Below are 115,343 nucleotides of genomic sequence, written 5' to 3'. Positions count from 1 at the left end.
TAATTTCGGAGGCTGTGAGAGGAGACGGCGCAAAACTGAGAACAAAAAAAGGCGAAAAATTCATGCAGAAATATGATGAGCGTGAAGAACTTGCCTCAAGAGACATTGTGGCAAGAGCCATAGATGCAGAGATGAAAGTTACCGGAGACGAATTCGTAGGACTTGACTGCAGGGATATGAATCACGAAAGATTTCTGGAACATTTTCCAAATATTTATAAAAAATGTAAGGATGAAGGCATTGACCCCTTCACCCAACTAATCCCCGTCGTTCCGGCATGTCATTACCTGATGGGAGGGATTGAAGTGGATAAAGACGGGCAGTCTTCACTTAATAATTTATTCGCTGTAGGAGAATGTACCAATTCAGGATTACATGGCGCCAACCGACTGGCATCAAACTCCTTACTGGAAGGATTGGTTTTCGGGCATAATGCTGCCATGAAAACAGTTGAATTACTAAATGAAAATAATTTTAATTTTGATGATCTCAAGGCAGTTCCCGAATGGAATGAGGAAGGCATGAAAATCATCGATGAAATGGTCATTGTATCTTACCTGAGAAAACAGCTTCAGGAAATGATGAGTGATCTGGTAGGAATCGTAAGAAGCAACAGGCGTCTGGAAATGGCACTCCGAAAACACCAGGAAATCGCCGCTGCAGTTGATGAGATCTACCACTACTCTATCCTGTCACCTCAACTTTCAGAACTTAGAAACCTGACAACTGTTGCCCACCTCATTATCACCCAATCCATGGAAATGAAACAAAATAAAGGGGCATTCTACAATAAAGATTTAGCTTTAGCATAACTGATTCAGTAAAAAGATATGAAAAGACCAGACTACGTAAGCGATAAAGTTTTAAAACAATTCATCAAAAATGCATTGGAAGAAGATATTCAGGACGGAGATCACTCTACCCTGTCAACAATTCCAAAGGATTTGGAGCAGAGTGCGAAACTTCTGGTCAAAGAAAACTGCATCCTCGCCGGCGTTGAACTGGCAGAAATAATTTTTAGAACGTTTGATAAGAATTTAAAAGTTGAAAAATTCATAAAAGACGGTGAGACAGCAAAAGTAGGCGATGTAGCTTTTATTGTAACAGGAAGTGCACGATCTATTCTATCAACAGAAAGACTGGTTTTAAACTGTATGCAGCGGATGAGCGGTATTGCAACCCTTACTCAGGATTGGGATTCAAGATTACTGGGTACAAAGACCAAACTGTTGGACACCCGGAAAACGACACCAAATTTCAGAGTTTGTGAAAAATGGGCGGTTGCTATTGGGGGAGGAACCAATCACAGGTACGGCTTGTATGATATGATTATGCTGAAAGACAATCATATCGATTACAACGGAAGCATTACCAATGCTGTGAAAATGGCAAAAAAATACCTGAAAAGCATAAAGAAGAAGATGAAGATAGAAGTTGAAACCCGTACTTTAGAAGAAGTACAGGAAGCGATCAATGCAAAAGTCGACAGGATCATGCTAGACAATATGGATATTGAAACCATGCAAAAAGCAGTTAGGCTTATCAATGAATCTTGTGAAAGTGAGGCTTCAGGTGGAATTAAAAGGGATATGTTAAGAGAAATTGCCAGTACCGGTGTAACCTATATATCTGTAGGAGCTTTAACGCATTCTGCAAAAAATATTGATCTCAGTCTTAAAGCTATTATGTAAAGCATTGTATTTTTAACAATAATAAACATTATTTTTTAAAAATACAATAATATGATTTTTTTCACTTAAAAATCCAAATTTTCATAAATCACTCTATATCAATGCTTTGTACTTTATTAAGACTGATTAAAAATTAACATTAAGTTAATAAGAGTTAAAATTTTTTTGTCGAATTTTGCAAAAAAATTAATTCTAACTATTACTTAAGATTATGAAATTAATCAACAAATCGATGCTAACTGTGATGATATCACTCTCAACAGCCAGCGTTTATTATGCACAACAAGTTCAGGATACTGTTGACACAAGATCAAGAGATATTGAGCAGGTTGTCATCGCAGGAGTTGCAGATATCGCCAAAGATAGAAAGACTCCTGTTGCTGTTTCTACGATTAAAGAAGCACAAATTCAGGAGAGAATTGGAAACCAAGAACTTCCCGAACTTTTAAATGTTACACCTTCTGTATACGCTACAAAAGCAGGTGGTGGTTTTGGAGATTCAAAACTAAACATTCGTGGCTTTGGTCAGGAAAACATTGCTGTAATGGTAAATGGGATGCCAGTAAATGACATGGAAAACGGTGCTGTTTTTTGGTCAAACTGGGCAGGTCTTTCTGATGTAACTACTGCACTACAGGTACAGAGGGGGTTAGGAGCGTCAAAATTAGCCATCGCTTCTGTTGGTGGAACAATGAACTATATTACGAGAGCTGCCGACAAAAAACAAAGCGGTAGAGTAACATTAGGATTAGGGAATGATGGCTTTCTAAAAACTGTGTTTTCTTATAATACAGGAAAATCTGCTTCAGGATGGTCCTCTTCATTTCTAATGGGTAGAACTTCGGGTGCTATGTACGCAAATGGGACTGATTTTGAAGCCTATAACTATTATTTTGCTTTAGGATATCAGCCAAACAAAAAGCATGACCTTCAGTTTACAATAACAGGAGCTCCTCAATGGCATAATCAGAGATCAACTTCAACAACGATTCAAAATTATATTAAATATAACAGTGATCAGGATGGTACTCCCAACAGAAGATACAATGCAGACTGGGGATATAGAGATGGGGAACAGTTATCCAACAGAGTAAATTATTATCACAAACCTGTAATGTCTCTAAACTGGGATTGGAAGATGAGTGAAAATTCAAAATTAAATTCAGTATTCTACGCTTCTTTTGGTAGAGGTGGCGGTACCGGTGATATCGGTAGAATACCAACAGGTGTAGGCACGAACACTGGTTTTGTGAACAGCTTTGTAACTCCTGACGGACAAATCGATTACGACAAGATCTTTAATACAAATGCTACTATTAACCCTCAAACCGCTGCACAGGGGAGCACTTTAGTAAGAAGATCGTCAATTAACTCTCACAACTGGTTTGGAGCTATTATCAGTTTCAATCATAAATTTAATGAAAATTTAAATTTCACCATTGGAACAGACAACAGGTATTATTACGGTTACCATTATCAGATTATTTCAGATATGTACGGAGCTTCCGGCTACAAAGATATTACAAACAAAAACTTCTTCACTGCTCCCGGAAATGTATATACCGTAACTCCTAGAGTTGTTACCAATAGATTTGCTCCCAGAGCTACAGGGAATCCTTTTGGCGGAAAAATAAACAACGATGAAGATAAAATAGGATATGATAATGATGGTGAAGTATTATGGTATGGAGGTTTTGGTCAGTTAGAGTATTCTAATGACAAGTTATCGGCTTTTGTTTCCGGTGCATTGTCTAATCAATCTTTCCAGAGAATTGACAATTTCATCATTGACGGAGTGACTTTATTAAACGGTCAGCAGGCAGGATACAAAAACTCTACAGCTGCTAATGCACAAATCGCTCAGCCTACTGCAGCAAACCCTGCACTTAATACAAAAACAGGTTTTAAAGATATCGTAGGATACAACATGAAAGCTGGTGCCAACTATAACATAGATGATCATCATAATGTGTATGCCAATATTGGATACTATTCTAAGCAGCCATTTTTAAATGCAGTATATCCAAATCAAAAGAATTACTTAAACCCAAATCTCACCAACGAAAAAATATTTGGTCTTGAAGGAGGTTATGGTTTCCGTTCTTCTATCTTTGATGCGACCCTGAATGTCTACAGAACTGAATGGAAAGACCGATTCCAAAGAAGAGGAGGGCTTACACAAACTTATCCGGATCCAACAAACCCAAGTACGACTATAACTACGAATCAAGCTTACTCAAATATTCAGGGAATCACTGAAATCCACCAGGGAATAGAGTTAGAATTGACCGCAAAGCCTCACAGAATGTTAGACTTGTTTGGTATGGTTTCATTTAATGATTATCATTATAAGGGCAATGCGCAAGGGAATATTTTCACTGAAAATAATGAACAAATTGGAACAGATTCTCAGACTCTCTTTTTAGATAAAGTAAAAGTGGGAGGTTCTGCACAGACCACAATGGCAGGAGGTTTTACATTCAAACCTTTAGATTGGTTTTCATTTGATGCAACTTACAGAGGTGTTAAAAATCTATATGCTAATTTGAATATTTTGAACTTCCAAAATGAAGAATCCAGAGAAAAAGGTTCTTTAGAATTACCATCATTTGGTCTACTAGACCTCGGAATTTCTTTTAAAATTAAATTGAAAGATCCAAAACAGTTCTTTACATTGAGAGGTAACGTGTACAACCTTTTAGACAAAACATATATTGCCGAGTCTAATACAAATATTCACGCAAACCTTTCAAAATCTGAATATGCCGCAATTAATTCTACCCGTACTCCCGCTCAGATTGAGAGTGATTACGCAGCATACCAATCTGCCGGAAACTGGAATGGTGTAAGTCAGCAAAACCAGGTTTACTTTGGTTATGGTACCACCTGGGCTGCAACAGTAGCATTCAATTTCTAATAAATTTAAAACTTATTCAATACCAAATCCCGGCTTTCGCCGGGATTTTTTTTATATTTGTATACTTAATAAACAGAAAAAATAGAAGTATGGATCTTTACAAAATTTTGCTGAGCGCACATAAGGGCTTTGCCTATCTTGAGCTCGCTCTAACCTCCTTATTTATTATTGCTCTCCTTACCGTAATGTTCGGGTACAGCGGTAAAGTAAGTAAGTTCCTTAGAAAAATCACGCTTTTTACCATGATTTTCTTCCACGTTCAATTTCTGATCGGTATCGTAATGCTGATCATGAACTTTACAAAAGGTCTGGACATGGGATCGGTAATGAAAAATGCTGATTTGAGATTTCAGTATGTAGAACATCCGTTTTCCATGCTCGTTGCTGCAGTTCTGATGACCATCATCAACAAAAAAGTAAAATCCAACGATACAATTTCTTTAGGAATTGTCATCATGGGATTGATCGCAGTAGGTTTATTTGCATTTGCATTTCCATGGACAAGAGTCTTTGGAGCTTAATTATATATTAACTTAAATTTTTTATTCAGACAACAAAAATCGCAATGCCTGAAAAAATGACATTCTCATGCTTAAGATGCGATTACCTATAATCTTAAAAACAATTTTATTTACTTATGAAAGTAGCTGTAGTAGGTTCAACAGGAATGGTTGGACAAGTGATGCTTAAAGTTCTCGAAGAGAGAAATTTCCCCGTAACAGAATTAATTCCGGTAGCTTCGGAAAGATCTATTGGTAAACAGGTGAAATATAAACAGGTAGATTATACTATCGTAAGCATTGACGACGCTATAGCTGCCAAACCGGATATCGCAATTTTCTCTGCAGGTGGATCAACTTCCCTGGAATACGCGCCGAAATTTGCAGAAGCAGGGATTACGGTTATTGACAACTCCTCTGCATGGAGAATGGATCCAACCAAAAAATTAGTTGTTCCGGAAATCAATGCTGATGTTTTGACCAGAGAAGACAAGATTATTGCGAATCCCAATTGTTCTACCATCCAGTTGGTGATGGTTTTAGGTCCGCTGAATAAAAAATATGATTTAAAAAGAGTCATTGTTTCCACTTACCAGTCTGTAACAGGTACAGGAAAAGCTGCAGTGGATCAGTTAAACGGAGAAATCAACGGTGATGACTCTGTTGCTAAAGTTTATCCTTACCAGATCTTTAAAAATGCCTTACCACACTGTGATGTATTTTCTGATGATGATTATACTAAGGAAGAAATTAAACTGATGAAAGAACCTAAAAAGATTTTAGGAGACGACACATTTAATCTGACGGCAACAGCAGTAAGAGTTCCGGTACAGGGAGGACATTCCGAAAGTGTCAATATCGAATTTGAAAACGAATTCGAGCTTGATGAAGTAAGAAAAATTTTATCTGAAACACCTGGAGTGATCGTCATGGATAACGTTAAAAATAACGAATACCCCATGCCGCTCTACTCAGAAGGAAAAGATGAAGTTTTTGTCGGAAGGATCCGGAGAGATCTCTCACAGCCCAAAACACTCAATCTCTGGATTGTGGCAGACAATCTGCGAAAAGGAGCTGCTACCAACGCAGTACAGATCGCAGAATACTTAGTCGCTAACAACTTAGTATAAACTAACAAAAAAGAAAAGAGTCTCCGAAAGAGATTCTTTTTTTTATCATAAGCTTTGAGCAGCCTGTACTTTCCATCAGCTTTCAGGATAACTTGGTAAAGAATGGGATAGAATAGTGAGATATAAAGCTGGAATCTAAAGTCTCTGGAAAAACACAGGTTAAAAAAACAGAAAAAGAAAAACTCGCAATCAAAAAAATGACAGCAGAAAATACCAGTAAAGATAAAATAGGTTTCCAGAAAATTATTGCCGTTGTGGGAATTATTTTATTCATTGGAAAAATTATCGCGTGGAAACTAACCAATTCAGATGCAGTATTTTCTGATGCCATGGAAAGTATTGTAAACGTTATCAGTGCCTTTATGGGACTGTATTCTTTGCATCTGGCATCAAAGCCTAAAGATGAAGACCATCCTTACGGCCACGGAAAAGTAGAGTTTGTTACAGCAGGAATAGAGGGTGCCCTGATTGCCATTGCCGGAATTATGATTATTTACGAAGGCATCAACAGTCTGGTTACCGGAAGAGTTCTTAAAGGACTTGACTGGGGAATTGCCATCATTGCCGTCACGGCAATCGTCAATTACTGTCTTGGTTACATTTCTATAAAAAAAGGTAAAAAACAGAACTCTCTGGTTCTTATTGCTTCAGGAAAACATTTGCAGTCAGACACCTTTACTACCCTTGGAGTAGTTGTCAGTCTAATTATAGTTTACTTCACCGGGATTTACTGGATAGATTCGGTGGTTGCTTTATTTTTTGGTTTTTACATCATTTTTGTGGGGTACAAAATCGTAAGAAAATCCTTAAGCGGAATTATGGATGAGCAGAACCCGGAAATCCTGAACAGCATTATCGAACTTTTGGAAAAAAACAGGAAAATAGAATGGATTGATATTCACAATATGAAAATCCAGCAATTCGGATCCTCTCTTCATATTGACGCCCATATTACACTACCCTGGTATTACAGCCTCCGTGATGCCCATAAAGAGATGGAAAATGTTATACTCCTGCTAGCAAAAAACACAGACCGGACAGTCGAATTTAATTTCCATATGGATGACTGTAAGCCCATATCCTGCCCGGTCTGCCAGATCATGGACTGCCCGGTTCGCGAGCAGGCATTTGTCAGAAGATTGGAATGGGCCGCTGAGAATATTACCCGCGTGGAAAAACATACTGTTGAATAATACCGGGAACATATTATGCCATCTATGAGACGGACAGTATTCTTCAGAAGCTTTTTCCGGCTCTCCGCTCATACTCCTCGCCCAACCGCTATATGATGGCCAACGCCTGCTGTGGGGTAACCGCTGCGATCCGGGCTAGTGGCGGGTACAGTCAAAAATAAATGACACCAAAATTCCTATCTGATACTGTAAATATATCCGAATCTGATGTGCTCTGATTGATTACGTAACTCATTCATCGAAATTTTCACGTGATCAACCTCAACAGAATTGATTAGAGATAACCAATGATAGTTATTTGACTTGATAATCATTGCAGTTGATCGGGCTGGCAGAGTCACCACAACTGAAGAATCCCTGATCTTTTTATCAGGTGAATTTAAATTACTTATTTTACGGGGTTTGAATTTTTTTGCATTGAAAGTACCTTCCACATATCTTACATCCAATTTATTGAGGGACAGAACTGAAGAATCAGAAAGTTCAGTATCGAAGGTGACTGTAATAACTTTATTCTCATTCGACAGATTTTGAATATAAAGATAAGTAGGAACTGAGCATCCATAAAAAGACAACAGCAAAAGCAGGCAGAGAATACGTCTGATATTTTTCAAAACAATCACTGTCTTTATCATGATGTTAAACTTTAGGTAAAATATTTCTTCTGTAGTAGAATAGCGGAACAATCAACAGGAGAATCAGTGGCTGAATCACAAACCTCCGCATATAAAATGAAAAAAGATGTCCTGTTTCAAATCTGTCGTAGATACAGAACAGGTAGATTGGGAACGTTATTGCAAATATAATTGAGATTAGAACAGCTCCCTGTACTGTCCATTCCTTATTTTTAAATAAAGAATGAATAATTACACAGGAGAAAAAAAGATTCAGTATAAATCTGAAGAGATAACCAATCACTAATCTCCCCCATTCAAATTCCGGAAACGGAATATTTTTATTTGCTTCATGAAAGTAAGTGAGGAAAGGATCATAGAAAATCCTGTCTTCCATCATTCTTACTGCGATAAGCCCGGAAATTCCGGCTAAAACAAGAAACCAGTTAAAAATTTTCATCTTTTTAAAGCAAAAAATTTAATCCAGACCAGCCAGAGAATGACAACACTTCCATAAATAAACGCCGGGAACAAATAATCATGTCCTAATTTATTATATTGAGGATAATCACGGGTCAGGATATTCAGCCCTACAATTCTCAAAACATTCATTACATAAAGCGCTAAAAACCCTAAAGCAACAAAAACAAAAGTTTTAGCTCCTTTGTAAAATGCAAAAACAAAAGAGACAAAAAGAATGATCACAGAAATGGCATTACACCCCTCAACCATTCTCGTTACATATTGTTTTTTGACATAGAAATAGACCTGTTCACCATGAAGATCATCATACAAAAGCGTTGGAATATCCAACCTGTTTTGTATCCACATTACCTGGCCGGCTATCATCCTGGAATAAGGGTCCAGTCCCTGCGCCTTATAACTGTTCAGGTAAAACTGGTAGGCAAAAAGCAACACCAAGTAGATAATGATGAAGCGAAGCAGAATCCCCAAAACCGGTTTAAAGTCCTTTAGCATTATGCAAAGATAAAGATTCGACTGTAAATTAGTATATTTGTTTCCATATTATGACTTCTGAAAAAGCAAAAAGATTTTTTGAAAACCATTTTGGCAAAAAATCAACTGAATTTGTCACGTTAGCTCAAAGCGGTTCTGCAAGAGTCAATTTTCTGGCTGAAAATCAAAACGGAAAATATATTGTCACCTGTAATGAAAATATTCAGGAGAATGAAAGTTTTCTCTATTTTTCAAAGATTTTTTCAGATCTACACCTCAACACTCCGGATATATTCAAGGTGTCTGATGACCGTAAAATGTACATCCAGGAATTCTTAGGAACCCATACATTTTCTGATATCATTGCTGAAGACGGGGTATCCGAAAATGTAGAATCTTTAGTAAAGCAGACATTAGAAAAACTGTTTTCCCTGCAAACGCTGACACAGGATCAGATTGATTTTACCCGGACTTTCGAGTATGAAAGTTATGATGAACTACCCGTCATGCACGACCTTTTTTATTTTAAGAATTTTATTGCAGATGTTCTGGAACTTGAATATCACAAGTCTGATCTTCTGAAAGAATTTAAAAATCTCATCAATCTTATCGAACATATTGAGCCTAAAGGTTTAATGATCCGGGACTTCCAGGCAAGAAACATTATGGTAGACCAGAATAACAGTGTATCATTTATTGATTATCAGTCGGCGATGAAAGGTCCTTTGATGTACGATGTGATCTCCTTCCTGTTTCAGGCTAAAGCAAATTTCCCTGAGGATTTCAAAAAAAATATGCTTAAATTTTACATTCAACAATTTGACAATCAAGAAATTCAGACTCAACTAAAAAAATCAGTTAAGCCCATTCAGTTAATACGATTTCTACAGGTTTTAGGCGCCTATGGTTTTCGGGGATTAGTTCAGCGAAAACAACATTTTATTTCCAGCATTAATAAAGGGATAGAAAATATTACAGAATTTTCAAGCCATTGGAAAGCAATGAAAAATTATCCGGAGCTTAAAAAAGTAATTGATCAGCTAAGTACGGAGAAAACAAAATTAAAAATAGAAGAAATATTAAGTAAATAATGAATGATTAATGATCACCGTCTCAGAATCCATTATCGCTGATCAATCATAAAAAAATAAAATATGTTGCACATAGACATCCACAGTTTTTCATACAAAAAAGGAGGTATACCCAAAGACCATTCAGGAAATGGAGGCGGTTTCACATTCGACTGTCGTGGAATTTTAAATCCGGGAAGAGTGGAGGAATATAAAATCCAGACAGGAAACGACATCGGTGTTCAGGAATATCTCGAAACAAAGACAGATATGCCCAGATTCTTAGAATTGATCAAAGACATGGTTTCCATCAATATCGATAATTATCTTGGAAGAGGTTTTGAAAACCTGCAAATTAATTTCGGCTGCACCGGCGGACAGCACAGATCCGTATATTCAGCGATTAAGATCGCACATTTCATAGAAGAGAAATACGGCAGTCAGGTAGAAATAAGCCTGCATCATGACGAACAGCACCAACTTAATCATAAGTAATGGGTAATGAGTAATAAGTAATGTTTTTAACTTCGTTATTTTATTATTATTCATTGCCTATTACTTATTACCCATTACCTATTATTCATCACTCATCACCCATATCCTATGAAGGCACTGATTTTTGCAGCAGGGAAAGGAACCCGGCTGAAACCCTTTACTGATCATCACCCGAAAGCTCTTGCCAAGGTAAACGGAATTCCGCTTCTGGAGAGAAATATAACCTATCTGAAAGGTTTTGGAATTACAGATTTCGTGATCAATGTGCATCATTTCAGTGATCAGATTGTTGATTTCCTGAAAAAGAATGACCACTTCAACTGCAGGATTGAGATCTCAGACGAGTCCGAAGAACTTCTTGAAACCGGCGGAGGATTGATATTTGCCAAAAAATTTCTTGATCATGGTGAAGACTTCCTGATCATGAATGCAGACATCCTTACCGATATTAATATTAATAAATTTGTAGAATACCACAAGAAGATTAAAGATTTTGCTACTTTAGCAGTATCGGATAGGGAAAGCTCACGAAAATTGCTATTCAACGATGATCTGGTACTGAGAGGATGGCTTAACATCCAGTCAGGTGAACAGAGGCTGGCAGAATTTAATAAAGGATTTAAGCCTTATGCATTCAGTGGTGTGCACTGTATTAATCCGGTCATTTTTGACAAGATAAAAAGGAGGGGGAAATTTTCTGTAATGGAAGAATATCTGGATCTGATGCAGACCGAAAAAATTCACGGATTTCTGCATGACAGTATCCTGATTGATGTAGGAAGACCGGCATCTGTTACAGAGGCCGAAAAATATTTTAAATAAAGAAGATATGGGAATTGAAGGAAGTAGGGATGAAAGTTTACAAAATCCTGAATTAGATAGTAACGAATCAATATTACATAATAGTTTCAGACAAAAAACGTGGGACGAGATTGTCACCAAAGACAGCTGGATGGTCTTCAAAATCATGGCAGAATTTGTGGATGGTTACGAGAAAATGGCTAAAATAGGCCCCTGTGTTTCTATTTTTGGTTCTGCCAGGCTGAAACCGGACACCCGGTATTACGAAATGGCGGTGGAAATCGCTGAAAAAATAACAAAGATAGGTTTTGGAATCATTACCGGTGGCGGTCCCGGAATCATGGAAGCTGGCAATAAAGGCGCATTCAATGCAAAAGGAAAATCAATAGGACTCAATATCGACCTGCCTTTTGAGCAGCATTTCAATCCCTTTATCAGCAAAATGTACTCTCTTAACTTCGATTACTTCTTTGTAAGAAAAGTCATGTTTGTCAAATACTCTCAGGGCTTTATTGTGATGCCGGGAGGCTTTGGAACCCTGGATGAACTCACCGAAGCGATTACACTCATTCAAACCAATAAAATAGGAAAATTCCCGATTGTTCTTGTAGGATCGGAATTTTGGGGAGGACTCTTAGACTGGTTTAAAGATACGCTGTTAAAAGAAGGTATGATTTCAACAGACGATCTTGATCTATACCGTGTGGTAGATACCGCTGACGAAGCTGTGGAGCATATCAGAGCATTTTATGAAAAATATGCTGTCAACGTTAACTTTTAATTGGCATTATATTTGACCAAATTTAATTTACTAAGATGATTAACAATCAAGAAATTATGATGAAAAAATTTTTATCCATATCAGGTATTTTGTCATTACTTGTCTTTATGAGTTTCATGACTGCAGATTTTTTCTCATCAATGACGAAAGTCGATTATATTGATGGCAGCAAGACATTGAAATTTACAACAAAGATGAATACCAGTCATATTTCGGATGCCATTAAAATCAACCGAAGTACTGCAGGCTTTGAAGCCGAAGTGAAGAAATATGTAAACAATAATTTTGATGTTTATGTAGACGGAACTCCTAAAACATTAACTTTTACAGGAAGTCAGGTGAGTGGAGAAACGGTGTGGGTCTATTTTGAAACTGCAGGGGTTTCGGAGATAAGCAGTTTAAAAATCAGGAACAGTATTCTTTTAAGTGCTTTTCCAAAACAGATCAACCTTGTTAATATTGCGTATAAAGGATCACAGAAAACCATGAATTTCCAAAGGGGAAAAGAAATTAACGAAGTATCCTTTTAATAAAAATTTTAATGTAAATTATAAATCCACTGCAATTGCAGTGGATTTTTTTTGCAAAAAAATTGTAATCATGAATAAAAATAATTAAATTAGCATAAACAGTTAAAAACACAAACGATGAAAAAGAATCACAGCATTGCCTGCCTGCTTTGTTTTACAGTTCTGTCATTCGGACAGGAAGTAAAGTGGCAACGAAGCATCCAATCATCTTCTCAGGACTTCCTTTCGCAAGAACCACCACCATCGACCAGCAGCATCTCATCAGCGGAAGTGCCATTCAAAGCTCCAACCTTCAATAGGCTAAAGGATCTCAGAACAATGGGTACGACTTTAAAATCATCAAGCTCAATCAAAACGGCGATACCATATTTGAAAAATATTTCTCAGGAAAGAAACCATGATTTCCTGGCTGCAACCGTTGCTACACAGGAGGGTGGATTTGCCATAGTAGGAACTTCGTACTCCGGAAAAGGGCTGGATAAAAAAGAGGATTCCAAAGGAGGCTCAGATCTATCGTTGATAAGAACAAATCCAGAGGGAAATGAAATCTGGCAGAAAACATTAGGCACAGCCCAGGACGATGAAGCAAGAGCGGTCATCCAGACCACTGACTTAGGATTTGTTGTTGCAGGCAATGTACAGAACTCACCCCGAAGGTTTCGGTTCTAAAGATGTCATGATCATCAGGCTCGATAAGAACGGAAAAGAACTTTCCCAGTTGATCCTCGGGGGAAGAGGAAATGATGAAGTGGAAAAAATGATCCCGACCGCTGACGGCGGTATTCTGTTGGGCATGTATTCAAGGAATGCATCCTCCACCAATTAATCACGCCTCCTTCGGGAATCAGGGAAGTCTATCTCTATGATACTGCCAACAGGCTCAAAGAAATCAGGGAGAACAATGCAACAGGCAAGATCCTGAAAGAATTCAAATACAATTACAAACACTAAAACACATCTCATGAAAAAAATAATCATCCCGATCAGTGCCCTGTTTGTAGTGGGCCTGTCCCATGCACAAAGCACGAATCTGAGCACAAACGAAAACTATGTATATACGAAAACCTATTTAGATTATACAGGAACAACTCCTTCCAAAACCGCTGAAACCGTTCAGTATATCGACGGCCTGGGAAGACCCAAACAGGTCGTTAATATTAAAGCCTCACCTACAGGAAAAGATGTTGTGACCCACATCGAATACGACGGATTCGGAAGACAGGTGAAGGATTACCTTCCCGTACCGCAGTCGAACACTCTGAATGGAGCCATCGTTCCCAATCCCCTTGCCAATGCCACACAGCCTGAGATCTACGGAGCTGAGAAATTCTATGCGGAGAAGATCCTTGAGAACTCTCCCTTGGACCGCATTCAGCAGCAGATCCAGGTGGGAAATGATTGGACTGGCAAGCCTGTCAAATTTGAATACGATGCCAACACAGAAGGAGAAGTAAAAAAATATACCGCAAGCTTTAATTATTCAACGTTTGAATCACAGATCACGCTGTCGGCAACCGGTTACGGAGCGAACCAGCTTTATAAAAATACGGTAACCGATGAAGACGGAAACAAAACGGTTGAATTTAAAAACGGGCAGGGTCAGACAATCCTCCTGAGGAAAATGCTGGAGGGTACCGCCAGTGCTGACACTTATTACGTCTACAATGACTACAACCAACTGGCGTATGTCATCCCGCCTCTGGCAGTAGCCGCAAATGCGGTGGATGAAACTACCCTGAACAATCTCTGCTACCGATATAAATATGACGGTAGAAACCGTCTGGTAGAAAAGAAGATTCCCGGGAAAGGATGGGAATATATGGTCTATGATAAGGCAGACCGGCTGATCATGACTCAGGATGCCAATTTACAGTTACAGCAACAATGGCTTATCACGAAATATGACAGATTTGGAAGAGTATCCTATACAGGAATCAGTCAGGGAGGAAGCAGGGAAAATATGCAGAGTCAGGCAGGAAATATTGTAATCACTGAAGCAAGAAATGATACCGGTTTTACCAGAAACGGAATGCAGATTTATTACAGCAACGGATATTTCCTTGATATACATACCGTCTTGTCAGTTAATTATTATGATACTTACCCTACAGGCAGTCCGGCAGTACCTACTCAGGTATTGGGACAAAATGTTCTGACACAAGATGCTCAAAACTCTAATATCAGCACTAAAAGTTTACCCGTTGCTTCTTACGTGAAAAACATTGAAGATGACAACTGGACAAAAAAGTACACTTGGTACGACATCAAAGGAAGACCTGTAGGAGGCCATTCTATTAATCACCTCGGAGGCTATACAAAAACAGAATCAGAGCTTGATTTCTCGGGAACCCCTAAACAGGTGGTCACCCGTCACAAAAGATTAGCTGTTGATACGGAAAAAGTCATTACCGAAAACTTTACCTATGATCATCAGAACAGGCTATTGGTACATACGCATCAGCTCGATAACCAGCCTGTCGAATACCTGGCACAGAATAAATACAATGAACTCTCACAACTTGAGACTAAAAAGGTCGGCGGAGTGAATTTGGGAAGTGGTCTGCAGGCGGTTGATTATAAATACAACATTCGTGGATGGATGACGAAGATCAATGATCCCTCAAATTTAGGAGATGATCTATTTGGCTATAAAATCAATTATAATATAAGGGAAGGATCCGAAACCCCTAATTCTGATTTTGCAGACCTCAAAGTAAAGCCAAGATACAATGGAAATATAGCTGAAGTATTCTGGAAAACCTTAACAGAATACAATGAACCCTTAAAAAGATATGCTTATACCTATGATCCTTTAAACAGATTGTCCGCAGGGTTTTATGAGAGGAGCGGCTATGAAGGAGCAAAGGAATATTTTGAAATTAATGAGTATGATCTTAATGGAAACATTAAAAGACTGCAAAGATCAGGCGGAGTTATATCGGGAACTACAGCACTGAAAATAGATAATCTGAAATACGATTATGCAGGAAACAGGCTTATCAAAGTAACGGAAGAGCAGATAGGAAACAGCAACGGTTATCCTTACTTAACAAATCATAATACCATTGAATATGATAACGGTGTTTTAAACGGTAACGGAAACATGACTAAACATCTGGATAAGGGTATTTCTTCAATTCAATATAATTATCTAAATTTACCTGTAAAGATTAATCAGAATGCCCAGATAACTGATTATACTTACCGAGCTGATGGAGTAAAAGTAAAGAAGCTCTTTGGAGACATAGAAACGAATTATCTTGATGGATTTCAGTATAAGTCAACCAAACCTTCAGAAGGTTCAGGTGGAGGATTCGTTGTGATCGATCCTGACGAGATTGCGGTAATGAAGCTGAGAATCATTCCTACAGCGGAAGGATATTATGATGTACTGCAAAATCAGTATATATATAATTACACAGATCATCTGGGTAATGTAAGATTAAGTTATAGTGATACGAGTAAGGATGGAGCTATTCAGCCAAGAACATATTATTACCAGCAGTGTGATGGACCGTGGTCACCATGGAACCCGCCGAACTGTATTGATTACTGGAAGCCGGGAGAAATAGTTGAAGTCAATAATTATTACCCTTTCGGTTTGCTGCATAATTATACAGCCACCACGCACAATGCTTATCAGTATAAGTACAACGGCAAGGAGTTGCAGGAATCTGGTATGTATGATTACGGTGCGAGATTCTATATGCCGGATATTGGAAGATGGGGTGTTGTAGATCCATTAGCTGAGCAAATGCGTCGTTATAGCACTTATAACTACGCTTTTAATAATCCTATTAGATTTATCGACCCAGATGGAAGAGCAAATGAAGACATCATCAAAGTTAATTCACAAGGTTACGTTCAATCTATTACACCTCAAGAAGGTCCGCACGTTGTAGTTGATGAACAAGGAAACCAATTAAATGTTAATGATTCCGCGGCAGACCAAGAACAGCTACAGGAACTTGTTGATTACGCAGGAACAATGACAGATTACGAAGTGCAGGATGCAGAAGTCAGATTATTTACCCCATATTTAGCTCAGGATATGGCAGATGCTTTTAATAAAATTGGAATTGGAGATATAAAAGATAAAGCACGATATCTTCAGGCTTTTGGAGAGCAATCATTTATTATGTTTCCGTGGATGACATATATGGGTTCATTAGGACACGGAGAGTTTGATTTTGCTGGAGAAATGGGAGCCCTTGTTAGAGGTGGTGAAAATTATCCCGCTTTACGTGGAGCTACAAATGTTCCTAAAGATGGAACAGGAGGTTTTGTGAAGTTTGAAGGAAGTAACACTTTATACAACGTATATGATGGAGGGAATTTTATGACAGGGAAAGCGTTTCAAATGATTGGTGCACCTTTAAATGTTTTAAAAAGCGGAGCAAATACAAGTAGTATTTTAACTGGACACGGAAAAGATACAGCGTCAGACCAAAGAGCAATTACCAACGGTTATAATTACAACAGAATAGGATGGAAAAAATAAAAATATCTAAAACGGCATTCATTCCATTGGCGATATTCGTTATAAATTTTACGATTTATCTATTAATAGAGGTTTTTGGTATAGTTTATACATATAGTAGTACTGCTAAGAGAACATATATATTTTTTTGTTTTCCGCTAAATGTAATAGGATTTATATTGTCAATTTATTTTTTTGTAAAGTTTTTGATTTACAAAAAAAGCTTTTGGAATATCATACTTTGTTTACCATTGCTGGTATTTATATTCTATTTTTATTTTGTTCCGCTAATTAGAAACAATTAATAAAATAACAAAGCCACTCAATGAGTGGATTTGTTATTACATAATGCTTTGCAATTTAGTTTGCTTAAGAAAGGCATCAAGGAGAGCGAAGACGTGTTGTCTGTCGTTCTCTTTTAGTTTTTGGATGTCAAGAATTTTGGAGACAATATTTTTTTCCAAGACAACATCTGTAGAACCCCACGAGATAATCCAAAGAAATCTCCAAAACTTCCGCCAGTTGTGTCGTCATCTCACTTGCAGGTGCGTCAGATATTTAATGGAAATATAGCAGAGGTTGACTGGAAGACAGCTACCGTCAGCAATGGTAATTCTCATAGGTATGGATATGTTTATGATGGCTTAAATAGATTGTCGGCTGGTTTTTATCAAAGAGATACCGATCCGTCGATGAGAGAATATTATGAAAAGGTAACCTATGATCTAAATGGAAACATCCAAACCTTGGAAAGAACAACTGCTGCAAATTTTGTGCAGGCGATAAAACCAGATCATTTATTTTACAGATATAAATTTGCGGGAAAAAGCAATGTTCTTGAATCAATTCAGGACGTAAGTGAAAATAAAACTGGGTATCCATTCTATCCTGTCAGAAAGATAATATCTTATGACTCAAATAGTAATATGACTAATCATTTAGACAAGGGAATAAGTTCCATAAAATACAACATTCTAAATTTACCCAATGAAATTCTAACAAGCCCTGAGCTTTTTTCTAATACTTATCAGCTCTATTATAAATATAAAGCAAACGGGGAGAAAGTACAAAAAATATACAAAACCACTCAGATGGATGTGGTTGGAAACTGGGAACCTGTCGAACTAAAGACAGACTATTTAGATGGCTTTCAGTATTCACAGAATATAGAATATGGATCCGTTAACCCTTTAAAACTTCAATTTGTTCCCACTTCAGAAGGGTATTTTGATTATGTGAAAAATAAGTATATTTACAATTATACAGATCATTTAGGAAATGTGAGATTAAGCTACCTCAATAACGGAAGCAGCATAGAAGTTCTTGAAGAAAATAACTATTACCCGTTTGGATTGAAGCATGAAGGATATACTCCTCTAGGGGGAAACCCAAGCTATCAGTATAAGTACAACGGGAAAGAACTCCAAGAGACGGGGTTTTACGACTTTGGAGCCCGCCAATACTTACCCGACATTGCTCGTTGGGTTGTACCAGATCCCCTTTCTGAAAAACATCCTGATTTAAATCCTATGATGTACGCAAATAACAATCCTATTCGTTTTGTAGATCCTGACGGAATGGATTGGGTTGAAGCTTCTAACGGAGATATTACTTGGCGAGATGATGTAACGGCTAAAAATCATAAAGATAAAGGAGTCCTTCAAAAAGGAGAGACTTATCGAGGAACTTATTATGAGCGCACTAAAACCTGGGACAATAAAAAACATAAGGGCTTAGTCCTAGAAACCTACCATACTTATAAAAAAATGGACTACTCCCGAGCAAAAGAAATGAGTGTTGAAATAGATGGAGAAATGAGAAATTCTAAAATTGGTGATGTAGATGTAAAGCTAAATGTAACATTTGAAAATGGTAAAACAAAAAATTTAGGTTCTTATGACGGTGTCGCAGGAGGTTTTGGAAATGGAGCACCAGAGAATGGTGAATATACTGTAGATTCTTATCAAGATAGAGGTCCGAAAGGATGGTACAATAAAGGGATGAATCGAGACGGAATAGGATTTAGTTATAATTTAAATCCACAATTTGATACGGGAAGAAGTTTACTAAGAATACATCCTGATGGTAATAATGAAGGAACTCTGGGTTGTATTGGAATGTCTGGAGATCAGATTGTACTTACAACATTTAGAAATATGCTTAATAGTATGTTAAAAACTGGTGGACCTGTTCCTGTTAATATTAACATTAAAAATAATCCTAATAATAATGGTAAAAGTGGAGCAAAAATACCTAACGTTAATGAGTAGTCTTTTACTGTTGTTTTTTGTGCTTTTTAGTTGTCAACAATCAGAAAAAAAGATACAAGAAAAGATAGAAAATGAAACTGTTATTACAGAAAAATTTTCTAAGCCAGATTTTAAAATAAATCAATTAGAATTAAGAGAAGAAAATTCTCTAACTTATTTTTATTCTCAAAATATAAGATTATTAGACCACTTAAGATATTCTCCCGTAACTGTTTTTACAGATAAAGAAAAAAAAGAATACTTAATTGCTTATCAATATGAGGGAGATGTAAAGAATAGTTTTAGTTGCTTCGAGGTAGGATATTTAAAAGATGACCATACACTCAAGAAAGATGTTGCGAAAACTAAATATGATAATTTTAAGACAGAATCAGGACTGAAATTAGGAGTGACCTTAGAAGAAATAACCAATCTAAAAGGCAGTGATTTTAAAGTTGAAAAAAAATCTAATGAACAAATTATCCGATATACAATTGATAATCCTGATAATCCAAAAATAAAACAATATGAAATGCCTCCGTATTTTATGGAATTTTATCTGAAAGACAACAGGCTTTATAAGATTATATTTGGTTTTGAATATCCCTAAAAATTAACCGCTACTCGAACGAGTGGCGGTTTTGTTTATTTACGAATACGCTTTTTCGCTTTATAATCTCTTATATTAAGGTCAAGAAATCTTGTCACCATTGCTCTATCTTCCTCACTCATATCCTGTATTACTTCAAAATTTTTTAGAAGTTCTTTATTTTTAATAGAAACTGTTTCATCGTTGAGCAAAGTATCACTCGAAACACCTAAAGCATCGGCAATATTTTTAAGCGCATCCGCAGGCGGAATGCTGCTTCCCAACTCATAATGAGAAAGGCTTTTATTACTCACTTGAGACTTTTCTGCAAGTTCAGCTTGTGAAAGTCCTTTTTGTTGTCTGTATAATCTTATACGCTCTACTACGCAAAGTCTTACGACTTTGAGCTATAAATTTGGGTTGCAGACATTACTAATATTGGAAACAGAGCGAATCCGAGTTATTTAATTTTATGGGATGGCAGATCATTGATAAAAAATTTCTCAAATGAGAAACTGAAATTCTGACGGTCAACTTTCCCGCTGCGCAAAGTCTCTGACTTTGAGCTGAAACAAAAAAACCTCGCATCTTGAGAGGTTTTTTTGTGTTTTATAGTGTAGCTACATTTTTATTACAGAAGTCTTTGAATTTTTTGATGGCAAGCATTTTATATACCATTTTAAAAATCATCGATTTATCCCTCTGCTCTGCTGCGCAAAGTCTCACGACTTTGAGCTATAAATTTTGGTTGTAGACATTACTTATATTGGAAACAGAGCGAATCCGAGTTATTTAATTTTGTGGAATGTCAGATCATCAAAAAAAATATTTCCAAAACGAGAAACTAAAATTCCGACAGTCAACTTTCCTTAAAAAAATAAATCATGTAAAATGAGTGAACCATATCAATGAAACGAATCACTCATTTTTAACACAAGATAACCTGTCAGCTAACTACCGACAACCTTTACATTGTCCAATTCCCAGGTAGCTGCAGCTGCTGGCGTAGAAGCATACCGGAAAGCAATCTGTATCTCTTTATTAAGAAAATTATTCAGGCTTATATCTCCGGAATAGGTCCAGGTATTGAACTGTTCTGAATTGGGATCTAAAATAGCAGATAAAGGAATCCACACGGTCGTGGAAGGATTTCCCGTATAATTTTCAGTAATAAAGACCTCAAGAGGATGACCATTATATCTTACATCTGTTTCGAATGATAACGTTGCGGAACTGAATCCCTGTAATGAAACAGGTTTTGAGATCAGCCAGTCCTCATTTAAATTATTGCCTGAAGCAAAACCATTCATTACTGCGCAGGGTTTAGGGTTTCCAAACTGCTGAATGTTCCAGATCTGAGCGCCGCTTACGCTTACCTGAATCCAATGATCTGTAAGACTCCCCTCAAATCCATCAAAGAAAAATCTCTTTCCGGAAAATTCTATATCATTTAAATTCCGGATGAGCATCCGCCAATTTACATTGTAACGGCTGACAACAAAAGTAAGAGAGCCTTTTCCTTCCGGTAAAAGATCTGAACCGAAACTGGCAAATCCTGAATTTCTGATTCTGGACGCATTCCCAGATTGATCTACAATATTACGATCTGTATCAACTCCGGCTCCGGCATTATAATTCAAATATTTTTTTCCTATCTCCCCGGTAGCAAACTGCACATCCCGAACTTTAACCAGCATATTAATATATTTCTCATCATGCGCTGATTTTAGCGTTGCCAATTCCAACGGTTTTATTACGGCAATTTCAAGTTTGTTACCATCACATACTCCGGAAATATATCTGTTCAACAATACTCCCGGAATTCTTCCGATATCATACACCGGATCAGCGGATCCGATCTTTACAACTCCCCGGTCGGTCCCCAACCTCAGCCCTTTTGCATTGATTCGTATACGGGCACCTACAGGAAAATCTGCATAGTTATTTCCTCTGTCAATTTCGATTTGCAGAGCTGCTGTTGGATTCTCGGGCTTATCCTGAAAAGAGATTGTCTTGTAGAAGTTGCCGCTCTCATCAGAAGAGGTTACATATCCTTCAAAAATCTGATCCGTTTCGATCAGTACGTATCCTACAGCAGGAGCCTGAGCTTTAAAATCAGACAATGTGATTGTTGTATCGGCAAATCTGTTACGACAGTTGACAGGTGGAGTTTCCCATTCGTCTTTCTGCACACAGGAGACGAGAAAAAAAACCGTAAATGGAATCCCTGTCAAAATATTAGAGTATTTTTTTATATTCATTTTTTAATTTTAGTTTAGTCCATATTTAAAATCTGATCTGAAAATTAACAAAGTAAGATCTGCCTTGGGTGTACCAGTATTTAGGACCAAATAATGTAAATTCACGATCACGATCTTGTCTGAAATCAGGAAATTTCGCATTTCTGGTCTGCTCAAAACCACCTGTTATATATTTTGTATTATCAAACAGATTATTGAGAGTAGCAGACAACAGAACATAATATTGACCAAGCATCCAGGATTTACCGGCATTGACATTAAAGAAGAATGCTGATGGCAGTTTGTCAGGTTGTAAAACTCTTCTTAATTCAGATTCCGTAAGATCAAAAAATGGTGTCCCTGAAGAATTATTCTGAACAAAAGATTCAGTTCTGATCAATGCTGACGGATCGAGATAGTTATCATCCAGATAATTCCAGTTTGCACCGGCCCACCAGTATTTCGGAGAATTATATCTCATCCCTACGGAATATGCGCGCTGAGGGGTACCTCCCTGACGATAATTTTTCAGGTATGCTTTGCCTAAGCTGACATAAGAATTTCCTGTTGCGTCTGCAGCAAAATAGGTTACAGGATTATTTTGATAAGTAAACTGCCCTACACTCGCTAATGCCTGTATCGAAATTGTTGACAGTACCTTTACATCAATTCCCGCTTCCACTCCGCAATTCTTTCTTTTCACATCGGTCATTACCTGAGTAACAAAAGCACTCCGCACCGCCAATTCATTGCCTCCAGAATCAGAATCATCAAGCTGAATACCATCTGCAAAGAATCTTTGTATTGTTGTTTCGTTAATAGAATTAATCAGATAACCTGATAATTTTAATTTGAGAAAGGGTGAAGATATAACATAACTCAAATCATGAGCGTTGACCATCATATTCTGCTCATTTGGAGTTACAGAACCATTGATTCTAGGATTGACAAAGAGATTTTCCAGATAAGGAGCCTGTGAGAAATAAGCTCCGTTGTAAACAATAAAATTCCTGCCGTTTAATCTGTAAACAGACTGTCCTTTTACCCCATAATTCCAGAAGCGGTGGGCAGTACCCCTACCAAATGAATCTTTATAAAGATAGTGATTAAACAGTCCTTCTCTGCCGGAAGATGAATACGCTGCCATTGCAGACACAAAAATATCAAACTTTCCTGCAGAAAGCTTCAGTCCGGGATTAACTTTAAATTCCTCTCTTCTGAATATAAAGTCATAAGTCAGTTTATCGCCTTTCTTTTTTGTTACATTTTCTTCTCCCTCATTAAACAACCCTGATTTTCCCGGCTGACTGGTCCCAGCGAAAGAATCCTGGTTCAGGGCAAAATCTGCACCTAACAAATCATTGATCTCCCTGAATTGTTCAGAATGATAATTCTGGTAAGAAATATTTAGTAAAAAACTCATCTTATCATTAAAATGATGCACAAAATGCGCAGCTGCATTGAAAATTTTATCATCACTCACATCATTTATAAGATAATAAAGAGCTTTTTTTCCGGTAATTCCGTAATAAGTTCCTGTGGGCTGTTGTATATTTCTTTTGTACAGATTACTCCAATTCAGTTGCGTACTGTTAAAATCTCCATTTGACCAGGCTGACAAAGAAGTATGGTAAGCATCCTGAACTGTTGTCATGATGCCGCCGGAATTGGCAACATAAGCGTTTGAATCCAGAGAATTATAATAACTGGGCAGGTTTCTGTAATAAGTTGGTGAAGGATTTTGGACATTCTGCCAGTCTAAACGGGAACTTTTATCCTTTCCGAACTGATACGAAAACGATGTCCAGAGATTTGACTTCTTTATAATCTTCCAGAAATCCTGAATCTGAAAAATGGGCTGAAACCCTTTTCTAACCCTTTCATTTCTCTGTTTCCCATCATGATATCCCCAATAAGAATTGTAATGTACCCCTCTGTAATCATAAACTTCCTGTGTGCCCGGGCTTGAAGCAGATCTTCTGTAAGATGCACCAATAAAGTTAAAAGTTAAACTGTGCTTCTCATTGATTTTTTTCTCAACTCCCAGAAAAGCACCATAAGCATCATAGAACGTACCTTCCTGAATTCCTTCCTCAGCCCATCTTCGCGCACCCATGACAGTAAATGCCCAGCCTTTACTGTTCATACCTGAGCTGTATCTCAAAGAAGTTCTGTTTCTGTAATTCCGGTTAGTAAGAGATTGTGTAAACTGAAATCCCTTTCTATATTCGCTGGCCTTCGTGTTTTTGTAAATGACTGAGCGGTTGCCTCCAAAACTGTAATCTGAAGGCGCATGGTTCTGAGAAATTTCAGGGTATCGGGTAATCTCATTCAAACCTCCCCAATTACCAAAATCAACATTTCCGCTATCAGGCCTTATCATGGACACACCATTTAACATAACCTCTCCCATCCTCCCATTAATGCCTCTGGGCCTGAACCAGTAGAAACCCAGGTCAAAAGCAGCAACTCTGGTGAAAACATCCATAGAGGACTGGAGCAAACCCACCGTTGAAGATTGCCTGTTATAGTATTCACCATCATCATTCTCAATAATTGCAAATCCCCGGTCTTCAATGAAAAAATCAGAATGCAAAGTAAAAACTCCGAGGTCTTTTCTTTTTTCTCCAACAGCTACTTCAAATTCAACTCTTTTTGTTTCATAGTTGGGTTTAGTAATCACCAACTGATAATTTCCTGGTATTAAATTAATAAACTGAAAATAACCTGTTTTATCAGCTCTCACATTATTCTCTATTCCCGTTACAGATATTTCAGCCTGTCCCACAGATCTACCTTCAACATCTTCAAGATAGGCAAATATGGTTGTCTGCGCAAAACTAAGAGATGCAGGCAGTAAAATAAGCGCCGGGAAAATTGATAGTTTTTTAATCATTTGCATGTGTGTTTTTAATAGTTCATCTACCCCTTATCCATAATTGGAACATTAGATCGGGATAAATCTCAATTTTGAACCGATGAACAAATTTAACATGACTAAATTCCTAAAAAATATAGTAAAATCCAATATATTTAAATATTAAATGTAAATTTTGATTTAAAAAAATTACATTAATATCAAATTAACATAATAATATTAATTTTAAATACAAATGAAAAATACTTTACTGGTACTCTTAGTTTTCTGTTCAACTACAATTTCGGCACAGCATAGAAATATAAAAAAAGTTGCAACAATAGGCTTTTTAAATGTTGAGAACCTTTGGGATACTATTCGGTCTGCAGATTACATCGATGGAACAAGAGATCCGGCCAATCCTGCATTTCACAGAAGCATCCCTTTAGATTCCCTTAAATTTTTAGAGGCTGAAAAATATAACGGGTCATGGAGCGATGGGGCATTAATAGGCAAAAGAGTAGTAAGATATCAGAGGGGATCAGATGAATTTACTCCTGAAAGCACAAAAAATTATACGACAGCAATATACAGGAAAAAAATAGAAAATTCCGCTAAAGTAATTTCGGAACTGGGTTCACAATATACAAAAACAGCACCTGTAATAGTGGGACTTATTGAAGTAGAAAACAGGCAGGTGATCCAGGATTTGATAAAACATCCTGCTTTATCAAAATATGATTACGGGATTGTACATTATAATTCTTATGATCCCAGGGGCATTGATGTTGCATTAATCTATCAAAGGAAAAGATTCACTGTTACCAATGCCCTCAAAAAAGAATTGAAAATATACAGTTCCAAAGGTATAAGAGAATACACCCGGGATATTTTGGTTGTATCCGGAATTTTAGACAATGAAAAAGTTGGCATCCTAATGAATCACTGGCCTTCCAGACGTGGCGGTGAAGTGGTGTCCTCAAAAAAAAGAAATGCAGCAGCAAGTTTACTGAAACAACAGATGGACAGTATCAGAACAACAGATCCTTCGACAAAGCTTTTTGCAATGGGCGATTTTAATGACGATCCCGTGAGTGCAAGCTTGAAAAATTATTTAAACGCAGCAGGTAAAGAAAAAGATCTCTGTGACGAAAAACCTTATCTCAATTTAATGTATCCCTTATATAAAAAAGGAGTAGCCTCGTTAGCATATCAGGATGCACCTAATCTTTTCGATCAGATCATTATATCTAAAAATTTAGTTTTAGAAAAAAATCCGAGAGAATATTCTGTATACAGGGTTGAAATATATGCACCTCCCTATCTTATTAATAAAAAAGGAAATTATAAAGGCTACCCCTTCCGGTCGTGGAATGGTGACCAGTTTACCGGAGGTTACAGTGACCACTTTCCTGCATTTGTCGTTTTACAGAAAGAACAGTAATTATGCAATGCTATCAAATGCTTTTTATGTAACTTTATGATTATGAAAAATTTAGTCCTCATTATTTTTTTTGCAATCATACCTGTAAGTTGCATAGCTCAGTCAAAACCCGAAAAAAACAAAGAAGAGCCTGCCATGAAGCCGGAGAAAAATGATGACGGAGAATGGGATCTTATTGTAATAGATACCCAGTTCGATTACTTTTTAAATGCTGTTGCCAGACCGGTAAGTCAGTATTCTGAATCATATCTGAAAAGCAGAAATGCTATTCTCGTTACAGAATGGAATTCGTATTTTTCTTCAGGAAGATATAGAAATATCATAGAATCATCGATCGACTATGATCCTCGGGAAAATTACGGAATTAAGTTTGAATATAAGCTGTATCAGGTTTTTGCTTATGTTAGCTGGAAATATAAATTGAGAATGAATGGATTGGGCGCTGCAGACTCCTTTAGATTTTAAACAAAAAAGGTTCAGAAAATTCTGAACCTTTTTTGTTTAATTAAAGATGATTATTTATTGAATAACTCTTCAACTTTATCCCAATTCACTACATCAAAAAATGCAGCGACGTAATCAGGTCTTCTGTTTTGATAATTTAAATAGTAAGCATGCTCCCATACATCCAATCCTAATACAGGTGTTCCCTTAGCATCAGCAGTTGGCATCAGAGGATTGTCCTGGTTTGGTGTAGAAGTTACAGATACAGACCCGTCTTCATTTTTTACTAACCACGCCCAGCCTGAACCGAATCTTGTTTTTGCAGCTTCTGAAAAATCAGTTTTGAATTTTTCAATACCACCATAATTTTCGATAGCAGCTTTTACACTTCCCACAGGCTCTTTACTTCCACCTGGAGTTAAAATTTGCCAGAATAACGAGTGATTAAAGTGACCTCCTCCATTATTTCTTACTGCCGGTTTTTCTACACCGTTTCTACAGATATCTTCAATAGATAATTCCGCAAGATCAGTTCCTTCAATAGCTTTATTTAAATTGTCGATATAAGCCTGGTGGTGCTTTGTATGGTGAATTTCCATTGTTTTTGCATCAATTGTCGGCTCTAAAGCATCGTACGAATATCCTAGTTGTGGTAATTCAAATGACATAAGTTTTATTTTTTAATGTTAATATGTAAATTTAGCCAATATTTAAGCCAATATCAACAAAGGCATATTATTTTAATAAATCTTTAACATAGATAATAATCAGACAGGAATACAAATCCAATAATCTTAAAAAATTTTATTACAGGCTTTATCTATTCGTTCCTAAGTAAAAATAGATAGTCGCTGCTTATTCAGCTATTATTTATAATTTAAGCTTTCAGATATGACCGATTTTCAGACGGCATGACCATAATGGTTTTTGCAATCATCATATAATAATCAAACTGTATTGTATGTCAAAAAAAAAAGCACAGATAAAAAACCTGTGCTTTGTAAACAATATTAACTTAGCCTATCTGTTCATAGACATTAAAAATTCTTCGTTATTCAGTGTTCCTCTGATATTTTTATTGACAAATTCCATTGCCTCAATAGGATTCATTTCAGAAAGATATTTTCTGAAAATCCACATTCTCTGAGAAGTTACCTCATCAAGCAACAAATCATCCCTCCTCGTACTTGAAGAAACCAAATCGATTGCAGGATAAATTCTTCTGTTTGCAATTTTTCTGTCTAACTGGAGTTCCATGTTTCCGGTACCTTTGAATTCTTCAAAAATAACTTCATCCATTTTAGATCCGGTATCAATCAATGCTGTTGCAATAATAGTCAGTGAACCTCCGTTTTCAATTTTTCTTGCTGCCCCAAAAAATCTTTTAGGTTTATGTAAAGCATTCGCATCTACTCCGCCTGAAAGCACTTTTCCTGATGCCGGAGTTACTGTATTGTAAGCTCTTGCCAGCCTTGTGATAGAATCAAGCAGAATAACCACATCATGTCCACATTCAACCATTCTCTGGGCTTTTGCCAAAACCAGGTTGGCAACTTTCACGTGCTTATCGGCAGCTTCATCAAAGGTGGACGCAATAACTTCCGCATTCACACTTCTTTCCATATCGGTAACTTCTTCAGGACGTTCGTCAATTAAAAGCACCATCATATAAACTTCAGGATGATTGGCTGCGATTGAGTTGGCAATATCTTTCAGCAACATGGTTTTACCTGTTTTTGGCTGGGCAACGATCATGGCTCTCTGACCTTTGCCAATCGGAGCAAATAAATCAACGATTCTTGTAGACATCGTGGAGTTATCTCCTGAAAGGTTAAATTTTTCTTCAGGGAAAAGAGGGGTAAGATATTCAAAAGCAACACGGTCTTTGATAAAAGCCAGATCACGGCCGTTAACTTCAATCGGTTTTAATAAAGAAAAATATTTCTCACCTTCTTTTGGTAAACGGACGATCCCTTTTACGGTATCACCTGTTTTTAAACCAAAATTTCTGATCTGTGCCGTAGAAACATACACATCATCGGGTGAAGAAATATAACTGAAATCTGACGAACGTAAAAATCCGTAGTTATCAGGTAAAATCTCTAAAACACCTTCAATACTAACCATTCCGTCAAAATTGAATTCCTTTTTGGATTCAGTTTCTTCCTGTCTGTCAGAATTTCTGTTCTGATTCGGGTTTTGATTTTGATTCGGATTCTGATTGGGGTTAGAATTCTGATTTTGGTTATTGTTCTGATTTCTGTTTTGGGAATTACCACTGTTCTGCTGTGGATGGTTAGGAACTTTTTGATTCTGAGGCTGTCCCTGCTGAGGTCTTTTTGGTTTTTCTTCTCTTATTTGTGCAGGAGCTGCAGCAGCTTGAGATTCTGTATTGACCGGTGTTTCTTCTTTTTCCTGTGCGGGCTTTTCAGAAGTATTTACAGGAACTACTCTTTTTCTTTTTTGCTTAGATGCATTGGAGGTTCTCTCTTCCGTTTGCTCTTTTGCTGCTTTAGGAGTTCCTGTTTCAGGAGTTGAAGCTTCTGCAACAATCTCTTTCTCTTCAGGAGCCTTCTCTTTTTCCACGGCAGGTTCGGCTTCTGCCTTGGTTTCCATGGCAACTTTAGGTCTTGCCGGTTTTTTGGGTGCCGTTTTTTTAGGAGCAGCTTTCACCACTTTTTCTGCTGCGGCAGGTTTTTCTTCAGTTTCTGTGTTGCTTTCCGTGGTATTGAAATAATCTTTTGCAACTTTAGGGTTAGAAGCCTGAAAATCAAGAACGGCGAAGATTTTATCATTATCTGTGCTGTTTCTTGCAACCTTAACGCCCAAATCTTTTAGGATTTTAGTCAATTCCGTTACGGATTTTGACCTTAACGTTTCTATGTTAAACATATTTAAGTAAAAATGTAATTAGTTGTGAGTAAGAAAAGTAAGTCCGGTGACTTTTGTTTTCAAGTACATTGTATATTGCAAATCTACACTTATTTTTGAATTGTGCAAAATTTATGTTATTTTTGCTGTTGAATTTAAAACTCTATGTTACAAAGGATACAGACTATTTGGATTTTGCTGTCCGTATTATCGGCAGTTTTCTTATATATTACAGGACAGGATGTAGAGGTTTTTGGCAAAGCACCGATTGTGAGCATATCATCAGTTATTTTGGTTTTGATAGGCGCTTTCAGTCTGTTCAGCTTTAAAAACAGGAAAAGACAAATCTTGCTGAATACTGTCAGCATTATTATAAACGCTTTGTTGATTGGTGTATTGGTGTACTGGGTACAAAACTTATCCGGAGGAATTGATTTTCCTGAGAAGGGTATTGAGCCGGTTTTCCCATTGATTGCGGTAATTTGTTTGTTTTTGGCAAATATTTTTATCAAGAAAGATGAGAGGCTCGTAAAATCTGTAGACAGACTCCGATAACCTGACAATGATTTTTTTTGAGTAAGAACAGCTTCTTTTTGGAGCTGTTTTTTTTATGGTAAAACTGAAGATATAACAGGTTATATTACTGTCAGTGATAATCTGAATGATCTGTAAGGTTATCTTTTATGACTGCAATAAATTTTTGCAACACCTCAACCAATTGATAATTTTCTCCGAATGAATTCTTATTTCATATATTGTTTTAACATATTCACAGTGGTCTGATTATTTAAATGTAAAACAACGTTTACAAAAACTATAAATATAATTTGTATACACTGCAACATTTCCGGAAATATTGCGACACATTTTATTAAATAATAAATATTTATCCTAATGAAAAAACTAACCCTTCTTACGCTTTCTTTATTTTCTGCAGCAATCTTTGCACAGGATGTTTCTGAAGAAAAACTAAAAACTGTCATAGCAACACTTTCTTCTGATGAAATGAAGGGCAGAGAAATAGGAACTGCAGAAAATGATCATGCAGCAAAATATATTGCTGAACTTTTTAAAGAAAATAAATTAGAATACTGCACCGGCAGTTCTTACCTGGTTCCTTTTGACTATAAAGGAAAAACTGTTTACAATGTCTGTGGCATCAAAAAAGGAAAATCTGAAAAAACACTTGGATTTTCAGGACATTTTGATCATATCGGAACGAACGAAAGTACCGGCGATAATATTTATAACGGAGCAGATGATGACGCAAGCGGAATTACCGCTCTTGCGGGTATTGCAGAATATTTTAAAAATAAGAAACCAGAATTCTCAATGGTTTTCATGGCCTTCAACGGAGAAGAAAAAGGAATGCTCGGCTCGACTGCAATTGCTGAAGATAAAAATTTGGATAAAATATATAAAAATCTCTCCGCACTTTTTAATTTTGAAATGATCGCAACTGAATCTGAGTTTGGGAAAAATGCAGTTTTTATTACCGGTGATGAGTTTTCTGATCTTGATGAGCTTTTTAATAAAAATGCTGTTAACGGATTAAAAATCTATCCTGACCCTTACGCTTCTGAGCAGTTGTTTTACAGATCAGACAATGTAAGTTTTGTAAAGAAAAAAATTATTGCCCACTCTATCTCTACTGCAGACATGAGTAAAATTAAACATTACCATCAGGTAAAGGATGATATGAGTATCGTCGACCTCCAAAATCTTACCCAGCTAATTAATAATTTTGGAAAAACTTTGGAAAAATTAACCCCAAAAAACTTTACCCCTGTGTATAATGATAAAGTAAAATTCAATTAAAAACGTCTTATCATTATATTTTAATTAATTTTGCTATCCAATTTCATTGAATGAACGAATATAAAAAAATACTTAAATTCGCAAAGCCGCATCAAAAATACATTTACGGGAGTTTATTTTTCAATCTTTTGTATTCTGCGTTTCAGATTGCGTCTCTGGGAACGATCCTTCCTGTTCTGGGAATGCTTTTTGGCACAATCAAACCCGAAAAATATGAATCTGTTCCGGTTTATTCAGGAGACCTTGTAGATTTTTTCGCCTATTTAAAAGAATACTCCAATTATTATGTTCAAAGTTTAGTTACGGAGTATGGTTCTTTAAAAGTATTAGCATGGCTTTGTGTAATCACTGCCTTTATGTTTTTCCTTAGAAATTTTTTCCGTTATCTGGGATCTTATCTATTGATCAACTACCGTGTAGGTGTCACCAAAGATCTCCGCGGAGCAATGTATCGAAAAATCCTTTCCCTTCCTGTTTCATTTTTTACGGAAAGCAGAAAGGGAGATATGATGTCACGGATGTCAAATGATGTAGGTGATGTCGAAGGCAGTATTTTAGGAAGTCTTGTCGACCTGATCAATGCTCCATTTATGCTCATCAGCACCTTGATTACCTTATTCTTCCTCAGCCCGGAAATGACGCTCTTTTCGCTTCTTGTCTTACCAGTAATGGGAACAATGATTGCACTCATCGGGAAAAGCCTGAAAAAAGATTCTCACGAAGCCCAAAATGAGATGGGAAATATTTTTTCTATTGTAGATGAAACCCTAAAGTCAACAAAGGTTATCAAGATCTTCAACGCAGAAAAAATAATGAATAACCGTTTTATGCAGTCTATGCAAAAATGGATCAACAGCTCAATCAGCCTGGGAAGAAAAAAAGAACTGGCATCGCCAATGAGTGAGTTTTTAGGATCAGTAACGTTCCTGATTATTGCATGGTACGGTGGGAAGCAGATCATTGTGGAACAAAGCATCTCACCTGCAGACTTTCTGGTTTTTCTGGGTATTTTTTTCCAGATTTTACCTCCAATGAAGAGCTTATCATCTTCTATTTCAAACATCCAGAAAGGTGAAGCTTCTCTGACGAGAGTTTTGGAGATTCTGGATGCCGATATCAGAATAGAAGAAGTTGCTGAGCCCGTTTCGATTTCCAGCCTTGATGCAGGTATCCGGTTTAAAGACATTGGTTTTTATTATGACAAGTCTAATTTAATCCTTAAAAACTTCAATCTGACCATTCCAAAAGGAAAAACAGTAGCTCTTGTGGGGCAAAGCGGAAGTGGAAAAACCACTATAGCTAACCTTTTAGCAAGATTTTATGATGTTTCTGAAGGTGAAATTTTAATTGATGAAACCAACATCAAACATTTAAAACTTGAAGAATACAGAAAATTACTGGGTATGGTAACCCAGGAATCTGTTCTCTTCAATGATTCTGTTTACAACAACATTTTAATGGGTAAACCGGAAGCCTCAAGAGAAGAGGTAATTGCAGCTGCTAAGATTGCCAATGCAGATCTGTTTATCACACAGCTTCCCAATGGTTATGATACCAATATCGGAGATGACGGAGGAAAACTTTCAGGCGGACAAAAGCAACGGGTTTCTATCGCCAGAGCAGTTCTTAAAAATCCCCCTATCATGATTTTGGACGAAGCAACATCAGCTTTAGATACGGAATCTGAAAAATTTGTACAGGATGCCCTTGAAAAAATGATGGAAAACAGAACATCTTTAGTGATTGCACACCGGCTTTCTACCATTCAAAAAGCAGATTGGATTGTAGTCATGGAAAAAGGTGACATCGTGGAACAGGGAACACATACTGAACTCATAGCAAAACGAGGAACTTATCATAAATTGGTAGAACTTCAAAATTTCGACTAATATAATTTATTTAAAATGAATCCTATACAAGAGTATTTCTTCAGAATCACCGAACCTGAAAGGAGTGCTCTTCTGTTTATAAGAAAAAAAATTCTTGAATCCGATCCTGAAAATATTACGGAGACTTTAAGCTTCGGGCTTCCTTTTTTTAAATTTAAGAAGAAAATGCTTTGTTATTTATATTACAGCAAAAAGTATAAAAAGCACTATGTCAGTTTTTATCACGGTGACAAGTTAGATGAACCAGAACTGATCTCTGAAGGCAGAAAAAAATTTAAAATTCTTTTAATCGATATGGAAAAAGACTTGCCTCTGGAACTTATTTTAAAGGTGATTAATGATGTGAAAATCCATATTAAATAAAATATGAAACCAACTTAAGTTTCTATTTTAATTTTTTTTGGCAACAAATTTATTTCCTGATAATTTCATGCTTAAAATAACTTCCTCCCAATCATAATATTGATCATATATATTCCTCAAGGATAGAAAGCAAGATCAATCTTAGGATCTCTCGCTTCATTCACATTTTTTCCGTCATAAGTACAGATGACTATATTTTTCACTTTTCTGTCTGATTTTATATTTACATAATCCGATGTCGTATTTGAGAATATGACAATATCAATTTCGTGCACCCATTGGTTTTCAGGGAGCAAAGCAATATTTACCCAATAATTACAGTCATAACTATCTCAGAGTGCACCAAAGGTTAGGAAAGAATAAGTTCCGCATGTGTCAGTTTTTTGCACATCGATAATTGGGCAGGATGATGGTATTTACCTGAACCGAATTGGATACATCGCACTGCATAAATATCATCATAAACAATCTGTGAAAATACATCAACAGTGATTTGTAACTGTACTTCAAAAAAGAAAAACAGCGCAAAAAAACACCAATGCTGTACTTTTACAACATTGATGCATGCTATGTATAATTATGTGTTTTTAAAATTAAGGAGTATTAATCCCATTTGTTTCGGCCTGCTTTATAGCCCAAGCCAGGGCATTCGCAAATATGATGGAATTCTGAACCTGCATACTTCCTGCAGCATATCCATTACCTGCTGAACCATAAACAGACTTCTCAACAGGAAAATATCCTCCTGAACTAGGTGCCACAAATGGCTCAATTGTATTACTTGTATATTGATTACCGTTAGCATTCTCATTACTCAGAAAACCACCGTCACCAAACCAGATAAAATGAAGAGAATTGTGTCTCAATCCAGAAATCCCTGTACGTGAAGCTGTATCATTAATTGGCTGCGCAAAACTGTAAGGAGTAAATCCACTGGTCAGTCCTGTAATATTGATAGTTGATGAAGCATCCTCGCCCCAATTTTTACCTCTTACGTCTCCAAACGGACCGTTTAAGACAGGATCATTAGTGTTTGAAAGAGAATACACTGATCCTGCACCTGATCCAATGGTGGCAACTATTGACGGGTCAGAAAAAATTGCCCGCATCAGGTTCTGAGAAGCTGTTGTATTATCTACAAATGCGATTAGGAAGCAATATAGCCTGCTGCAATAGCATCCGGTATATATGGGAAGCCTATAAAAACAATATCAGGTTTTGAATTTAAAGCGGTAAGCAACGTCGCACTTGAAGGCGTTGCTCCTAAAGAAGTATGAGTGTACCCTCCTGATTTAACCCTGCTTGTAACAGCTGTTCCGAAATTGGTAGAAGAATTCATCAGGCTTCTTGAAGGACCTGTAAATGCACTGTACCCATATACGGTCTCAGCTCCGATGTGCAAAACTTTTTTAACAGGAATTGTCATCATTACAGTAACATTACACGTACTTGTACCGTCTAAACTGTTTGAAGTAACAGTCATTACTTTATCAGCTGTAGAGGTAGGATTACCCGTACCGGATAAGGTGACGTTCTGATTACCAGTGGAAGTAAATGTGCCGCTAACACTGAAAGAAATTCCATCTACCGTATTGGTTGATATTGAATAACTGCCCAGGACACTTACATTCACAGGAAGTGTGATCGTATTACTTGCCGTCAATGCGTTTCCTTTCGTGTAAACGCCGTTAACCGTAGCACTTCCACAACTTACCGTGTAGGTTCCGGCATTATCTAAAACAGTAACACGTACCGGAGGGGAGCATGTCTGAGCAACTCCGTCATTCGTGATAGATATTGTATTCCCGCAAGTAGGACATCCTGAAGCTGTATTCGTAGGTGTTCCACTGCCTGTTAAATTTACAGTAAAAGTACCGGCAGTTAAAAAAGTTCCGTCAGCATGAAAGTTGTACCCATTGCTTGACGTTGCTGATATATCATAAGTTCCAGGCTTTGTAACCGTTACGGTGATCGTAAGATAATTTGAAGCATCAAGTATCTTTCCTTTTATATAAGTTCCGTTTACGGTAACATCAGAACTGCAGTTATATGTATATGCCGCTTTTCCTAAACGTCCGCATATACTCTTCCATCTCGTCTCCGCAGAACTCCAATAATTAAAACAGTCTTCCTCTATATTATAAACCGTCAGTCCGTCATCTACAGCGGTATTAACGGTTATTGCATCTCTTTGAGCAGTGGTGAGTCGTGGGATCAGAATTCCCTTATTGTTATTATTGGACACGACATCCAAAACTGAATTCTGATTCGGAGTAACTGTATTTATACCTACACTTCCATTTGTAGTCTGCGAAAAATAATTACCACATGCTATCAGTAATGCAACAACCAAAGTTTTAATGGTAAAAGTAGATTTTGTTTTCATCTTTAAAGTATTTAAAAAAATAATTAAATAGTTTTTCAGAAACAAAAATAATTAACAACCTACTCAAAATCAATAGATAAGCTGACTCAATACTACGTGCACGTATGAATACTCACCCGATAAGGACTCATATTTTGAGTATATAGTTATTAATATTAACCTCAGATGAGATATTTAGCTTTTTTCTAATCCTGTACTTTCTGCTTTCAATGGCTCTTACACTACATTTAGTGCTGAGAGCAATTTTCTTTGTGTCAAAATTTAACCTCATTAATGCGCAGATATGGATTTCAGAATAAATAAGTTTTGGATTAATGAGTAAAATATTCGGTGTAAATTCAGGGAAGTATAATTGAAACTTCTCAAGAAAAAGAGGGGAACCGCTTTCAGCCAACTCTAAAAGATCTGCAATATTCTCTTCAGTTAAGTTATTACTTAGAATCTGCTGCATCATAAGTTCATTATTTGTTTTCAACAGGTCTTCGATTGTAGAATTTTTAAGTATTGCATCTCTTACTAATACATGAATTAAACCGTCTTTCTGACTTACAAAAACGATGTCGATTGAAAATGTGATAACAGAAAATAAAATATTGATAAGCTTTACGATTTTTAATCCTCATTATTTAAAAACCTGCTTTTAGGTAAAAAATCAAAACGGTAGTACGAACAGGCGATAAAACTTAAAGTGATAGCCAATACAATTAACGCTATTGAGGGATAATCTTTTCTATCATTGAAAAAAAATGGTATTGCAAACAACAGGGAAAAATAAAAATAATCTACTCCACCATTTCTATGAGTATAAATATGAAAAAAACTTACTGTTAAAATCAGTAAGATATACATTACAATGAGCTTTAATGCTTTACCAAATCTTCTTAGCAGATTTTTTATCAGCAGGAAAGTCAGCCATAATGCTGTAACAGAAAACAGTATTGTAGAAGCGATTACATCACCAAAAAATAATATGGAAAAAATGGAATAAAATAAAAATAAACATAACCATTTGTAATCTTCAAGTAGCTACTTCTTAAATTATCATGAGTTTTATCAGCCTGACTATTTAAACTGAAAAAAATCTTACATATCAATTTATTCATATATACTAAACAATTTAATAGTATACTCACCCGTGATAAAATTTTGATCACATTTTTTTTACTATTCTTAACAGAATAAAATTAATAAATTCGCAATACAAATCAATTACACGTAAATAAATTATTTATTACAAAACTATAATTTTAAATACATACTAATAAATACATAAAAATACTTTATTATAAATAAAAGATTAATAATTTAAATACCATCTATTTCCACAAATTCCAATTGTTACAAACAATAAAAAGGAGAAAACCGGTATAGCTTTCTCCTTTTTACTGTTTGTTATATTTTTATCAGAACTACCTCATTTTTGCAATAATGTCAATTCCGCCTTTTGTCTTATCACCTATTTTACAAATAATTTCTGTATCCAGAGGTAAGAAAATATCCATTCTGGAACCGAATTTTATAAAACCGAATTCGTGGCCCGCTTTTGCGGTATCTCCTTCATTACAATAGAAAACGATTCTTCTTGCCACGTATCCTGCAATCTGTCTGAACACAATTTTATGCCGCTCCATACTTTCTACCGCAACTGTTGTTCTTTCATTTTCAGTAGATGATTTTTCGTGCCAGGCCACCAGGTATTTTCCCGGATGATATTTTTTATAAATTACATTTCCTGAAACAGGATACCTGCAGATGTGAACATTTAAAGGAGACATAAAAATAGATACCTGTATGGCTTTCTCTTTTAAAAATTCAGTTTCTTCCACTTCTTTGATCATAACAACTTTTCCGTCAACCGGCGCAATCACATTCTCTGTGTGATCCAGAATATCACGATTCGGAACTCTGAAAAACCAAAATACCAAAGCATAAATAATTAACAGGGGCATAACGATTAACAGCGACCACATTTCCAGAAAATATATAGAAACGGCTGCGATAACCGCAAATAAGATACTGGCAACTGCAATAGTGCCTTTCGATTCTTTATGTAATTTCATCTATGAATATATATTATTTTTTATTCGCCTGATTCAATCGCTCTAAAACAATAGCTATGATGAGGCGATTCTGTAGAGTTTTAAATAAATTTCTCTAAAATAAAGTACAAATATACGACAGGAACGCAAATTAAAAAACTATCCAGCCGATCTAATACACCTCCATGTCCCGGGATGATATTTCCACTGTCTTTGACCCCGAAAGTTCTTTTCAGCTGGCTCTCCACCAGATCACCTAATGGAGCAAACGCAGCTATCAGAAAACCAACCACCATCCAGTTTCCACGAAGCTGAGGCTGATACTTTTCTACAAAATAAGACAGGATCAAGGTAAGAACTACTCCGCCGGCATAACCTTCCCACGTTTTTTTCGGTGAAATAACGGGAGCCATTTTATGTTTTCCGATAGATTTCCCAACTAAATAAGCAAAGGTATCACTACTCCAAATTAATATAAACAAAAAAATTACCTCCAAAGAAAAATTACTGTCATATGATGAATATTTAGGTAATCCTAATGCGAAGGAAAATGGAAGAGCAACATAAATAACGGTGAAAATAAGCTTTCCACTGTCAAAATACAGTTCACTTGTAAATTTAAACAGCGTCACCACAGCAATCACAATAAGCGAAAGAGCCAAAATCTCTGTCAGTCTGAAATTAAAATAAAAATCGTGATAGAAAAAACGTTTGGAAAACATGTAGAAAATAAGGAGCACGATTGGCAATACGATCCATTTTTCGTATCCATCACCGAACTTCATGATTTTAATACACTCCCAGGTTCCCACTAACAAAAGAAATGTAATCAGTCCATAATACAGGTATTGCTGTTTTACAAGACCGGGTGATACATAATCCAGAAGCTGAGCTCCCAGAGGTGTAGTACAGAGAATAATGACTGCAATATAAACAATCCCTGAAATAGTTCTCTGAATAAGATTTTTGTCCAAAATTTAAAATTTAGATTGCTTCTAGTCTTCTAACAGCAGTAGAAACAGCTTGGTATTATTATTTGCAGCGGTATCCAGTTTAGAATGATTTCCGCTTATTGAAGTAAGATTTTTAATATTTCCGCTGCGTTTTATCTTCCCCATAGCATCATTTAAATTATTGACAATTTGAGAGACATTGGCCATGACAATAATTTTCGAGGGCAGTCTTGAAGAATGATAATGCAGAATATTATTGTGTGATAGCATAATTCTTCCGTCATATGCAATCAGATACTCACAAGTGATAAATGCAGCATCGTTGACCATTTCAAGTTGAGGCGTATGAGAAATCTTTACAACATTTAAAAAATTCTGCAAATCTTTATCACAGCAGAAAACAGAATTCACTCCTTCAATCTTTAAGATTTGGTTTAAGGTCTGCAAAGCTTCTGCTTCGTCTGCGCAATAATTAAAAAAACCTCCTGAGTGGGTAAACAATTGGGCAAACTTATAATCAAGATCTGCATTTTTCAGCGAATCTCCTAGCTTTTCCAGACTTTGTTTATCATCTTCCTCAGGCTGATTAGTCAGTTTGCTTACAATTCTTTTAAATAAACTCAACTTAATGTATTTTTAGTCAACTTACTACAAAAATAGAAAATTAATTAGAATTGCTTCTAATAATATTGCTTTAAAATAAAAAATCCCGGCAATTTTATGATCACCGGGATATATTCAATTGAATTTAAATATTTTAAAGCTGAGAAGGACTTTCAGGTGCCTGAATTTCTCCCTCCTCCACTTTTTCATGTAAAGGAATCGTATTGGTCACCGGTCTTTCTGTCAATTCAGGATCCCAGGCTCTCTTACCAAAAATTTCCTCAAGGTCTTCCCGGAAGATCACTTCTTTTTCAAGAAGTTTTTTTGCCAGAGCATTCAGTTTATCTTTGTTTTCATTTAAGATTCTTACTGCTCTTTCATACTGATGTTCGATAATCGTTTTGATTTCCGTATCAATTTTGGAGGCTGTTGCTTCAGAATAAGGTTTGCCAAAGTTATATTCCGACTGCCCTGAACTGTCATAGTAAGATATATTTCCAATATTAGGGCTTAATCCGTAGATTGTAACCATTGCCTGCGCTCTTTTAGTTACCGTTTCCAAATCTGAAAGTGCACCTGTAGAAATATTATTGAAGATCACCTGCTCTGCCGCTCTTCCTCCCAAAGTTGCACACATCTCGTCCAGCATCTGTTCAGTTGTTGTTAACTGTCTCTCTTCAGGAAGGTACCACGCTGCACCCAGTGAACGCCCTCTAGGCACAATGGTCACTTTCAGTAATGGGGAAGCATGCTCTACCAACCAACTGATTGTAGCATGACCCGCCTCATGGAAAGCCACTCTTTTCTTTTCAGATGGTTTGATAGCCATATTCTTTTTCTCAAGACCACCGATAATTCTGTCAACAGCATCTAAGAAATCCTGCTTATTTACAGATTCATGACTGTTTCTTGCTGCAATTAAAGCAGCTTCGTTACACACGTTAGCAATATCTGCCCCACTGAAACCCGGAGTCTGTTTTGCAAGAAACTCTCTGTCCACGGTATCGTCCAATTTTATTTTCTTCAGATGAACATCAAAGATTTCTCTTCTTTCATGCATTTCAGGAAGATCAACATACACTGAACGGTCAAAACGACCTGCTCTCATCAATGCTTTATCAAGAATATCTGCTCTGTTGGTTGCAGCCATTACGATAACATTAACGTCAGTTCCAAAACCATCCATTTCAGTAAGCAGCTGATTTAACGTATTCTCTCTCTCATCATTCCCTCCTGAAAAATTGTTTTTACCTCTTGCACGCCCGATAGCATCTATCTCATCAATAAAGATAATGGCTGGAGATTTAGCTTTTGCCTGCGCAAACAAATCTCTAACCCTTGAAGCACCTACTCCAACAAACATTTCCACGAAATCTGAACCTGATAATGAGAAGAAAGGAACTTTAGCTTCACCTGCAACAGCTTTCGCCAATAAGGTTTTACCTGTTCCCGGAGGGCCTACCAAAAGTACCCCTTTAGGAATTTTACCTCCTAATTTTGTGTATTTCTCAGAATTTTTAAGGAAATCGACAACTTCCTGTACCTCTTCTTTAGCTCCTTCTAACCCTGCGACATCTTTGAATGTCGTCTGAATTTTTTCTTTTTCATCAAATAATTTAGCCTTGGATTTACCAATAGAGAAAATCTGTCCTCCAGGGCCTCCGCCACCTCCCATTTTTCTGAAAAGAATAAAGTAGAATAATCCCAAAATTGCAATCCATATCAATGCAGAATATAAAATTTCCGTGAATGGACTTTTTCCGTCTGCATAATCTTTAGACGTCTTAATTGCCGGATTATCTTTCTTTATCGTCTCAAATTTTTCTAAAAAAAGTTGTAAATCCCCGTACTTTAAGCTATAATCAGCTTTTGCGGGACCTCCTAGACTTGAAAAAGGATTTACTTTATCATCTTTCGTTACGGTTTCTGTTTTGGCAGCCTTAGTAAGAAATACCTCGGCTTTCTGTGCCTGTTTATCAATCAACACATTCTGAACTTTCCCCGTCTGCATTTCTCTGAAGAAAGCATCTTCGTCAATAGTCTTTGCATTATTATCGCCCATAAAGACAGAGCCGAAAAATAACAGAAGGGCTATTATTGCGATTGGAAAAAACCAGTTAAATCCTTTATTATTCATTTAATACTTTTAAAATTTATACTTCACTTTCTATTTTTGTAATGACGGCATCACCCCAAAGCTCTTCAATATCATAATACTGACGGGTTTCTTTCTGGAAAATATGTACTACTACAGTTACATAATCTACCAGAACCCACATTGAGTTTTCTGTACCTTCTACATGCCAAGGTCTGTCCTGAAGCTCGTTTCTTACCTTTTTCTCTACACTTCCTGCTAATGCTGAAACCTGCGTATTTGAGTTTCCGCTACATATTACAAATGTTTCTGCTACCGAATTTTCAATTTTTGAAAGATCGAAAATCATAATGTCTTCACCCTTTACATCCTGGATAGCTTCTACAATTTTATCTATTAGCGCTTGCTTTTCTACTGTTTTATTCATTAAAATATACTATAATCTGCAAATTTATTGTTTTTCTTTTACTTTAACCTTACTTTTAGGGCTTTAATGTCTTAAAGTTTTCTTAAATGAACGAACTGTTTTATGAAAAAGAGTGTTCTTCTACCAATGACGAAATATCTCAGGTTTTACTTTATCCATATTCAGATTTTATCGGTCTTTATACTTTCAACCAGACAGGCGGAAGAGGACAATACGGAAACCGCTGGACTTCCCAGCCTGACCGGAATATTGCTTACACCCTTGCTGTAAAAACACAAAATATCACACACAGTGATTTTCTTTTCAATTATTATACCGCATCAGTAATACAGGAATTTTTAGCGGCATTAACAGAAAAAAAAGTAAAAATAAAATGGCCGAATGACATTATCCTTTCCAATAAAAAAGTAGTGGGAATACTAATTGAGAAGAAAAAAATCCATCAGGAAAACTATTTCATCATCGGAGCCGGATTTAATGTCCTTCAGGAAAAATTTGATCAGATTTCCAATGCAGGCTCTATTTACACACAAACCGGTCTGAAACTTAACTTGAATGATTTTAGCAGGGAGTTTCATGAATTTTTAACTGAAAAATTCAAAAACCTGCCTTCTTCAGAAGATATTTTAGACTATTTTAATGCTAATCTCTTCAGAAAAGATGAAATATCCGTTTTTGAAACAGAAGGGGTAAGACAAAATGGAATAATCAGGAAATGTGATGAGAACGGTAAATTATGGATCGAATTTGAGGAGGGACTCAAGCCTTTTTATCACAAAGAAATAAAACTGCTCTACTGATTGGCCCTTTTGATATACAGTACCAAAGTTAACGGGAAAAAGATAATATTTGGCATCCACATAGCCAGTACAGGAGATAAAATTTTATTCTCAGAAACCACTTTTAAAGCCTCAAAAGAGAAAACAAAGACAAATGCCAAGGAGATTCCTATAGCGAGGTTGATTCCTAATCCCCCTCTTTTCTTTTGGGAGGAAAGTGACAATGCCAAAAATGTCAGTACGATAATTGAAACAGGCATTGAGGTTCTTTGATGAAATTCATTCAGATGCGCATTGAGGTTACTGTTTCCTTTTTCCCGCTCCCTGTCAATAAATTTTATCAGCTCAGGCGTAGTTTTATTCTGACCCAGAAGTTCATTAGGAAATAATTCTTCAGGAGCCTGTCCATAACTCTTTCTAAGCTCAAATCCCTGTCCCAGTTTTTCTGAATCATTGTTATTGATGGTTTTCTCAAGGTAACTGTTGAGGACAAACTGCTTTTTTGCAGGATCCCAATAGGCGTCATTTGCCTTCAGTTCATAGAGCATTCTGCGGTTTTTATCAAACTTCTGATAAACAAATCCGTACCCCCTGTGTTCTTTTTTATTCCAGGAATTGATAAAGATATACTCTGTTTTACTTAATTGTGCGGAAACGGGGGCTGTACCAAGAATTTTATCCTTATTCGTCTGGTTATACGTGTAAGCCTCCAGTGCATTTTTCTTGATGTTGGCCCACGGCAACACAAAATGATTGACAACGAGTGAAAAAACAGCTATAAAAAGAGAGGTCAGCAGATAAGGCTTGGCAAATCTGTGAAAACTGGCTCCACTACTGATAATGGCCACAATCTCAGTATTATTCGCCATTCTTGAAGTGAAGTAAATTACAGATATAAATACAAGAATGGCCAAAAAAGTGACGACTAAATTAATAATCCAGAAAGGATAAAAATGGATGAGAAAATACGTCAGATTCAGTTTTGGGTCAAGAGCAGTCGCATTTTCAATTCTGGGAATTTTCTGCTGAACGTCAATCACCAAAACTACCGTAGAAAGCAGTATCAGCATGAAACCAAAGGTTCCAAGGTATTTTCTAACAATATATCGGTCAACAATTTTAAACATCCGCTAAATTAAAGTCTTTGTCTTAAAACAGGAACAACAGAATTTTTCCATTCGTAAAAATCTCCGGCAATGATATGTTCTCTTGCCACTTTCACCAGATCGAGGTAAAAAGCAAGATTATGAATAGAAGCAATCTGCTTTGCCAGATATTCTTTTGAAACAAATAAATGACGCACATAAGCTTTTGAATATTCCCTGTCTACAAAACTTGTCCCAAATTCATCCAGTGGAGAAAAATCCTTTTTCCATTTTTCATTCTTGAGATTCATGACCCCCTGCCAAGTAAAAAGCATTGCATTTCTAGCATTTCTGGTAGGCATCACACAATCCATCATGTCAATTCCCAAACCGATAGATTCTAAAATATTCCAGGGAGTCCCAACGCCCATCAGGTATCTTGGCTTGTCTTTTGGCAGGATATCCGTCACTTCATCCGTGATTCTGTACAGTTCATCTTCTGGTTCACCTACTGAAAGCCCGCCAATAGCATTACCCTCAGCTCCTGCTTCTGCAATAACTTCAGCAGAAATCTTTCTCAGATCTGAATAAGTAGATCCCTGTACAATCGGGAAAAATCTTTGTTTATGTCCGTATAATTCAGGATTCTTTTCATTCCAGTCCATGCATCGTTTTAACCATCGGTGTGTCATGTCCATCGATTTTTTCACCTGGTTATATTCGCTAGGATAGGCAACACATTCATCAAATGCCATAAATATATCTGCACCAATCTGTCTCTGAATCTCCATAGACTTTTCCGGAGTAAACAGATGAACGCTTCCGTCAATATGAGATTTGAATTTAACTCCCTCTTCAGACATTTTTCTTGTACCTGAGAGTGAAAAAACCTGGAAACCTCCGGAATCGGTAAGAATCGGGAGATCCCAGTTCATAAACCGATGCAGTCCGCCTGCTTCCTGCATTACCTCCATACCGGGACGAAGATAAAGGTGATACGTATTTCCCAGAATAATCTGGGCTTTTATATCATCTCTCAGTTCCCTCTGGTGCACGGTTTTCACACTTGCAACAGTTCCTACCGGCATAAAAATAGGCGTCTGTACAACACCATGATCGGTGACCAGTTCTCCTGCTCTCGCTTTTCCCTGTGAAGTTTTTTCTATCCTAAAAAATTGCTGCATACTATCTAACTAATTTGGGGAGATTTGCTTCCGGGACAGTTTTGCTTTTCACAAAATCTTTTGCCTTTGGGTCTTTCTGTAAAAGAATTTCCTGCGCATCATCCACAATTTTACTCATTTTTCCTTTTGCTACATAATATTTGTAGCTCTCAATAAAGTCATCTGCTTTTACATGATGATTTTTAAGGATGTACCTTGTTCCGCTTTCCAGGTTTTTCCCCTGAAATGTATTGGTTACCTGATCGTTGATGGCTAAATCAGCCATAATCTCAGACATCGTACCTTTATCAAGCAGATTTTTTGGCTCATCAATATATTCACTGCAGGATACCACAGACAAAAACATAAAAAGCACTATCAGTCTTCTCATAATTTATTGATTATTGATTTCCACTTCAAATTTAAAACACCAAATACAGCTTCATGGATGATTCCCCCATTCATTTTGCTTTCCCCTAATTCCCTGTTTGTGAAAATAATAGGAACTTCTACAATTTTGAAACCTTTCCTGAAAGTTCTGAATTTCATTTCTATCTGGAAACCGTATCCTTTCAATTTCACATTATCAAGCCCGATCTCTTCTAAAACATTTCTTGAAAAGCAGACAAATCCGGCTGTAGTATCATGAATTGAGAGCCCAAGAATAAATCTGACATATTTTGAAGCAAAATATGACAGCAGAACTCTTCCCATCGGCCAATTGACTACATTAACCCCTTTTGAGTAACGGGAGCCAACTGCCATATCGGCTTTCTGACAGGCCTCAAACAGTTTGGGTAAATCATTGGGATTATGGGAAAAATCGGCATCCATCTCAAAAATATAGTCATAATTATTCTGCAGTGCCCATTTAAATCCATGAATATAAGCCTTACCCAGTCCGTCTTTAATATGCCTTACCGACAGATGTAGGGTATGAGGATGTATTTTCTGCAAGTCCTTAACGATATCTGCGGTCTTATCGGGTGAAGAATCATCTACAACTAAAATATGAAACTCCTGTTCCAATGCAAAAACAGCAGAAATTATCTTTTCGATATTCTCCTTTTCGTTATACGTTGGAATGATGACGAGTTTTTTCATTTGAATTGGCAAAGATAAGTTATTTAAGCTTTTTATTTTATACAAAATAATCTATAATTTTGCAAAAAAACATTCCGTTGCCACAGTCCCAAGATTTTACGAACCAAATAAGAATACCTGAAAATAATGATTGGGTAGTTTTTATCCTTATAGGATGCCTTTTCCTGTACATTTTTATGATGAACGTCATAGAGCGCGAAGCCACGCTCAAAGATTTTCTGCTTCAGAAATATTACGACTCAAGCAATAACTTACCAAGCTGGATCATCACATCTCTGGTAATTACCTTAAGTATGACGGTCTTAATTTCACAATATATTCCGGTCGTTCCTGAATATGTGTCTAAACTAAATGTTTTAGGTTATCAAGTAAATAAAGTCGGATACTGCCTTATTTCTGTTTCATTATTTTATATTCTCCGCACTGCTTTAGGTTTTTTATTTTACCAAAGTATAGGCGACGGAAAGAAATGGACTATATTTTATTTCACTTCCACCAAGTTTCATTTTATTCTCTCAATTTTACTGATCATTCTCTGCATCACCCACTACTACTTCCCTATTGACAGGAATGAAGCCTTTCTCTACTATGTATACTTTTTTATATTTGTTTTTGTATTTAAGATTTTTTTCTACTTATTTCACAGAAACAACATATTACCCCAAAAATGGTATTATAAATTTTTGTATATTTGCACGCTTCAAATAGCACCTTTGTTGCTGCTATGGAAGTTATTATTTATTTAATAAAAGTACATGATGAGAATAAAGTCTATATTGGTTTCTCAACCATCACCTAGTGAGTCTTCTCCATATCTGGAAATCGCAAAGAAGGAAAAAATAAAGATTGATTTCCGTCCTTTTATCCACGTAGCAGGGGTTGACAATAAAGAACTAAGAACACAAAAGATAGATTTGACGCAGCATACCGGTATTATTTTTACCAGTAAAAATGCGATTGACCATTATTTCAGACTCGCGGAAGAATTAAGATTTTCCGTACCTGATACGATGAGATACATCTGTCAGTCTGAAGCTATTGCCAATTATCTCCAGAAACATATTGTTTACAGAAAGAGAAAAATCAGTTTCGGAGAGAAAAATTTTGCAGACCTTTTGCCTCTGTTTAAGAAATTTCCTTCTGAAAAATATTTACTTCCTTCGTCTGATGTTTTAAGCCCTGACATTCCAAAAACTTTAGATGCGGCCAATATTCAGTGGACAAGAGCAATCATGTACAGAACGGTCTGCAGCGATTTAACGGATATCAACATCAAGGATTACGACATGCTTATTTTCTTCAGCCCACAGGGAATCAAGTCGTTACAGCAAAATTTCCCGGACTTCAAGCAGGAAGACACCAAAATTGGAGTCTTTGGCCCAACAACTTCCGCAGCAGCAGAAGAAGCGGGATTAAAGATTGATCTCATGGCACCGACAAAAGAAACTCCTTCAATGACTATGGCGCTGGAAAAATATATTAAGAGCCTGCACAAATAGTTTTTGAAACTTTATACCATACAGCCGTCTTTTCGCCTAAAGGAAAGATGGCTTTTTTTTAATTAAATTTGAATAAAGATTAATATTTGAACCATTTTCATTTTAAAATGCATAACAGGCATTCAACAAATGAAAACAAATTCAGTGAAAAATTAAAATATCCGGATGAAAGCTCCCCAAGCAAAAAAGACAGAACATATACTCGAAATCCACGGAGATAAAAGAACAGATCATTATTTCTGGATGAATGACAGAGAAAATCCGGAAGTCATCAAATATCTCGAAGAAGAAAATGCTTATGAAGAGATTATAATGAAAGAAACCGAAGCTTTCCAGGAAGATCTCTATGAGGAAATGAAAGCACGCTATAAGAAAGACGATGAATCTTTACCTTATTATTTCAATGCGTACTGGTACATTGTCAGGTATGAAGAAGGAAAAGAGTATCCTATTTTCTGCAGAAGATTTAAGACGATGGACAATCCAGAGGAAGTCATTCTTGATGTAAACATTCTTGCAGAAGGCCAGGATTTTTTTGAAGTGGCCAATGTTGCCGTAAGTCCCGATAACGAATGGGTATCTTTTTCAGAAGACAATGTCGGCAGAAGAATCTACGGTTTAAATTTCAAAAATTTAAAGACTGGTGAAATTCTAACCGATAAGATAGAAAACACGACAGGGAAAGCCGTTTGGGCAAACGACAACAAGCATATATTCTATATAAGAAAAGACGACAGCCTGCGTGCTTATAAGGTTTACAGACATACGCTTGGAACCGCTTGCTCAGAAGATGTTCTGATTTTCCATGAAGAAGATGAAACTTTTGATGTTAATGTTTTTAAAACAAAATCTTTAGAATATATTTTCCTGGCAAGCTCAAGTACAATTTCTGATGAGCATCACTTTATCCCCTCAGATAATGTCTTTGCAGAATGGAAAGTCATTCAGCCGAGAATGGATGATTTAGAATACTCTGTTGAGCATTATAAAGATGAATTTTACATCATTACCAATGCAGACGATGCAACCAATTTTAAAATAGTAAAAACAAAGATCGATAATTGCGGAATGGAAAATTGGGTTGACCTGATCCCACACCGCCCGGAAGTTTTACTGGAAGGTTTTGAAATTTTCCGGGACTATCTTGTTTTGGAAGAAAGAGAACAAGGGCTTTTACAAATCAAAATCATTGACGAGAAGAATGGAGAATCTTATGATTTACCTTTTTCAGACCCAACGTATACCGCTTACATTGGTTTAAATTTAGAATTCAATACAGACATACTCCGTTACGGATATACTTCTCTTACTGTTCCAGGTTCTACATTTGAATATAATATGAAAGATAAAACGACCAAACTTCTGAAACAACAGGAAGTTCTGGGCGGAAAATTTGAAGCGGAAAATTACATTTCAGAAAGAATCTGGGCGGACTCAAGAGATGGTGAAGCAAAGATTCCTATTTCTTTGGTCTATCACAAAGACACCAAAAAATCGGCAGAAACTCCAGTTCTGTTATACGGATATGGAAGTTACGGACACACTGTTGATGCCAGTTTTTCTAATGTGAGGCTTTCAATTTTAGATCGGGGTTTCATTTATGCAATTGCCCACATCCGCGGAGGCGAATATCTTGGCAGGGAATGGTATGAAGACGGAAAAATGCTTTTCAAGAAAAATACCTTTTTCGATTTTATTGATGCCGGAAAATATTTAATAAAACAGGATTACACTTCATCACGACATCTGTACGCAATGGGAGGAAGCGCAGGAGGTCTGCTGGTGGGAGCTGCCGTTAACTATGAACCGCAGCTGTTTAATGGAATTGTAGCTCAGGTACCGTTTGTAGATGTTGTAACAACGATGCTTGACGAAACAATACCTTTGACAACCGGAGAATACGACGAATGGGGAAATCCGAATGATAAAGAATTCTATCACTACATGAAAGAATATTCTCCTTACGACAATGTTGAAGCAAAGGATTATCCGCACATGCTGATCACCACAGGTTTTCATGATTCACAGGTACAGTATTGGGAGCCGGCAAAATGGGTTGCCAAATTACGTAAACTGAAGACTGATGACAATCTTTTATTATTTAAAACGGATATGAGCTCTGGCCACGGAGGCGCAAGCGGAAGATTTGAATCATTAAAAGAAGATGCATTGGAATATGCATTTCTGATGAAACTTGAAAATAAAATAATCTAGATCATTCTGCTGATTTTGTTTAAATTTATCATTAAATAAAATTTAACGTTACTATTAATTTTTGCAGTAGTTACAGTCATTTATTATTTTATACAAAAAGATAAAATCAGAAGAAGTGAAAAAAGAGAAGATTTCAGAATCAGAAAGGAGGACAAATTAGCGGAACTTCTAGAAAATGCAAGAAAAGAAGACAGAAGGCTGTACGATAATAATAACGATAAATAAATGTTTTATTCTTTATTGTTCAGAAGAATACCAAACAAATAGATCATGACAGAAGCAGAATTATGGGCGAAGGTTGAAGAATTTTTTGAAACCAATTTCGACACAGAAAAGCACCCGCAGATTGACACCATCCTATTCTTAATCGGTGTCCAGGAACTTGGAAGCGGACAGCAGAAATACACGAAAGATGACAAACTGAATATTCTTCATATTGCGGTCTGCACATTACTGGAACCTTTTGGATATTTTAAATTTACACATTATGATAAGGATGGCTATCCGCACTTTGAAGAACTGGAAAAGCTTCCTGAACTGAAACCTAATGAACAGCAGCTTTTGATGAAGAAAGCCATTATACATTATTTTCAGGAAGAGGAATTAATTTAAAAATGAGATAATTCGAAAATTTTCAATTACATAACAAGAAAAATGGAACGTAAATTTATGTTCCATTTTTTTATTTCAAATGTTTATTAACCGAGTTTAATATTTAAAATTTTCAAATGAGTAGATTCTCAAATTTTTAAATTACCAAGAATCTCTTCCAGCTGATTCAACCCCATTTTAAAACCTTCCTCAAAACCCATCTCCAATTGCTTTTTCATATCTGTTTCATTTTGAAAATGCATATTTACAGTGACTTTTGTACCTTCTTCAACTCCTGTAAAACCTAGAAGCCATTTGGTTTGTGGAAAACTGTCATCAATTTTTCCATTTTCATCACAGAAGGCATCAACTCCGTCAAAGCTTCGGTGATCATTAATTTCTCCGTATTTAACCTTTGAAAACACCTGTTCACCATCAGGACCGTTCATAGAGTATAACCAAAACCCTCCTTCTTCAAAATTCAGACTCTTTGTTCTGCATATCCATGGTTTTGGTGCCCACCACTGATCAAGCAGTTCAGGCTTGGTAAAACAGCTCCATACTTTTGAAACTTCTGCATTATAAACAGTCATTACATAAATGCTTTTCAAATCAAAATCTTTATTGAAAACTATTTCTTTACTCATAGAATTTATTTTTACTAAAATTAGAAATTTAAATTGAAAAAGGGAAATATATACACCGTAAACAAATACAAATTCCCAAAAAAATGTTAAAAAACATGATTTTAAGAAATTAGAAACAATATTTTGGCGCATTTTTTGTTTATATGGTCATAAAATATTTAATTTTAACATTTGTAATTACAAATTATTATATTCAATGAATAACAAATTCATCCCGATAATCTCGGTTTTCATGACGATCTCACTGATTGTTTTCGTAACCCTGCAGTTTTATTGGCTTAAAGGCTATTACGGTGCTTTGGAACAGGAATTTTCCAACAAAGTATATACAGCTCTTGAAAATACTACCAAAACAGTTTCTGATCTGGAAGTAGATAAAGTCCTCAACGAAAATTATGACAATTTCAGAGACAACATTATTGCCAACAATAAAAAACCATCGCTGACAACGATCCAACAGACCATTGATTCGGGAACTCAAAGATCAATCGTATACTCCAAAAACCTTATAGAACAGAAACTGCTTCCTTCAAAAAGAGGGGATTCATTAAGCCTAACAACATTATACACTGACGAAGCAGCATACAAAATAAAAAAAGATACAACCAAAAGAGAACAGCTGACTTCAGAAATCAATCAGGACATACAGAGCGGGGACTGGGGAATGAAGGAGTTTGTAAAAGTAAATGGAAGCACATTGCCGATTACAAAACGTGTCGACGCCAAAGTTCTGGATTCAATTCTTGCCAAAGAATTGGGAATGAAGGGAATTTCAGCTAATTTCGGATATGGAGTGACAGATAAAAACAATAAACTTACCACTGTCGCCAATAAGGTTTTTAAAGAAAAGAAAGAGGGCAACACTTATTCTTACCCCTTATTTACAGATACTAAAGACCGAACTTTATATACTCTGGCATTAGTTTTCCCAAAAAAAGAATATTCTCTGGCTATGAACAACTGGCCGATGCTGCTCGGAACATTTCTTTCTCTTCTTACGATTCTGGGAATTTATATCATTTCCATTAATTATATGATGAAGCAGAAGAAAATTGCTGAAATCAAAACTGATTTCATCAACAATATGTCTCATGAGTTCAAAACTCCGCTGGCAACCATATCGGTAGCAACAGATTCTTTAGCCAATGATAAAATTGCAACCAATCCGGAAAAGGTGAGATACTACTCCAGTCTTATTAAACAGGAAAACCTGAGAATGAAAAAACAGGTAGAAAATGTCCTGAACATGTCTAAACTGGAGCGGAATGAAGTGAAATTATTCCTGAAAGAGACCAACGTAAGGGAATTAATAAAGAAAACCACAGAATCATTCGGACTGATTGTTTCACAACGGAACGGTACGCTGAGGCAGGAATTCAACGCAAGTAAATACATATTCAGAATTGATGAATTCCACATTTCAAATATGTTGGTCAACCTTTTGGACAATGCCAATAAATATTCTCCGGAAGCACCTGAAATTGACGTTAAAACCAGAAATGAAGGAAATTGGTATGTGATTGAAATTTCAGATAAGGGAATGGGAATGGAAACAGAAAACAGAACCAGGATTTTTGAAAAATTCTTTCGTGAGGAAACCGGAAACATTCATAATGTAAAAGGCCAGGGATTAGGACTTTCGTATGTAAAAAAGATCATTGAACTCCACAAAGGTCAGGTGATTGTAGATTCAGAAAAAGACAAAGGAAGTACATTTATCATTAAGCTTCCAATGGCTTAGATATAAAAACAAATTAAATAAATAAAAAAAGAGATATGAGCAACAGAATATTATTAGTAGAAGACGACCAGAGTTTCGGAGCTGTATTGAAAGATTATCTTTCGATCAATAATTTTGAGGTAACTTTAGCGGTAGACGGTGAGCAGGGACTGAAGGAATTTACAGAAAACGAATTTGACATCTGTATATTTGACGTTATGATGCCAAAAAAAGACGGTTTTTCTCTTGCAGAAGACGTTAAAAAAATTGACAAAAACACTCCTATCATATTTCTTACAGCAAGAAATATGAGAGAAGATATATTAAAAGGATACCAGTTGGGTGCTGATGACTATATCACCAAGCCATTTGATACAGAACTGCTTCTTTACAAGATCAAAGCAATTCTTCAAAGAAGTTCTACCCTGGAAAATGAGGAACAGGAACAGTTTAAAATAAGCAACATTTTCTTTGACTCAATGTTAAGACAACTGAGAGTAGGTGATAACGATTACAAACTTTCCCCTAAAGAAAACGAACTTTTGAAATTGCTTTGTCTTCATAGAAATGATTTTATGCCGAGAGACCTCGCTTTGAGAAAAATCTGGAAAAAAGAAAATTATTTTACCGCCAGAAGTATGGACGTATATATCGCCAAATTAAGAAAATTACTGAAAGAAGATGACGGATTGGAAATCATCAACGTTCACGGAGAAGGTTTCAGACTTTTAGTTAAGAACTAAACTGAAGTCAACCCATCAATAATAAAGAAATTAGCAAAGCATTTGGAAATGTTTTGCTAATTTTGTTTTTGATCGGGAGTTTTGACATGAAACCATTTCATTAAAATTTTATCACTCCCAAAACAATACAGACTGTATATGAAGAATATATTTTTAGTAATAATTGTAGCCGGTGCATCAATTATTTCATGTAAGAAAGACGAAAGACCAACTTATATCAAAGAAGAGGCCGGAGTTCAGCAGCCTTATGCGGCAGTGGACAATACTCCGCAACCTTCATTACTTAATCAGGCAGGAATTCCTAATACTTCCTCTGTCGCTGTGGCACCTGGGATAAATCCCCCTCACGGACAACCCGGACACCGATGTGACATTCCTGTGGGACAGCCATTAAACGGCGGAGGTACACCGGCAGAGAACGCCAATGCAACCTCTCAAAACATTACCGTTAACGGAAACAATCCTGTTCAGATTGACCCGAATGCATCAGCTCCTCAAAAAATTATGATTGATCAAAACGGAAAACAGGTAAAAACAGCCCCGGGAATGAATCCTCCACACGGAGAACCCGGTCACCGATGTGATATTCCTGTAGGTCAGGCATTAAACAGCAAACCAACAGCTCAGACAACTCAGGTACAGGCCCCTCAGCCAATACCTGCTCCTCAGACAGTTGCAGCGAACACAGGACCTAAACCAAAACTGAACCCTGCTCACGGTCAGCCATGGCATGACTGTGCTAAAAAAGTAGGCGAAGCACTTTAATTTTTTTCGTAGTTTTGCATAGTGAAGTATACTCAGATTTTATTGATGATCATTTGTCTTGGAATTTTCTTAATTCCCAAAGACAACTTCTATGCTCAGGCTTCACAGGAGAACTGCTGTAAAAAAGATACTTCTGCCAAAAGCTGTTGTGAAAAAAGTCACAACAGCCCAAAAAAAGAAAATCAAAAATCATCCTGTCACGATGATTGCTGTACCTCATGTACAGCCTGTACCCTCTATATCGACAACATTGCTGACACATTTGTTTACGCAGAACATTCCGGGTTTGCTTCCAACCCTAATTTATCTTTTCAGTATTCAGACCCTTATTTTTCAGACCGTTTAAGAGACATTTGGCAACCGCCCAAACTAGGTTAGTACCCGTCAGTTATTCATTAAGAGTTTTAATGAATAATTATCTATGCCTGTACATACGCTGATATTTTACATCACCGGAGTGAAGTTGATTGCAGACTTTCTATCTTTTCAACTATTTACTAATCTAAATTTAAACGAATGAAATTATATATTCCCAAGGCATTCCTTGGCACATTCTTGTTATTATCACAGCTTATCTTTGCACAGAATTTTCACAAAAACCAGTTTCAGGTAAAGGGAAATTGTGAAATGTGTAAAGAACGGATCGAATCAACAGCACTGAAGGCCGGTGCTAAAGCTGCCCGGTATTCTGCAGATACCCAAACACTTACCCTGGAAACATCAGAAAACAGCTCTTCTGAAGATATTCTGAAGAAAATAGCTGAAGCAGGGCATGACAATGAGAAATTCAGAGCCCCTGATGAGACTTATGAAAAACTTCCGGGATGTTGTCATTATGAAAGAGAAAATCCGGAAAAAAAAATAACGGAAAAGCACGATCACAGCAAAGTTGAAAATGAATTTTTCGTCAAAGGAAACTGTGAGTCCTGCAAAGCCAGAATTGAAAAGGCTGCAAAATCAGCAGGAGCAAATTCCGCTGAATGGAATGCAGAAAAACAGACCGTTATTTTAGATTTTGATGTTTCAAAAACCTCTGCAGACCAGATCCTGAAAAAGATTGCTGACGCAGGTCATGATAACGAAAAGTATAAAACCACAGATGCTGTTTACAGTAAGCTGCCCGGATGTTGCCTGTATGACAGAGATACGCCTATGGGTTCGTTAAACTCTAATGTCCATGCAGATGAGAGCATCAGTCATAAAGAGGGAGACAGCGGTCAGCACTCCAATGGAGAAAAAGCGGAGAGCCATAATGAAAAAAACATTGAAGAGGTAAAGTTATCAGCTTCCAAAGCATCAACTTCTATCAATAAAAAAGAAGCCAGCCTGGTTTTCAATATCAGTTCAAAGGAATTATTAAAAGCAGCGTGCTGCAACCTGTCTGAAAGTTTTGAAACCAATGCCACCGTAGATGTATCATTCAGCAATGCAGTAACCGGAACCAAACAGCTTAAAATGCTGGGCCTGGATCAGAAATACACCAGCTTAACGAAAGAGCTCCTTCCTGAGATCAGAGGTCTGGCATCAGCTTATGGCTTAAATTTCATTCCCGGACGTTGGATAGAAAGCATTCAGCTGACCAAAGGAGGAAGCACTGTAACGAACGGATATGAAAGCATTACAGGACAAATCAACACAGAACTGATTAAAAATGCAGAAAAATCTGAAACGTCCCTGAATATATTCTCAGACTTTAATGGAAGAGCTGAGGCCAACATCACCCATGTGGAGACTATTAATGATCACTGGACCCAGACTTTTCTACTGCACGGGAACGGAACCTTCGGAAATACGGATATGAATGATGACGGCTTTCTTGACAGGCCTAAAGGCACCCAGTTGAATGCAGCGTATTTATTGAATTACAATGACCTGGAGAAATCAGGATTCGGTTCACATTTTGGGATTAATTTCGTAAAAGATGAAAGAACTGCAGGGCAGACTGATTTTGATAAAAAAATGGCTCAGGATAAGCAAACAGCCTATGGAGTAGGAATCGACATATCCAGGTTTCAGGTATGGAACAAAACAGGATATGTTTTCAAAGGAAAGCCATATCAAAGCTTAGGATGGATGAACCAGTATGTATATCATCAACAGGACAGCTTCTTTGGAAGGAGAAATTATTCAGGGCAGCAACATACATATTATTCAAATTTGATATTTGAAAGCATTATCGGAAACACCAATCATAAGTATAAAACAGGAGCAAGTTTCATGTACGATTCTTACAGTGAAAATTATCTGGTCGATCATTTCAGAAGAAATGAAGTAGTTCCGGGAATTTTTGCTGAATATACTTTAACGGGCTTAAAATATACTTTAGTTGCAGGCGCCAGAGCAGATTTCCATAACCTTGCTGGGACTCAGTTTACTCCGAGATTAAATTTCAAGTATGATTTTACTCCACAGACGATCCTAAGGCTTTCTGCAGGGAGAGGATTCCGAACAGCATCTGTTTTTGCAGAAAACCAGCAGTATTTCGCATCCAACCGAACGGTACAGATCCTTCAGAATGGCGGAAATATTTATGGACTGAAGCCCGAAATCGCATGGAATTACGGAGCGAGCTTACAACAGGAATTCAAACTTTTCGGAAGAAAATCTACCGTGATGGCAGATTTTTTCAGAACAAATTTTCAGGATCAGGTTTTGGCGGATCTGGACCGGTCACCTCAGCAGCTGACTTTCTACAATTTAGAAGGGAAATCTTTTGCCAACTCTTTTCAGACCCAGTGGGACTTTATACCTTTCAAAAATTTTGAAGTGAGACTGGCGTACAAATATTATGATGTACAGGCAGACTACTTGGATGGCAGAAGAGAAATTCCCTTCATGGCAAAGCACAGAGGTTTTCTGAATCTGGCGTATGCAACCAATAAAAATACAAAAGGTGGATTCTGGAGTTTTGATACGACCCTGAATGTTGTAGGAAAACAGAGACTTCCAAATACGGCAGGTAATCCAACTCAGTTTCAAATACCTGAATATTCGGAATCCTATGCTATTGTCAATGCCCAGATTTCAAGAAATTTCAACCAGAAAATAAGAGCTTATCTCGGTGGTGAAAACCTGACTTCTTATTATCAGAAAAACGCAATCGTCGATTTTAAAAATCCTTTCGGGAATTATTTTGATGGCGGAATGGTGTATGCACCGATTATGAAAGCGAATTTTTATGTTGGGCTGGATATAAGTTTTTAAACGGGTAGGCAGTTAAAAATCTAAGTTTGCAGGTATAGCTTTCAAATTATGATTTTTCATCAAAAATGTTCATTTGTTTTACCGGAAAAAATCAGACGTATTATCCTTAATTTAATTATTACGGCATGCATTTCGTATTTTAATCCTGACAATTATGAATGGTGATATTGCACTATATGAAATCGCCTTATTATCTTTAATAAACAGGCAGATGAATCAATTTAAACATTAAATAAATATTTTATATGAAACGTAACGCAACAGCCGTATGGAACGGTACCGTAAAAGAAGGTAAAGGTCATTTAACGACTCAGAGTACAACACTTAACCAAACTCAGTATTCTTTCAGCAGCCGTTTTGAAGAGGGTGTAGGAACAAATCCTGAGGAATTACTGGCAGCAGCACACGCAGGATGTTTTACTATGAAACTGAGTGCTGAACTTTCCCAAGCCGGTTTTACCCCTGAAGAACTGACTACAAAATCGGTAATCACTTTGGACCCTGAAGCAGGTAAAATCACGAAATCAGAATTGACCCTGACAGCAAAAGTTCCGGGAATTTCCGAAGAGGATTTTCAGAAATATGCTAAAATTGCAGAGGAAGGATGCCCGGTAAGTGCAGCTTTCAATTTTGAAATTACTTTGAATGCTACTTTAGCGTAAGTAAATATTAAAACTTCAACCAATAAAATTTTATTGGTTGAAGTTTTTTATGATATCAATTATTTCTCTAGTTTTTTAATTCCCATTTCATAAAGAGCAAAAGAAATGAGATCTGCATTTTCACTGATTACCTGATCGGTTGCTCTACCTGCTCCATGACCCGCATTTTTCTCGATTCTCAGCAAAATTGGGTTTGCACATTTCTGCTTTTCCTGCAGTTCAGCACCAAATTTAAAAGAATGTGCCGGCACTACCCTGTCATCATGGTCACTTGTAATAATCATGGTTGACGGATAACAGGTTCCTGCTTTTACATTATGAACCGGAGAATATGATTTTAAATATTCAAACATTTCTTTATTGTCTTCAGCGGTTCCGTAATCATAAGACCAACCTGCACCTGCAGTAAATTTATTATACCTCAGCATATCCAGCACTCCAACTCCCGGAAAAGCTACTTTCGCTAAATCAGGACGCATTGTCATTGTTGCACCTACCAGCAGTCCACCATTTGATCTGCCTGAAAGCGCCATATATTCTTTTGAAGTATAGCCTTTACTCTGAAGATATTCTCCGGCAGCAATGAAGTCATCAAATACATTTTTCTTCTGTTGTTTGGTTCCTGCATCATGCCATTTTTTCCCGTACTCACCGCCTCCGCGGATATTCGGTACTGCATAAATCCCTCCGTTTTCCATCCAGATGGCATTGACTACTGAGAATGACGGCTGTAAACTGATATTGAAACCTCCGTAAGAATAAAGGATGGTTGGGTTTTTGCCATCAAGCTTCGTCCCTTTTTTGTAGTTGATCATCATCGGAATTTTGGTTCCGTCTTTTGAAGTATAAAAAACCTGTTCGGAAACATAATCTTCAGGATTGAATTTCACTTTCGGCTTCTGATAAATTTCAGATTTACCGGTATCCGCATTGAATTTATATGTTGTTCCCGGGGTAATATAATTGCTGAAGGAATAATACAGTTCTTTCTCTTTTTTCTTTCCTCCGAAACCTCCTACATTTCCTTTTCCGGGAAGCGTGATTTCCCTGATCAGTTTTCCGGTTTTGTCAAACTGTTTTATCTGATCAATGGCATCAACCATATAAGTGGCAAAAAAATAACCTCCACCACCGGAAACTCCCAATACATTTTCTGTTTCAGGAATCACATCCTTCCATGTTTCGGGAGATGGATTTTGGATGCTTGTTTTTACCAGGCGCATATTCGGAGCATCTTTATCCGTAAATATGAAAAGATCATCTCCGTCCGTATCTACAATATTGACATTGATATCAAAGCCTTTGTTGATCTGAACGAAATCACCTCCTTTTTTTAAGTCTTTTATGTACAGTTCATTTCCATTGGTTGCATTGGCTGCGGAAATGATCAGGTATCTCTGGTCTTCAGAAACACCGGCGCCCAGATACCTTCTCGGTGTTTTATCGCCTCCGAAAATAAGTTGATCTGCCGATTGTTTTGTCCCTAATTTATGATAGAAAACCTTGTGCTTATCGGTCATTCCTGAAAGTACAGTTCCCTCTTTAGGTTTGTCGTAACTGGAATAATAAAACCCTTCATCACCCAACCAGGAGATTCCGCTGAATTTCACATCGACAATTGTTTCGTCGATTTGCTTTTTGGTGATTGCATCAATAATGATGATCTTATTCCAGTCGCTGCCACCTTCTGAAATGGCATAGGCTGCCAGATTTCCTTTTTTATTGAAAGACAGGCTTGAAAGAGAAGTTGTCCCTTTCTCTGAAAATTTATTCGGATCCAAAAAGACTTCTGTAGCTTTTGTCTTATTATCGGTTCTGTATAAAACTGACTGTGCCTGAAGTCCGTTATTTTTATAGTAATAAGTGTAATCACCTTCTTTGAAAGGTGCTCCGATTTTCTCGTAATTCCAGATATCAGTAAGCTGAGTTCTGATCTGCTCTCTGAAAGGAATTTTTGAAAGGTAATTCTGGCTGTATGCAACTTCTTCGTCAACCCATTTTTTAGTCGGTTCAGAGTCGTTTTCCAAATCTCTGTACGGATCTGAAACGGCAGTCCCGAAGTAGGTATCGGTTTGAGTTACTTTTATCGCTTTAGGATAATTCATTTTCTGAGAATAAAAAGTGGCCGAAAAAAGTACTCCAGCCGTTAATAAAAATGGTTTAAAATTCATTGTGAAGGGTTTTCTCAAAAATACGTAAAGTTGTGGAAATAAAAAAAGCTTCAGTAAGCTGAAACTTTTATCAGACAGTTAAATAAATGATTGTAGATCTGTAATTTCAGATGAAATTATAATCAGATGCCCATCCAGATTGTTTTTTCATCACCGATATTTGATGCCCATTCAGTTTCTCATTATAATTTCATCAGCTACATTAGAAAAAATTATTTTACCCGTAATTAATATTTATTTCAAATATTATAAAAAAACAAAAAAAAGCTCCCGATTTCTCAGAAGCCTCATTTATTTTTTAAGAAAAAAATTAGTAGTTTTCTTCTTCTCCTTTCATTTTTTCTGCATTTTCTGCCATGATTACAGCATCGATCATATCAGAAATATCACCATTCATGTATGCATCAAGGTTGTACATTGATTTGTTGATTCTATGATCAGTTACCCTCCCCTGCGGATAGTTGTACGTTTTGATCTTCGCTGAACGGTCACCGGTCGAAACCATTGATTTACGCTGTGCAGCAATATCCCCGACAGATTTCTGAACTTCAATATCATACAATTTGGTACGAAGCATTTCCATGGCAAGTTCCCTGTTGGCAAGCTGAGAACGTGCCTGCTGACAAACCACCACCATTCCCGAAGGTTTGTGGGTTAACTGCACTTTGGTTTCTACCTTGTTTACGTTCTGTCCTCCCGCTCCACCGGAACGTGAGGTCTGCATCTCGATGTCTGCCGGATTTAATTCGAAATCGATTTCTTCAGCTTCGGGTAAAACTGCAACTGTAATGGCAGAGGTATGTACTCTACCCTGAGATTCTGTTTCCGGAACTCTCTGTACCCGGTGAACCCCGGATTCAAACTTCATAATTCCGTACACGCCGTCACCTTCTATCTTGATGATTAATTCTTTATAACCCTTTGTTGCTTCACTTGAATCCGTGATTTCATGCTTCCATCCCTTGGTCTTAAAATACATTGCGTATGCCCTGTACACATCTTCAACAAAAATAGCCGCTTCATCTCCACCGGTTCCGGCACGGAGCTCTACAATAACGTTTTTATCATCGGTTGGATCTTTAGGAATCAAAAGGACTTTTAATTCTTCTTCCAAACCGGGAAGTTTTCCCTGGGCCTCTACTTTTTCTTCTTTAGCCATATCCACAAGATCCCGGTCTGAACCATCTGCAATGATTTCCTCAGATTCTGCAATATTGTCCAAAGCACCTTTATATTGATTGTAGACATGTACAATTTTTCCTAAATCGCTGTATTCTTTGTTTAAGGAAGAATATTTTTTCTGATCCGAAATTACGTCCGGCTGTATAATAAGGTCTGCTACCTCATTATATCTTTGTTTGATCGCTTCTAATTTTGGGATTAATGATTTAGACATTGTTGAAAATTTTGTGGATGCAAAGATAAGAATTATTAATTCAAAATTCAATAACCATTTGATTAGCTATCCGTTTGTATCATTTCTGATTTTACCAGAAATTCATATCTCGATTCCTGTTGTTGAAACGATGATACGACGTATTAGTAAAACTGAATTGGATTGTATTTAAGATGCGTTTTTTGTAAGTCGTTTGTCTATAAAATACAGAATAAGTCCTACGGCTATAATACCTAAACCAATCATGCTTTCCTTTGGATTGTTGATGAGCGTAAAATACAGAATGTATATACTGAACAGGAGGAAAACTGTTGGGAAAATATAAAATAAGTCAGATTTAAATATTTTCCGCTGATGTTTTTTAAGAAAGAATACAGTCGATATAGCCAAGGTCGCAAACAGCTGAAGGATAAAGGCAGTGTACACAAAAATCTCTTTAAAACTTCCGGTCAGTATAATTAAGGTTGCAATGACCACATGAGCGAAAACAGCTCTAACAGGAATACCTTTCTGATTATTACCGGATAACAGTTTCCATAAATGATTTTCTTTGGCAAAAGCCTGAGTAAGTCTCGATCCTACCCACAAATAACCGCTGATTGTAGCAACAAGCTGCAAAGCAATAAAAACTGTAACCAGCTTCCCAAAAGAAATCCCCAGCAGATTATCAGCCACTTCCCTCATCACATCTTCTTTTCCTGCCAGCTGATGCACCGGTGCGTGCTTCAGCATAATATAGTTGATCAGAATGTAGCATAACATCACAAACACAGTTCCTGCAATCAGAGATTTAGGCAGGTTTTTCTCAACGTCTTTAATTTCACCGGCTATGTAAGAGGCCGAATTCCAGCCTGTGTACGAATAGGTAACAAACACTAAAGAGGTAGCAAATGCCGAAAGCATTATCTCATTTTCCCATGAGTTGCTGAAATTGAGACTGTTCCCCATTTCAACAGGCTCAGAAAGCAGTACACCTGCAATAATCAGAAGCACAATAAAACCGACCTTGATTAAGGTAAAGAAATTATGAAAACGGCTTGAAGCTTTCAGGCTGAAAGACAAAAAGACCGCAACGAAAAATATAACAGCAATAGCAAAGGGTGTCCCGAGGTTAAAATCAAAGACTGAAAGGTATTTTGACATGGCCAGAGCTGCCAACGCAACCGGTGCTGAGAATCCGATTATTAATGAAATCCAGCTTACCAGATATCCCAGTACCGGATGATAGGTTTTGCTGAGATAAATATAATCTCCACCATTCCCTTTGAAATATACACCTAATTCAGCATAACAAAATGCGCCAAACAGAGCTAAAATCCCACCAATGCCCCAAAGTAAAAATATACTGTAGGTATTGGTGATATCAACCAGCTGAAAACCCAGGGTTGTGAAAATTCCTGTTCCAATCATGTTTGAAACAACAATAGCTACGGCGGTTTTCCAACCAACCTGATGTGAGGATGCATTCATTATAAAGACTTTAAGACTAAAAAATCATCAATTAGTACATCCGTTATGATCATTCTGTAATTTATATTTTTGTTCATTAAAACGTAAAATTTACTCTTCCGAAAAAGTAACTCCCTAAAGTTCCCATCTGCACAGGAGCATATTTAAAAACTCCGTAATACGAATTTTCATAGATCTGAAGATCAGGAAATACATCAAACAGATTATTGGCACCCACAGTGAGATTGATATTTTTTGTAATATCATATCCCACACTGATATCAGTAACAATTTTAGGCGAAAACTCCTGAATGCCACCAAAAGGATACCCGTCTCTGATTACCTGACCAAAATAAGTATTTCTTACCAAAAAATTAAATTGACCAATATTGTAATTCAATCCCAGTGTAGCTTTTGTTTTAGGTGACAGTGTTTCGATGATGTTTACCTGATCAGGACCAAAAAATTCATTCTGAGGAGTTCCCAGATTCTGAGGAAAATGAAAATCTGTGATTTTTGTTTCGGTATAATTTCCTGCCAAATTGATGTTCAGGTTACCACCTCCCAATTTCCAGTCATAGGTCACCACCAGATCTACTCCTTTGGTTTGTGTATCAACCGCATTGGCAAAAAACCTTCCGCTCTCAACACCATACTCGGTGAGTCGCGGATCAGTTATATTACTCGTAATCACAATTCTGTCTTTCACTTTTATAAGATATCCGTCCAAAGTGATGAAAAGCCTGCTGGCAGGTTTTAAAGTAAATCCAACACTTCCGTTGAGTGATGTTTCCTGTTTCAGCTGATCAAATCCGAGGGCTTTTGCAGCGGCACTTTGGTTGCTGAAAATCCCTTTTGTTACAATCCCTGATCCTGAAGTAGAAATATCAGCATACGAATTATTAAAATACTGCTGCTGCAGAGAAGGCGCTCTGAATCCCGTTCCTACGGCTCCCCGTATCGCATAATTTTTGACAAATTCATATCTCACTGCCAGTTTACCATTCAAAGTACTTCCAAAATCGGAATAATTTTCAAATCTGGCAGCAGCATCAATGTTCAGTTTTTTATCCAGATCATAAGATACATCCGCATATACAGCACTTGAGTTTCTAGATTTTTTTAAAGCATTCAGAGGTGAAAAACCAATAAAAGACTGCGACCCTCCCGCTCCTGAAACCGCTGAACCTTCTGTTGCAACATTTCCATTGATATCATATTGAGTATAAGATGCCTCATCGCCTGCCCTGATCTGATATTCTTCAAATCTGAATTCTCCACCAAATGCAATATTAAAATTGTTTAAACTTTTGGCAACATCCAGATTGACTGTATTCTGAAGGAAGCTGTGAGCCCCTGCATAGAACTCCGTTGGCGAATTTATACCTAGGGAAGCATTATTGGTATTACTGACATTATAATTAAAACTGTTACTGCCAAAGGTATTGCTCAAATCAATTAACCAGTTATCAGCATTATATTTCGTTCCGACTGCATAGGAGATATCATAGACCTCAGAGCCTAAAGAAGCCTGAAAACCATTGGGATAAAGAGACGAAACTACATTAGATGTTTCACTTGGAAGCCTTCTGAAACCATATCCCTGACCCTCTTTTATGCTGAATCCCCCGAATGTATATAATTTAAAACTGTTGTTCAGCGGATATTCTGCATTGAAGAATAACTGTGCCTGTCTGATCTGCGCATCTCCGATCTGGAAATTAAAATCATCCCGGCTAAGACCTCTCTGACTGATGACAGCATTATCTGCGGCTCTTGCTGCTTCCGGATCGTCTGCAAAAGCATAAGCAAAATTACCTCCGAAAATATCCAAATCATGATTTTGGGTCCTTGTGGTTTTCCCCCGATGATTCAATTGCAGGGATAAATTAATATAACTGTCCTTCTTTCCTAAAGAACTGCCGTAATTTACTCCTGCCTGGTAGGTTTCACCATCATTTCTACCTGTAATTCCATACGTGGCACTCGCTGAAGCTCCGATATCTTTTTTAAGGATGATATTGATAACCCCGGCTATTGCATCAGATCCGTACTGCGCCGCAGCGCCATCGCGGAGAACTTCAATCCGGTCAATAGCAATAACCGGAATCGTTCCCAGATCTGTTCCCACGGAACCATTTCCCACTGTATTCTGATAGTTGACAAGTGAAGTCGTGTGTCTTCTTTTTCCATTGACCAGCACCAAAACCTGATCCGGACCCATTCCCCTTAATGAGACAGGATCTATATGCTCCGTTCCGTCAGAAGAAGACTGCCTCACTGCATTAAAAGATGGAATGACATAATTTAAAAGATCCTGAACATTGGTTTGAGGTGCAGATTTCTGAATTTTATCAATATTAATCACATCCACAGGAACAGGCGTATCAATTTTTGTCCTTTTAGCATTCCGGTTACCTACGATGATCACATCTTCGATCTGTTTTTCTTTTTCCACTTCCTGTGCAGATAACATCACTGTTCCAAGCATCAATACAGAAATGCTGATTTTTTTCATTGTCCTTTATAAATTTAAATAGATAATTACGGAAAAATCCGTCAATTGACTGTCAAGAAATGGAATACTACAAAAATATTGACATCAGTTATCTTCCCCCATTCGGGTTGGAATTAGCACCTTTGCAAATTAGAGATATGCAGGTTGCTAAGGTTTCACAGGGCCAAATCCCTCCACCTTTCTCGATAAGTCTATTGCAAAGGTAGACTTATTTTCGATAATATCAAAAAGAGTTTAGAAGTGTCTTAATTTTATGCCTGAGAAAATGAAAAGAGAGACCGCTTATCGCAATCTCTCTTCTTAACATCTTTTACTGTTGGTTTTATTTAACAATCATCTTTTGAATAGCAACACCGGTATCCGATTTTAAATGAACCAAATACATTCCGGCAGGGTAATGGGCATTTACCTCTAAAGTTCCGTTTTCATTTTTAAGTTTAAAGACGTCCATTTTTTTGCCGTTCATATCATAAATAATGATCTCCCCGTTTTTAGCTTTATGATAGATTAATTTTACCATAGGATCTTTGACAGGATTATCTGCAATCTGAAGTGATAATTTATTGGCCGCATTCTCATCAATTACTGACAAACTACCCACATAGTTTCCAAAAATCCTGAATTCACCCGGCTGCAGCGTAATAGGTGCTGTCGTAGAAGCCACACTTAAAATTGTATTATCCATTAAATTCTGCCATTGCCCTGTATAAGGGAAATAGGGAACAACATTTTTTGCCGAAGTATTGTAATTGGCCAGCACCACAACATTCTTAATCCCGGCGGTTAAAAGATTATCATATACATAGATTCTCGTAATCAGGCCATCAGGATCGTTTGTCAGATTATTCGACTCCACCGTGTAGGTTTTTGATTTAAAAACCGGATGTGCATTTCTGATATTGATAATCTGTGCCCAGGTATTATAAATCGCTTTTCTGTTGGTATTGGAATCATACCCCAATGTAAAGGCAACAGGCTTTTCATCTGTTCTGCATCCGTTATTAATCGTTCCGTCCGGACATCTGTTGATGCTGAATTCATATCCTAATTCTCCGAACTGCCAGATCATTTTAGGACCGGGAACCGTAAAAAATGTTGCTCCGAAAGTTTTCATTCTTTCCAAGGCTGTATTTAAATTAGTCACCTGATAAGTTCCGTTTACAGCACCATAGACCAAATTTTTAAACATCAGCCTTTCTTCATCATGGCTTTCTCCAAAACCGACACCATGCATCTTGTTAAAGCCATGGAGTTCATGGTCCATCCGGTCAAAATTGCTGTTTTCTTTATACCCCATTGTATTTTGGTTATAGGGTCCGTTCTGATTATTCCAAAGCAGTACCCCTTTTCCTTCCGCTACTCTGTAATTGGCCCACTGCTGTTCTTCCGCATCCGTTCCCAGATGCTCAAAAATCATATAAGAATTGGGATCCAGGGCCCACTGTCTGTCTGCATAATATTTTAACACGTCCACTCTGTCCTGTTGATAGGCATTGGTACAGGCTTCATCAAATTCTGAACAGTTTTGGGTAAATCCTTTTGTCAGATCCCAGCGGAATCCGTCAATTTTATATTCGCCAAGCCATTGCTGCAGACTTCTTTCAACATAATACTTTGTGGCTGCACTTGAATGGTTGAAATCATTAAAAACATTATAGGAATGCTTCGGAACGGTATTGAAATAAGGATTGTTTGCTGCTACATCTCCGTATCCGTCTCCGTCAGGATCTACATTCCACAGCCTTACCAGAGGAGATCTTCCGGTAGCGTGGTTGAATGCCACATCCAAAATCACTGCAATGCCGTTTTGATGGCACATATCTATAAATTCTTTGAATTTTTCAGGAGTTCCGTATGCCTTATCCAGTGCATAATGGAATGAAGTATTGTATCCCCAGGAAAGATTGCCCTCAAATTCCATCACAGGCATTAATTCAACTGCATTGATTTTTAAACCTTTGAGATAATTGATTTTATTGATCAGGGACTGCCAGTTTTTTTCCTGAGTAAAGTCTCTCAATAACAGTTCATAAACAATCAGATCTTCTTTATTGGGTCTCTGGAAGTTGGTCACCTGCCAATTGTAAGGAGTCTGTCCCGTCTTAAACATAGAAACTTCAAAGCCCTGCCCTGCAGGAAATGCAGGTAATCCCGGATAGGTAGATGCTGAAATATACTGGTCATCATAAGACGATAAAATCTGCGGCGAATAAGGATCGGCAACCTTTTTTAGATCGTTTGTTCTGTACTGGAAGGTGTATAATTGTGCCGGAGTGATCCCATTCAGCTCTATCCAGTACAGATCCGGGTTCGTGGTGTCCCGTTTCATTAAATAAGTATCGTCAACTGCCCAGTTATTAAAGCTGCCAATAACATGAACGAAATTTTTAAACGGAGCATATAAAGCAAGTCCGACTTTAGTAGCGTCAGCGGGATTGTAATTGATTCCCTGCCTGATCCATGTAGGGATAGCCTGCGAAATTACGGTTCTGGGAACCTGCAGAATAAAACCTGCGCTTTTGGTCACCGAATTGGCATCTGTAGCAATCAGTTCCATATTGGCATCTGCTGTTACCGTATAATTGTAGGTATAAGAAGTTGCGGGTGTAGAAGTTGAATGTACAACAGTTCCATTAGCCTTCAACTGAAAGGTAGCACTGACACTTGTATTTGCAGTTACAGCAATAGAATTTCCGGCAGGAACAGACGTCAGGCTGTTGGCTGCAGGATTGGTTAAATTTAAGTTCAGTGTCCCTACATTAACAAAAATATCAGGTGACGTCTGACTGCTTCCTGTCTTGGTTTTTAATAAAAACCCAAATCTCCCGATTCCTGTTCTGTTATAAAATGTTGTTGGAGTAAATGTAAGTGAATAGGTATCGGTTACAGTATTGTAAGCAAGCTTATTGAGTTCGTTAGAATTATTCCAGCTTCCGTTGGTAGGACAGTCCTGGCTGTTAGCATAGTTCAAATCCAGTGACCAGGACCAAATATAAATAGAATTGTTGGTAACTCCCCAGGCAGCTTCATCGATCTGGTTTCCCGGAACAGATAATGTAATCTGATCTGTTTCGTTAAAAGGGTTTGGATTTATTGTATAAGTTATCTGCCCAAATACGACACTTGTAATCAATAGACATATAAACAAATATAAATTTTTCATATTAATATATTTTTAATAAAAATAAAATAAATTAATTAGTTATATATTAAAATTTTAAAGTTTATGACTCCACAAATACAAATCATAAAATAAGCTCATGCAGATGCATGAGCTTTCCTTTTAATAAAATTTAAATATCTAAATGAATATTTCTCAGTTTTTAATAATTTTTTTTGAAATTTTCTGACCGTTTTTAAAAACCAGTTCAACAATATAAATTCCGTTTGGAAATCCGTTCAGGTTGATTTGATTATTTATGAATGTGACATTGATTCTCTGCCCGATTATATTGGTCACATTGATCTTTTCAATTTCTGAATCCACTTTTACCGTAAGAAGTCCATTGGTGGGGTTTGGATAAACACCTGCCGTAACTTTTATAACATCTGAAGTACCGAGTCCCGTTACATCTTTAATACATCTTACCGATTGCCCCTGAGCTCTCTGTCCGCCTGAACCTGCATTTGCAATTGTTGATCCTATGTACAGATATTTTCCTCCGGAATTGGCGATATCAGAACTCCAGTAATATCCTCTCTGCCCTGTGTACGAAAAGCTCCCGTCAAGAAAACTCCGGTTACCGGCAACCGGTAATTTTAGTTTACTGGCAAATGCCGTTGCAGGATTTGATATACTTTCGGCAGCGATTGCAGCAGACCATTCTGCCTGTGTGGGAAGCTTCCATCCCTGGCCGATGGCCTTGCAGGGATCTGCACCTCTTTCTGCAGTTACTGATGAGGCATTGGCAACTGTCCATTGATCACTGGAGGCATTGGTTGACCACCACGAAGGCGCCGATCCAAGGATAAATGAAGTGATCCCGGCTAATCCTGTCGGATTATTGACAGAAGGAACTGTTGCAGTGGATGAATTTCTCGACTGATGCCCGTCGTCCCATCTTCCCCACTGGAAAAGATCTCCGTAAGAATCCGCGTCAGCCTGAACTGTTGCTACCTGAGAGCTTCCCAAGTTTTGCTGCAGCCAGATTTTTCCGTCTGTACCGCGAACCGTTGTATACGTTACAGGCTGACCTTTATAGGTAAATGTTACGCATCCCGTATCTCCCGGAGTATTTCCAGGATCTGTATTATTGCAGGTTGTTACTGAAGATGATCCACCCAGAGAAATACGTTTTACTTTTACACCTCCCTGTGAATATGACAATACCAGATAATTGTTAACTTTATCGATTGCCAGATCATTATATGTAGCCTGGCCATCGGAGATAAAGCTGCCTCCAAAAGTAACCCATGCCTGAGTGGCGGTATCAAATTTATACGCTGTATTTTTCAGCATATCATCATTTTCCCAGCGGCTTGCAATTACATAAGGCTCTCCCGCAGGTGTAACAGCAATTGCAACATGCTGAACTCTTCCACCGGAGAAATTGGCAGCACCCATCTGTGACCATGCTGTACCGTCATATTTTTTCACGTTTAACTTCTGTCCTCCTGCAGAGTTTGATACGTAAGCAACATAAAGATTGTTACCGGCATCAATGGCAATATCTGAATTATACTGTTCTGAAGATGAAGCAGCATCTACATTGCTGCCTCCTACCAAAATCCAGTTGTCTGCAGCAGTAGCATTGGTACTGTTTTCATAAACCCGAAGCCCGCCTGCAACGTTACAGGTATAAATTTTACCGTTTGAACCGATGACCATTTCAGCATATGTTGAGCCGTTTGAAAACCCTGTGTTTCCCACCTGTTCCCATGCTCCGTTCATAAAACGCTGAACCGTCCCTGAGTTGTGTGAGGCATAGGTAAAAAGAATATTGGACGGCGAAACTGCAGACGCCTGATAATTTACTGTGGAAGTCGTAGGACTTATCAACTGGGTCCATGATGTTCCGTTAAATTGTCTGACTTCCAGACCAGTTCCCTGATTCGTATAATAAATACTGTTCCCCGAAGGTGCAACGGATAAAGAACTGTAAGTCGCATAGCTGTTTGTAATGCCGGCGCTACCACCGACGTAGGACCAGGAAGTTCCATTAAACTTTTGTACTGATCCCTTTGTAACAGAGAGATCATAGTAAGAAACATAATAGTTTCCCTGTGGATCTATCGCCAGATTATTAAAACTGCTTCCCCCTGCAGAAATGGCTGCAGAACCTACATCCTGCCACTGCTGAGCAAAAGATAAGTTCCCGAAAAGGGTGAGTATTGCCAATCCTGCTTTCGCTATTGTAAAATATAAATTTCTAAACATGATAAAACCTTATTTTTAATTATTCTAAATTGATTTAAATTTTTCGCAAAATTACTTTTCCGATGCTCTTTCAGCTTATCATTTTCAAATCATTTGTTATCATACCGGTATCAAATGATTTCATAAAAAAAAGAGTTATCATTAAATGATACTCTTTTCAAATCAGTCAAAACTGCAGGGACCTAATTTTTAATTATCTTTCTGAAAATTTTTTGCCCATTTTTCATTGTTAGTTCAACGATATAAATTCCATTAGGAAACGTTTGCAGATTCAGACTGTTGTTTGAGAACTGAGCATTGATTCTCTGTCCTGCCATATCAGTTATATTGATTGCCTTCACTTCAGAATCTGCTTTGACATGAAGAATTCCTCCAGTAGGATTTGGATACACACCAACCGTCACTTTTTTAATATCCGAGGTTCCCAATGCTGTTGCAACAGCTTTGATACATCTTACCGACATTCCTGCATCTCTGCCAGCGCTGTTAGATAATGCAGAATACTGACTTATATACCAATGCTGTCCCGAACCGGTGTAAGGTGATGAGGAGGAAGACCACAGATACAATCTTGTTCCCGGAGAAAATATTCCGCTGTAATCTTTCATCCCTGCAGGAATCAGTTTTAAATTGCTTGCAAGAGCCGAGTTGTATTCTGTAATATTTTCTGCTGTCATTGCTACATCAATTTCTTCAACAGTGGGAAGTCTCCAGTTCAAACCAATTGATTTACATGGATCAGCACCATTTGTTGAACTTGCAGATGAAGAATTCACAGCATTCCAGGTGTCTGATGTTATACCGCCCGACCAGAAATTTGAAGAAGAATTATAAGCTCCAGAATGGAAAGATGCACTCCCTCCATTTAGGCCGGAAGGGTTGTTAGGCGAAGGAGCTGCTGCAGAGAGAATGGAATTTCTCAACTGATGACCATCATCCCATCTTCCCCATTGAAAAAGATCACCATAGGCATCTGAATCCGTAAGAGATGCAGCAGTCTTTGTACTTCCAAGATTTTGCTGAAGCCATATTTTACCGTCAGCTCCCCGGACTGTCGTATAAATTACAGACTGACCTCTGTAATTAAAAGACACACATCCGGTGTTACCGGGAAGACTTCCGGGATCGGCATTGTCACATGTCAGATGAGATGTACCGGCATTATAAATTTTTAATTTTTGTGCTGATACATAATTTACGGTAATCATAGCTGAAAGACAGAAACTTAACCGAATCATTAAAAAATGTAAATTTTTAAGCATATCCAATATTATTTTTATTTATTCTAAATTTAATTTAATTTTGTGCAAAATTAGATTTCATAATTAAAGATGGCTTATCATTTCCAAATTATGTGTTATCCGGATTAGTGTTTTTTTTAAAAATGTAAATGGAGCCAAAAACGTATTGTATGCAGAAACAAGCAAAAAAAGGATTGATATTTGAATCTGAAAATATCAAGATTGTATTGCATGAAGATTCTAATTCAGGGAATTATACTAAAGCAAATTTTGTGGAAGGAAAATCAAGTTTCAATTTATTATTTTTTCTAAGTCCAACTATTCATCTGAGTGCAAATGACTGCAAGACCAGATTTATATTTAAAAAAAATCAATATATACTTCATTATACCTCTGAAGAAAGCAAGGCAGAGCTATGGACTGAACAGGAAAACTTAAAATATTTCCAGATTCAAATCAAATACCAGTATATTTTTAATTTAATTGATCCGGAATCTAATCAGGAAAATGCGAAAATTCTAAAACAGATGATTGACAATAATTTTATTTTTCTGCATAAAGAAACTCCGCCATACATGACCGTGGAAATGCATATGATTTTAAAAGAGATCATCAGCTATTACCGAAAAGGATTTATGCAAAAGCTTTTTGTAGAGGCTAAAATTATCAAATTATTGATTTTGATTTTCGAGCAGTTTAATGAAAATAAGGATCATGAAGATGAATATCAGACTCCTGTCATCATCAAAAACTTTATCGATGAAAACTTTCACAGGAATTTAAAAATAGAAGAGATCAGTAAAATTCTGGGAATGAATGAGACTAAAATCCGTAAGGAATTCAAGATTCATTATCATCTGACCGTCAGCGATTATATATCTGAGCTGAGAATGCTGAAGGCAAAGAAAATGATTATCGATAATGATCTGATGATCAAAGAAATCGCTATAGACTGTGGTTATGAGTATGTACAGAATTTCACACGCGCCTTCAAGAAAAAGTTTGGAGTTTCTCCGGAAAAACTGAGAATGAGCTCTTTTTAACAGAAAAACCATCGATAAATCGATGGTTTTATATATGTTGTTTTGCTATGATATCACTTTTTCAGAATTAAGGTGAAAAAGCGATGACACTCAAATTAATGATGTCCGTGGTCGTGTCCGTGGCTATCATGCAAGAAAGGACCGTGCCCTTTAGGCTGGTTGAAAATTACCTCAGCGCCTTCCTGCTCGTGAATCAATTTTCTTCTGATATCTTCAGGATCGAAAGGTTTTACCTTACCGAAATACTCCTTCAGACCTTCTGTTAACCATAATGGGATAACAAAACCGAAAAACATAAAAATACACCAGAATCCCACTAGGAACATTGTAACAAAGTAAATTGTCCAAAGGAACTGATAAAACGGCCAAAATGCTGATAACATCATCTTTCTTATAGATTTTAGGCAAAAATAGGACTTTTTTCTTTTTCATCAAAAGATATATAACCTAAATTTTGCAATTTGTTTTTATTTTAAACTGAATACAACCGATATTTGAGGAAGCCCGTTCAGATCATCCATAACAAAAACCAATTACCATGTTTATATTATGATCAATGCGCAAGATCTGCAAAGAAATCATTTCCTTTATCATCCGTAATGATAAAAGCAGGGAAATCCTTTACCTGAATTTTTCTCACTGCCTCCATTCCTAATTCCGGAAAATCTACCACTTCTACAGAAAGAATATTGTCTTTGGCTAAAATTGCAGCGGGTCCTCCAATTGACCCTATATAGAAGCCGCCATATTTATTACAGGCGTTCGTCACATCAGCTGTTCTGTTTCCTTTTGCCAGCATTACCATACTTCCTCCATGGCTTTGGAATTCATCAACATAAACATCCATCCTTCCGGCAGTGGTTGGCCCAAAGCTTCCGGAAGCCATTCCTTCCGGTGTTTTTGCAGGTCCTGCATAATAAATCGGGTGGTTCTTAAAGTACTCAGGCATTACCTGCCCTGAATCCAGTAATTCTTTGATTTTTGCATGTGCGATATCTCTTGCAACAATCAGGGTTCCGTTTAATTTTAATCTTGTTCTGATGGGATATTTTGAAAGTTCAGCCAAGATTTCCGGCATCGGCTTGTTCAAATCGATTTCAACTGCTTCTTCCAGATGCGGAGGCGTTGCTGGTAAAAACCTTTTTGGATCCTCTTCCAGCTGTTCCAGGAAAATACCCTCTCTCGTTATTTTTCCTTTAATATTTCTGTCTGCCGAACAGGATACTCCCATTCCCACAGGACAAGAGGCCGCATGACGGGGCAACCTGATCACTCTCACATCATGTGTCAGATATTTTCCGCCAAACTGTGCACCAATAGCACTTTCCTGACAGATTTTCTGAACTTTCACCTCCCACTCAAGATCCCTGAACGCCTGCCCCGCCTCATTTCCTTCAGTGGGAAGATTGTCGTAATATTTTGCTGATGCTTTTTTTACAGCTGCCAGATTTGCTTCAGCGGAAGTCCCACCGATCACCAAAGCAAGGTGATAGGGCGGACAGGCTGCTGTCCCCAGATCTGAAATCCGCTCTTTTACAAAAGCTTCAAGAGACTTTTCGTTGAGTAAAGATTTTGTTTTTTGATACAGGAAAGTCTTATTTGCAGAACCTCCTCCTTTTGTCAAAAATAAGAACTCGTAATAATCTCCTTTTTTTGCATAAATATCGATCTGAGCCGGAAGATTAGAACCGGAATTTTTCTCATCAAACATCGTTAGCGGCACTACCTGAGAATATCTTAAATTTCTTTTTTGATAGGTATTGTAAATCCCTTTACTTAAAAATTCACCATCATCAACTCCCGTGTAAACATTCTCCCCTTTTTTTCCCATCACGATGGCAGTTCCTGTATCCTGGCATGAAGGCAGTGCTCCTTCGGCAGCCACTGCAGCATTCTGTAATAAGTTATAGGCAACAAACCTGTCGTTATCTGTTGCCTCAGGATCGTCAATAATTCTCTTCAGACTTGCCAAATGGGAAGAACGAAGCATAAAAGAAACATCTGCCATCGCTTCTTCAGCCAGAAATTCCAGTCCCTTCGGATCAATGGTTAAAATTTCCCTTTCTCCATGTCTTTCCACTCTTACGTAATCTGAAGTCAATTTTTTATACACCGTATCATCTTTCTGAATAGGGTACGGATCCTGATATCTAAATTCCATTCTAATTTTTCTTTGGATGCAAAAATAAAACATCGTGAAAAAAGCATGAGCAAAATCAGTTACTTAGATTGATATTTATAATGATTATAAATTGCAGGGTTTTTTATTAATGAGTAATTTTAGAAAACTTAATTAATCACAATGAACTACAGAATAGAAAAAGACACAATGGGTGAAGTGCAGGTTCCTGCAGATAAGTTTTGGGGAGCGCAGACAGAACGTTCCCGAAATAATTTTAAGATCGGCCCGGAAGGTTCTATGCCTCATGAAATCATCGAAGCTTTTGCTTATCTAAAAAAAGCAGCTGCATTTACCAATGCCGATCTGGGTGTTTTAGCTCCTGAAAAAAGAGATATGATTGCTCAGGTTTGTGATGAGATTCTGGAAGGTCAGCTGAATGATCAATTTCCTTTGGTAATCTGGCAGACTGGTTCAGGCACACAATCGAATATGAATGTGAACGAAGTCGTTTCAAATAGAGCGCATGTCAACAATGGAGGAACTTTAGGTGACAAATCAGAAATTCACCCGAATGATGATGTAAATAAATCTCAGTCATCCAATGACACCTACCCGACGGCAATGCATATCGCAGCGTATAAGAAAGTGGTTGAAACAACGATTCCTGCAGTAGAAAAGTTAAGAGACACTTTAGCAGAAAAGACGGAAGCTTTTAAAAATATCGTAAAAATCGGGAGAACCCATTTGATGGACGCAACTCCCCTGACTTTAGGACAGGAATTTTCAGGGTATGTTGCACAGCTGAATTACGGGATCAAAGCTTTAAAAAATACTTTGCCTCATCTATCTGAATTAGCCTTAGGCGGAACTGCAGTAGGTACAGGACTTAATACTCCTCAGGGCTACGATGTAAAAGTTGCAGAATATATCGCAAAATTTACCGGCCTTCCTTTTGTAACGGCTGAAAATAAATTTGAAGCGCTGGCTGCTCACGATGCTATCGTGGAATCTCACGGAGCTTTAAAACAATTGGCCGTTTCTTTATATAAAATTGCTCAGGATATCAGATTACTGGCTTCGGGACCACGCTCCGGAATTGGGGAAATTCACATTCCAGAAAATGAGCCGGGTTCTTCAATCATGCCGGGAAAAGTAAATCCTACCCAGAACGAGGCTTTAACCATGGTTTGCGCACAGGTTTTAGGGAATGACACAACGATTTCTTTCGCAGGAACGCAGGGAAATTATGAACTGAATGTTTTTAAACCCGTAATGGCCTATAACTTTTTACAGTCTGCTCAGCTGATCGCTGATGCATGTGTATCATTTAATGATCATTGCGCTGTCGGCATCGAACCGAATCATGAAAGAATTAAAGAACTGGTTGATAAATCTCTGATGCTCGTAACTGCCTTGAACACGCATATCGGGTATGAAAATGCAGCAAAAATTGCAAAAACAGCTCACAAAAACGGAACGACCCTTAAAGAAGAAGCAGTGAACCTTGGCTTTGTAACTTCTGAACAGTTTGATGAGTGGGTAAAACCTGAAGATATGGTAGGAAGCCTGAAATAGGTTCGAGGTACTTCCATTAAAAGCTAATAACGAAACTTCAACACCTTTTTAAATAATTGATAAAAAAACTCCGTGGAAAGAATTTCACGGAGTTTTCTGTTAATATGAATGTGTGTAATCTATAATCCAAATCCTATACCAAAAATAATAGCTTTATCATTTTCGAAATGATTTCCTTTGAAGTAATTGCTGAAATCCCTTTTAACAAAAAGACTGAAATTATCATACGATACCGTCAGCTGAGCGCCGTAAACAAATGGATTTACCTGGTAATTCCCTCTTTCTCTGAAATCCGGACCATTTCCTCTTACAATATTGTTGGTAGACATCTGTACTCCTCCATACATATTCGCTGCTACCCTGAAACCGTCAGAGTAAGGTCTATATTGAACATCCATTCCTGCATTTTTCAATTTTGAAAAATTATATTGAAAGCCGAGAGGAACCATGATATAACCGGTTCTCAATTTCGTTTTATCAACACTTCCCTGATATTCTGTAAGGTAAACTCCGGCATTGCCATCTTTAGCAAAGATCATATTGTTATCCGCACGAAGGGTTCTCCATGAAAATCCGATCCCTGAAATCAGTCCCCACGGACTGGTTCTGCTGAACTGATAATTAAATTTCAAACCAAATTCAAGATTACTGGCATATCCCATATTTTTATCCAGTGTATTATCGGGTAGATTATTGGTAAGATTCATGATCCCATATGTGAAGTATCCTGAAAAATCCTTCGTAGCACGGAATTTCTTCATCAGTTTTGCTTTCAGTTCTTCACTGGAGGTGACATCTGAATTCAACAGAGAATATTTTACCTGCTTTTGAATAACGGTATCAAGATCAAATCCTAAAGTTTCAATTCTCTGATCAATTTTTTCTGAATAGCGGTCTGCTACTTCTGCTTTCTGTCTGTCGAATTCTGCTTTCTCCAGGTTTTTTGACTGAAGAATTAAAAGCTCAGCTTCCATCAGTTTTTTTTCTTCCTGGATAATGGCGTCGATCTTTTTTGCATACTCATCTACTTTTTCTTTTACAATCGGGCTCACTTCGGTGTTTTCCTTTGACTGCAAATTCAGTTTTAATCTTTTTTGTGCATTCACAGACGTTGCAACAAGGCACAACATTCCTGCGATGATAAATTTCTTAATCATAGTATTATTTTTTTTTTAGTTTAAATTAATTTATTTGGTATTCAGATCGATGGTTGCAACGTTGCTTCCTTCTTTGGTTTTTTCGATGACATCTTTATGCTCTACCGAGAAAAGAAGTGTTGACGGATCGACATATCTTTTCTTTTTTACCTGCACCTTTGCAGAATCTGTTTTTGCCAGAATCTTCTCCGCCGGGATTTGAGTAATCTTTACTGCTATTTCCCTGGAAGTTTCCCTGATAACCGGAAGTTCTATTTTCTCTGTGACAGTTTCAGAAGTTTCAGTTCCGGATTTCAATTGAGAGGGAATCTTTTCCATTTCAACATACTTTTCCTGTTTCCGTAGAGTTTCAGAAGACTTTATTCTTTCTGTTACCACAGAATTATCTTTCATTTCTGCAGTGTCAGTTTCTGCAACCTGTAATGCCGGTGAAGGTTCCTGATCAAAAAATAATACGGCTCCTAAACTTAAAGTCAAAACCAGGCAGGCAGCTACCAAAAACCAATTGATTTTTTTTGTCTGAGAATCATTAACCGGATGAATCTGCGTTTCAATTTCAGACCACAAATCTCTTGAAGGAGCAATCTCTCTTTCAGAAATTTTCTTTTTGATCTGATAATCCAAATTATTTTTAGATGTTTTCATTTTTCAGTTTCTTTTGTTGTTGAAAGTAGATCTTTCTTAATTTTTCTTTTGCTCTGAAGAGTTGCGTTTTACTTACTGCAGTTGAAATATTCAGCGTATCTGCAATTTCCTGATGCGAATATTCTTCGATTACATAAAGGTTGAAAACCATTCTGTAAGCATCCGGAAGCTGATCTAAAAGTTCCTGTGCATTGAAATCAAAAACAATTTGCTCATCATGGATTTCTTCGAGTACCGAAGCATGAACATCGTCAAGATAAAAAACCGTTTTATGGCTTTTAATAAAATTAAGACATTCGTTAACGACGATTTTTCTTGCCCAGCCCTCAAAGTTTCCATCTCCACGAAAGCTCTCTATATGTTTGAAAACTTTACAGAAAGCTTTGATGACGCAGTCCTCCGCCTGGTAAATATCACTGATATAACTTTTCGCTACACTCAGGAATTTCTTCACACTCTGATCATAAAAAATCTTCTGTGCAGCCGGATCCTGTTTTTTCAAACGGCTCAGTAAATCTTCTTTTTTATTTTTAAACAAAAGTTTCATGGTTATTCTGTTTCTACTGTAAAGACAATGAAAGACCGAAAAGGTTACATAACAAATAAAATTTATTTCAATTAAATTATTAACTGGCTGAAAATGAGAAATAAATAAAAAAACCACTCTGATAAAGAAAGTGGTCATTAAAAAATATTTATTTTAATTTTTGAAGTCGGGAGAAGTCATAACATCCATATCTATGCTTTTTTAACGTTTTTTTTCTTCTTCAAAATTATCGGCTGATCTGATCTGTAAGTATTGCTGAATTTTTCAAATGCCATTTTTGAATAGGTAACGGTCCTATTACAGTCATGCCGGGGAAACATTTTCACAGGAATCAGAAATAATACCTATACCATTGAATGTCAGCTTTCAGATTGTATCATTCAGATTGATAAATTTAATAATTTATTCCTGTGAATTACCTTCAGTCAATTGATTTTGAACCGGATTCACCTGGTCAGCAAAATACTGCTCCAGATCTTTCAATGTTTCAGGATCTGTCTGTATATCTTTGACCTGGAGACCTTTATTAACCACAACAATCCTGTTGCAAACTTCGGTGGTATGCGCCAGATCATGACTGGAGATCAGGAAAGTAACTCCGCTCTGTTTGGCTAATTCCTTAATTAAGTTTTTAAGTTTGATCTGGGTAGAAGGATCGAGATTGGCAAAGGGTTCGTCCAGAATTATGATCTCCGGATTTCCGATAATTGCACCTACAATTCCTACTTTTTTCTGATTCCCTTTAGACAGGTCCCTGATGTATTTTCCTGAATTGACGATTTCACCATTGAACAAATCATGAAACTGCTTCAGAAATTCATCAACAGAAGCTTTATTCTGCCCTCTGAGTTCACCAATGAAATAAAAATATTCTTCCGGGGTAAGATATCCGATCAGAAAAGTATCATCTACAAACGCAGACACTTTAGATTTCCAGGTCTCAGATTCGTTCACTTTAATGCCATCAATACTTACAAATCCTGTTGTTGGCTGAATCAAATCAAGCATTAAACTGAAAAGTGTTGTTTTACCTGCACCATTGTTTCCGACAAGGCCGAAAGTTTCCCCTCTAGGAATTTCAAGGCTTTCAATATTGAAAACGGTTGTATTTCCGTACGTTTTAGATAAATTATTTATGGTGATCATTGAATTAATTTTTAGATGTGAATGCGTCTAATGTGCTGTATTTTTCGCTTTTATACTGTTTTACGATAATATCAAATATTTTTTCCCTTAACAGAAAGCCTATAAGACCTAAAGCAGCTATACTGATTACGGCTACAGTCATTCCGAAAAAATATTTTGTGGCTCCAAAAACAGCAATGGGCAAAAGCATTTTAGGGATTAACAGTAAAAGACTTTTCAAATTAAAACTGTTCTTCTGTCCCATCACTTTTTCTTTAGAATTGAGATCAATCTGCGTTTTGCTGTATGCTCCTGACCAAAGGGTCAGCTGAGAATTCACTCCTATATTATACAGGCCTGCGGCAAAAAAACTGAAATAAACATCCCAGCTGATAATCGCATAAAACAGTGCTACAACCATGGACCCTGCTGTAACAATAATCATCAGCCACCATTTTGCCTTGAGATACTCTTTATAAGGAACATTAAGCGTCATCATGAGAGGATAATAAGAACTGTCGAAAGAAGGCACCCTCTGGCCAAAGAGAAACTGAAAACCACCCGTCACAAACAATCCCATTAGCATCATCATATAAGGTGTTTTGTAAACCGGTGAACTAAACATTAACAGCCCATAAAAAATAAACATAAAACTTCCGATCAGAACTCCTTTGGTCACTTTATTTCTTCTCAGCATTTTGATATCATTGTTAATGAAACTTCCAATGGCACCATATTTATTGAGAAAAGCAATGTTTTCGGTTTTACCAAAAGTTTTTTTTGCTTCCAAGCCCTGATCAAGATAGAATTCTTTTTTTACATGATTAAAACATATCCACCACAGACCCGCAAACAAGGCAATCGCAAATAAAGTAAAGTAAGGCTGATCATAAAACGAGTAAAAAAGTTTTTCAGAATAATCAAAAAGAGGAATGATATCATAATAAGCCAACCCACCGATTACGGCAAACGTAATTCCAACTCCAATTGCAACATTTTCTCTGTTGTTAAAAAGAATATTGATGAAATTATTAAGATAAAACAGCAGTGAAAGCGCAATCAGCCAGCTCAGGCTTTCTAAGATCCCAAAACCGTTGAACATACAGATGACCGAAAAAGTAACGAAGAAAAATGAATTCATCCAGCTGAATGGGGAGAGAAAAGTCTTGATCAACATATAATTAACCAAAGTTTTTTTAGGAATATTCAGCGTCAGGTAAGGTTTGATATTCTGTGTAGACATCTGTTGCATCAGATATTTCAAAATCAGATCTGCTATCCACAAAACCACCATGAATTTTGACACTATTTTTACCGGATCTTCCTCCATCTCTTTTCTTACATAGAAGAAAGCGAGGAAAGCTGCCCCTATACAGTAGGCGATAAAAGAAAGAATCCCGATGAAGCGGAAAATCTTCATGGCCAGATTAATTCCGACAGAAGTTCCCCGAAAAAAACTTTTGATTTCTAACCTCAGGAATTGTACGAACATAGTTTACTTTTTTACATTAGTAAACATAATACATAATTTGTTACAGTTTTTACAGAAAATGGAATTACTATTTGTCATAAAAGTTTAAAACCACTCTTAGTTTAACTTTTAAAAATAGAAAAACAGTCCGTTAAAAATGGTCTGATTAAAAACAAGTTCAAACAATCGAAGGAAACTGTCAGATCGATGTTACATCTGGTCATGATCATACGGTCATTTCCTCAGACGGTTGCTCAAAAACAAATATTGTATATGTTTACCGAAAGTAAAGTGATATTCCGTTAAAAACGTTTCAAAACCGAAATACCGTAGCGAATCTATAACTGCTTTATCAACTAACCAATTAATTCTCTGGCCTGCGCCATTGCCGCCTCTGTAATTTTACTTCCTGAAAGCAACTGTGCAATTTCGTTGAGTTTTTCTTCTTCACTTAAAGTGATAATTGTTGATTGAGTTTTTCCGTTGATATCTTCTTTTACAACTTTGTAATTATCATTTCCTTTTGCAGCAACCTGCGCTAAGTGAGAAATCACAATCAACTGCATATCCTGAGACATTTCCCGCATCAGATTTCCGATTTCTTCGGCAACCTTTCCTGAAACCCCGGTGTCAATCTCATCTAAAATAAGGGTCGGAAGCATATCACTTTCAGCGATGATCTTTTTTACAGCCAGCATCACACGAGATCTTTCCCCTCCTGAAATAGCAGTCTGAATCGGCTTTAAAGGAAAGCCTGAATTGGCCTGGAACAGAAGCTGAATATTTTCTTTTCCAAATGAGTTGAATTCCGGAACGTTGATCAATTCGATATCTACTTTTGCTTTTTCAAGCCCTAATTTTTTCAGTAGGTCTTCTGCTTTTTTTATGAAGACAGGAACGTTCTTCTTTCTGTTTTTTGAAAGTTTTTCAGACAGCGCCTGAAGTGATTTTTCTTTTTTTGAAATATTAATTTCAATTTCGGCAATCGAGGCCTCGATCTCTGCAGTACCTTTCTGTTCTCCGGATAACTGATCCCTGATCCCTATGAGTTCATTCAGGTCCGAAACGTTATGTTTCAAAAATAAAGCATTGATCTTATTATTGAGCTCAGAGAGCAGGGCTAAATTTTCAGGATTGATTTCAATTTTTTCTGCTTCGTCTTCAAGTTCAGAAAGGATATCCTTCATTTCAACAAAAGAACCTTCAAGCCTTTCATCCAACTCTGAAAAAGTATGGGATACTTCTGCAATTTTCGACAGTTTATTTTTAGCTTCATTAAAAAAAGAAAGAATTCCGATTTCTTCCTGATGAAACCTTGATAAAATCTGTGCAATATTTTCAGAAATCATTCCGGCATTCTCCTGTACAGAAAGCTGATTCTGCAGATCATCATAATCTACATCATCTAATTTCAGATCTTCAAGTTCAGTGAGCAGAAACTGTTTGTAATCGCTTTCTTTTGTGTTTTCTGAGAGTTGTGCATGAAATTTCTTAAGCTGTGTTTTCAAACTTTGGAATTCTAAGAAATCCTGCTGGTAATCTTCAATGATCTTTCTGTTATCTGAAAGTCCGTCAATAATTTTAAACTGATAATCTGCCGTAAAGAGGTTGGATGTTTCAAACTGTGAATGAATATCGATCAGTTGCGAAGTCAGTTCTCTAAGAACATCTAAAGTTACCGGAACATCATTGATAAATGCCCTTGACTTCCCTGAGGGAAGAATTTCGCGTCTGATAATGGTCTGATGTTCATAATCGAGATCATTTTCGATGAAGAATTTTTTAAACTGATTATTCAGGTCAAATTCGGTTTCGACAATACTCTTCTCATCGGTTTTTGAGATGGATTTCACATCAGCCCTTTCCCCTAAAATCAATCGGAGCGCACCCAGAATAATGGATTTTCCGGCTCCGGTTTCCCCGGTAATAACCTGTAAACCATTTTTTAAAGACACATCCAAGGCGTCAATAAGGGCAAAATTTTTAATATATATTCTCGAAAGCATGATGAGTGGCAGATTTCTTTATACTGCAAATATAAAATTTAGAATTCAGGAATTCGGTGTCTTATCTCCATTTATTCCATTTGGTATCCGTAAACTTGGGCGCAAAAATAATCATCAGCTGCTTTAAATCATTCAATACAATCCCACCATTATTCCCTGAATTGAAAATATTGAAAATTTCATCATTTTTGGTCGTAATAAATGTATTGAAGAAGTAGTTCTGCTGAAACGTGTTTTCATAAGTTTTCAACTGCATTAAAGCATCAAAAATAATCTTTTTAGACTGTGTCTGATCCTGATTGAACATTCCGTCTAAACCGGCTCTGTGATAGGTATAAATCGACTGACGGAGCTGGCTCATGTTTGGATTTAAAATTTCTCCGATGAGAATCGACCGGCTTCTCGGATCATTGATCTGGCCCCAGCCATCATATCCACGGTTTTGGGAATTCTGTGCAATCTGCTGCGCTTTACTGAACCACTGCGTTCCGCCTGAAGACTGAAAACTGTCAGCATCATAACCCAGAATCAAGTATACATAAAAGCTGATCACATCAATAAGATTTTTACCTGAAAACTGTCTTTCATTAAAGATCAGATTTTCGTTCTCCACATAGTCAAATGCAAACTTCTGATCCTGAAGATTAATTAAGGGAGATTCGTACGATGAACTGAAAACAGGACGTACAGCCTGAATAACAATAGTTGCAGTATATTTATTACCATCCCTGTTGCTCAGGACAATAGAGAAATTTGATTTGATTTTTTCGAAATTCTGAAGCTTTTTGCCTGTCCAGCTTGTATTGTTGATAAAATCTTTAAGGCTTTTCTCCAAAGCTTTAAAGGCCTGCTGGTTACTCCCCTGAATCTGTTGTGAATTAACCTGAACGGTTGCTAAAAGCTCCTGCGGGAAACTAAAATTATAAAAGAAAAGTAAAAATAAAAAGATTGTATATTTTTTCATAGGTGGGCTGTCTGTTGTTTGAAGATCATACAGGATCTCCTTTTTGTAAATACTTATGAATCAAAACCAATTTGGCGATTCTATTATAATATAAATGTTGAGAACGGAAATTTATAAAATTTATTTTAAAATCTGAGCTTCAATGGTATCGAGAATGTCTTTTGCTACATTTTCTTTAGATTTGAGGTCAAATTCTATTTTCTCTGTCCCTGTAAATATTTTTATTTTATTGGTGTCTTTTTTGAAACCTGCCCCCTCATCACGAAGCGAATTCAGCACAATCATGTCAAGGTTTTTCTTTTTAAGCTTGCCTTTTGCATTTTCTTCCTCATTTTGCGTTTCAAGAGCAAATCCCACTAAAAACTGATGTGTCTTTTGGTTACCCATTGTTTTAAGAATATCCGGATTTTTTATCAGCTCTATGGAGAAAGTATCTTCATTTTTTTTAATTTTTTCTGAAGCTACGACTTTTGGAGTATAATCGGCAACTGCTGCGCTGGCAATTCCAATATCAATTCCATCATAAAATTCAAATACTTTATCGAGCATCTGTTTTGCAGAGGTTACTCTGTGAAGTTCAATATTTTCATGTTTTGAATTGAGAGAACTCGGTCCTGAGATTAAAATTACTTTAGCGCCTCTTTTTGCTGCTTCTTCAGCTAAAGAAAAACCCATCTTTCCTGATGAATGATTCCCGATGAATCTTACAGGGTCAATGGCTTCATATGTTGGTCCTGCCGTGATTAAAACAGTTTTCTCCTGAAGCGACTTTTTAATACCCGTACTTAAAAAATCTTCTATTACTCCCGAAATGGTTTCCGGCTCAGCCATTCTTCCCTGACCAACCAATCCACTTGCCAGTTCACCACTTTCCGCAGGAATAACAATATGACCATAATCTTCTGCCAATTCTAAGTTCTGTCTCGTTGACGGATGCTGATACATATCCAGATCCATTGCAGGGACAATGAAAACTGGGCATTTGGCTGACATATAAGTAGCAATCATTAAATTATCACAGATTCCATGAACCATTTTAGCTAAAGTATGAGCTGTACAGGGAGCCATAATAATGACATCTGCCCAGAGTGCCATTTCTACGTGACTGTTCCAGGTTCCGTTATCACCGTAAAAGTCTGTATACACAGGGTTTTTGGATAAAGTGGAAAGACTCAGTTTCGTTACAAAATGTTCAGCATCCGCAGACATAATGATCTGGACTTCTGCTCCTTTTTTGATAAAATCCCTGATAAGAAAGTGAATTTTGTAAGCAGCAATTCCACCAGAAACGGCAATGAGAATCTTTTTCCCGGAAATATTCATGTAGATGATTTTTAAAGTACTAAAATACTGCTTTTTTCTAAGAAGGACTTTTAAAAAATAAAATGTGAAAATTTAAATTACCGGAATATTTTTTTCCTATCCTCAATTTTGTAAATTATTTTATCGAATGGTTTAAACTGTCAGCTAATTTTAAGGTAAAAGCTTTACTCCCACTGCTGCTTAAATGTCCTATATCGTATACGTTCTTTGAATAATACAATTCTTTAAATGTACTTCGGGATGAGAAATCCAAAACTTTTGTATCAGTAATTTTTTTTATCTCATTCAATTCGGTTGGTTGCGCAAAAGGCGGCAGTATCAGAATCAGTTTGATTCCTCTTTTTTTACAGCCTTCCGCTAAAATCCGGATATCCTGAATCAGTGCCGGATTTAATTTTTTTCCGGGCTCCTTTTCTAAATATCTGTTATCTTTAGAAATTACCATTGTATCCCTCAGATATTGCTGTCTAAGATTTCTTATATTTTCATATTCATCATAATCTTTCTCTAAAGGAAAATATCCATTGTTTGACGACACAAACTCATTTTTAGTTTTATCTCTGGATCCTAATTTTTTAAAATAAAATATATTGGCAAAAAAATGAGAAATAGATAAAAATGAAGAATTGATATTTTTTTCTTCAGTAAAATACCTGAGCTCAAAAGCAACTGTCGTAAAATCATGATAATACATGACTTTCTCAGCGTATGAGTTTTTATCGAAAGGCTGCAGATCCTGAATTTCAAAAAATACATATTTAACATGGTCTGGGATATTCATCTGACGGTATATATATCTGTTTTCTGTAAAGAAAGTTCCACCGGCTGCCAGATTATATGCTCTGATCCGGTGAGACGTAGCAGAATCTAAGAGCGTCGGATTAATCTGTCTGAACATTCTGCTGCTTCCCAGAATAATAGCGTTGTATTTATTATGATGCTGATTAAAATAATTGATTTTCTGTCTTACGAAGTATTCTCCATAGAACTTATATGGACTCAAAGAGCATAATGCATATCCAATAAAAGATATACATAGCAACCAGACTACGATTTTAACGATAAACCTTCTCATATCAAAATTGAAAATAAATAAACTCATTATTTCCAAAATTTGCATATCGCAGAATAATGAAAATGATAATAAAATATAAGACTCTTCTAAACCAACGATCAGAATTTTTGATTTCCAATCCATGAAACTTATCCCTGTTTATCCATTCGATCAGCATCATCATGCCAATCAGCAGTAGAATTTTATACGGGAAAGGATCAGGCAGTGAAAATGCAGCCTTGTTAAATATGTTCTGAATGTAAGAAACTGCCTGTGAAACATCTTTTGAGCGAAAGAAAATCCAGGCAAAACATACCATGATAAAAGTAAGAAACATATGACATCCCTCGCTGAATGAAGGAATTTTTTTATTCACTGCAACAATTTCTAAATTCTGCCGGTTTCTGTTTGTAATCAATAAAGGTAAAAAATAGAATGCATGAAGGCCTCCCCACACAATGAAGGTCCAGTTGGCTCCATGCCAGAAACCACTTACCAGAAATATGATAAAAGTATTTCTAATTTTGATCCACATCCCTCCTCTGCTTCCGCCTAAAGGGATATAAAGATAATCACGAAACCATGTGGAGAGCGATATATGCCATCTCCTCCAGAACTCTGCTATATCCCTCGAAAAGTAAGGAAAGGAAAAGTTTTTAAGAAGCTCAATGCCAAAAAGCCGTGATACGCCTAATGCAATATCAGAATATCCTGAGAAATCCCCGTAAATCTGAAATGCAAATAATACAGCCCCCATAACCAGATTACTGCTACTTTCTGTCTGATAATTCAGAAAGATATCATTGACTACAGGGGCACAATTATCTGCAATGACAATTTTTTTAAAAAACCCCCAAAGTATCTGTCTCATTCCATCTACTGCCTGATCATAATTGAAAGTCCTTTTTTTCTGGATTTGAGGTAAAAGATGCGTAGCTCTTTCAATGGGCCCGGCCACCAGTAACGGGAAATAACTTACAAATAAACTATAGTCTACAATACTTTTTTCTGCACTTATCCTTTTCTTATAAACATCTATAACATACGAAAGTCCATGAAAGGTATAAAATGAGATTCCTACCGGAAGGATTATATTCAGTAAGCTCATATCAGCATTGAACCCGAATCCTTTCAGAAGTATAGAAAAGCTTTCAATAAAAAAGTTGAAATATTTAAAAAATCCAAGAAACCCTAAATTGATACCTATACTGATCGTCAACCAAATCCCTGCCTCTCTTCCTGTTTTACTTTTTTCAATCTTCAGACCGGAAAAAAAATCCAATCCTATCGAAAACATTAGAAGCAGCAGAAACCGCCAGTCCCAACATGCATAAAAGTAAAAACTTGCAAAAAGTAACAACAGGTTTTGATCTTTGTACCTTTTATTAAAAAAGAACCAGTATAATACAAATACAATGGGAAGAAATATTAAGAAACTGACAGAATTAAATAACACGGGAGTCTATAAATTTATTAATAATATATAATTTAGATTACAAATATGATATCAGTAATGAATTACACTGAGGTTTGTTATAAAAAAAATTCTATCAGACATTGTCTAATAGAATTTTTTTAAGAATTGAAACAGTTGCTAAATCACAACAACCGTCTGATCTATTAGTTTCTTTCTTCAGTTTTTCTAAAGTATACTTCCCCGTCCAGCCATTCCTGAATAGCGATAGAAGTCGGTTTCGGAAGTTTTTCATAATGCTTAGAGATCTCAATCTGTTCTCTGTTTTCAAAAACTTCTTCCAGGGTGGAATTGTGAACTGCGAACTCGTCTAATTTATTATGTAATTCAGTACGGATTTCTGCATTGATCTGTTCAGCTCTCTTCCCCATGATAACAATAGCTTCATAGATTGAACCTACTTTATCTTCAATCTTATCTTTATCGTAAGTAATAGTATTTACTTCTGCTTTTGTATCTTTTACGCTCATTTTCAGAAAATTATTTTATTTATAAGATGGCAAATTTACGAATTATCTTTGGATTCTGAAAGTGGCAGCCGGAGGAGGTGTCTGTAACGCTGCACTGTCCCTCTGAATCTGCATTGCCTGCTTTTCATTGGATACCTGATCTTTAATCTGCTTTTCAGTTTTTGACTGTTCAGCTAATTTATCAGCAACTTTCTTCTGTTTTGCTGTAAATATTGCGATTCTTTCATCATTCAGTTTCTTTACAACAACGAAATCCTTTTTCTCTTTTTCAAGCTTTTGTCTGAAATCTACTGCTGTTTTAGAATATTCTGTATCCGGGAGTTCTTTCTCAACCTGTCTCGTAAAAGATAAGGCACTTTCTATACGATCGTCTTTCAGGTCATAGGCTGATCCCATAGCTAAAAAATAGCGTGATTTCATCATATAGTCATAAATCTTCGGACGGAGCTTTGTACTTGGAAAGTCCTCTAATACATTTTCAAAAGCGGCAGCCGTAGATTTATAATCAGCCATTTTATAATACTGTTTCGCATTTTCAAAAGCTTTGAATTCTAATTTATAAGACAGCTCATCAATCAAAGTACTGATGTTTTTTGAACGTTCAGAACTAGGATAATTAGTCAGGAAATCCTGAAGTTCATTGATAGCCAGTTCTGTACTTGTCTGATCTAAGTTATAGTCCATGGAACCATTGTAGTAACATAAAGCTGACATATATGACGCTTCTTCCTTTCTGTTATCCTGAGGGAAACTTACTGCAAAGTTTTTGAACTGGTGACCTGCCAATTTATAGTTTTTATCGTAATAGTTAGCGTAAGCAGAGTTAAAAACCACATTTGGCGCATCATCTGTCCCTGCAACAAGATTGGGTAATCTGTCGTAAAGAGCCAAAGCATTTTTCCATTTCTTTTTAGCGAAATTTTCATTTGCCGCTTTTAGGATAAAATTTTTATCTGCGCTTTTCATCGCTTTATCTTGCTGGCTTGTGCACGCCGAAATGACAGCTATGGCAAAAATACCTAAAATATATTTCTTCATATAAAATTCAACAGTTTTCGGTTTTACCGAGCTATTAATTTGCAAAAATATAACTTTTTTGCTAAAAGATTTTTTTTTATGATTATTTAACGCAAAATTAGTCTGCGACGTATCCCAAAACAGCAAAAACATTCATTAAAAGATTCATTCTCACCTTTTTCTCTGCTTCCTTAGCATAGGTCTCTTCATCTTTATGAGGAACATAGAGCTCGTAAAAATTTTTATTGCGAATGACAAAGAGGGTAGATCCTATAATGGTAGTCAGAATATCTTCAGGCTTGGGAGTAAATGTAAAAACACCTGAAGCAACTCCTTTTTTAATGACATCATCCAGTTTCTTGACAAACAGCTGGTAAAAATCAAGAAGTTCATCTTTAAGGTTTTCTGTATGACGTAATTCCTGGGTGACGAAACCATGAAAATAATTATACTTAAAAAGTTGGGCAACAATATACTTGATCATTTCCTTCAACTGCATTTCCGGTTTCCCATCTTTGATCGTGTCAGCAAATTCAGAAAAATTTTCTCTTGTTTTCAATACACGGTATTGATAAAGATAAGACATCATCTTTTCCTTAGATCCAAAATAATAAGAGATCATTGCCACGTTAATATTGGCTTTAGAACAGATATCTCTTACGGAGGTACCTTCATAACCTTTTTTTGCAATCAACTCTTCAGCAATATCTAAAATATGAATCTGCTTATCCGTAAATTTTTTCCCCACGCCTGATGCTTTCAGTAAAGCTAAGAAAATTCCGACACTTTAATAAACGAATGTTTACTTTTTTCATAAAATTTTATTATTGTATTTTTGATTATGGACTTTTTTGATTTTCATCATCATAAAAAAGGTATAAATTACGGAATTTATAACCTTGGCATGGAAAATAATCCGGTTGACCTTTGTTATTCTGCCGGAATCCATCCACAGGACATTCACGTTGAGCAGATCGAAAATCAATTTAAATGGATTGAATCTGCGGCGGTTTCAGAAAACTGTTTTGCAGTTGGAGAATGCGGGCTTGATGGTTTGGTTAATATAGACATGAAAATTCAGGAAGAGGTTTTCTCAAGACAGATTCAACTGGCAAACGAAATTCGGAAACCTCTGATCATTCATTGTGTCAGGAAATTTTACGAAGTAATCTCTTTCAGAAAGAAATCTGAGCAGGCCATGATCATTCATGGCTTCAATAAAAAGCAGAGCGTTGCAGACGATCTTCTTAAGAATAATTTTTACCTGAGTTTTGGAAAAGCTGTTTTGGATCATCTATCTTTGCAGGATACTTTGAAAAAAGTTCCTTTGGATAAAATTTTCTTAGAAACTGATAATGATGACTTTGATATCAGAGAATTGTATCAAAAGGTTTCTGAAATCAGGAAAATATCAATGGAACAAATTCAATTGCAGATTAAAGAAAATTTAGATACGATAAAAAATGGATAAGTTTTGGCTGGAAAGAACAGAGCTTCTGATTAAAGAAGATGGTGTTGAAAAACTGAATAATGCTGCTGTTCTCGTAGTAGGTTTAGGCGGAGTAGGATCTTTCGCTGCAGAATTTCTGGCAAGAGCCGGAGTAGGAAAAATGACGATTGTGGACGGCGATACGGTAGACATTACCAATATCAACAGACAGTTGCCTGCACTGCACTCAACAATAGGAAAGCATAAAGTGGAAGTTGTTGCCGAAAGGCTGATGGATATTAATCCGAAACTTGAACTGGTAAAAATCAACGAATTTCTGAATCCGGAAAGAATGGGTGAGGTTTTAGATAATGGCAAATTTGATTACATCCTTGATTGTATCGACAGTATAACGCCAAAAGTGAGTCTTATTATTGCCGCCAAAAGGAGAAGGATCAAAATTGTCAGTTCGATGGGTGCAGGCGGAAAATCTGACCCTTCAAAAGTAATGGTTAGAGATATCCACAAAACGGCAGAATGCCATCTTGCAAAACAGGTAAGAAAAAGACTGAAAAAGGAAAAAATTGATAAGGGCATCCGATGTGTTTTTTCAACTGAAATACAGGATGAGAACAGCCTAAAAATGACTGACGGAAGTAATTTTAAAAGATCATTTTACGGAACCATAAGTTTTATCCCTGCAATTTTCGGATTGTATGCGGCTGCAGAAGTCATCAATCACTTAGTGAAAAAGACGGATGCAGAACTTTAAATATCCTAAAAAGGAAAAACTCAAGAAAAAGGATGAAATTACTTTGCTTTTTGAGAAAGGCAAATGGAAGAACAGTGGAAATCTCCGAATTATTATTCTGAAGAATCATCCTGACCTGTTAACAGACAACGTGAAATTTGGCGTTTCCGTTTCTAAAAGATATTTCAAGAAAGCAGTTCACCGAAACCGGATTAAAAGACTTTTACGGGAATGTTACCGCCTGAATAAGGATCTGTTCAATGAATATTTCGGAGAAAAGACGACAGCAATGCTGTTTTGGGTTTCTTCTGAATTACCGAAGACATTTCAGGAGGTGGAGGAACAGTTTATCAAACTATGCCAGTCACAAAAGAAATCTTAAAGTGCATATCTTAGAAATCAGCATTAACATTAATGTTCAGAATAGTTTTACCCATCATTTCATTAACCGGTAAGATTCTTCCGGGATGTCAAAACACCCGTACTGTTGCTGTAATTTAAATTCATGAATGGCAGAAATCAACATCCCTTTTTTTATTAATTTTTCGAACGGAAAATTTCTGAAGAAAAATGATCCATAGTTTTTTATTAAACTTTAGAAATACTTTCAGCATAATCAGGAGATCTTTAACTGTAAAGTACAATATTACAATTTGTTTCAAAGTACGTAATCCAAAGAATCTGCCTGATTTAAATACAGCCTTATCCCTTTTAATTTTTTTTAAAATTACTTACGGGACGCTTTTACATTTTTTGTAGCTTTAAGGAAACAACTGACGAACTAAGATGTTAGATCAAATTCCCTTTCTACCCTATGTAATGAGTGCCTTTATAGGTATCGGTCTGGCTGCTGCATCCGGTTTCAGAGTATTTTTACCCATGTTTGCAGTAAGCCTGGCATCCTACTTTCACTGGATTCCTGTGAGCGAAAGTTTTGAATGGCTATCCAGCTTACCTGCCCTACTCACTATAGGAATAGCAATGATCGCCGAAATCCTGGCCTACTATATTCCTTTTGTAGATCATTTGCTTGATACGATTTCTATCCCTATGGCAACGGCTGCAGGATCGATACTATTTGCCAGTCAGTTTACAGAAATGGGTACATTTTCACAGTGGGCCCTTGCTCTTATTGCCGGCGGCGGAACAGCAGCCACGATCAGTTCCGGATTTGCAGGCCTTAGGGCTGCGTCGACTGCAACAACCGGTGGATTGGGAAATTCTGTCGTTGGGACTACTGAAACTGCTGGGGCAGGGCTGATGTCGATCTTAGCAATGGCAGCTCCGGTAATGGCAGCAGTATTAGCCATCATCACATTAATCTCTGTAATTGTTCTAAGTCGCAAGGCCCTGCGAAGATTAAAAAGAAAAAAAATGAAGAATGCTTCCAATACCTGAAAATAAAAACGGCAGAAATAAATTCTGCCGTTTTTATTTTTAAGGATATCATTAATTTTTTCCCCGGTTGTCTTTGATTTCCTGAATTTTTTCTTCGAAGTACTCTTTTCTTTCAGGATGTTTGTTGGATAAAATCAAAAATGCATTCATGGCTTTTGAATAGAGTTTCTGCTCAATATACAAATTAGCCAGAGTTTCAGTCATCAAGTGGGAAATATCATCGGTTTTCTCTTTTACAACAAAATTCACTTCATCTTTCAGCTGACTGATCTTCGGATTATTTTCAATGAATGACTCAATGACTTTATTTTTAATCTCGGTTTTATCTACCGGGGTGTCTTCAACACGATCAATTTTTAACCAGCTCTGCCAGGTATTGATAAATCCGGGAATATTACTGTCATCAATTTTTTGCTGAGCCATTTTTCTGTCCTGCTCCCTGGATTCTGCTTTCTCTTTCTGATCAGATTTGTAAGACAGTCCTAAACTCGCAATATCTGACCCGAAAAATGACACATTCATTACCGGAGCTTCTTCTTTTTGCTGTTCAGAAGATGTCACCGATTCAACCTGAATTTCTTCTTCCGCAGATTCTGAAGATACATTGGATTCTCCTTTATTTTCAGCTGGAATTTCTTTTTCTGAATCCTCTGCTGACTCATCGTTTGAAGTTTCTGCTTCCATAGGAATTTCTTCTTTTGGCTTAGAAATTTCAGGCGATTTAATGAGTAAAGAATCGGGACGGCTTGTTTCAAAACTCATGGGTTTCCATGTAGAAATATTTTCTTCTTCAGCATCCGTCTGCAAAATATCATTTTCAGTGATCTTATTCTCTTCCTCCAGTTTCTTTTCTTCCAGATCTTCCTCTACAATTGACTCGGCAATTGTTACTACCACTTCTTCGGCTGCTTTTTGCTCTTCACCTACATGAAATGCCTGTGTTTCTGCAAAACTGATATCATGGCTGACTTCTTCATCTTTTTCTTTTGTTTCCGGAACGATGTCTTTTCTTTCCTTCATCCTTTTCTCCACTTCTTCTATCAAACGTCGCATTTCATCTTCATGCTTGTTGATATTTGGCTTTGAATTTTCAGATAATAATGACTTGACTGTACCGGATTCGATTTTAATTTCCGGCAGAAAAGATTCTGTTCCGTGGAAACTCAGTTCAGCATCATCATTCAGTTTTTCAGCAGCTTGTGAAGATTCGATTTTGCCTTCATCGATGATCCGTTCTGTATTTACAGCTTCAGTAATCTCTTCTGTTTGATCTGGCCCAACCTTATCATTATTTTCATGATCAGTTTCATTTTCAGTTGTAAAAGATTCAACTTTCCGGAAGCTTATTTCATTCTCATCTTTAATTTTTTCGGAAACTTTTACAGAATCTATTTCATCTTCGTGAGTGACTGATTCAGAATTTGCGGCTTCTGCAAGATCATCTGCTTCAACAGATCCGGGTTGAATAATTTGTTCATTTGAAGTTTCAGCAGAAAAAGATTCAACTTTCTGGAAACTTACTTCATTCTCATCCTTTATTTTTTCAGCAGTTTTTACAGAATCTATTTCATCTTCATCAATGACTGATGCAGATTTTGGTACTTCTACAAGTTCTTCTGTCTTATCAGAATGGGTATCGGTGGTATTTTCAGATTTAATTTCCTCTGTCTGTAAAAAAGGATCCTGTAGTAAAGTCGATTCCGTATTTTCTGTTACTTCATCAATTTGTGCTGATGAATCAGCAACCTTTTCTGAAGATGTTCCTGCTAATTCCTCAGCAACTATTACATCTTCTTTATCTGTTTGACTCAGAATACCCTGCTTTGAAACTGATTTATGCGTTACAATGACGCCAGATTCCAAGGTTGACTCAATATCAATGGTTTCGTTATCATTTTCGTCAAGAAAATTTTCTTCCCCCTCAAATAAAATTCGGTTTCTCTCCCCATTTACAACCAAATGGACAATTTCCGGCTGATCAGCCAACAAACCTTCAGAAGCCGCTTCATAATCATGATCTGAGAAACTTTTCGCTTCTTTTCTTACAGGATTTTCCTGCTGCTTATTTTCATTTTCTTCTACTATCCTGTTTTCTACAGTCTGAATATCTGTTGTATTCTCAGGAACTACATCCCTATTTTCACTTAATCCCTCGTTCTCTTTAAATGGAATATCTGTACCTGTTTGAAAAACAACTTCTTGATTTTCTGTAGTAGTTTCCAGTTTGAGTTTCTGAACTTTACCATTGATCAGCTGATACAGTATTTTTTTATCGGTCGTGTACGCAGCTGTTTCAGAAAGAGCTTTCTGATAATTTTCCTTATCATATAAATGAACACCATACAGATGAAGTGCCCGTACATTTTGAATATAAGGAAAAGAATCAATTTCCTCTTTCAAAAGATGCAGATCTTCTGACTGAATATTTTTCGGATTTTTTAATAATTCTAAAACTCTAGTATGTATCATTTTACCAATTCGCTACGATATCATTAAATATTTTGTTGATAATTCTGTCTGTTGCAATTTTCACCTGGCTCGTTTCTATGGCACTTTGAGACAGACTGCTGTTGAATACCGCTTCATCAGAATAAGTTCGGTCAAAACTCAAATCAGGATGCAGTTTATTTTCATAATGAACTTTCACCGTGACCGTCAGCTTATTCTGAGATTCCTGAATAACTCCAGCAGCTGTATTCTGCGTTGTAGAACTGATGGTGGTAGGAGTGATGGTATAATCTGTGATTTCACCTTCAATTAAAATATCCGGGTTTTCTTTTGTTCCTTTGAGGGTTGTTCTCTGTAAAAACCTGTTCTGAATATCCGTAGAAAACTGCTGTGATAAAGTAGGGTTAACCAAAGGAGCATTGTTTGGAAATTCATTGATCTGTACCGTCTTTTCATCTTTCAGCGAAGATCCGGTAAAGGTGTAGCATGAATTTAAAAATACAACACCGATTATTAAAAGGAAGAGGTTTTTCAACTGACTCATTGTAACGTTTTTAAACTTAAAATTTTTCTTTGATTCCTATTTCTGAAATCTCATCGTGCTCAATCTGGTTCATGGCGTCTTCATAAGCAAAATAATTGGCAGTGTACGCAAATGGCAAGGTTACAAACAAACCGATACCACAAGCTATAATTCCTATCTGAGAAAGAAATCCTACTACCAATGAAAACAGAAATATAGACAGCAAATTATCTTTTGACATAATTTTGGAAGCATTCCATGCAGTCTTGATATCTGTTACATTTTTAAAGGAAATCAATGCAGGAATGTAGAATCCTTTCAGTACAAAATAAAACACAGCCACATACATTAAAAGAACGTACGGAACCATAATAACGGAAAACCATGCTGATTGTTCACCACCATTGATTGCCCCTGCAAGAATCGACAGGATAAATATCGGGATATAAACCGCTAAAATCCCTCCGATAACAATGAGCTGAAGAATAAAGTAGGGCATAAATTTATCAAAATTGAAAATTTCACCCGGACTTGCCTGCTGCCCTTTATTTACTTTTCTGAGATACTGATAAAAATTTCCTGCACCCAACATTCCACAGAATGGAATAATGGCCATTACAAAGCAGCATAAAAATGCCACGAAAATATTTCCGAAATCTTTTTTCAGGAGTTCAAAACCTTTGCTAATGTATTCGCCCAATTTAAAATTAATTGGTTTTGCGGTAAAATTTACATTCATAATTGTTGATTTAGTCTTCTAAGTTATATTGTTTTATTTTTCTGTACAAAGTTCTCTGAGAAATTCCCAGTTCGTCTGCCGCTCTGTTTCTTCTTCCGTTATGCTTTTCCAATGCTTTGATAATTAAATCTTTTTCATTGTTTTGCAGTGATAAAGATTCGGGTTTGTTTTCTTCAACCTCAATGTCTTCAAAATCTTCATAACTGTCGTCAGAATTTGAAATTATGGTTGGATTCTGAACGTTCTGATTATTATTTTCAAAAAACAGTAATGAATTCGGGCTTGCATTCTGCTGCGGTTCCGGCGTATAAATCCTGTTGATCAAATTCTTTTCCTGATTGCTTAGATCCGAAGTCCCCCTGTTTTTTATCAATTCCGAAGTTAAGGATTTTAAATCATTTATGTCGTTTCTCATATCAAAGAGAATCTTATACATAATTTCCCTTTCATTTCCGAAATCAGTCTGCTTTTGCGATGTCGGATGATTAACGATCATCGGCAAATGAGAATCCATCGGAATATATTCTGCTAATTTTTCGACCGTTACACTTCGGTGTGTTTCTACAACAGTCATCTGCTCCACTAAATTTCTGAGCTGTCTGACGTTTCCCGGAAATGCGTAATTCTCTATATAATGCACTGCGCTGGGTTCCAGCTGTAATTCGGGCATTCTGTATTTTTCGGCAAAATCAATTGCAAATTTTCTGAAAAGCAAATGGATATCACCTTTTCTTTCTCTAAGAGCCGGCATATCAATCTGCACTGTATTTAAACGGTAAAACAGATCTTCACGGAATCGTCCGTCGTGAATTGCCTTCATCATATTCACATTGGTTGCCGCAACGATTCTTACATTGGTTTTCTGAACCTGTGATGATCCCACTTTCATAAATTCACCGCTTTCTAAAACTCTTAAAAGACGAACCTGTGTCTGTAAAGGCAGTTCACCAACCTCATCTAAGAATATGGTTCCGCCGTCTGCCACTTCAAAATATCCTTTTCTGGTTGCAGTAGCTCCTGTAAATGCCCCTTTTTCGTGTCCGAAAAGTTCGGAATCTATGGTTCCTTCAGGAATTGCTCCACAATTGACAACGATATACGGCTGATGCTTTCTTTTTGATTCTGAATGAATTATTTTGGGAATAAATTCTTTTCCCACTCCACTTTCCCCGATCACAAGAACGGAAATATCGGTAGGGGCTACCTGAATAGATTTTTCGAGCGCACGGTTAAGAGCCGGAAAATTTCCTATGATCCCGAAACGTGCTTTTATAGATTGTAATTCTGCCATTTTTTTGATTTTAAGATTTTAAGTTTACATTACTGTCATTGCATACTGTAAACTTTTTGAGATGATTCTTTTAAACGTTTTTCTCCGTTTCAAAACTCTCCTTTAAATCTAAATAGTCTTTATTTCTAATTTTCGCAGCTTTACTTTTAAAATAAATATTTTCAGTAAAATCATTTACTTTGTTCTGTCTTTTGAAAACTTTCAGAAGTTGATGACAATGATCTCTCTGTGTAAAATGGGATGCTGATTTTTTTTGATCAGAACTGCAGTCCTGCCTGGCTGGAAAGAATTTTCCAAGGAGATCCATTGCATTCTGTCTATAACGGATTGCAGTATTATGAGGAAGCCTGTTTTTTAAACAAAACTCCGGCGAAGTTTCAAAGCCATCATTTAAAAAATGACTGTAAAATTCATTAAGAGCGCCGCATTTTCCATTTTTTGACGATTCACCTGTTATCTGTCCCGAGATATTACCGCAAACGATGACCAATAATACACTCAGGCAGTATTTATGAAATTTCTCCATTGTCTGAGTTTAAATGATTCATAAAATATGTTTTGCGATCTGCAGCTGTAGAGCTTGATCCCTTTTTCTTTTGCCCGTTATTTACAATCTCACCCTCCAGTTCAATGCAGTTAAGCACTGTCAGCTGATCAGCACCGCCCATGATTTTAGTATCTGCATTTCTTATTAATGCAGAAAAAGTCTGAAAAACTTGAGCTAATTGCAGATCAATCATTTTTTTGAATAAATTTAAAGATTAAAACTCTAAATTATTTCACGGTTTCCCCTAAAAGTGTGCCCTGTGTATTATCAAATACAAAAACATCCACAATGTCACCCAGTTTCTGGCCTTCCAGCATATCAAAAACACAGACTGCATTTTGGGAATTCCTGCCTTTCCACTGGTTTTTATTCTTCTTGGAGATTCCTTCAATCAATACACTGTGAACTCTTCCTACGTATCCCTGCATTCTTTTTCTTGACAATTCGCCCTGCAACGCAATCACTTCAGCCAAACGTCTTTGTTTGACATCTGCAGGAATATTGTCTTCCATTTTTTTGTGAGCCGGAGTTCCCGGTCTTTCAGAATAGGAGAACATATAGCCATAATCATATTCCACCTCTCTCATCAGGCTTAAGGTATCCTGGTGATCTTCTTCTGTCTCGTTGCAGAAACCGATAATCATATCCTGAGAAAAAGAAATATCGGGAACGATTTCTTTTGCTTTTCTGATTAAATCTAAATATTCTTCACGGGTATGCTGTCTGTTCATTGCTTCCAGCATTCTGTTGCTTCCGCTCTGCACCGGCAGATGGCAGTAATTACAGATATTATCATGTTTTGCCATAGTTCTGAAAACGTCAAGGCTCATATCCTGTGGATTCGAGGTTGAAAATCTGATTCTCATTTGAGGAACCGCCTTGGCAACCGAATCGAGAAGCTTTGAAAAGTCTACTGCAGTTGCTTTCTGCATTTCTGAAGCTTTTGCAAAATCTTTTTTGGGACCACCGCCATACCAAAGGTAAGAATCGACGTTTTGCCCGAGAAGTGTGATTTCCTTGTAACCGCTTTCCCAAAGGCTTTTACATTCCTCTAAAATTGAAAACGGATCACGGCTTCTTTCTCTTCCTCTTGTGAAAGGAACTACACAAAACGTACACATATTATCACAGCCTCTGGTAATCGTAACAAAAGCAGTAACCCCATTTCCTCCCAATCGGACGGGATTAATATCTGCATACGTCTCTTCTTTAGATAGAATGACATTGATCGCATCTCTTCCGTCTTCCGTCTCTTTTAAAAGGTTCGGTAAATCCCGGTAGGCATCAGGGCCAACCACAAGATCAACAAGCTGTTCTTCTTCTAAAAATTTAGTTTTAAGCCTTTCGGCCATACAGCCCAGCACTCCAACCGTCATGTTGGGTCTTTCTTTTTTTAGATTTTTAAATTGAGCCAGACGCATTCTTACAGTCTGTTCAGCTTTTTCACGGATAGAACAGGTATTCAGCAGGATCAGATCTGCTTCTTCAACCTTCAGTGTGGTATTATATCCCTGATCATTGAGAATAGAAGCAACAATTTCAGAATCAGAGAAATTCATCTGACAACCGTAACTTTCTAAAAAAAGTTTTTTAGAATTTCCGGTTTTCTCTGCAATAGCAAAAGCTTCTCCCTGTTTAGTCTCGTCTATATATTTTTCTTGCACAATCGTCGGTTTAATCATTAATCTTCAATGTTTCATATTCCACAAATAAACTCTGAAACGGAATTCAAAAACATTAAACTATTTAAGTCTGCAAAGATACAAAATATTGTGACAGAATGTCAGGAGTTAATCCGGATTACCAAAACTCAGAGGAAGCCTGAATCTGTAATTGACAGGAGTACCGTGAATCTTCGCAGGACTCCATTTTTTCCTGACATTTTTTATTCCGTTAATAATCCTTTTATCAAACTCAGGAAGTCCCGAAGAATTTTCTAACGTTACATTTTCAATGATGCCTTCTCTATTTACCGTAAATAGCGCTACCAGTTTAAAACCTTTTTTCCATTGAAAACCGTAAAGATTTATTTTTTTTACCACTTCAGCACGGAATTTATTGATGCCACCCGGCAAACCCTCCAGCATAGCCGGCTCAGCTTCCTGAGAATATCCGTCTTTATAATTTTCAAACAGGGCATCCGGAAAAATATAATAACTTACTATCCCCTGTTTTTTCTCACCATCGATTTCAACAGGGTTCCACTTATCCATATACCTTACAACCTGAAGTCCGAGATCATAGGCACATTTATTTTTTTCTGCCATCTCAGAATTGGTCTCATCTTTCAAATATTTTACTGATCCATTTTCGTTTACAATTACCTTGAGAAGATAAAGCTCGTTTTTATTTTCGCAGGGTCTGAGTTTTTTATCCAATAGTATCTGATGAAAATCTTTATAAAATTCTGCATCTCCCCCTTTGTAAGATTCCTGATTATGAGGGTAATAGTAAAAAGATTCATTGCCGACCTGCGCAGATATGGAGATAGAAATAATGAGCAGGATATAGCAGAAGACTATTTTTTTAATCATTTGCTGATGAATTTAATGTTTGGAGCAAAGATAAGCATCAGGCAATTGGGATCAAAAAAAAACTCCATACTGTTGTATGAAGTCTTTTTAATATAAATTCAAAAAGATTAAGCAGTAACCGTCTGATTTTTCCCTTTGCTTCCCGTTTCTTTTAACATGAACGAGATTAAAATTGCCAGGACAATTCCTGCAATCCAGAATAAAACGGACTGCTGAAAATGTAAATTTCCGGATGACACATCTAAACTTTTCCCAAACCATCGGCTGAAAACCGGGCTCAGTAAAGTAGTGACACCAAAAGTAATAAAATTGATTGCTCCGGTTGCGCTTCCTTTTACATGATCAGGATTGGTCTCTTTAATAACTGAATACGGAATCATAGCAGCTCCCGAACCTACTCCAAAAATAAACATACTGACTTTCGCAGCATAGAGATCCGGCAGGTAGATCATCTGAAGAAAACTCAGAATCATAAGCAGGGCACCCCCAACAAGAACCGGCTTTCTGCGACCTATTTTATCAGTAATAAAACCTAACAGCGGGCAGCCGAAAGCCCAGCCAAAAGCAACCATCGCACTGGTAATCGTTGCATCACGAAATAAAAACTGTCTGTCTTTCTCGAAAAACGCTACTGCCCACGTCATTGCAAATATTGTGGTCGGCGCAAAAAGCAATCCAGAAATAATCCCGCAAAGCCAGGATTGGGGATTTTTAAAAACAACTTTATAAGTATCAAGATAGCCAACAGACTGATGAGGCTTTTCTTCAGGATCTGCTTTATCATCTTTAGGAGTGAAAAAATAAAGAAGCACAGCCGTAATGATGGTAATAACACCTGACCAAAGCCAGAAACTGTTGATGTTAATTCCTTCCTCTACCCAGGGACCTACCAAAAACTGCCCTGCAGTTCCTCCCAGCATTCCGATACATTGGGTAGCCCCGATCGCTGTCGCCAGCAATTTTGAGGAAAAACCTTTACTGGCAAGATACACACAGCCAGGAAAAGCAAAAGCACATCCGGCACCCTGTAATAATCTTCCCGTAATTCCCGCTGTCTGGGTGGATATTAAAAATAACAGGCATCCTATCCCTAAAATCAGGCATCCGGCGAAGAGTGATCTCTTTCCACCAAATTTATCAAGGGCTATACCTGCGATTAAACTGCATGTGGAATAAGTGTAATAGTAGGTTCCTACCATGCTGATCAGTTTAAGTTCAGTTGTTTTAAAGTTACTGACCAATTCCGGGATCATCACTGCAGGTGCAGCCCTGATCACATAATCTAAAAAATAAAATATAAGACCGAAGATCCATGCTATTACATAGAATTTTTTCAAAGAACTGCTCATTACAATAATTCCTTGATATGTTTGTAATTACTTTTTACGGTATCCAAAGCTTCTTCCATTTTACCTCCCAGCATCAGCTGAGCCATAGATTTTGTCATCCCGATAACCTGCTCAAATTCAATTTTAGGAGGCAGTGCCAAAGCATTTGGGTTAGTGAAAATATTTAAGAGATATGGTCCGTCGTGGTTTAAACATTCTGTAATCGCTCCGGCTACCTCTTCCGGTTTATGCACATTTCTTCCGGGATATCCCATAGCCTGAGCAATCATTGCAAAGTCAGGATTTACCATATCGGTTTCGTTATCCGGCATTCCCCCCACTTCCATTTCAAGCTTTACCATACCAAGACTCCGGTTGTTAAAAACAATCAGTTTTATTGGAAGCTTGTATTGGAAAATGGTCGCCATATCCCCTAAAAGCATTGATAAACCGCCGTCACCACACATGGCAATCACCTGTCTTCCCGGATAAGCTAATGAGGCTCCGATTGCCATCGGCATTGCGTTCGCCATTGATCCGTGATTAAATGATCCCAGCATTTTACGTTCGCCGGTTCCTGTAATGAATCTCGCTCCCCAGACACAGCACATTCCTGTATCAACGGTAAACACAGCATCTTTTTTGGCAAGCTGATCCAATGTGTGCGCAACATATTCAGGCTGAATGGCATCTTCGGTTCCAAATTCTTTTACATAAGTCAGCTGATGCTCTTTTACTTTTTCATAAAATTCCAGTTGCTGATTCAGGAAATTGACATCTGTTTTTTCTTTTAACAAAGGAAGCAGTGCTTTGATCGTTTCTTTTATATCACCTGCAAGGCCGAGTTCTAATTTGGCTCTTCTCCCTAATCTTTCAGGGCTTTCGTCTATCTGAACGATCTTATTTTTTACAGGCATAAATTTCTCATAAGGAAAGTCTGTTCCCAACAGCAGAACAAGATCTGCTTCATGCATGGCATGATAGGCTGAAGGCAATCCTAAAAGACCGGTCAATCCAACTTCATTCGGATTGTTAGGCTGTATTGCCATTTTTCCACGGAAAGAATATCCTACAGGAGCTTTTAAAAATTTAGCTAATTCTACAACCTCAGCATTCGATTTTTCAGCACCGATACCGCAATAGATAGTTACATTTTTACTTTCATTGATGAGGCCTGCCAGATGATTCAATTCTTCGTCTGAAGGTCTGACGACCGGATTGGTTTTAAATATCTGGGTGGAAGTGGTTGTTTCTTCGGCATCAAGTTCAGAAACATCACCCGGAAGCCCGATGACCGCTACTCCTTTTTTGGAAATTGCGTGCTGAATGGCAGTCTGTAGTGTTCGCTGTACCTGCTCAGGTCTTGTAATCATCTGATTATAATAGCTGCAGTCATCAAATAATTTTATGGTATTGGTTTCCTGAAAATAATCCATTCCCATTTCGTTACTTGGAATTGTAGAAGCAATAACCAACATGGGAACATGAGAACGGTGTGCTTCATACACTCCGTTGATCAGATGAATGTGACCGGGACCGCAGCTGCCTGCACAAACTGCAAAACCATCAAGTTCCGCTTCAGCCGCAGCTGCATAAGCTCCTACCTCCTCATGCCTAACATGAATCCATTCGATGCTGCTTTTTTTAACAGCCATATTTAAATGGTTCAGGCTGTCGCCGGTTACAGCATAAATTCTTTTGACATTGGCATTTTCGAGCATCTCAACAATCTGCTCTGCTATATTTTTAGCCATAATTGATATTTTTTTGAATTAATTTCTACTAAGAAAATAGAATCTGAAATTAATTTATCTCATAATTTTTTTTTGATGATAAATGAATAATCAAATTTAACCAATAAAAAGATTCAAAACGAAGCATTGAATGAATTTCTTATTAATTGGTTTTTATCAGATAGCAAAAAAAGCTCCGCAATTTCTTGCGGAGCTAAATATTTTCTAAAGGACTTCAATCTGATTTCTCAGAAGATCTTCAAACTCATCTCTTTTTCTTATTAAATGTGCTTTACCATCCAGGAAAAGAACTTCAGCCGGTTTTAATCTTGAATTGAAATTGGTACTCATTTCAAAACCATAGGCTCCTGCAGTATGGAATGCCAGCACATCACCCTCTCTCACTTCATTCAATTTTCTGTCCCAGGCAAAAGTATCGGTTTCACAGATGTTTCCTACTACTGTATAAATCCGCTCCGCTCCTTTTGGATTGGATAAATTTTCAATGGTATGATAAGAATCGTAAAACATTGGACGGATCAGGTGATTGAATCCTGAATTGACTCCAACAAAAACAGTGGCTGTTGTCTGCTTGATCACATTGGCTTTTACCAGAAGGTATCCGCATTTTCCAACCAGAAATTTTCCGGGCTCAAACCAGAGTTCGAATTTTTTGCCGGTCTCTTTGGAAAAATCTGAAATTGCTTTCTCCACTTTCTTTCCTAAAGCTTTTACATCGGTTTCCAGATCGCTCTCCTGATAAGGGATTTTGAAACCGCTTCCCATATCCAGATATTTCAGATTGGGAAAATGTTCGGACAATTCAAGCATGATCTCAAGAGCCTGTAAAAATACTTCAGGATCTTTGATTTCACTTCCTGTATGCATGTGAAGACCTTCTACATTCAGATTGGTGCTTTTCATTACACGTTCGATATGACGCATCTGGTGTATAGAAATCCCAAATTTTGAATCGATATGTCCTGTTGAAATTTTATGGTTTCCTCCGGCGTAGATATGCGGATTGATACGAACGAAAATAGGATAAGTATTTCCATATTTGTTCCCGAACTGCTCAAGAATCGATATATTATCAATATTGATATGAACTCCCTGCTGCATTGCCTCTTCAATCTCTGCCAAATCAACACAATTCGGTGTAAAAAGGATTTTTTCTTTAGGGAAACCCGCTTTTAATCCCAATTTCACTTCGCTGATGGATACACAGTCCAGAGAAGCGCCCAGATTCTTGATATATTTTAAAATATTTATGTTCGTTAAAGCCTTTGCAGCGTAAAAGAACTTGGTATGTTTTAAAAAAGAAGAAGTAAGCTTCTCATATTGGGTTTTGATAGATTCAGCGTCATATACATACACCGGCGTGCCATACTCATTGGCAATTTGTAGCAAATCTTTTGAGTTCATAATTTTAATTTAACATAAAAAAAGGCAGATTCTTCGAAAAGAGTCTGCCGCAATATTTATTTTTTATGCAAGGCAACTCTTTTAGGTATTCCAAACCTTTGAAAACTTTACAGCTCCCTTTTTTCCAGTTTGATTTTGTTTAAAATTTTGCATTGCTTTTTTTAATTCTATTGCAAAAATACTATTTATTTTGAGAAAACGGATTTGAAAAACATTTTCTTCTTCATAAAATAACATTGGATTGCCAAATGTTCTCCTATTTTGGTAACGGTAGCGTTTCAAAATCTCCTTTAATCAATGCTAACTGCAAATCATTATTTAAGTCTGTTGCAGACATGGGGAGATCAATCTTCAGTTTTGAAATTTTATTTAAAGTCTGAATTTGGGTAAATAACTCATAAAAACCATACGATACGGCCTTACCATTTTCAATAATCAAAAATAACTTTTCCCCTAACCTCCTGCCGCTTCCAAGCCAGAGTTCGTTTCGTTTTTTGAAATCAATTTTCTTTTTAAACGTTTCGATTTCCCTGTATTCTTCAATTTTACTGATGAACTGGACGGCTTTTGAACCTTGTGTAAAGGCCTTGAATTTAAGAATCGGTTTTTCAGATTTGTTGAGTGTATTTTTTTCAACAAGGTATTTACTGTTCCTGAAATAAAGTCCAAAGGGAAAAACTTCTCTTTTTTTGATTCCTTTTGAGTTTAAAATCAGTTTGGCAATAATATCAGTCCCTGTCAGTTCAAAGTTAATCTGCTCAACATCACGTTGAATCTCTTCGAACTTTTTCGATTTGGAATTGAACAGCTTCTTGGAAAATCGGTTGATATCCTGTACATAATCTGACAGAATAATCTTTCCCGATTCATTCTGAAAATAAACAAATCCTTTCTCACTCGGAAGGTCCTGGGTGAGCAGCTTGATTTTATTGATATAAGACTTTGCATTGGTCTCATCGTGCTGCTTCTGGATAATTTCGTTTTCGGTATCTTTTGAAACCAACAGTCTGAATAATTCCAAAGTAGCCCTGGCATCACCTTCTGCACGGTGCGCGTTCACTAATGGAATACCTAAGGATTTCACCAGTTTTCCCAATGAATAGCTTACCTCATCCGGAATAAGTTTTTTAGCTAAAGGAATTGTATCAAGGGTACTGATTTTATAGTCATAGCCCAACCTTTGAAAAGACTGGCGAAGCATTCTGTAATCAAAATCGATGTTATGCCCCACCAATGTGGTTCCTTCCGTAATTTCTATAACCCTCTTAGCCAATTCATGAAATTTCGGAGCGGTCTTTACCATTTTAGGACTGATATTGGTTAATTTCTGAACGAAAGGCGTAATGTCACTTTCCGGGTTTACAAGCGAAATAAACTGGTCGACAATCTTATGACCATCATATCTAAAAATGGCGATATCGATAATGCATTCTTTTCTGAAACCTGCACCATTGCTTTCTATATCTATAACTGAATACATTTATTTTATCTAACTTAGAATTTCTATCAAAAACTGAACCCTTACTATATCAGTACAAAATAATAATCTGCTAAAATAATCAAATCACCCTGATTCACAATAACAAACCTCTATTTAAATTTCGATTCCAGCAAAACTGCCTTCTATAATCCGTCATTATATTTAGGCATACCTTTACCTTTTTCTTCCACCTAAGCCAAACATTCCCAATATTGCCTTAGCACCTTCTCTCATGAGCGTATTGGCAAAAGTTCTTCCTGCACTGCTTTTTAAAACCTGTTCAAACATTCCAGGCTGTTCTTTTATCGGTTTTGTTTTTTGTGCCGATGTTGAATTTTCAACTGCCTGCTCCATTCTTCTAACCAGTATTTCATATGCAGATTCATTATCTACCGGTTTTTCGTATTTTGCTACCAACATTGATTTGCCTGTTAATTCTGAAACTTCTGCATCATTCAGTACATCCATTCTGGATTCGGGAGAAATAAGATAAGTGTGAACTAAAGGGGTAGGAATTCCTTTCTCATCTAAAGTTGTAATGAACGCTTCCCCTATCCCCAGATTCTGTATCAGTTCAGAAGCTTTGTAAAAATCTGTGGACGGATAATTTTCAACTGCTTTAGAAATTTCTTTTTTATCTTTTGCCGTGAAACCTCTTAATGCATGCTGAATTTTCAGACCCAACTGTGAAAGCACACTCTCCGGAACATCTCCCGGAATCTGAGTAATAAAATAAATCCCCACTCCTTTTGACCGGATGAGTTTGACCATCGTTTCGATCTGTGAAACCAAAGCCTTTGAGGATTCATCAAAAATGAGATGCGCTTCATCGATAAACAAAACCAGTTTTGGTTTTCCACTATCGCCCTCTTCAGGGAAGGTCATGTAGATTTCAGCAAAAAGAGAAAGCATAAAGGTAGAAAACAGCTGGGGCTTGCTCTGAATATCCGCAACTCTTAAAATGTTAACGACGCCTTTTCCTTCCCGTGTCTGAAGCAGATCGTGAACATCAAAGCTCAGCTCACCAAAAAAACCTGCCGCTCCCTGCTGTTCCAATGCTACGATCGATCTTAAAATGGCACCTAAAGATGCAGATGCAATGGATCCGTAGTTAGCAGACAGTTCGGCTTTCCCCTGTGGATTATCAGTTACATATTGTAAAACTTTTTTTAAATCGTTCAGGTCAATCAAAGGTAGACCTTTATCATCACAATATTTAAAAACAATCGACATGATGCTTTGCTGTGTGTCATTCAACTGTAAAATTTTACTCAACAAAACAGGTCCGAATTCAGTAACTGTTGCCCGCAATTTAACTCCTTTTCCACCTGAGATGCTCATTAGCTCAACAGGAAAAGCCTGCGGATTATAAGGAAGCTGTGTTTTTGCATAGCGTTCTTCTATAATAGAATTCATTTGTCCCGCCTGTGCAATCCCTGAAAAATCACCTTTTATATCTAAAACCAGAGAAGGGATTCCTGCATGCGAAAGTTGCTCGGCAAAAACCTGAAGGGTTTTGGTTTTCCCGGTTCCTGTGGCTCCCGCAATCAAACCATGGCGGTTGATTGTTTTTAAAGGAATAGTAACATTGACTTCTGTGACAACGTCACCGTCCAGCATTCCTTTTCCAAGAATTATATTTTCCCCTTTTGGAGTATATCTTTTGGAAAGTTCGTCAATAAATTTTGTTTTGTCTGCCATTTGATATTTTTAACTCTTAAAGGTAAATTTTTTTTATAAATTAACGGTTTCCCTTGTGTCAAATTCTTAACAAACTAAATTGAAATTGAATATTATTCAATATGATATAAAACAGTCTACTTTTTTTATATACTTTACCACTACTCTTTTGATCTGATATTGAAGAAGTTCCATTGATATTGAAAATATAAAAATTATCATATTGAGAGAAACTATCAATCAGAATTATCATTTCTTTATAATTAATCCATTACTTTGTATCTTTATAATTATTTTAAATAAAAATCAATGAAAATTGAACAAATATATACCGGCTGTCTGGCACAGGGCGCATATTATATCGTATCAGGAAACGAAGCTGCAATCATAGACCCCCTGAGAGAAGTAAAACCTTATCTTGACCGCTTAGAAAAAGACAATGTTACTTTAAAATATATATTTGAAACTCATTTTCACGCAGATTTTGTTTCAGGTCATTTGGATTTAAGCAAAAAGACGGATGCTCCGATTGTTTACGGACCGACTGCACAACCTGAATTTGAAGCAGTTATCGCAGAGGACAATCAGATTTTTGAAGTTGGAAATATAAAAATAAAAGCCCTTCACACTCCCGGTCATACCATGGAAAGCACAACCTATCTGCTGATTGACGAAGACGGAGCAGAAACAGCTATTTTCACAGGAGATACTTTATTTTTGGGAGATGTAGGACGTCCTGACCTTGCGCAAAAAGCAACCAGTATGACTCAGGAAGACCTTGCAGGAATTCTGTATGAAAGCCTTCACAGTAAAATCCTCCCTCTTGATGACAGTATTACCGTTTACCCCGCTCATGGTGCAGGTTCTGCCTGTGGAAAAAACATGCAAAAAGAAACGGTTGATATTCTGGGAAACCAAAAAAGAACCAACTACGCTCTTAATCAGCCTGATAAAGAGTCATTTGTAAGAGAAGTGCTTGATGGTCTTACCGCTCCTCCAAAATATTTCGGGATGAATGTTGCGATGAATAAAGGGGGATACGACAGCCTTGATGATGTGATGGAGAAAGGCCTGAACCCTGTTGCTGTAGAAGATTTTGAAAGTTTCGCAGACGAAACCGGAGCTTTGATTTTAGACACGAGAGGTCCTGCAGATTTTCATAAAGGTTTTATTCCAAACTCTATCAATATAGGATTAAAGGGTGATTTTGCCCCATGGGTGGGAAACCTGATCGTAGACGTTAAGCATCCATTGCTATTGGTTTGTGATGAAGGCACGGAAGAAGAAGTTATCACAAGGTTAAGCAGAGTCGGATTTGACAATGTTTTAGGTTATCTGAAGGGAGGGTTCAATTCATGGCAAAATTCCACCAAAGAAATTGATGAGGTGAACAGAATTTCTCCTGCAGAATTTGCAGAACAATTTAATGAAAACTCAAAAATTATTGACGTCAGAAAATTAACAGAATATTCTGCAGAACATATCGACAATGCCTATAACAAGCCTCTTGATGATATCAGTGAATGGGTATCAACCATAGATGATTCTGAACATTTTTTCCTGCACTGCGCAGGAGGTTACAGAAGTATGATTGCTGCAAGCATTCTCAACTCACGGGGAATCAGGAATTTTAGTGAAGTAGAGGGAGGTTTTAACGGAATCAAAAAGACAGAAAAGCTTGCGATCTCTGATTTTGTCTGCCAGTCAAAAACGCTTTAACAGAAATCTATTTGGAATTATTCTTGCTGAAATATTTTAAAAATTTATTATGTCACAAAAATTTCAGGAACTTATTGAATCAGAAAGACCGGTATTGATCGACTTTTTCGCAACCTGGTGCCAACCCTGCAAAGTGCAGTCTTCAGTTTTGACTTCTGTTAAAGAAAAGGTTGGCGAAGGGGCAAGAATTGTAAAGATAGATATTGATCAATATCCAGCCATTGCCTCTCAATACGGTGTCCGTGGCGTTCCTACTCTGGCAGTTTTCAAAAAAGGAGAATTACTTTATAAAGAAAGCGGGGTTCATGATGTGAATCGCCTGACACAACTTTTAGAACAGTATATTCAGAGCTGAATGTCAAGCTGAATTTTAAAACTCACATCTATTCATAAAGGTTTCACGGATTAGTGAAAATAAAAAATCCGTGAAACCCGTGAATGTATCTTTAATTATCCCAAGCCTTCAACTTTAAAATTATCCCTGTCATTCAAAAACTGAAAATGATTTCTGAAATTCTTCAGTTCTTCAAGATTTAACTCTGCGGAAACCAGATTTCCTTTTTTCTCGGCAATCTCTTTACCGTCAGCAAAGAAGCAGTGCGAACTTTCCTGATAATAAAGATCATTACCGTCTGTCCCTATTCGGTTTAAGCCAAAAACGAAGGATAAATTCTCAATGGCCCGGGCTTTCAGTAAATGCTCCCAGGCTCCCACTCTTTTTTCCGGCCAGTTCGCAACGTATAGTATTGCATCATAATCATCATTGTTTCTTGCAAAAACCGGAAATCTCAAATCATAACAGACCTGCAGCAGAAAACGTAACCCAAGATAATCTACAATTACTCTTTTGTCACCGGAAGTATAAATCTTATCTTCTCCTGAAAAAGAAAACAAATGCCTTTTGTCATAAAAAGTAACCTCAGAATCCGGTTTGATAAAATACATCCGGTTATAAAATCTTCCGTTTTCTTCAACAGAAGCACTTCCAGAAAAAGCCGTATTTTTTTCTTTGGAAATTTTCTTTAGAAACTCCAGAGACTCTTCATTTTTATCAGAAACTTCAGCGGCATCCATACAAAAACCTGTAGAGAACATTTCAGGCAAAAGAAACAGATCTGCATCCTGATTCTGCAGTTGATTTTCTATTAATTTAAAGTTTTCGGTTTTGTTTTTCCAGATAATATCCTGATTTAATCCAATAATTTTCATATTTCTATTTCAAAAGTTGTATAAAATTACAGTTTTTTCCTGATTTCGGTTTTATATTTGCTGCAAATTGTCATTAGTAGTAATTTAAAAATAAAACATATGAAGAAATTGGTTTTTATGCTGATGCTTGTTTTTACAGGAGCAACATTAAGCGCCCAGGCCTATACTGGAAAAGGAGATCAGAAAGTAAATTTAGGGCTTAATGCGTGGGGTTACGGAACAGGAATCGCCGCCACATATGATTACGGTTTGAATCAACTTATATCGGTGGGAGCCGGAGCCAATGCATACTTTGACGGCTATAAAGACAATAATGAAGACAACAGGGTTTTTATTTTCGGAAGAGTTAATTTCCATCTGAAAGAAGCACTTGACTTACCGGAGAAGCTGGATATTTATCCCGGAGTGGATTTAGGTGTTCTCGGAAGAGACTTCGGAATCGGCGCTCATATCGGTGCACGATATTTCTTTACTGATAAAGTAGGTGTTTTTGCAGAAGTAGGTAACAACGGAAGCCTGGGAGTTTCTTTCAATTTCTAAAAACAGTCAAAATATATGACAAAGCTTCTCATTTAGAGGAGCTTTTTTGTTTGGCATCCTTTTGATAATTGTTACCTTTGCAAATTAAAATCTAAAAACAATTAATGGAATTAGCAATTAAGATCTTTCAATTCATATTAAGCATATCTATCTTAGTCATTCTTCATGAACTTGGGCACTTTTTACCCGCAAAATGGTTCAAAACCAAAGTGGAAAAATTTTACCTGTTCTTCGACCCATGGTTTTCTTTAGCGAAGAAAAAAATCGGTGAAACTGAATATGGTATCGGATGGTTACCGTTCGGAGGTTATGTAAAAATTGCCGGAATGGTGGATGAAAGTATGGACACCGAACAATTGAAGCAACCTGCTCAACCTTGGGAATTCAGAGCAAAACCGGCCTGGCAGAGACTGATCATTATGATGGGTGGGGTTACTGTCAATTTCTTCCTGGCGTGGCTGATCTACGGATGTCTTTCATTTTTTAACGGTGAAACTTCTTTTGACACAGCAAAAGTCGATGCTCCGATGAACTACACGAGTGTCGCAAAAGGAATGGGCTTTCAGGATGGAGATAAAATTTTAAAGGTTGACGGAAAAACCCAGAATAATCTTGATAAATTAGCTTTAGACGTTCTATTGAGTGACCACATCACTGTTCTAAGAAACGGAAAGGAAGTAACCTTCCCTACCAATGACGACGGAAAGGCAATGGCTTTCAGAGATGAAAATCCTAAAGCATTTCTTACCCCGAGATTTCCCGCTGTGATTGACACGATCATCAGTCCCAAAACGATACAAGCCGGTTTAAAAGTAGGTGATCAGATTGTTTCTGTGAACAATCAGAAAATCAATTATTATGACGAGCTTCAGGCTGTTATTACAAAAAATGCAGATAAAAACCTTAATGTCGAAGTTTTAAGAGCCAATGTATTGCAGCCACTTGTACTTCCCGTATCTAAAGAAGGAACTTTAGGAATTTCTTCTTATAAGCAGTTAACCAAGTTCTATGAAACCAAGCATTTCTCTTTCGGACAGTCTGTAGGACGAGGATTCACAAGAAGTATTGAAAGCTTAACGTATCAGGTAAAGCAGTTTAAATTAATCTTCAACAAAAAAGTACAGGGTTATAAGAAGGTAGGCGGACCGTTAGCGATCATTAAAAACATGCCGGTTGACAAAGCAAAAGACGGAAGTGTATCTATTGACTGGACAGCTTTCTGGAGTTTTACAGCAATGTTCTCTGTCTGGCTGGCATTCCTGAACTTAATTCCGATCCCAGGATTGGACGGGGGGCACGTTATTTTCACTTTATATGAAATGATTGTCGGAAAACCGGTTCCACAGAAGGTTTTGGAAAACGCACAGATGGTTGGGGTTATCTTCCTGTTAGGCTTAATGTTACTGATTTTCGGAAGTGATATTTTTAAATGGATTTCTGGAAGTCTTTAATTTTATTTTAAAAAATTAAATAAAAAACTTGCGTGGTTTAAATATCAGTCCTATATTTGCACCACCTAAAAATAGGGACATTCCTCCTTAGCTCAGTTGGTTAGAGCATCTGACTGTTAATCAGAGGGTCCTTGGTTCGAGCCCAAGAGGAGGAGCAAAAAAGACTTACAGCAATGTAGGTCTTTTTTGATTTTAAGACTTCCCTGTTTCAAATTATTTTAAAATTTAAATTCCTGAAAAATAATCTGATAGCAGGTTTCAGGCAATTTTGATTAAAAAATATTTGCTTGATATTGTTTTTCATATTATCTTTGCCCCACCTTAAAAGAGGAACATTCCTCCTTAGCTCAGTTGGTTAGAGCATCTGACTG

The 115,343-nt window shown here is 36.9% G+C and carries 101 protein-coding genes, 1 tRNA gene and 1 riboswitch (1 of these 103 running past the window's edge); of the genes, 44 read left to right on the top strand and 58 right to left on the bottom strand.

Annotated elements, in window-relative coordinates; translation table 11 throughout:
- The 6 genes from nadB to AC2A07_RS16590 all read left to right on the top strand — a co-directional run.
- On the top strand, positions 1 to 812 hold the 3' portion of the coding sequence (nadB, locus tag AC2A07_RS16615) for an L-aspartate oxidase (protein ID WP_484051310.1). The gene continues 766 nt to the left of window position 1, outside the view; 812 of the gene's 1,578 nt are visible here — the last part of the coding sequence; its start codon lies beyond the left edge, outside the window; it ends in the stop codon at positions 810 to 812.
- Positions 813 to 830: 18 nt separating this feature from the next.
- Positions 831 to 1,691, top strand: coding sequence for a carboxylating nicotinate-nucleotide diphosphorylase (gene nadC, locus AC2A07_RS16610; protein WP_484051309.1), 861 nt, complete (start codon positions 831 to 833; stop codon positions 1,689 to 1,691).
- 211 nt (positions 1,692 to 1,902) lie between these two features.
- Positions 1,903 to 4,608 carry a TonB-dependent receptor gene (locus tag AC2A07_RS16605; protein WP_484051308.1) on the top strand — a complete coding sequence of 902 codons (2,706 nt, stop codon included), beginning with the start codon at positions 1,903 to 1,905 and terminating at the stop codon, positions 4,606 to 4,608.
- A gap of 89 nt (positions 4,609 to 4,697) precedes the next feature.
- Positions 4,698 to 5,129 carry a hypothetical protein gene (locus AC2A07_RS16600; protein WP_314493752.1) on the top strand — a complete coding sequence of 144 codons (432 nt, stop codon included), beginning with the start codon at positions 4,698 to 4,700 and terminating at the stop codon, positions 5,127 to 5,129.
- A 116-nt stretch (positions 5,130 to 5,245) separates the two neighbouring features.
- Positions 5,246 to 6,238, top strand: coding sequence for an aspartate-semialdehyde dehydrogenase (locus tag AC2A07_RS16595; RefSeq protein WP_314493753.1), 993 nt, complete (start codon positions 5,246 to 5,248; stop codon positions 6,236 to 6,238).
- A gap of 197 nt (positions 6,239 to 6,435) precedes the next feature.
- Positions 6,436 to 7,431 carry a cation diffusion facilitator family transporter gene (locus tag AC2A07_RS16590; protein ID WP_484051307.1) on the top strand — a complete coding sequence of 332 codons (996 nt, stop codon included), beginning with the start codon at positions 6,436 to 6,438 and terminating at the stop codon, positions 7,429 to 7,431.
- Between the two features lie 176 nt (positions 7,432 to 7,607).
- Here AC2A07_RS16590 and AC2A07_RS16585 read toward each other — a convergent pair whose 3' ends face one another.
- Genes AC2A07_RS16585 through xrtF form a run of 3 tightly spaced genes read right to left on the bottom strand, consistent with a single transcriptional unit; the run spans position 7,608 to position 9,023 of the window.
- Positions 7,608 to 8,066: a hypothetical protein gene (locus AC2A07_RS16585; RefSeq protein WP_484051306.1), complete on the bottom strand. Its 459-nt coding sequence runs from the start codon at positions 8,064 to 8,066 to the stop codon at positions 7,608 to 7,610.
- A gap of 4 nt (positions 8,067 to 8,070) precedes the next feature.
- Positions 8,071 to 8,505: an exosortase F system-associated membrane protein gene (locus AC2A07_RS16580; RefSeq protein ID WP_484051305.1), complete on the bottom strand. Its 435-nt coding sequence runs from the start codon at positions 8,503 to 8,505 to the stop codon at positions 8,071 to 8,073.
- Positions 8,502 to 9,023, bottom strand: a complete 522-nt coding sequence (xrtF, locus tag AC2A07_RS16575) for an exosortase family protein XrtF (RefSeq protein WP_484051304.1) — start codon at positions 9,021 to 9,023, stop codon at positions 8,502 to 8,504. Before xrtF ends, AC2A07_RS16580 begins: the two co-directional genes overlap by 4 nt.
- A gap of 50 nt (positions 9,024 to 9,073) precedes the next feature.
- Here xrtF and AC2A07_RS16570 point away from each other — a divergent pair, with 50 nt between their 5' ends.
- The 10 genes from AC2A07_RS16570 (at position 9,074) to AC2A07_RS16525 (ending at position 20,018) form a co-directional block, all read left to right on the top strand.
- Positions 9,074 to 10,093, top strand: coding sequence for an aminoglycoside phosphotransferase family protein (locus AC2A07_RS16570; RefSeq protein WP_484051303.1), 1,020 nt, complete (start codon positions 9,074 to 9,076; stop codon positions 10,091 to 10,093).
- Positions 10,094 to 10,156: 63 nt separating this feature from the next.
- The gene (locus AC2A07_RS16565; protein ID WP_484051302.1) at positions 10,157 to 10,567 is read left to right on the top strand and encodes a RapZ C-terminal domain-containing protein; all 411 of its coding nucleotides are present in this window, start codon (positions 10,157 to 10,159) and stop codon (positions 10,565 to 10,567) included.
- Between the two features lie 108 nt (positions 10,568 to 10,675).
- Positions 10,676 to 11,389, top strand: a complete 714-nt coding sequence (locus AC2A07_RS16560; RefSeq protein ID WP_484051301.1) for a nucleotidyltransferase family protein — start codon at positions 10,676 to 10,678, stop codon at positions 11,387 to 11,389.
- A gap of 7 nt (positions 11,390 to 11,396) precedes the next feature.
- A complete protein-coding gene (locus AC2A07_RS16555; RefSeq protein ID WP_314493769.1) occupies positions 11,397 to 12,149 on the top strand; it encodes a TIGR00730 family Rossman fold protein in 753 nt (250 codons plus the stop codon).
- Between the two features lie 56 nt (positions 12,150 to 12,205).
- Positions 12,206 to 12,679, top strand: a complete 474-nt coding sequence (locus AC2A07_RS16550; protein WP_314493771.1) for a DUF6702 family protein — start codon at positions 12,206 to 12,208, stop codon at positions 12,677 to 12,679.
- Positions 12,680 to 12,796: 117 nt separating this feature from the next.
- Positions 12,797 to 13,348 (top strand): hypothetical protein, encoded by a 552-nt coding sequence (locus AC2A07_RS16545; protein WP_484051300.1) that lies wholly within the window; start codon positions 12,797 to 12,799, stop codon positions 13,346 to 13,348.
- Entirely contained in the window at positions 13,314 to 13,505 is a 192-nt protein-coding gene (locus AC2A07_RS16540; protein ID WP_484051299.1) for a hypothetical protein, read from the top strand. The genes AC2A07_RS16545 and AC2A07_RS16540 overlap by 35 nt, the downstream gene beginning before the upstream one ends.
- Before the next feature lie 135 nt (positions 13,506 to 13,640).
- Positions 13,641 to 17,180: a DUF6443 domain-containing protein gene (locus AC2A07_RS16535; RefSeq protein ID WP_484051298.1), complete on the top strand. Its 3,540-nt coding sequence runs from the start codon at positions 13,641 to 13,643 to the stop codon at positions 17,178 to 17,180.
- A 503-nt stretch (positions 17,181 to 17,683) separates the two neighbouring features.
- Entirely contained in the window at positions 17,684 to 19,429 is a 1,746-nt protein-coding gene (locus AC2A07_RS16530; protein ID WP_484051297.1) for an RHS repeat domain-containing protein, read from the top strand.
- Positions 19,422 to 20,018, top strand: coding sequence for a hypothetical protein (locus tag AC2A07_RS16525; protein ID WP_484051296.1), 597 nt, complete (start codon positions 19,422 to 19,424; stop codon positions 20,016 to 20,018). The genes AC2A07_RS16530 and AC2A07_RS16525 overlap by 8 nt, the downstream gene beginning before the upstream one ends.
- A 35-nt stretch (positions 20,019 to 20,053) precedes the next feature.
- Here the strand turns inward: AC2A07_RS16525 and AC2A07_RS16520 are convergent, their stop codons facing one another.
- The 3 genes from AC2A07_RS16520 to AC2A07_RS16510 all read right to left on the bottom strand — a co-directional run bounded on the left by AC2A07_RS16520 (position 20,054) and on the right by AC2A07_RS16510 (position 25,133).
- On the bottom strand, positions 20,054 to 20,371 hold the full coding sequence (locus tag AC2A07_RS16520) for a helix-turn-helix domain-containing protein (protein ID WP_484051318.1): 318 nt from the start codon (positions 20,369 to 20,371) through the stop codon (positions 20,054 to 20,056).
- A 576-nt stretch (positions 20,372 to 20,947) separates the two neighbouring features.
- Complete coding sequence (locus AC2A07_RS16515) at positions 20,948 to 22,258, bottom strand: M949_1556 family lipoprotein (RefSeq protein ID WP_484051295.1); 1,311 nt, start codon at positions 22,256 to 22,258, stop codon at positions 20,948 to 20,950.
- A gap of 25 nt (positions 22,259 to 22,283) precedes the next feature.
- Positions 22,284 to 25,133 carry a carboxypeptidase regulatory-like domain-containing protein gene (locus AC2A07_RS16510; protein ID WP_484051294.1) on the bottom strand — a complete coding sequence of 950 codons (2,850 nt, stop codon included), beginning with the start codon at positions 25,131 to 25,133 and terminating at the stop codon, positions 22,284 to 22,286.
- A 217-nt stretch (positions 25,134 to 25,350) separates the two neighbouring features.
- Here AC2A07_RS16510 and AC2A07_RS16505 point away from each other — a divergent pair, with 217 nt between their 5' ends.
- Positions 25,351 to 26,538, top strand: coding sequence for an endonuclease/exonuclease/phosphatase family protein (locus tag AC2A07_RS16505; protein WP_484051293.1), 1,188 nt, complete (start codon positions 25,351 to 25,353; stop codon positions 26,536 to 26,538).
- A 42-nt stretch (positions 26,539 to 26,580) separates the two neighbouring features.
- Positions 26,581 to 27,003, top strand: a complete 423-nt coding sequence (locus tag AC2A07_RS16500) for a DUF6146 family protein (protein WP_314493788.1) — start codon at positions 26,581 to 26,583, stop codon at positions 27,001 to 27,003.
- 50 nt (positions 27,004 to 27,053) lie between these two features.
- On the opposite strand, the gene AC2A07_RS16495 is transcribed toward AC2A07_RS16500, so the two are convergent.
- Together AC2A07_RS16495 and rho are read right to left on the bottom strand one after the other, a co-directional pair.
- On the bottom strand, positions 27,054 to 27,650 hold the full coding sequence (locus AC2A07_RS16495) for a superoxide dismutase (RefSeq protein WP_484051292.1): 597 nt from the start codon (positions 27,648 to 27,650) through the stop codon (positions 27,054 to 27,056).
- Between the two features lie 352 nt (positions 27,651 to 28,002).
- Positions 28,003 to 29,874, bottom strand: coding sequence for a transcription termination factor Rho (rho, locus tag AC2A07_RS16490; protein ID WP_484051291.1), 1,872 nt, complete (start codon positions 29,872 to 29,874; stop codon positions 28,003 to 28,005).
- Positions 29,875 to 30,018: 144 nt separating this feature from the next.
- Here rho and AC2A07_RS16485 point away from each other — a divergent pair, with 144 nt between their 5' ends.
- The 4 genes from AC2A07_RS16485 to AC2A07_RS16470 all read left to right on the top strand — a co-directional run bounded on the left by AC2A07_RS16485 (position 30,019) and on the right by AC2A07_RS16470 (position 33,923).
- On the top strand, positions 30,019 to 30,408 hold the full coding sequence (locus AC2A07_RS16485; RefSeq protein WP_484051290.1) for a DUF4293 domain-containing protein: 390 nt from the start codon (positions 30,019 to 30,021) through the stop codon (positions 30,406 to 30,408).
- 339 nt (positions 30,409 to 30,747) lie between these two features.
- Entirely contained in the window at positions 30,748 to 31,671 is a 924-nt protein-coding gene (locus tag AC2A07_RS16480) for a M28 family peptidase (RefSeq protein WP_484051289.1), read from the top strand.
- 50 nt (positions 31,672 to 31,721) lie between these two features.
- Positions 31,722 to 33,560, top strand: coding sequence for an ABC transporter ATP-binding protein (locus tag AC2A07_RS16475; protein WP_484051288.1), 1,839 nt, complete (start codon positions 31,722 to 31,724; stop codon positions 33,558 to 33,560).
- Between the two features lie 15 nt (positions 33,561 to 33,575).
- On the top strand, positions 33,576 to 33,923 hold the full coding sequence (locus AC2A07_RS16470) for a DUF1801 domain-containing protein (RefSeq protein WP_484051287.1): 348 nt from the start codon (positions 33,576 to 33,578) through the stop codon (positions 33,921 to 33,923).
- Between the two features lie 116 nt (positions 33,924 to 34,039).
- On the opposite strand, the gene AC2A07_RS16465 is transcribed toward AC2A07_RS16470, so the two are convergent.
- The 9 genes from AC2A07_RS16465 to rsfS all read right to left on the bottom strand — a co-directional run bounded on the left by AC2A07_RS16465 (position 34,040) and on the right by rsfS (position 42,426).
- A complete protein-coding gene (locus AC2A07_RS16465; RefSeq protein WP_484051286.1) occupies positions 34,040 to 34,198 on the bottom strand; it encodes a hypothetical protein in 159 nt (52 codons plus the stop codon).
- 318 nt (positions 34,199 to 34,516) lie between these two features.
- Positions 34,517 to 35,032, bottom strand: coding sequence for a hypothetical protein (locus AC2A07_RS16460; RefSeq protein WP_484051285.1), 516 nt, complete (start codon positions 35,030 to 35,032; stop codon positions 34,517 to 34,519).
- A gap of 38 nt (positions 35,033 to 35,070) precedes the next feature.
- A complete protein-coding gene (locus AC2A07_RS16455; protein WP_484051284.1) occupies positions 35,071 to 36,309 on the bottom strand; it encodes a hypothetical protein in 1,239 nt (412 codons plus the stop codon).
- 127 nt (positions 36,310 to 36,436) lie between these two features.
- The gene (locus tag AC2A07_RS16450; protein ID WP_484051283.1) at positions 36,437 to 36,763 is read right to left on the bottom strand and encodes a helix-turn-helix transcriptional regulator; all 327 of its coding nucleotides are present in this window, start codon (positions 36,761 to 36,763) and stop codon (positions 36,437 to 36,439) included.
- Positions 36,764 to 37,718: 955 nt separating this feature from the next.
- Positions 37,719 to 38,369, bottom strand: coding sequence for a phosphatidylserine decarboxylase family protein (locus AC2A07_RS16445; RefSeq protein WP_484051282.1), 651 nt, complete (start codon positions 38,367 to 38,369; stop codon positions 37,719 to 37,721).
- Positions 38,370 to 38,449: 80 nt separating this feature from the next.
- The gene (locus AC2A07_RS16440) at positions 38,450 to 39,322 is read right to left on the bottom strand and encodes a phosphatidate cytidylyltransferase (protein WP_484051281.1); all 873 of its coding nucleotides are present in this window, start codon (positions 39,320 to 39,322) and stop codon (positions 38,450 to 38,452) included.
- A gap of 21 nt (positions 39,323 to 39,343) precedes the next feature.
- Positions 39,344 to 39,925 carry an LUD domain-containing protein gene (locus AC2A07_RS16435; protein ID WP_484051280.1) on the bottom strand — a complete coding sequence of 194 codons (582 nt, stop codon included), beginning with the start codon at positions 39,923 to 39,925 and terminating at the stop codon, positions 39,344 to 39,346.
- Positions 39,926 to 40,058: 133 nt separating this feature from the next.
- On the bottom strand, positions 40,059 to 42,041 hold the full coding sequence (gene ftsH, locus AC2A07_RS16430) for an ATP-dependent zinc metalloprotease FtsH (protein ID WP_314493815.1): 1,983 nt from the start codon (positions 42,039 to 42,041) through the stop codon (positions 40,059 to 40,061).
- A gap of 16 nt (positions 42,042 to 42,057) precedes the next feature.
- Positions 42,058 to 42,426, bottom strand: coding sequence for a ribosome silencing factor (gene rsfS, locus AC2A07_RS16425; RefSeq protein ID WP_314493817.1), 369 nt, complete (start codon positions 42,424 to 42,426; stop codon positions 42,058 to 42,060).
- 86 nt (positions 42,427 to 42,512) lie between these two features.
- Between rsfS and AC2A07_RS16420 the strand changes: the two genes are divergently transcribed.
- Positions 42,513 to 43,226: a biotin--[acetyl-CoA-carboxylase] ligase gene (locus tag AC2A07_RS16420; RefSeq protein WP_484051279.1), complete on the top strand. Its 714-nt coding sequence runs from the start codon at positions 42,513 to 42,515 to the stop codon at positions 43,224 to 43,226.
- Here AC2A07_RS16420 and AC2A07_RS16415 read toward each other — a convergent pair.
- Genes AC2A07_RS16415 through AC2A07_RS16400 form a run of 4 tightly spaced genes read right to left on the bottom strand, consistent with a single transcriptional unit; the run spans position 43,220 to position 46,557 of the window.
- The gene (locus AC2A07_RS16415; protein ID WP_484051278.1) at positions 43,220 to 44,332 is read right to left on the bottom strand and encodes an LptF/LptG family permease; all 1,113 of its coding nucleotides are present in this window, start codon (positions 44,330 to 44,332) and stop codon (positions 43,220 to 43,222) included. The genes AC2A07_RS16420 and AC2A07_RS16415 overlap by 7 nt on opposite strands.
- A gap of 8 nt (positions 44,333 to 44,340) precedes the next feature.
- Positions 44,341 to 45,474 (bottom strand): tRNA guanosine(34) transglycosylase Tgt, encoded by a 1,134-nt coding sequence (gene tgt / locus AC2A07_RS16410; protein WP_484051277.1) that lies wholly within the window; start codon positions 45,472 to 45,474, stop codon positions 44,341 to 44,343.
- Position 45,475: 1 nt separating this feature from the next.
- A complete protein-coding gene (locus tag AC2A07_RS16405; protein WP_484051276.1) occupies positions 45,476 to 45,844 on the bottom strand; it encodes a DUF4296 domain-containing protein in 369 nt (122 codons plus the stop codon).
- Positions 45,841 to 46,557 carry a polyprenol monophosphomannose synthase gene (locus AC2A07_RS16400; RefSeq protein ID WP_484051275.1) on the bottom strand — a complete coding sequence of 239 codons (717 nt, stop codon included), beginning with the start codon at positions 46,555 to 46,557 and terminating at the stop codon, positions 45,841 to 45,843. Before AC2A07_RS16400 ends, AC2A07_RS16405 begins: the two co-directional genes overlap by 4 nt.
- Before the next feature lie 59 nt (positions 46,558 to 46,616).
- Between AC2A07_RS16400 and AC2A07_RS16395 the strand changes: the two genes are divergently transcribed.
- The 4 genes from AC2A07_RS16395 to AC2A07_RS16380 all read left to right on the top strand — a co-directional run bounded on the left by AC2A07_RS16395 (position 46,617) and on the right by AC2A07_RS16380 (position 50,882).
- Entirely contained in the window at positions 46,617 to 47,303 is a 687-nt protein-coding gene (locus tag AC2A07_RS16395; RefSeq protein WP_314493828.1) for a DUF4271 domain-containing protein, read from the top strand.
- Between the two features lie 12 nt (positions 47,304 to 47,315).
- Entirely contained in the window at positions 47,316 to 48,056 is a 741-nt protein-coding gene (locus tag AC2A07_RS16390) for a uroporphyrinogen-III synthase (RefSeq protein WP_484051317.1), read from the top strand.
- Between the two features lie 165 nt (positions 48,057 to 48,221).
- A complete protein-coding gene (locus AC2A07_RS16385) occupies positions 48,222 to 50,270 on the top strand; it encodes a S9 family peptidase (RefSeq protein ID WP_484051274.1) in 2,049 nt (682 codons plus the stop codon).
- A 270-nt stretch (positions 50,271 to 50,540) separates the two neighbouring features.
- Entirely contained in the window at positions 50,541 to 50,882 is a 342-nt protein-coding gene (locus AC2A07_RS16380) for a hypothetical protein (RefSeq protein WP_314493833.1), read from the top strand.
- Positions 50,883 to 51,010: 128 nt separating this feature from the next.
- Here the strand turns inward: AC2A07_RS16380 and AC2A07_RS16375 are convergent, their stop codons facing one another.
- The gene (locus AC2A07_RS16375; protein ID WP_484051273.1) at positions 51,011 to 51,508 is read right to left on the bottom strand and encodes an SRPBCC family protein; all 498 of its coding nucleotides are present in this window, start codon (positions 51,506 to 51,508) and stop codon (positions 51,011 to 51,013) included.
- Positions 51,509 to 51,704: 196 nt separating this feature from the next.
- Between AC2A07_RS16375 and AC2A07_RS16370 the strand changes: the two genes are divergently transcribed.
- The 6 genes from AC2A07_RS16370 (at position 51,705) to AC2A07_RS16345 (ending at position 58,602) form a co-directional block, all read left to right on the top strand.
- The gene (locus AC2A07_RS16370; protein ID WP_484051272.1) at positions 51,705 to 53,249 is read left to right on the top strand and encodes a sensor histidine kinase; all 1,545 of its coding nucleotides are present in this window, start codon (positions 51,705 to 51,707) and stop codon (positions 53,247 to 53,249) included.
- A 35-nt stretch (positions 53,250 to 53,284) separates the two neighbouring features.
- Positions 53,285 to 53,971, top strand: coding sequence for a response regulator transcription factor (locus AC2A07_RS16365; RefSeq protein WP_314493838.1), 687 nt, complete (start codon positions 53,285 to 53,287; stop codon positions 53,969 to 53,971).
- A 138-nt stretch (positions 53,972 to 54,109) separates the two neighbouring features.
- Positions 54,110 to 54,736 (top strand): hypothetical protein, encoded by a 627-nt coding sequence (locus tag AC2A07_RS16360; protein WP_484051271.1) that lies wholly within the window; start codon positions 54,110 to 54,112, stop codon positions 54,734 to 54,736.
- A 45-nt stretch (positions 54,737 to 54,781) separates the two neighbouring features.
- Entirely contained in the window at positions 54,782 to 55,114 is a 333-nt protein-coding gene (locus AC2A07_RS16355; protein WP_484051270.1) for a hypothetical protein, read from the top strand.
- Between the two features lie 138 nt (positions 55,115 to 55,252).
- Positions 55,253 to 57,940 (top strand): TonB-dependent receptor domain-containing protein, encoded by a 2,688-nt coding sequence (locus AC2A07_RS16350; protein WP_484051269.1) that lies wholly within the window; start codon positions 55,253 to 55,255, stop codon positions 57,938 to 57,940.
- A 245-nt stretch (positions 57,941 to 58,185) separates the two neighbouring features.
- Entirely contained in the window at positions 58,186 to 58,602 is a 417-nt protein-coding gene (locus AC2A07_RS16345) for an OsmC family peroxiredoxin (RefSeq protein ID WP_314493845.1), read from the top strand.
- Between the two features lie 59 nt (positions 58,603 to 58,661).
- Here the strand turns inward: AC2A07_RS16345 and AC2A07_RS16340 are convergent, their stop codons facing one another.
- The 7 genes from AC2A07_RS16340 to AC2A07_RS16310 all read right to left on the bottom strand — a co-directional run bounded on the left by AC2A07_RS16340 (position 58,662) and on the right by AC2A07_RS16310 (position 72,751).
- Positions 58,662 to 60,707 (bottom strand): prolyl oligopeptidase family serine peptidase, encoded by a 2,046-nt coding sequence (locus AC2A07_RS16340; RefSeq protein ID WP_484051316.1) that lies wholly within the window; start codon positions 60,705 to 60,707, stop codon positions 58,662 to 58,664.
- A gap of 376 nt (positions 60,708 to 61,083) precedes the next feature.
- A complete protein-coding gene (gene prfA / locus AC2A07_RS16335; protein ID WP_314493846.1) occupies positions 61,084 to 62,169 on the bottom strand; it encodes a peptide chain release factor 1 in 1,086 nt (361 codons plus the stop codon).
- A 168-nt stretch (positions 62,170 to 62,337) separates the two neighbouring features.
- A complete protein-coding gene (locus tag AC2A07_RS16330) occupies positions 62,338 to 63,639 on the bottom strand; it encodes an APC family permease (protein ID WP_484051268.1) in 1,302 nt (433 codons plus the stop codon).
- A gap of 76 nt (positions 63,640 to 63,715) precedes the next feature.
- Entirely contained in the window at positions 63,716 to 66,136 is a 2,421-nt protein-coding gene (locus AC2A07_RS16325) for a TonB-dependent receptor plug domain-containing protein (protein WP_484051267.1), read from the bottom strand.
- Positions 66,137 to 66,221: 85 nt separating this feature from the next.
- Positions 66,222 to 66,328, bottom strand: a riboswitch (SAM riboswitch).
- A 130-nt stretch (positions 66,329 to 66,458) separates the two neighbouring features.
- The gene (locus tag AC2A07_RS16320; protein ID WP_484051266.1) at positions 66,459 to 69,299 is read right to left on the bottom strand and encodes an alpha-amylase family glycosyl hydrolase; all 2,841 of its coding nucleotides are present in this window, start codon (positions 69,297 to 69,299) and stop codon (positions 66,459 to 66,461) included.
- A 153-nt stretch (positions 69,300 to 69,452) separates the two neighbouring features.
- Positions 69,453 to 71,513: a T9SS type A sorting domain-containing protein gene (locus tag AC2A07_RS16315; protein ID WP_484051265.1), complete on the bottom strand. Its 2,061-nt coding sequence runs from the start codon at positions 71,511 to 71,513 to the stop codon at positions 69,453 to 69,455.
- Between the two features lie 182 nt (positions 71,514 to 71,695).
- Positions 71,696 to 72,751, bottom strand: a complete 1,056-nt coding sequence (locus AC2A07_RS16310) for a T9SS type A sorting domain-containing protein (RefSeq protein ID WP_484051264.1) — start codon at positions 72,749 to 72,751, stop codon at positions 71,696 to 71,698.
- A gap of 173 nt (positions 72,752 to 72,924) precedes the next feature.
- Here AC2A07_RS16310 and AC2A07_RS16305 point away from each other — a divergent pair, with 173 nt between their 5' ends.
- On the top strand, positions 72,925 to 73,797 hold the full coding sequence (locus tag AC2A07_RS16305; protein WP_484051263.1) for a helix-turn-helix domain-containing protein: 873 nt from the start codon (positions 72,925 to 72,927) through the stop codon (positions 73,795 to 73,797).
- Between the two features lie 95 nt (positions 73,798 to 73,892).
- On the opposite strand, the gene AC2A07_RS16300 is transcribed toward AC2A07_RS16305, so the two are convergent.
- Together AC2A07_RS16300 and AC2A07_RS16295 are read right to left on the bottom strand one after the other, a co-directional pair.
- Positions 73,893 to 74,183 carry a hypothetical protein gene (locus AC2A07_RS16300; protein WP_314493856.1) on the bottom strand — a complete coding sequence of 97 codons (291 nt, stop codon included), beginning with the start codon at positions 74,181 to 74,183 and terminating at the stop codon, positions 73,893 to 73,895.
- 167 nt (positions 74,184 to 74,350) lie between these two features.
- Positions 74,351 to 75,958 carry a fumarate hydratase gene (locus AC2A07_RS16295; RefSeq protein ID WP_484051262.1) on the bottom strand — a complete coding sequence of 536 codons (1,608 nt, stop codon included), beginning with the start codon at positions 75,956 to 75,958 and terminating at the stop codon, positions 74,351 to 74,353.
- Positions 75,959 to 76,099: 141 nt separating this feature from the next.
- On the opposite strand from AC2A07_RS16295, the gene fumC reads away from it, so the two are divergent.
- Complete coding sequence (gene fumC, locus AC2A07_RS16290) at positions 76,100 to 77,494, top strand: class II fumarate hydratase (protein WP_314493858.1); 1,395 nt, start codon at positions 76,100 to 76,102, stop codon at positions 77,492 to 77,494.
- Between the two features lie 119 nt (positions 77,495 to 77,613).
- Here the strand turns inward: fumC and AC2A07_RS16285 are convergent, their stop codons facing one another.
- From AC2A07_RS16285 to AC2A07_RS16225, 13 genes are all read right to left on the bottom strand, one after another.
- Positions 77,614 to 78,651, bottom strand: a complete 1,038-nt coding sequence (locus tag AC2A07_RS16285; RefSeq protein ID WP_484051261.1) for an outer membrane beta-barrel protein — start codon at positions 78,649 to 78,651, stop codon at positions 77,614 to 77,616.
- A gap of 30 nt (positions 78,652 to 78,681) precedes the next feature.
- Entirely contained in the window at positions 78,682 to 79,296 is a 615-nt protein-coding gene (locus AC2A07_RS16280) for a hypothetical protein (protein ID WP_484051260.1), read from the bottom strand.
- Complete coding sequence (locus AC2A07_RS16275; protein WP_484051259.1) at positions 79,283 to 79,843, bottom strand: RNA polymerase sigma factor; 561 nt, start codon at positions 79,841 to 79,843, stop codon at positions 79,283 to 79,285. Before AC2A07_RS16275 ends, AC2A07_RS16280 begins: the two co-directional genes overlap by 14 nt.
- Before the next feature lie 402 nt (positions 79,844 to 80,245).
- Positions 80,246 to 80,989 carry an ABC transporter ATP-binding protein gene (locus AC2A07_RS16270; RefSeq protein ID WP_484051258.1) on the bottom strand — a complete coding sequence of 248 codons (744 nt, stop codon included), beginning with the start codon at positions 80,987 to 80,989 and terminating at the stop codon, positions 80,246 to 80,248.
- 4 nt (positions 80,990 to 80,993) lie between these two features.
- A complete protein-coding gene (locus AC2A07_RS16265) occupies positions 80,994 to 82,460 on the bottom strand; it encodes a DUF5687 family protein (protein ID WP_484051257.1) in 1,467 nt (488 codons plus the stop codon).
- Between the two features lie 335 nt (positions 82,461 to 82,795).
- Positions 82,796 to 84,445: a DNA repair protein RecN gene (locus AC2A07_RS16260; protein ID WP_484051256.1), complete on the bottom strand. Its 1,650-nt coding sequence runs from the start codon at positions 84,443 to 84,445 to the stop codon at positions 82,796 to 82,798.
- Positions 84,446 to 84,506: 61 nt separating this feature from the next.
- Positions 84,507 to 85,409 carry a type IX secretion system protein PorD gene (porD, locus tag AC2A07_RS16255; RefSeq protein ID WP_484051255.1) on the bottom strand — a complete coding sequence of 301 codons (903 nt, stop codon included), beginning with the start codon at positions 85,407 to 85,409 and terminating at the stop codon, positions 84,507 to 84,509.
- Between the two features lie 120 nt (positions 85,410 to 85,529).
- The gene (gene coaBC / locus AC2A07_RS16250) at positions 85,530 to 86,732 is read right to left on the bottom strand and encodes a bifunctional phosphopantothenoylcysteine decarboxylase/phosphopantothenate--cysteine ligase CoaBC (protein ID WP_484051254.1); all 1,203 of its coding nucleotides are present in this window, start codon (positions 86,730 to 86,732) and stop codon (positions 85,530 to 85,532) included.
- A 115-nt stretch (positions 86,733 to 86,847) separates the two neighbouring features.
- The gene (locus tag AC2A07_RS16245) at positions 86,848 to 87,834 is read right to left on the bottom strand and encodes a hypothetical protein (protein ID WP_484051253.1); all 987 of its coding nucleotides are present in this window, start codon (positions 87,832 to 87,834) and stop codon (positions 86,848 to 86,850) included.
- Positions 87,809 to 89,242 (bottom strand): MBOAT family O-acyltransferase, encoded by a 1,434-nt coding sequence (locus AC2A07_RS16240; RefSeq protein WP_484051252.1) that lies wholly within the window; start codon positions 89,240 to 89,242, stop codon positions 87,809 to 87,811. Before AC2A07_RS16240 ends, AC2A07_RS16245 begins: the two co-directional genes overlap by 26 nt.
- Positions 89,243 to 89,406: 164 nt before the next feature.
- Complete coding sequence (locus AC2A07_RS16235) at positions 89,407 to 89,730, bottom strand: DNA-directed RNA polymerase subunit omega (RefSeq protein ID WP_047443491.1); 324 nt, start codon at positions 89,728 to 89,730, stop codon at positions 89,407 to 89,409.
- A 42-nt stretch (positions 89,731 to 89,772) separates the two neighbouring features.
- Positions 89,773 to 90,768 (bottom strand): outer membrane protein assembly factor BamD, encoded by a 996-nt coding sequence (locus AC2A07_RS16230; RefSeq protein ID WP_484051251.1) that lies wholly within the window; start codon positions 90,766 to 90,768, stop codon positions 89,773 to 89,775.
- Positions 90,769 to 90,865: 97 nt separating this feature from the next.
- Positions 90,866 to 91,495 (bottom strand): TetR/AcrR family transcriptional regulator, encoded by a 630-nt coding sequence (locus AC2A07_RS16225; protein WP_484051250.1) that lies wholly within the window; start codon positions 91,493 to 91,495, stop codon positions 90,866 to 90,868.
- 156 nt (positions 91,496 to 91,651) lie between these two features.
- On the opposite strand from AC2A07_RS16225, the gene AC2A07_RS16220 reads away from it, so the two are divergent.
- The 4 genes from AC2A07_RS16220 to AC2A07_RS16205 all read left to right on the top strand — a co-directional run bounded on the left by AC2A07_RS16220 (position 91,652) and on the right by AC2A07_RS16205 (position 94,325).
- Complete coding sequence (locus tag AC2A07_RS16220; RefSeq protein ID WP_314493880.1) at positions 91,652 to 92,218, top strand: TatD family hydrolase; 567 nt, start codon at positions 91,652 to 91,654, stop codon at positions 92,216 to 92,218.
- On the top strand, positions 92,211 to 92,948 hold the full coding sequence (locus tag AC2A07_RS16215; protein WP_314493882.1) for a ThiF family adenylyltransferase: 738 nt from the start codon (positions 92,211 to 92,213) through the stop codon (positions 92,946 to 92,948). The genes AC2A07_RS16220 and AC2A07_RS16215 overlap by 8 nt, the downstream gene beginning before the upstream one ends.
- The gene (gene rnpA / locus AC2A07_RS16210; protein ID WP_484051249.1) at positions 92,935 to 93,309 is read left to right on the top strand and encodes a ribonuclease P protein component; all 375 of its coding nucleotides are present in this window, start codon (positions 92,935 to 92,937) and stop codon (positions 93,307 to 93,309) included. The genes AC2A07_RS16215 and rnpA overlap by 14 nt, the downstream gene beginning before the upstream one ends.
- Positions 93,310 to 93,713: 404 nt before the next feature.
- Positions 93,714 to 94,325, top strand: a complete 612-nt coding sequence (locus tag AC2A07_RS16205) for a DUF4126 domain-containing protein (RefSeq protein ID WP_484051248.1) — start codon at positions 93,714 to 93,716, stop codon at positions 94,323 to 94,325.
- A gap of 51 nt (positions 94,326 to 94,376) precedes the next feature.
- Here the strand turns inward: AC2A07_RS16205 and AC2A07_RS16200 are convergent, their stop codons facing one another.
- From AC2A07_RS16200 to AC2A07_RS16140, 13 genes are all read right to left on the bottom strand, one after another.
- On the bottom strand, positions 94,377 to 96,794 hold the full coding sequence (locus AC2A07_RS16200) for a hypothetical protein (protein WP_484051247.1): 2,418 nt from the start codon (positions 96,792 to 96,794) through the stop codon (positions 94,377 to 94,379).
- Position 96,795: 1 nt separating this feature from the next.
- Positions 96,796 to 97,317: an LPS assembly lipoprotein LptE gene (lptE, locus tag AC2A07_RS16195; RefSeq protein WP_314493891.1), complete on the bottom strand. Its 522-nt coding sequence runs from the start codon at positions 97,315 to 97,317 to the stop codon at positions 96,796 to 96,798.
- Between the two features lie 16 nt (positions 97,318 to 97,333).
- Positions 97,334 to 98,035, bottom strand: a complete 702-nt coding sequence (locus tag AC2A07_RS16190; protein WP_484051246.1) for a hypothetical protein — start codon at positions 98,033 to 98,035, stop codon at positions 97,334 to 97,336.
- A gap of 10 nt (positions 98,036 to 98,045) precedes the next feature.
- Entirely contained in the window at positions 98,046 to 99,326 is a 1,281-nt protein-coding gene (locus AC2A07_RS16185) for a sigma-54 interaction domain-containing protein (RefSeq protein WP_484051245.1), read from the bottom strand.
- 70 nt (positions 99,327 to 99,396) lie between these two features.
- Complete coding sequence (locus tag AC2A07_RS16180) at positions 99,397 to 99,852, bottom strand: hypothetical protein (protein ID WP_484051244.1); 456 nt, start codon at positions 99,850 to 99,852, stop codon at positions 99,397 to 99,399.
- Positions 99,836 to 100,066: a hypothetical protein gene (locus AC2A07_RS16175; protein WP_484051243.1), complete on the bottom strand. Its 231-nt coding sequence runs from the start codon at positions 100,064 to 100,066 to the stop codon at positions 99,836 to 99,838. The genes AC2A07_RS16180 and AC2A07_RS16175 overlap by 17 nt, the downstream gene beginning before the upstream one ends.
- A gap of 34 nt (positions 100,067 to 100,100) precedes the next feature.
- Positions 100,101 to 101,537 (bottom strand): tRNA (N6-isopentenyl adenosine(37)-C2)-methylthiotransferase MiaB, encoded by a 1,437-nt coding sequence (miaB, locus tag AC2A07_RS16170; RefSeq protein WP_484051242.1) that lies wholly within the window; start codon positions 101,535 to 101,537, stop codon positions 100,101 to 100,103.
- 126 nt (positions 101,538 to 101,663) lie between these two features.
- Positions 101,664 to 102,407: an energy transducer TonB gene (locus AC2A07_RS16165; protein ID WP_484051241.1), complete on the bottom strand. Its 744-nt coding sequence runs from the start codon at positions 102,405 to 102,407 to the stop codon at positions 101,664 to 101,666.
- Between the two features lie 107 nt (positions 102,408 to 102,514).
- Positions 102,515 to 103,744 carry an MFS transporter gene (locus tag AC2A07_RS16160; protein ID WP_484051240.1) on the bottom strand — a complete coding sequence of 410 codons (1,230 nt, stop codon included), beginning with the start codon at positions 103,742 to 103,744 and terminating at the stop codon, positions 102,515 to 102,517.
- 11 nt (positions 103,745 to 103,755) lie between these two features.
- Positions 103,756 to 105,489 (bottom strand): thiamine pyrophosphate-dependent enzyme, encoded by a 1,734-nt coding sequence (locus AC2A07_RS16155; RefSeq protein ID WP_484051239.1) that lies wholly within the window; start codon positions 105,487 to 105,489, stop codon positions 103,756 to 103,758.
- Positions 105,490 to 105,693: 204 nt separating this feature from the next.
- Complete coding sequence (lysA, locus tag AC2A07_RS16150) at positions 105,694 to 106,893, bottom strand: diaminopimelate decarboxylase (RefSeq protein WP_314493908.1); 1,200 nt, start codon at positions 106,891 to 106,893, stop codon at positions 105,694 to 105,696.
- Positions 106,894 to 107,149: 256 nt separating this feature from the next.
- Positions 107,150 to 108,373 (bottom strand): 3'-5' exonuclease, encoded by a 1,224-nt coding sequence (locus AC2A07_RS16145; protein ID WP_484051238.1) that lies wholly within the window; start codon positions 108,371 to 108,373, stop codon positions 107,150 to 107,152.
- Between the two features lie 174 nt (positions 108,374 to 108,547).
- Complete coding sequence (locus tag AC2A07_RS16140; protein ID WP_484051237.1) at positions 108,548 to 110,074, bottom strand: helicase HerA-like domain-containing protein; 1,527 nt, start codon at positions 110,072 to 110,074, stop codon at positions 108,548 to 108,550.
- A 288-nt stretch (positions 110,075 to 110,362) separates the two neighbouring features.
- On the opposite strand from AC2A07_RS16140, the gene AC2A07_RS16135 reads away from it, so the two are divergent.
- Both AC2A07_RS16135 and AC2A07_RS16130 read left to right on the top strand, forming a co-directional pair.
- Positions 110,363 to 111,772, top strand: a complete 1,410-nt coding sequence (locus AC2A07_RS16135; RefSeq protein WP_484051236.1) for an MBL fold metallo-hydrolase — start codon at positions 110,363 to 110,365, stop codon at positions 111,770 to 111,772.
- 49 nt (positions 111,773 to 111,821) lie between these two features.
- Positions 111,822 to 112,127 (top strand): thioredoxin family protein, encoded by a 306-nt coding sequence (locus AC2A07_RS16130; protein ID WP_484051235.1) that lies wholly within the window; start codon positions 111,822 to 111,824, stop codon positions 112,125 to 112,127.
- A gap of 95 nt (positions 112,128 to 112,222) precedes the next feature.
- Here AC2A07_RS16130 and AC2A07_RS16125 read toward each other — a convergent pair whose 3' ends face one another.
- Positions 112,223 to 112,981: a nitrilase-related carbon-nitrogen hydrolase gene (locus AC2A07_RS16125; RefSeq protein ID WP_484051234.1), complete on the bottom strand. Its 759-nt coding sequence runs from the start codon at positions 112,979 to 112,981 to the stop codon at positions 112,223 to 112,225.
- A 99-nt stretch (positions 112,982 to 113,080) separates the two neighbouring features.
- Between AC2A07_RS16125 and AC2A07_RS16120 the strand changes: the two genes are divergently transcribed.
- From AC2A07_RS16120 to AC2A07_RS16110, 3 genes are all read left to right on the top strand, one after another.
- Positions 113,081 to 113,521, top strand: coding sequence for a DUF6646 family protein (locus AC2A07_RS16120; protein ID WP_484051233.1), 441 nt, complete (start codon positions 113,081 to 113,083; stop codon positions 113,519 to 113,521).
- Positions 113,522 to 113,625: 104 nt separating this feature from the next.
- On the top strand, positions 113,626 to 114,972 hold the full coding sequence (rseP, locus tag AC2A07_RS16115) for an RIP metalloprotease RseP (RefSeq protein ID WP_484051232.1): 1,347 nt from the start codon (positions 113,626 to 113,628) through the stop codon (positions 114,970 to 114,972).
- 81 nt (positions 114,973 to 115,053) lie between these two features.
- A tRNA-Asn gene (locus AC2A07_RS16110) sits at positions 115,054 to 115,127 on the top strand.
- Positions 115,128 to 115,343: the final 216 nt, after the last annotated feature.

The sequence above is a fragment of the Chryseobacterium sp. HNCC26DJ238 genome (genome assembly GCF_057180465.1).
The sequence above is the reverse complement of the archived record's forward strand: the minus strand, read 5'-3'. Positions and strand labels throughout refer to the sequence as shown.

Excerpts from the sequence above, each read along its gene's own strand:
- AC2A07_RS16215 (WP_314493882.1), top strand. The coding sequence starts at position 92,211 with ATGGATAAGTTTTGGCTGGAAAGAACAGAGCTTCTGATTAAAGAAGAT.
- porD (WP_484051255.1), bottom strand. The coding sequence starts at position 85,409 with ATGAAAAAATATACAATCTTTTTATTTTTACTTTTCTTTTATAATTTT.
- AC2A07_RS16470 (WP_484051287.1), top strand. The coding sequence starts at position 33,576 with ATGAATCCTATACAAGAGTATTTCTTCAGAATCACCGAACCTGAAAGG.
- AC2A07_RS16220 (WP_314493880.1), top strand. The coding sequence starts at position 91,652 with ATGGAAAATAATCCGGTTGACCTTTGTTATTCTGCCGGAATCCATCCA.
- AC2A07_RS16500 (WP_314493788.1), top strand. The coding sequence starts at position 26,581 with ATGAAAAATTTAGTCCTCATTATTTTTTTTGCAATCATACCTGTAAGT.
- AC2A07_RS16260 (WP_484051256.1), bottom strand. The coding sequence starts at position 84,445 with ATGCTTTCGAGAATATATATTAAAAATTTTGCCCTTATTGACGCCTTG.
- rseP (WP_484051232.1), top strand. The coding sequence starts at position 113,626 with ATGGAATTAGCAATTAAGATCTTTCAATTCATATTAAGCATATCTATC.
- AC2A07_RS16155 (WP_484051239.1), bottom strand. The coding sequence starts at position 105,489 with ATGGCTAAAAATATAGCAGAGCAGATTGTTGAGATGCTCGAAAATGCC.
- AC2A07_RS16280 (WP_484051260.1), bottom strand. The coding sequence starts at position 79,296 with ATGAAAACATCTAAAAATAATTTGGATTATCAGATCAAAAAGAAAATT.
- AC2A07_RS16450 (WP_484051283.1), bottom strand. The coding sequence starts at position 36,763 with ATGATGCAGCAGATTCTAAGTAATAACTTAACTGAAGAGAATATTGCA.
- AC2A07_RS16600 (WP_314493752.1), top strand. The coding sequence starts at position 4,698 with ATGGATCTTTACAAAATTTTGCTGAGCGCACATAAGGGCTTTGCCTAT.
- AC2A07_RS16120 (WP_484051233.1), top strand. The coding sequence starts at position 113,081 with ATGAAGAAATTGGTTTTTATGCTGATGCTTGTTTTTACAGGAGCAACA.
- AC2A07_RS16345 (WP_314493845.1), top strand. The coding sequence starts at position 58,186 with ATGAAACGTAACGCAACAGCCGTATGGAACGGTACCGTAAAAGAAGGT.
- AC2A07_RS16185 (WP_484051245.1), bottom strand. The coding sequence starts at position 99,326 with ATGGCAGAATTACAATCTATAAAAGCACGTTTCGGGATCATAGGAAAT.
- AC2A07_RS16230 (WP_484051251.1), bottom strand. The coding sequence starts at position 90,768 with ATGAAGAAATATATTTTAGGTATTTTTGCCATAGCTGTCATTTCGGCG.
- AC2A07_RS16125 (WP_484051234.1), bottom strand. The coding sequence starts at position 112,981 with ATGAAAATTATTGGATTAAATCAGGATATTATCTGGAAAAACAAAACC.
- AC2A07_RS16180 (WP_484051244.1), bottom strand. The coding sequence starts at position 99,852 with ATGGAGAAATTTCATAAATACTGCCTGAGTGTATTATTGGTCATCGTT.
- AC2A07_RS16375 (WP_484051273.1), bottom strand. The coding sequence starts at position 51,508 with ATGAGTAAAGAAATAGTTTTCAATAAAGATTTTGATTTGAAAAGCATT.
- AC2A07_RS16365 (WP_314493838.1), top strand. The coding sequence starts at position 53,285 with ATGAGCAACAGAATATTATTAGTAGAAGACGACCAGAGTTTCGGAGCT.
- fumC (WP_314493858.1), top strand. The coding sequence starts at position 76,100 with ATGAACTACAGAATAGAAAAAGACACAATGGGTGAAGTGCAGGTTCCT.
- AC2A07_RS16590 (WP_484051307.1), top strand. The coding sequence starts at position 6,436 with ATGACAGCAGAAAATACCAGTAAAGATAAAATAGGTTTCCAGAAAATT.
- AC2A07_RS16175 (WP_484051243.1), bottom strand. The coding sequence starts at position 100,066 with ATGATTGATCTGCAATTAGCTCAAGTTTTTCAGACTTTTTCTGCATTA.
- AC2A07_RS16400 (WP_484051275.1), bottom strand. The coding sequence starts at position 46,557 with ATGAAAAAACTCGTCATCATTCCAACGTATAACGAAAAGGAGAATATC.
- AC2A07_RS16510 (WP_484051294.1), bottom strand. The coding sequence starts at position 25,133 with ATGATTAAAAAACTATCAATTTTCCCGGCGCTTATTTTACTGCCTGCA.
- AC2A07_RS16595 (WP_314493753.1), top strand. The coding sequence starts at position 5,246 with ATGAAAGTAGCTGTAGTAGGTTCAACAGGAATGGTTGGACAAGTGATG.
- AC2A07_RS16460 (WP_484051285.1), bottom strand. The coding sequence starts at position 35,032 with ATGCGGGCAATTTTTTCTGACCCGTCAATAGTTGCCACCATTGGATCA.
- AC2A07_RS16405 (WP_484051276.1), bottom strand. The coding sequence starts at position 45,844 with ATGAGAAGACTGATAGTGCTTTTTATGTTTTTGTCTGTGGTATCCTGC.
- lysA (WP_314493908.1), bottom strand. The coding sequence starts at position 106,893 with ATGAACTCAAAAGATTTGCTACAAATTGCCAATGAGTATGGCACGCCG.
- AC2A07_RS16130 (WP_484051235.1), top strand. The coding sequence starts at position 111,822 with ATGTCACAAAAATTTCAGGAACTTATTGAATCAGAAAGACCGGTATTG.
- AC2A07_RS16270 (WP_484051258.1), bottom strand. The coding sequence starts at position 80,989 with ATGATCACCATAAATAATTTATCTAAAACGTACGGAAATACAACCGTT.
- AC2A07_RS16140 (WP_484051237.1), bottom strand. The coding sequence starts at position 110,074 with ATGGCAGACAAAACAAAATTTATTGACGAACTTTCCAAAAGATATACT.
- lptE (WP_314493891.1), bottom strand. The coding sequence starts at position 97,317 with ATGAGTCAGTTGAAAAACCTCTTCCTTTTAATAATCGGTGTTGTATTT.
- AC2A07_RS16305 (WP_484051263.1), top strand. The coding sequence starts at position 72,925 with ATGCAGAAACAAGCAAAAAAAGGATTGATATTTGAATCTGAAAATATC.
- AC2A07_RS16580 (WP_484051305.1), bottom strand. The coding sequence starts at position 8,505 with ATGAAAATTTTTAACTGGTTTCTTGTTTTAGCCGGAATTTCCGGGCTT.
- AC2A07_RS16445 (WP_484051282.1), bottom strand. The coding sequence starts at position 38,369 with ATGAAATTACATAAAGAATCGAAAGGCACTATTGCAGTTGCCAGTATC.
- AC2A07_RS16540 (WP_484051299.1), top strand. The coding sequence starts at position 13,314 with ATGTACAGAACTCACCCCGAAGGTTTCGGTTCTAAAGATGTCATGATC.
- AC2A07_RS16275 (WP_484051259.1), bottom strand. The coding sequence starts at position 79,843 with ATGAAACTTTTGTTTAAAAATAAAAAAGAAGATTTACTGAGCCGTTTG.
- AC2A07_RS16565 (WP_484051302.1), top strand. The coding sequence starts at position 10,157 with ATGTTGCACATAGACATCCACAGTTTTTCATACAAAAAAGGAGGTATA.
- AC2A07_RS16380 (WP_314493833.1), top strand. The coding sequence starts at position 50,541 with ATGACAGAAGCAGAATTATGGGCGAAGGTTGAAGAATTTTTTGAAACC.
- nadC (WP_484051309.1), top strand. The coding sequence starts at position 831 with ATGAAAAGACCAGACTACGTAAGCGATAAAGTTTTAAAACAATTCATC.
- AC2A07_RS16355 (WP_484051270.1), top strand. The coding sequence starts at position 54,782 with ATGATCATTTGTCTTGGAATTTTCTTAATTCCCAAAGACAACTTCTAT.
- AC2A07_RS16455 (WP_484051284.1), bottom strand. The coding sequence starts at position 36,309 with ATGAAAACAAAATCTACTTTTACCATTAAAACTTTGGTTGTTGCATTA.
- AC2A07_RS16495 (WP_484051292.1), bottom strand. The coding sequence starts at position 27,650 with ATGTCATTTGAATTACCACAACTAGGATATTCGTACGATGCTTTAGAG.
- AC2A07_RS16320 (WP_484051266.1), bottom strand. The coding sequence starts at position 69,299 with ATGAAAAATTTATATTTGTTTATATGTCTATTGATTACAAGTGTCGTA.
- coaBC (WP_484051254.1), bottom strand. The coding sequence starts at position 86,732 with ATGAATATTTCCGGGAAAAAGATTCTCATTGCCGTTTCTGGTGGAATT.
- AC2A07_RS16350 (WP_484051269.1), top strand. The coding sequence starts at position 55,253 with ATGAAATTATATATTCCCAAGGCATTCCTTGGCACATTCTTGTTATTA.
- AC2A07_RS16415 (WP_484051278.1), bottom strand. The coding sequence starts at position 44,332 with ATGTTTAAAATTGTTGACCGATATATTGTTAGAAAATACCTTGGAACC.
- rnpA (WP_484051249.1), top strand. The coding sequence starts at position 92,935 with ATGCAGAACTTTAAATATCCTAAAAAGGAAAAACTCAAGAAAAAGGAT.
- tgt (WP_484051277.1), bottom strand. The coding sequence starts at position 45,474 with ATGCAGCAATTTTTTAGGATAGAAAAAACTTCACAGGGAAAAGCGAGA.
- xrtF (WP_484051304.1), bottom strand. The coding sequence starts at position 9,023 with ATGCTAAAGGACTTTAAACCGGTTTTGGGGATTCTGCTTCGCTTCATC.
- rsfS (WP_314493817.1), bottom strand. The coding sequence starts at position 42,426 with ATGAATAAAACAGTAGAAAAGCAAGCGCTAATAGATAAAATTGTAGAA.
- AC2A07_RS16585 (WP_484051306.1), bottom strand. The coding sequence starts at position 8,066 with ATGATAAAGACAGTGATTGTTTTGAAAAATATCAGACGTATTCTCTGC.
- ftsH (WP_314493815.1), bottom strand. The coding sequence starts at position 42,041 with ATGAATAATAAAGGATTTAACTGGTTTTTTCCAATCGCAATAATAGCC.
- AC2A07_RS16535 (WP_484051298.1), top strand. The coding sequence starts at position 13,641 with ATGAAAAAAATAATCATCCCGATCAGTGCCCTGTTTGTAGTGGGCCTG.
- AC2A07_RS16285 (WP_484051261.1), bottom strand. The coding sequence starts at position 78,651 with ATGATTAAGAAATTTATCATCGCAGGAATGTTGTGCCTTGTTGCAACG.
- AC2A07_RS16265 (WP_484051257.1), bottom strand. The coding sequence starts at position 82,460 with ATGTTCGTACAATTCCTGAGGTTAGAAATCAAAAGTTTTTTTCGGGGA.
- AC2A07_RS16315 (WP_484051265.1), bottom strand. The coding sequence starts at position 71,513 with ATGTTTAGAAATTTATATTTTACAATAGCGAAAGCAGGATTGGCAATA.
- AC2A07_RS16205 (WP_484051248.1), top strand. The coding sequence starts at position 93,714 with ATGTTAGATCAAATTCCCTTTCTACCCTATGTAATGAGTGCCTTTATA.
- prfA (WP_314493846.1), bottom strand. The coding sequence starts at position 62,169 with ATGTCTAAATCATTAATCCCAAAATTAGAAGCGATCAAACAAAGATAT.
- AC2A07_RS16525 (WP_484051296.1), top strand. The coding sequence starts at position 19,422 with ATGAGTAGTCTTTTACTGTTGTTTTTTGTGCTTTTTAGTTGTCAACAA.
- AC2A07_RS16545 (WP_484051300.1), top strand. The coding sequence starts at position 12,797 with ATGAAAAAGAATCACAGCATTGCCTGCCTGCTTTGTTTTACAGTTCTG.
- AC2A07_RS16310 (WP_484051264.1), bottom strand. The coding sequence starts at position 72,751 with ATGATTCGGTTAAGTTTCTGTCTTTCAGCTATGATTACCGTAAATTAT.
- rho (WP_484051291.1), bottom strand. The coding sequence starts at position 29,874 with ATGTTTAACATAGAAACGTTAAGGTCAAAATCCGTAACGGAATTGACT.
- AC2A07_RS16475 (WP_484051288.1), top strand. The coding sequence starts at position 31,722 with ATGAACGAATATAAAAAAATACTTAAATTCGCAAAGCCGCATCAAAAA.
- AC2A07_RS16300 (WP_314493856.1), bottom strand. The coding sequence starts at position 74,183 with ATGATGTTATCAGCATTTTGGCCGTTTTATCAGTTCCTTTGGACAATT.
- AC2A07_RS16555 (WP_314493769.1), top strand. The coding sequence starts at position 11,397 with ATGGGAATTGAAGGAAGTAGGGATGAAAGTTTACAAAATCCTGAATTA.
- AC2A07_RS16605 (WP_484051308.1), top strand. The coding sequence starts at position 1,903 with ATGAAATTAATCAACAAATCGATGCTAACTGTGATGATATCACTCTCA.
- AC2A07_RS16330 (WP_484051268.1), bottom strand. The coding sequence starts at position 63,639 with ATGAATGCATCCTCACATCAGGTTGGTTGGAAAACCGCCGTAGCTATT.
- AC2A07_RS16165 (WP_484051241.1), bottom strand. The coding sequence starts at position 102,407 with ATGATTAAAAAAATAGTCTTCTGCTATATCCTGCTCATTATTTCTATC.
- AC2A07_RS16485 (WP_484051290.1), top strand. The coding sequence starts at position 30,019 with ATGTTACAAAGGATACAGACTATTTGGATTTTGCTGTCCGTATTATCG.
- AC2A07_RS16135 (WP_484051236.1), top strand. The coding sequence starts at position 110,363 with ATGAAAATTGAACAAATATATACCGGCTGTCTGGCACAGGGCGCATAT.
- AC2A07_RS16200 (WP_484051247.1), bottom strand. The coding sequence starts at position 96,794 with ATGATACATACTAGAGTTTTAGAATTATTAAAAAATCCGAAAAATATT.
- AC2A07_RS16505 (WP_484051293.1), top strand. The coding sequence starts at position 25,351 with ATGAAAAATACTTTACTGGTACTCTTAGTTTTCTGTTCAACTACAATT.
- AC2A07_RS16550 (WP_314493771.1), top strand. The coding sequence starts at position 12,206 with ATGATGAAAAAATTTTTATCCATATCAGGTATTTTGTCATTACTTGTC.
- AC2A07_RS16390 (WP_484051317.1), top strand. The coding sequence starts at position 47,316 with ATGAGAATAAAGTCTATATTGGTTTCTCAACCATCACCTAGTGAGTCT.
- AC2A07_RS16295 (WP_484051262.1), bottom strand. The coding sequence starts at position 75,958 with ATGGAATTTAGATATCAGGATCCGTACCCTATTCAGAAAGATGATACG.
- AC2A07_RS16325 (WP_484051267.1), bottom strand. The coding sequence starts at position 66,136 with ATGAAAAAAATCAGCATTTCTGTATTGATGCTTGGAACAGTGATGTTA.
- AC2A07_RS16145 (WP_484051238.1), bottom strand. The coding sequence starts at position 108,373 with ATGTATTCAGTTATAGATATAGAAAGCAATGGTGCAGGTTTCAGAAAA.
- AC2A07_RS16235 (WP_047443491.1), bottom strand. The coding sequence starts at position 89,730 with ATGAGCGTAAAAGATACAAAAGCAGAAGTAAATACTATTACTTACGAT.
- AC2A07_RS16370 (WP_484051272.1), top strand. The coding sequence starts at position 51,705 with ATGAATAACAAATTCATCCCGATAATCTCGGTTTTCATGACGATCTCA.
- AC2A07_RS16560 (WP_484051301.1), top strand. The coding sequence starts at position 10,676 with ATGAAGGCACTGATTTTTGCAGCAGGGAAAGGAACCCGGCTGAAACCC.
- AC2A07_RS16480 (WP_484051289.1), top strand. The coding sequence starts at position 30,748 with ATGAAAAAACTAACCCTTCTTACGCTTTCTTTATTTTCTGCAGCAATC.
- AC2A07_RS16515 (WP_484051295.1), bottom strand. The coding sequence starts at position 22,258 with ATGAATATAAAAAAATACTCTAATATTTTGACAGGGATTCCATTTACG.
- AC2A07_RS16385 (WP_484051274.1), top strand. The coding sequence starts at position 48,222 with ATGAAAGCTCCCCAAGCAAAAAAGACAGAACATATACTCGAAATCCAC.
- AC2A07_RS16570 (WP_484051303.1), top strand. The coding sequence starts at position 9,074 with ATGACTTCTGAAAAAGCAAAAAGATTTTTTGAAAACCATTTTGGCAAA.
- AC2A07_RS16340 (WP_484051316.1), bottom strand. The coding sequence starts at position 60,707 with ATGAATTATCCTAAAGCGATAAAAGTAACTCAAACCGATACCTACTTC.
- AC2A07_RS16360 (WP_484051271.1), top strand. The coding sequence starts at position 54,110 with ATGAAGAATATATTTTTAGTAATAATTGTAGCCGGTGCATCAATTATT.
- AC2A07_RS16190 (WP_484051246.1), bottom strand. The coding sequence starts at position 98,035 with ATGAATGTAAATTTTACCGCAAAACCAATTAATTTTAAATTGGGCGAA.
- AC2A07_RS16420 (WP_484051279.1), top strand. The coding sequence starts at position 42,513 with ATGAACGAACTGTTTTATGAAAAAGAGTGTTCTTCTACCAATGACGAA.
- AC2A07_RS16245 (WP_484051253.1), bottom strand. The coding sequence starts at position 87,834 with ATGAGTTTATTTATTTTCAATTTTGATATGAGAAGGTTTATCGTTAAA.